This window comes from Subtercola lobariae (genome assembly GCF_014640255.1).
GTDB classification, from domain to species: domain Bacteria; phylum Actinomycetota; class Actinomycetes; order Actinomycetales; family Microbacteriaceae; genus Subtercola; species Subtercola lobariae.
Genome location: NZ_BMGP01000005.1, coordinates 229,369 through 341,702, shown reverse-complemented (window position 1 = coordinate 341,702; position 112,334 = coordinate 229,369). Strand labels below are relative to the sequence as shown.

Genomic DNA, 112,334 nt, shown 5'->3' with positions numbered 1-112,334 from the left:
CGAGCTTAGGCAATTCGCAGAACTTACGGCACGAGCCTCGGCAGAGGCCTCGCTGCCGGCTCACGCCCGTGCGTGCCAGCTCGCGGCCGCGCCAACGCTAACGCCAACGCCAACGCCAATGCTCAGAGCTCCGCGAGAATGCGCTCGACCTGCTGCGCCACGAGATCGGGGCGGGAGAGAAACGGGTGGTGGCTCGTCGGCAGCTCCACCGCGTGAGTGGCACGTTCGGCGTGAAAGCGCTGCAACTCGAGCGATGTGCTGCGGTCGTCGGCGCAGACGAGGTAGGTCGATTGCCTGCCCTGCCAGGCCGCGTTCGTTGTCGGAGTGCCGAACGCCTCGACCGATTGCCGGGTCACCCGCTCCCAGGCTCCGGCTTTCGTTTCGGCAGCTGTCACGTCGTGCCAGAACCGCTCGCCGAACGACGCGGCGTCGTAACCGGCTATGCCCAGCGTTCCGTCGTCGCCGAGGGCTATCGACACCGAGTCGGGCTCGTCGCCGGTGATCACGGCCTGCGATTGCCCCACGTCGGGCAGATACGACGTGATGTACATGAGGTGCGCTGCTGCCGGATGCTCGGCGCCCTGCGCTATGACCGTACCGCCGTAAGAGTGGCCCACGATCAGCGCAGTGTCGACCTCATCGAGCACGCCACGCAACGCAGCCGCGTCTTCGAGGAGCCCGCTGCCGTCGTACCCGGCCGCGCCCTCGCCGCACGACGGCAGCAACACGGCTCTGCTCGTGACGCCGGTGGCCGTCTGAATCAGCTCGGCGACAGGTCGCCACCACCAGGCCCCATCGCGCACCAACGCTCCGTGCACGAACACGATCTCGACCATCTGACTCGCTCCTTGTGTTGCGGGGCGCGATTCGGCGCGCGGCTTCGTTCACCATTTTGCCGAATCGCTCGGCCAGACATGGCGCGTTCCGCCGCGAGCGCAATCGCGGCGGCGGCTACGAATCAGAATCGAGCTCGCGCAAGGTCTGTTCGTCGAGGTACACACTGCCGGCGGCCACGTTTTCGCGCAGGTGCTCGGGGCTGCTTGTGCCCGAGATGATGAGGGTGTTCGGCGAGTGCGCGAGCTGCCAGGCCACACCGATCTGCGAGGGCGTCACCTCGAGGCGAGCCGCCGCCTGCTGAACTGACGGCAGGTCACTCACCTTGGGCAAAGCGCCAAAGCCTCCGCCGAGCGGAAAGTACGGCACCCAGGCGATACCGTTCTCTTCGCTGAGCGTAAGCAGCGGCTCGTCGCCTCGATCGGCGAGGTTGTAGATGTTCTGCACGCAGACGATTGTCACCGGCAATGCGCTTCGCAGCTGATCGACAGTGACGTGACTCAGACCGATACCGAGTATCTTGCCTTCGTCGCGCAGGCTCACCATTTCGGCGAGCTGATCTTCGAAAGCGACCACTTGGTCGCCCTCGGCGATGAGCCCCGGGGTGAAATCCATGCGGCGCAGGTTCACAATGTCGATACGGTCGGTGCCGAGCGTCTGCAGGTTCGACTCCACAGCCGCGCGCGATTCTGCGGGCCTCTGTGCGGCCGTCAACGGAATCGGTGCACCCGGCACGGGCTTGGCGCCGGCCTTGGTCGAGATGACGATCTCGTCTCGAACGCCAGAGAAACTCTCGCGCAACAGTTCGTTCGCGCGGCCATTGCCGTAGAACTGGGCGGTGTCGTAGTGGGTGACTCCGAGTTCGAGCGCCTGGTGCAACAGCGCCACGGCTGAGTCGTGGCCTTCGGCCGATTCGGCGGAACGGGTTACCTGCCCCATTCCGTAGCCGATGCGGGCGGTCTCGCGGCCGGCCAGGGTGAACGTGCCACCCGGCGTGGGGCGTTCGCCGGTCATCCGTCAACCCGATTCAGAACCTCATCGAGGTCGGCGATGCCGAACCAGCCGCGAGCGGATGCCCGGGCCTCGTCAGTGAGCGATGAGTACGGGTGCGGCGCGCCACCCGCGAGGCGAATGGTGTGTTCGAGGTAGTCGCGAATGAGCCACACATCGCGCGGCGACTCGCCGTTCACGGTGAGGGAGGCGTGTACGCGGTCGAGATCGAGATGGAGGGCGGCGGCGACGTCGGGCGCACTGAGGCCCGAACGAGCGAGGTTGATGGCCAGCTCATCGCGAGTTGCGGCGATCTGGCGGCGAGTGAGAGACACTGAACGTTCCTTACCCATCTCCTGCGAGATGTTGTCATATCAACATTGTGCGCCTAGAATGTAGATATGTCAACAATCGATAGCAGAGTCGAACCGGCGACGGCCGAGCTTCTCTCCGATGACGAGCGGCAGCTCTACTTCGCGTTCAAGCGCGCGCAAGAGATGTTACGTGCTCGCATTTCAGATGATGTTCGTGCCGCCACCGGGCTGTCTGACCCCGACGTCGCCGTCTTGATCCATGCTGCTGAGGTCGACGGCGGGGTGAGGCAGAGCGAGCTAGCATCACTGCTCGGCTGGGATCGAACGCGACTCTCGCATCACCTGTCGAGAATGCAATCACGCGGGCTGATCGAACGTACGAAAGTCGGCTCGGCGGTCGAGGTCAGCCTGACGGAGGCCGGCCTGGCCGTCATCGATGTGGTGCGCCCGATTCACGCGGCAGCAGTGCGGAGGCACCTCATCGAACCGTTCACCCCGTCGCAGGTGGTCTACCTCAGAGAGGCGCTCGAGCGTATCTCCGAACCAGGCGCCTGACGTTTGCGAAGAGGGGTCACCGATCCTGCTGCACGAGCCGCGCGTGCCGAGCGTGCTGAACTCGCATACTGAACTCGCATGTACCGAGAGCTGAGGCGAGACCCTTCGGTCGAGCTCACGAGAGGGCCGCCGTCTGGGCGTAGTTGCGGGAGAGTTCGCCGAAGGCCTCGGTCAGTTCGGGGGGCCGCAGCACCTCGATCGCCGCGTCGAAACGCCCGAGCGACGCCGCAAGGGCGCGGTACGACCACGACCCGAGTTCGAGACTGCACCGGCCTGGCCCGAGGTCTTCGACAACGCCGTCTGCCGCGAACGGCGCCACTTCTGCCGCCGAGAGATTCAGGATGACCGTGCCCATGCACGGCCAGCGATTCGCTTCAGACGATCCCTTGAACCGGGCAGCCACGTACTCAGCGACATCGCCGCCGGGAATCTCTCGGGGAACGAATCGCGAGCCCCTGGGCGTGCGGGGGCTGATGCGGTCGGCGCGAAAGGTGCGCCAGTCGTCGCGGTCGAGATCCCACCCCACAAGGTACCAGCGGCCGCTCGAGGTTACGAGGTGATGTGGTTGCACGCGGCGAGGCGCCGGCGGGGCGTCGGGCTGGGGTGTTGCGTCTGCACTCGGTTCACGCGCTGAAGCGATGCCATGTACGCGATCTGCCCCGGTCGAGGCGTTTGCCGCGCCGGCGAATGCGCCCGAGTGGGCGTTCGCGTAGTCGAAGCGCAGCACCTCGCGGGCACGCACGGCGGCCGAGAGCTCAAGAAGCACCTCCGGTGCCACCGCGGGCGCCCCCGAACCGGCCATTGCCGTTGGGGGCGCCATCACGGTGAACGCAAACGCGTCGAGTCGGTGCCGCAATCGCGAAGGCATCACCTGCCGCACGGTGGTCAACGCACGCAGGGCCGCTTCGCCGATGTCGGCGCCGCTCGCCGCGACAGAGCCGAGAGCGATCACCAACGCAATGGCCTGGTCGTCGTCGAACAGCAGCGGAGGCAACTCGCTTCCCGCGTCGAGCCGGTAGCCGCCATCGGGCCCCATCGACGAGTGGATGCTGTAGCCCATCTCTCTCAGCCGTTCAACGTCTCGGCGAACCGTTCGATGGCTGATGTCGAGGCGCTCAGCGAGAATCGCGCCCGGCCAGTCTCGCCGGGTCTGCAGCAGAGAGAGCAGCGTCAGGAGGCGAGAGGTGGTTGCGGGCACTTTCCCATGCTAATTCGAGTGGAGGACAGAAACTGACCTAGACCGCTGTGAGAGTAGGCGATGCCAGGCAGAAGCCCGGCAGACAGTGCTACAAGGAGCAGACATGAGCATCGCAGCATCCACTCACCTCAATTTTCACGGCACAGCGCGCCAGGCGCTCGAGTTCTACCAGAGCGTCTTCGGCGGTCAGCTCGTCGTCGCTAGCTACGGCGATTTCGGGATGCCCGCAGACGCGCCTGGGGCCCAGAATGTGGTTTTCGGCCAGGTCGAAAGCCCAAACGGGTTTCGGGTGATGGCCTACGACATCGCGGGCGAGCCGGTCGGCGGCAGAGCGGGCACCACCACCAGCGTTGCCGCATCCACTCGTCGGGAGAACGGGCTGACCCTGACCGATCAACCGTTTTTCGTTTCGGTTCGCGGCGACACCCTCGACGAAGTTGAAGGCTACTGGGCCGAACTCGCCGCTGGGGCGTCGATCATCGAGCCCCTCGCCGCCTCGGCTTGGAGCCCCGGCTTCGGTATGCTCACCGATGCGTTCGGCGTCACCTGGATCGTCGACGTGGTTGCGGCCTACAACGCCGACTAGTCACCGACGGTTCAGCTTTCGCCGGGGCCGAAGCCTTTCGACTCGAGCCAGGCCAGAACGTCGCTTGCCACGTCATTCCAGCCGCTGTCGAGAGTGAGGGAGTGGCCCTTGCCCTCGTACTCGTGGTATTCGGTTACCGAGGCGGTGTTGTCGGCGTAGAGCTTGGCCACCGCGACAGTGACTTCCTTCGGCACGGTGTGATCTTCGGTTCCCGAGGTGAGCAGCAGCGGCCCGCGCACCGCGGTGTGCGTGTCGACCGTGGCGGGGGAGTGGCGCACGAAGTTGGCGGTCGCGTCTTCGAAGAGCGGCTTGCCGGGGCCGGGGATCGTCCAGGCGGCGTGCAGTGCGTTCGACTCCTCGTCGGTGAGCACGTTGCCGAAGGCGTATTTGAACTGCTTCTCGTCGAGAGCGACGGTCTTCTTGCGGTTGGCCGGGTTGCCGAGCACCGGCAGACCCGACTTGAGCTGGGCGAACGGCAGAATCTTGACGCCCTTCACGGGCGCGGGGTCGATGGCAACGGCCGCCGCAACAAGATCGTTCGCCAGCAATTCTTGGGCGATCAGGCCGCCGAACGAGTGCCCCACGACAATCGGCTTCTCGTCGAACGTCGAGATGAGGTCGGCATAGTGATTGCAGATCTCAGAGATGCCCTGCTCGTTCAGGCCGTCGGGGTTCGCGCGGGTGGCTTCGACGGTCTCGAGATCGCCGGGCCAGCCGGGCGCGGTGGTCGCGTACCCCTTCTGCTCGAAAAGTTCTTGCCACGGCTTCCAAGCAGAAGAGTGAATCCACAGTCCATGGATGAAAACGACGTTCTTCGGCATGATGCTCCCCGTTCGTGTTCGTTCGTTCGGTTTGAGAGGTGGAAGTTCGGGTCAGAGGGTTTTGACGAGGCCGCCGTCGATGAGAAAGTCGGAGCCGGTGACGTTGCCGGCGCGATTGCTCGCGAGAATCAGCGCCAGATCGGCGACCTCTGACGGCTGTGTGAATCGCCCGGTCGAGAACCCGCCCTGCGCCGCCACGACCCGGTCGCGCGCCGTGTCGAAATCGACGCCCATGCTCTTCGCCGCCGTTGCCGCGACGCCGTTTTCGCCCAGCCAGAGCTGTGTCGCTACCGGGCCGGGGCTGATGGTGTTGAAGCGCAAGCCCTGCGCACCGAATTCTTTCGACAGCGCTTTCGAGAGGTTCCACACCGCGGCCTTCGCGGCCGAATAGTCGACCACCGGCGGGTCGGGCAGAAAGGCGTTCACCGAGCCGATGGTGACGACGTTGCCGCCTCCCCGCTCGATGAGTAAGGGAATCGCGGCGCGAGTCGTGCGCATGGCCGCGAGAAAGCTCAGGTTGAGGGTGTCGTTCCACTGCTCGTCGGTGATGGCGAGAAATCCGTCGAAGCGCAGCGCGACCGCGCCGACGTTGTTCACGAGAATGTCGAGGCCGCCGAAGTCGGCTGATCGCTCGATGAGGCGGGCCGGAGCATCCACTTTCGACAGGTCGACACTCTCGAAGAGCACCGAGCCGCCGGCCACCAATTCGTCGAGTTCGGGGGAGGATGATCGTGACCCGGCTATCACTTTGGCGCCCTCTGCGACGAGCCTCTGCGTGATGGCGAGGCCGATGCCCTTACTCGCGCCGGTGACGACGGCGACCTTGTCGGTCAATCCCAGATCCATGCTGAGAAACTATCGGCTGCTCGGCGAGAGCGCAACGCTCTTCTAGTGCGCTCTCCCCGGCCAGGTCAGACGTTCGTTCAGGCGCGTCGTTACGAATTCGTGTCGGCAACCTTGCCGATCAGGAGGTTTTCGTGCACCGCGGCGAGAATCTCGGCGGATTCGGTGCGGGTCGTGTAATCGGGGTGAACATCGATCCAGACCAGAGTGCCGTCGGCATCGATCAGCGCGACCGTGGGCATGGGCACGTTCGTCGTTTCGTCAGCGTTCATCGTTTCGAGGTCGAGCCCGCGTTCGAGTTGCGCTTCGCGGGCGCCGTCTGACGGGTGAGTGAGAATGCCGAGTGCTGAGGCGATGCCGTTGCCGGGGTCGGAAAGCACGAGGAATTCGAGTTCGTTCTTTTCCTTCATCGTCAGAGAACCGTCGGCCTTCTGCGGGCTGAGGGCGACGAGTGTCACACCGAGGTCTGCAAGAGGAGAGGCGAGTTGGTCGCGGTAGGTGCGCAGGGCGATATTGCAATAGGGGCACCACGCGCCACGGTAGAAGATGACGACGGCAGGGGCGCCGCCCAGAACTGCGCCCAGGCTGGTTGTGTCGCCTTGCGCGTCGAGCAGGTCGCCGTCGGGAAAAGCGGATCCGACCGGCAGCAGGCCTTCTGGCGTCGGTTGCAGTGACAGGGCCTGCTGTTCAGCGGTGAACTTGTCGGCAGTCGGTGACGGCGTGCTGCTCGCGCGCAGAACGGCGACCTGCTCGGCGATGGTGGGTGACGTTTGTGCCATGGCGTGCTCCTCGAATTCGTCTGACGGGGTACCTTCATTGTCTGAATTTGAGAATGTACCGGCAAGTACATTTTTGTTAGTCTTCAGTTATGTCGATCATCCCGACCAGCCGCGCTGTCTCAGCCCCGAACAGAGCGAAGACGCCGAAGGGGCAGGCCACCCGGGCACGAATCGTCGATGCGGCAGCTGCTTTGGTGTTCGAAGAGGGTGTGGCCGGCACCAGCCTCGACGACGTCGGCGCTGCCGCTCGGGTGGGTAAGTCGCAGATCTATCACTACTTCGCCGATAAGTCGTCGCTCATCAGCGAGGTCGTCACGAGGCAGACGATCGCCGTGCTGGCGGGGCAAGAGCCGCACATCTCGCGGCTCGACAACTGGGGGTCATGGGCGGCCTGGCGTGACCAGCTGGTGCGGGAGCAAGACGAGAACCATTGCACGGGCGGTTGCCCTCTGGGCTCCATCGCCAACGAGCTCGCCGATACCGACGAAGACGCCCGTGCCGTGCTCGTCGACAGCTTCGACCAGTGGGAACGAGCGTTCGCCGACGGAATAACGCGAATGAAAGCGGCCGGCGCGCTTCGAGCTGACGCCGATGCGGCGTCGCTTGCCTCAGCGGTTCTCGCCGCCGTGCAAGGTGGTCTTCTGCTCTGCAAGACGCGCAAGTCGACGAAGCCGCTCGAGGCGTCGCTCGACGCGAGTATCGCCTACCTCCGCACGTTCGCGCCGTGAGTGAAAAAGTTTGCTCGTGAGTCGCGGCGAGCCGAGTGCTAATCTCTATGGCATCGTGAGTTTTCGGCAGGAGGTGACACCCGTGAACGCAGTATCCGCACTGGGTGCACCCTGCAGTACACGATCAGGCGACTGAGTAGTCGCCACCGGGAGCGCCCAGCCACGCACTTCGCGAAAGGCAACTCCCATGAACTCAACACCCTTCAAGACCCTGCACGTTTCACTCGAAACAAATTCGAACGAATTCGGGTCTGACGAACATCCACACACCGTCGTTACGGACTTCACCCACTCAGTCGGCGAGCGAGCCGTCGTTCTCGGCGGCGGCGGCGCGGCTGGTAACGCCTGGCTGATCGGCGTCATCGCCGGGCTCTTCGACGGCGGCATCGATGTCACCGCGGCAGACCTCATGGTCGGCACTTCGGCAGGTGCGACGGCGGCTGCGCAGATCACGGCCGCTCGGCCGCCTCAGCTTCCTCAGCTGTCTCAGCTGTACGAAGAGATCCTCTCGGCGCCCGTGTCCTTGCCTGGGTCAGCCCCTGGGCGGGCGACGGCGGCGCAGGGCCACGGGCCTGTGCACGGGCCGCTCGGGTCGATGGTCGATCATCTGCAACGCACGAACGACGTCATCGCCGCTGCCGACGGCCCGGTCGACGTGCGCCGTCGCCTGGCCGCATCGGTACTCGAACTCGATGACGCATTCGATCTCGAGCGCCAGGCGCAGTGGCGCGCAACCGTGGCCCGTCGGCTGCCGAGCCCGCTGTGGCCGCGTCAATCGGTGCTGATTACCGTGGTGGATGCTCGAACCGGTGACCCCGTCGTCTTCGACCAACACAGCGGCATCGATCTCGTCGACGCCGTCGCCGCGAGCACCGCCGGTGGCGCGCCCTTCACAATCGGCGGCGTACCGTACTTCGACGGGGGATACCGGCGCTCGAGCGAGAACGCAGACCTGGCCGTCGGGCATCGCAGGGTGCTCGTGCTGTCGCCGTTCGGCGGCAGAACCCGTATGCCGCTCGACTGGAACATGCACCTGGCGCCGCAACTCGACGAGCTTCGCGCTTCAGGCAGCGCGGTGGAGACGGTGGTTCCCGATGACGTTGCGGTCGAGGCCTTCGGGGGCAACATGATGAACCTCGCTGCCCGGGCGCCGGCCGCTCGGGCCGGGTTCTCGCAAGGGCGAGCCCGTGCGGCCGAGCTCGCCGACTTCTGGGGCTGACGGCATCCGGAGCCGGAGCCTTAGCGTTAGCTTTAGCCTTAGTCGCGTGCGGAAAGCACGCAGAATTCGTTGCCCTCGGGGTCGGTCATGACCACCCACGGCTGCTCGCCCTGGCCGATGTCGCCGCGCTGGGCGCCCATGGCGAGCAGCCGCGCCACCTCGTCGGCCTGGTTGTCGGGCACGAAGTCGAAGTGCAGGCGGTTCTTGATGGTCTTCGACTCCGGCACATTCAAAAACAGCAGCGTCGGGTGCGAGCCGTCGGGATTCTGAATCTCGAGCTCGCCCTCGTTCTCATAGAGCACACTCCAGCCGAGCGCGGCCGCCCACCACTGCCCGAGCGTACGGAAGTCGCGGCAATCTACAACGATCTCTTCGAACTTCAGCGTCATGCTTCCACGCTACATCCGAGCCGCTTGCGCCTGCCATCTGATTGCGTGGCATGCGGTATGGATCAATCTACGCTCATTTTGTTTGACGAAAACATTTTGTCAAACTAAAATCACTCTATGAAATACCAGTTCACCCGATCTGCTCGGAGGCATCGAATAGGCCGCGCCGCCGCCTGGGAAGCGTTGAAAGCCGCAGGCGAGCCGACCCTGCAGGGTGACGGCACGCTTCTGTGGGTCGGGTCGGATGATCGTGGACGTGAACTCGAGATTGTCGGATCACCACGGCCCGACGAAGACCTCGTTCTCATCATCCACGTCATGCCAACATATTTCACAAAGGGGATTCGAAATGACTGACACCAGCAAGTACAACGTGACCGACAACGACCAGCTCGTCGATGAAGACGCAGACCTCGACAAGGTCATTCACAACTGGCCTGACGGCCGGCCGATGACCGAAGAGAATACCGCCCAGTACAGCGAGCAACGAAAGAAGGCGGGTCGCCCGTCCCTCGGCGAGTCGGGATCGTCGCCGAGTGTTGCCTTCAGACTCACGGCTCAGTTGCGTTCCGATGCCGACGCGCTGGCGGCCGAGGAAGGTCGACCCGTCTCGGCGATCGCTCGCGAAGCGCTCGAAGAGTACATCCGGCGTCATCGTGCAAGTTGAACCACGACAGGGCTTAGTAGTGCTCGCGGAAGTTGCCGATCAGGGTGATGGTGTTGCCGTCGGGGTCGGTGAGGGTGGCGAGATCTACGCCCGTGTTGGCGTGCTGGGTTTCGCCCGCCGAGATGCCGCGTGATGCGAGATCGCGAATGGTCGCGGCGAGGTTGTCGACGGCCAGGTTGACCATCGAGGTGCCCGCGCGAGCCGCGTCGACAGTCACCTGAAGCCATCCATTCGACGTGACGCGCCACTCGGCGAGGATGCCCGGCGTCGGCACGTTCGTCGGGGGTTCGCCGAGCATCCGTTCGTACCACTCGGCTGAAACCTCGAGGTCTGACACCGCACTGACGCTGAGCGTGTGGATGATCGTCATGATTCGACCTTCTTTCGTATGCTCGCCGCGCGCCGGCGCATCCATCAGTGCTGGTCACGCTTCTCCACATATTCCACGAGTTGCGGGCTTTCCACAACGCAGAGATTTGCGCAGATTCGCCAGGAACGGCGGCATAATCTCGGATGCGTGACGCGGGCTCAAACGCCCGCAAGAAAGGTGCAGATCCTGGTGAAATCACTTGTTGACCAACTAGACTTGGTCAGTATGACCGAGATGGTGAATGTGCAAGATGCGAAGACTCGACTCTCTGAACTGTTGGCGCGCGTGGAGCGCGGCGAAGAGTTCGTTCTGGCACGCAGTGGGCGTCCGATAGCGACACTCAAAGCTGTTGAGCGAGCACCTCGTCGCCAGCTCGGGTTCGCTCCGGGGCCAGAGTTGCCGGAGTCGTTCTGGGAGCCGATGAGCGACGACGAACTCGCCGCGTGGGGTGTGTAGTGATCCTGCTGCTCGATTCGCATACGTTCTATTGGGCCGTTCGAGCGCCGGGCCGTATTCCGGCGCTGGCGGTCAGGCTCATCGAAGACCCCGCGAATGAACTGCTGGTGTCTGCGGTGACGCCGTGGGAATTGGGAATTAAGTTTCGCAAAGGAAAGTTCGCCGAAGCCGGGCCATTTCTGGCCGCGTTCGCTCGGCACCTGAGCACGCTCGGGGCCCGCGAGCTGCCGATTTCAGGCGAGCATGCGCTCATCGCCGCGCAGATCGAGTGGGAGCACCGCGATCCATTCGACCGGATGCTCGCGGCTCAGGCGATCGTTGAAAACGCTGTGCTCGTCACGGCCGACGCCGCATTCGCGTCTCTGGGTGGTCTGCGAGTGATGTGGGCCGACCCGAGCGGGTCGTAGACGGCTGTTCGGCCGCGAGGTATTGACGTGGTACTTGTTTTTTGCAAGTGTTGAGGATGTTCATATCGAACGAGCGAGAACCGAATGCATGAGGAGATTTACTATGACCGCGATGTTCGTCAATCTGCCGGTGACCGATCTTGAGCGCGCGAAGACGTTCTATACCGCCATCGGATTCACCGTCAACCCGAAGTTCACCGACCACAACGCGGCCTGCGTCATTGTCGAGCAAGACCACAGCGCCTTCATGCTGCTGACGCGCGACTACTTTCAGACCTTCAGCGAGCGGCCTATCGGCGACCCCGCGAAAGAGGTTTCGGTGTCGACGGCGATCTTCGTCGACACTCGTGGTGAGGTCGATAGCGCTGTGGCGAGCGGCCTCGCGGCGGGTGGCACGGAGGCGCAGGCCGCGTCTGATTACGGCTTCATGTACCAGCGCCAGCTCACCGACCCCGACGGCAACATCATCGAGTTCGGCTGGATGGATCCGGTGGCCGCCGAACAAGGCCCTGAGGCGTATCTCAGCCAGCAGGCCTGAGAGCTGAGGTCTGCAGAGACTCGTGGCAGCACGCGATTACGGGCAGTACTCGGGCATTTCCAGGGCCGTCGAGCTGGTGGGTGAGCGGTGGGCGCTGCTGATCATCCGGGATCTGCTCGTGGGGCCCAGGCGGTATGGGGAGCTCGCTTCGGGGCTGGCCAGAATTCCGACGAATATTCTGGCGGCGCGGCTCAAGGAGTTGCAGGCGGCCGGGGTGATTCGGCGAGCCCCGCGATCGCGCGTCATCGTCTACGAGCTGACTCCGTATGGGCGTGAACTCGAGCCGGTCGTGCTCGCGCTCGGCGCGTGGGGGTTCAAGGCGCTGGGCGACCCACGCGACGAGCAAGTCATCACGCCCGATTCGATGACCATCGACCTGCGAACCGCTTTTCGCCCCGTGGTTGCTGCGCAGCTGCCCCCGACGGCGTACGGAGCGCGGCTTGGTGGTGCCGAGCTGGTGATTCGGGTGAATGGGTCTGCGCTCGATGTGACGCGCGGGGGCGGTGATGTAGATGTCGCCTTTGCGGCCGGCACAGGGTTTCGCCGGCTCATTTCGGGCGAGCTCGCCCCTGAACGCGCCATTGAGACGGGTGTGGTCGACGTGCTGCATGGGCGCCGTGAGCTGCTCGACCGCTTTGCGGAGACGTTCCATTTGGCTGCCGCGTGAGGCGATCGCTGCCGCGTGGGGTGTTACGGGGGGATCGCTGCCGAGTGAGGTGCCACGGGGGCAACGGCTCCCGCGAGGCGATCGCTGGGCGTGAGCGTTAGCTGCCGGGTGAGCATCCGCGCCCGCGCGTTGCCGCGGGGGTTGTGCCGCCGCGCGGCCCGCGCCAAGAATGGAGCATGGCCACTTCGAAGCGATTGACCCCATCGATTCGCCAGGTTGTGCTCGACACAGAGGATGCGCGGGGGCTCGCCGAGTTCTACCGCGAGTTGCTCGGCCTCGAGTACCGCGCGGGCGATGAGCCGCCGACCGACGGGTCGCCTGACGTGGCCGGTGCCGATTGGGTCACGCTGCTCGACTCCGGCAGCGGCTGGCGTTTCGCGTTTCAGCAGGTGGCGAGCCTGCCCGAGCCGACCTGGCCGGAGGGCCCGCGCCCGCAGATGCTGCATCTCGACTTCTCGGTCGCTTCCGCCGACGAGCTCGCTGAGCAGCATGCGCATGCGTTGGCTCTCGGTGCGCGTGTGCTCGACGATCGGTCGACGGATGCCGAAGAGCCGCTGTACGTGTATGCCGACCCGGCCGGGCATCCGTTCTGCATCTTCGTCGTCACGTCTGCCTGAGCGAACGGCCCTCAGTCGGTGCCCGAGTCAGCGTTCGAGATGGTGCCTGGATCATCGCCTGCGTCAGCGCCCGAGGCGGTGCCCGAATCAGCGTTCGCGTCAGCGCCCGAGTCGGCACCTCAGCCGGTGCCCGAATCAGCACGCGAGACCGCCGCGGTGAATGCGGCGACGTCGAGCGGTGGCACCGGCAGAGCGCCCCGATCGGTGGCGCGCAGGCCGTCGAGCAGGAGCGTGAGGTACCGCCGCCAGAGGTCTGGGTTCGCCTCGCTCAGACCGTAGACGCTGTTGAGCATGGTGAAGATGGGCCAGATGTCGGTGGCAGTGACGCCGTCGCGAATGACTCCAGCGGCGGCAGCTCGTTCGAACAGCGGCTGCAGCGTCGCCACCAACGTCGCCGCCGCGAGCTGGCTGGGCCCGGCAGCCCCGGGGCCGTGACCAGGGCCGTGGAGGGTCTCACCGAGGCCTCGATCTCGAGCCTGATTGGCCGCGGTCACCTCGAAGAACGCCACGATGGCCTGCCACGGGTCTTCGATCGCCAACGCGTCTTGCACATCGGCCAAGGCCGATTCGATCGCCTCGTCGTACAGCGTCTCGACGATCTCGCGTTTGCTGGCGAAGTTGCGGTACACCGTTCCTACGCCGACGCCCGCCTGCGCGGCGATGTCTTCGAGGGTCGCCGAGAGACCTTTTCGCGCGAACACTTCACGCGCTGCCTGCACGAGTCGTTCGTTGTTGAGCGCCGCATCCTTGCGTTTCGGGCGAGGGCGAGAGCGAGGGCGAGAGCGAGCGGTACCGGCGTCCGCAGCATCCGTGCCGCCCATCAGCTCGCCCGCCCCGCGGATGCGCGCAGCTGCTCAGCCAAAAACTCGACCTCAGCGAAGACCGCGGGCGAGGTGCTCGCGAGGGGCGACGCCGCAGAACTCCGCAAGAACCGTCGAAACACCCGCACGAGCATCCACTCGGGAACAACGATCAGGGCGCTGAAGGCGCGCGGTACCGGTCGCGACGCCAAGCCGGTGAGCGTGAGTCGCATCTGCTTGATCATCGAGCGAAGGGCGTCGGGATGCCTGGCGAGCGCCTCAAGGCCGCCCGCCTCGTGCACAGCCTGGCTGAGCGGAACTTCGAAGGCGGCATGAGTTTTGAGCCAGGCATCCATTTGACGCTCGGGTTTGGCCCTGAACCCGACCGAACGAAAGAGTTGCACGACGCGCTCGACGCGCTCGGTAGTGCCGCCCCCGGGTTCGCCGATCGGCATCGCAACGAAACGGGTGAGCGGCGTACTCGGTCGGTAGCGCACGACATCTTCGTGCATCGTTCCGCCGGCGTTGGCGAAGCCGAGCAGAACGCGTTCGGCACCGATTTTCGCTGCGAGCGGCTGCAGCCCACCGGCCCAGTTGAGTAAGAACAGTACGTCGCCGCTGTCGCCATCACCGCGGCTGAGGTCGGCGATCGACTCGAGCACGCCCTCCACGTGGTGCGAGCGCACGATGACCAGGGTCACGTCGTAACGGCCCATCGCCCGTTCGGTGACGGGTACGGCGACCGATCGGATGACCGTGCTCTCGCCCTCGGCGAGCTGCACGCCGTGCTCGCGCAAGGCCGCCAAACGCGCGCCGCGGGCGACCAGTGACACCTCGTGCCCCGCTTCGTGCAGGCGAGCCGAGTAGAGGCTGCCGAGAATGCCGGCGCCGTACACGAGAACTTTCACGGTTACTCCATCTCGCGGTGCTGCACGCGCGTTCGGGTTGAGCACAAACGGAATGGGTGATTCCGCTATCGTCAGTATAAACGGAACTTGCTATTCCGGTTAGCGGTTTCATCGACGACTACGGTGAGACCATGAGCTTCGACGTCACGGCGGCTGCATACCTGAGTTTCATGGGCCGATTCTCCGAACCCCTCGCCGGCCTCTTCGCCGACTGGTCTGGCGTGCGACCCGGCCAGCGCGCTCTCGACGTGGGGTCTGGCGCGGGAGCACTCACCGAACAACTCGTCGAACGACTCGGCGCTGCAGCGGTCGCGGCCATCGACCCGTCGGAATCGTTCGTCGAGGCGATGAAGCAGCGCCTGCCCGCGGTCGACGTGCGACTCGCCGGCGCCGAACGGCTGCCCTTCGAGGCCGAAGAGTTCGACGTCGTGCTCGCTCAGCTGGTCATCCACTTGATACCGGATGCTCAGGCCGCCGTTCGTGAGATGGCACGAGTTACTCGACGCGGTGGTCTCGTCGCAGCCTGCGTCTGGGATCACGCCGGAGACCGCGGCCCGCTCGCCACCTTCTGGCAAGCCGTGCACGACCTCGACCCCGATGAACCGGGGGAGTCGAGCATGCCGGGCACGAGCGACGGCGATCTTGGGCGGCTCTTCGTCGAGGCGGGTTTGTCGGGCGTCGAATCGTCGAGCCTCACGGTGACCAGGCAGTACGAATCGTTCGACGATTGGTGGCAGCCATACTTGCTCGGGGTGGGCCCGGCGGGCGGCTACGTTTCGAGGCTGTCGACCGACGAGCGCGCCGCTCTGCGAGCTCGCTGCGCCGAGCTCGTGCCCGCAGGTTCGTTCGACGTCTCCGCCCTGGCATGGTGTGCCCGAGGCGTCGTCTAGCGGGTCTGGTCTTCTCTGCTGTCAAGACGAACCCGCCGAGGGTGCAAACGATCGGGCGCGTCGCACGAAACGGTACGCTCGAGCCATGGCGACCCCCGATTTCGTTCTGGCCCTGCGTGCGAAAGTCGGTCACGAGACCCTGTGGTTGAGCGGTGTCACGGCGGTCGTCGAGCACGACGGCCGCCTGCTCATGGTGAAGCGCGGCGACACCGGCGCCTGGACTCCGGTGACCGGAATCATCGACCCGGGCGAAGAACCCGCGGTCGCCGCCGCACGCGAGGTGCTCGAAGAGGCGGGCGTCGTGGCCGTGGCCGAGCGGCTGGCGTGGGTGCACGTGCTGCCGCCCATGACCTATCCGAACGGTGATCAGGCGCAGTACCTCGACATCGTGTTTCGCATGACGTGGGTCTCGGGTATCCCGTACCCGGCTGACGGCGAAAACACCGAGGCCGCCTGGTTCGCTATGGATGCTCTGCCGCCGCACTCCGATGGCTTCGCTGAGCGCATCGCCCACGCCCTCAGCGCTGCCTCGGCCGCCGACTTCGAGGTGTGAACGCACGGCGATCACGCCGTCGAGGCGGCGCGGTGGTCGCGGGCTCAGCCCGATCAGAAGCGGTCGCGCACGCGCTCCTGCATCGCAATGGCATCACGGTCGGGCAGGCGGCGAAGGGAGGCGTACGGCATCTTCAGGCGAAAGTTCGAGGCGAGCAAACGTTCGTTGCGGTCGAGAAAGGCCCAATAGCCGGCGGTGAAGGGGCAGGCGTCGTCGCCGAGACGCACTTTCGGGTTGAATCGGCAGCCGCCGCAGTAGTCGGTCATCGAGTTGAGGTAAGCACCGCCAGCGACATACGGTTTGGTTGCGACGATGCCGCCGTCGGCGTGCTGAGACATTCCGATGACGTTGGCGGCCATGACCCAGGGTGTGCCGTCGATGAACATGTCGGTGAACCAGTCGCTCAGGGCGGCAGGGTCGTAGCCGCGCTGCAACGACCAGTTGCCGAGAATCATGAGGCGCTGAATGTGATGGGCCCAGCCGCGCGCGTTCAGGCCCTCGATACTCTGGCTCAGGCAATTCGCCTCGACAGCGGCCGAGTCGAGTTCGAGAAACGCGCGAGGCAACGGATTCGTGGCCTGGAGGTAGTTGTTCGTGCGCGGGTACTGCTCGCCGAGGTGCCAATAGAGGTGCCACACGTAGTCACGCCAGCCGATGATCTGGCGCACGAAACCCTCGACGCTCGCCAGGGGTGCGCGGCCAGCGTCATACTCCGCGGCGACACGTTCAGCGACCTCGAGTGGGTTCAGCAAGCCGAGATTGAGGGGCGCGCTGAGCAGGGAGTGGGCCATGCTCCAGTCGCCCGTCAGGGTGGCGTCTTCGAACGGCCCGAAATCGTTCAGGCGGCTGCCGATGAAGTCGTCAAGAGCACGGTTCGCCTCGGCTTCGGTGACGGCGAAGCGCCGAGGAGCATCCGCACCGACCAACTGCACCAACCCGTCAGCCTGCCAGCGGTCGAGATCTTCGCGCACTTCGGCGTCGATGTGGTCTTCGGTGGGCCACCAGGGGTCGGGCAGGCCAAGAGTGACGGCGCCCTTGGGTGGTGCGTGCCGGTTTTTCGCGTCGAAATTCCACTTGCCGCCGACGGGGGTGTCGCCCTGCATCAGGATGCCCGTGCGCTGCCTCACCGAACGGTAGAAGTCTTCGAGCAGCAGCCGCTTGCCAGGGCGTGCGCCCGCCCATCGCGCAAAATCTGCTTCGCTCGTCACGAAGCCACGGCTCGGCAGCACTTCGGCGCCGAGCTTTCGCACGAAACGGCGCGCACTGTATGAAGTGGGGTCGATCACTTCGAGGTCAGTGCGCCCGTTGACCACCTCGCCATAGTGGTCTACCTGATGAAACTCCACGCGGTCGCCGAGCTCGGCGACCCGGTGCCGCAGCGCCGAGAGAATCAGATGCGCCTTGGCGCGGTGCATGGGCCGGCGCCCGAAGACCGACCTCGCCTCGACGAGCAGCATGCGGCCGCCGTCGTCGAACTGCGAGCCGAGCTGGCCGGCGAAGATCCAGCGTGTGCGAGTCATGGTAGTCAGCCAACCGTGTCGGGTATCAGATGTCACGCCCTTGACGCGGTGGCCCATTCGGCGAGCGCGGCTTCACTCTGTCAGAACCGCCTCAGCTGAGGGCCCGCGAGCCTCACGCGGGAGCCGATTTCGAATACGCTGAAGTGGTCAGAATGAGCGGGAATAGTTTGGCTACCGTGGTCGTTGACTCGAATATCGATGCAAACGCATAGACATTGCTCAAGTCGGCGATGCCTGCAGCGAAAGAAAAGAGGGCATCATGCAATTCGGAATCTTCAGCGTCAGCGATGTGACCACTGACCCCACGACCAACCACACCCCCAGCGAGCACGAGCGCATCAAGAACATCGTGACCATCGCGCAGAAGGTCGAAGAAGTCGGCCTCGAGGTGTTCGCGCTCGGCGAGCATCACAACGCGCCCTTCTTCTCCTCGTCGCCCACCACGACGCTCGGCTACATCGCGGCCAAGACAGACAAACTGCTGCTCAGCACGGCGACCACGCTGATCACCACGAATGATCCCGTGAAGATCGCCGAAGACTACGCGATGCTGCAGCACCTCGCTGACGGCCGAGTCGACCTGATGATGGGCCGCGGAAACACTGGCCCGGTCTACCCGTGGTTCGGCAAAGACATTCGGGAGGGCATCCCGCTCGCCATCGAGAACTACGCGCTGCTGCACCGGCTCTGGCGCGAAGACTACGTGAACTGGGAGGGCAAGTTCCGTACCCCGCTGCAGAGTTTTCAGTCGACGCCTCGCCCGCTCGACGGTGTGCCTCCGTTCGTGTGGCATGGGAGCATCCGTTCACCCGAGATCGCCGAACAAGCTGCCTACTACGGCGACGGATTCTTCGCGAACAACATCTTCTGGCCGAAGGAGCATTACATGCAGCTCATCGGCTACTACCGCTCGCGCTTCGAGCACTACGGCCACGGCACTGCCGAGCAGGCGATCGTCGGCCTCGGCGGCCAGGCGTTCATGGCGAAGAACTCGCAAGACGCAGTGAACCAATTCCGTCCGTACTTCGACAACGCTCCGGTCTACGGGCACGGGCCGTCGCTCGAAGACTTCACCGAGCAGACCCCGCTCACCGTGGGCAGCCCGCAACAGGTCATCGACCGGTACGCCTCGATGCGTGACTACTTCGGCGACTACCAGCGCCAGCTCTTCTTGATGGATCACGCTGGCCTGCCGCTGAAGACGGTGCTCGAGCAGCTCGACTTCTTGGGCGAAGACGTGGTGCCGGTGCTGCGCAAGGAGTTCGCCGAGAACCGCCCCGCGTCGGTGCCCGACGGCCCCACGCATGCTTCGCTGGTCGCGGCTCGGGATGCTGCAGAAGTGGCCGCACGTGAGTCCATCGTCGCTTCGGCCGACGCCGCTTCGGCTGACGCCGTGACGGCTGATGCCGTCTCGGCTGATGCCGTCTCAGCTGTGGCGTCTGAGGCCAATTAGTCATGGCCGAGAACGCAGTGAACTCTGGCGCCGATATCAACACTGACGCCGCCAGACCCGAACGCACCCTCGTGGTGGTCTCTGCCGGGCTGAGCCAGCCGTCGTCGACACGGCTGCTGGCCGACCGGCTCACCACGGCCACCGTCGACCGGCTCACCGAGAAGGGTGTCGACGTGACCACCGAGGTGATCGACCTGCGCGACCTCGCGCACGACATCACCAACAACCTGCTGACCGGTTTCGCGGCTCCGACGTTGCAGAAGGCTCTGGATGCTCTGGCCTCAGCCGATGGCCTCATCGCTGTCACTCCCATCTTCACGACGAGTTACAGCGGGCTTTTCAAGTCGTTCGTCGACATCATCGAGCCCACCGCACTCACTGACTTACCGGTGCTGATCGCGGCGACGGGCGGCACCGAGCGGCACTCTCTCGCTCTGGATTACGCCGTGCGCCCGCTCTTCACGTACCTGCATGCCATCGTGGTGCCCACCTCGGTCTACGCGGCTTCGAGCGATTGGGGCAGCGGAGCGGTCACGCCCGCAAACGGAGAAACCGCTACGGCCCTGCCCGATCGCATCGCTCGTGCCGCGAGCGAGCTGACAGCGTTGGTGCAACTCTCAGACCGTTCATCCCGAATCGTCGACCCGTTCGCGTTGCCCGCCGGCTTCAGCCCCGTCGGAGGCTACGGCGCGCAGTAGTTCGCAGCGCGGCTAGCCGCACGGCGGCTCGCCGCACAGGGCTGGCCGGCGTATTCCGAGATTCGTGAGGTTCTCGGTTGTCTACAGACGCGGTCGGTGCCCAGTTGTGGTGAAATCACAACTCACTAGCCTGGATTTGCTGAGAAATGGTTGTGAGGCGTAGGTTGAAAAACGAAAACGCTGCCCCTGGCTTGCTTCGTCTATCGCGAAAATAAGAGAGCACTGTAGCTCGCATCGCACCGCCGGACTCTTCGGATTCTTCGCGCATTGACCCCCGCAATCTCGGGGTGACGCCATGCGAGAAGGGGTAGCTATGCAGCTCGTGGTTCGTGGAACATCAACCTCCCTCGAGGGTGAACTCGACATTCCCGTCTCGAAATACCACGCACATCGCGCGTTGGTGCTCGCCTCACTCGCACCCGGAACAAGCGTCATTTCGGGCATCTCGACCACGCGGCAGGTGGAGTGGACCATCGGCGTGCTGAGGGCGCTCGGCACGAGCATCCGCGTCGTCGGCGACGACTACATCGTGACCGGCGGCCCGTATCGAGCCGCGCCGATCGTCGACCACGGGTCGCGTGGTGCAGAGGGCCTGCTCAACGTGGGCTCGTCGGGAACGACGCTGTACTTCATGGTGGGCCTTGCGGCGCTGGCCGACCGGCCGATGACGCTGACCGGCATGAAGTACTTTCGCCGCCGGCCCATCAAGGCCCTGCTCGATTCGCTCACGCACATGGGCGTGCAGCTCGACTCAGACCGAAACTGCCCGCCGATCACCGTACAACCGCGGCGGCCGCGAGGCGGAGAGGTCAGCATTGCGGGCACGCTCTCGCAATGGCTGAGCGGCCTGCTCTTGCTCGCTCCGTTCGCCTCGACCGACACCACCATTCACGTCACCGGCGGAGCGCTCAACGAGCAGCCGTACGTCGAGCTCACCGTTCGTATGATGCGCCTGTTCGGTCTGACCGTTGAGCACTCCGACGACTGGCTCACCTATCGTGTTGCGGCGAACCAGACGGCGGTGCCGACGAGCTATACGATTCCGCCCGACATCGGGTCGGCCGCGTTCGGCATCGCGGCGGCGGCGATTCACCCGTCGAATGTGCTGTTCCGCGGCCTGTCTGCGCTGAAGGCCAGCGAGACCGATCATCCAGAGGCCGAATTTCTCGACCTGGCCACCGCCATGGGCGTGCCGCTCGAGAAAGACGCGAAAACGGGGTTCGTGCGCATTCAGCACGATGGAATCAGGCTGCGGTCGATCGACATCGACTGCCAGCCGATTCCCGACCTGCTGCCGGTGCTCGCCTCGATGGCGTCATTCGCCGACGGCACGAGTCGCTTGCACAACGTGGGGCACATTCGCCTCAAGGAGTCTGACCGCGTCGCCGCGATGCTGCAGCTGAACCGTCTGGGCGGCAAGGCAGAGCAGCAGACGGATGAACTGCGAGTCACGGGCGTCGACACGCTGCATGGCGCGGCCATGTCGAGCTTCAATGATCACCGGGTGCTGATGTCGCTGTCGGTAGCGGCGACCACCGCCAGCGGCATGTCGAGCCTGACCTATCCACGCGCCTACCGAATCTCGTACCCCGCATTTCTCGAGGCGATGAATACCATCGGGCTCGACATCGACGTGGCAGCGGCTCCGACCACCGAGCTGACACACAACGAGGTGGGCTTCACCCGTCAAGAGGAGATCGCCGAAACGGGCGAGTCTGGCGACGAGAACACTCCGACCGGTGCGACAGCATTGCCGACCGCGCGAGACGCGGCGGTAGCGGCAGCGGCCCTCGCCGCCGAGATCGAGGCGGGCCGGCCTCTCGTACTCACCGAGCAGGTGCGCCGACTCGCGACCGAGGCGCCGGATGAGACGGCGATCGTCGAGGTCGGCGCCGAGTCGCCCATCAGCACCAGTTGGGCCGAACTGCAGGCCGAGGCCGACCGTGTCTCTGCCCTTCTGCTCGACCTGGGTGTGCAGCGGGGCGAGTCGGTGGCACTGCAGCTACCGAACTGGAGCGAATTCGTGGCGATCACGCTCGGCATCGTTCAGATCGGCGCAGTTGCCACGCCGATCATGCCCGTGTTCGGCCCGCGCGAGACCACGATGACGTTGTCACGGTCGCGTGCCCGCGTCATTTTCTTGCCCAACGTCTTTCGCAAGCGCCGGCCCTCGATCGAGCTGCTCGACGCGGCAGAAGAGGCTCGCATCAACCGTCGCCCGCTCGCCCTCGAACAGATCATCGTGTTGCGCACAGACGAGCGGCACAGCGTCGACATCGCCACCGACGTGCCGCCGATTCCCGAGAACGCGGCCGACGCGTTCGCCGCAATGAACTGGACTTGGCGGTATTACGACCAGGCCCTCGAATCGGTCAGCCCCGACACCGACCTCATTCAGTCACGAGCTCCGCGCCCCGACGACGTGTGCCAGCTGCTCTTCACTTCGGGCACCACCGGTGAGCCGAAGGGCGTGCAGCACACGCACCGCACGCTGAGCGTCGCCACGGCCCTGCACGTGGGCCAGTCAGGGCTCGACGAGACTGACCGCATCTACGTGCCGTCACCGCTGGCCCACCAGACCGGCTTCTTGTACGGCATGCTGCTGGCCTGGCGGCTGAAGGTCGCGGTGGTCATACAGCCGGTGTGGAGCGCCCAGATCGCCCTCGACCAGGCGTTCGGCCAAGCGAGGGCGACCTTTGTACAAGCCGCGGCGGCTTTCGTCGACGATCTCGTCGGTGCAGTGAAAGACGGCGCCGCTGCACCCGAGACGCTGCGGATGTTCGTTGCCACCGGCTCGGCCGTTCCCCGCGCTCTAGCGCGGGAGGCCCGCGACGTGCTCGGCACCGCGGTACTGGGTGCGTTCGGCACCACCGAGACCTGCCTCGGTACGTTGGCCGGGCCCGGCGACCTCGCCGATGATGCGTGGGGCACCGACGGGCGGCCGCTGCCGGGCATCCGGATTCGCATCGTCGACGACGAGGGCAGGGAAATGCCCCGCGGAATCGAGGGCAACTACGAGCTGCATTCACCCACCATGTTCAGCGGCTACCTCGACCGCCCCGATCTCACCGCAGATGTGTTCACGCCAGACCACTGGTACCGCACGGGCGATCTCGCGGTGGTCGACTCGGCCGGCTACCTGCACATCACCGGCCGGGTGAAAGACGTGATCAATCGCGGCGGCGAGAAGATACCCGTTGTCGAGATCGAGAACCTGCTCTACCAGCATCCGCTGATCTCTGACGTGGCAATCGTGGCGATGCCGGATGCCCGGCTCGGCGAGCGCGCCTGCGCTTTCGTTGTGCCGGCGAAAGCCTCGTCGCCTGACGCGATGCAGGTGACGTTCGGCGACGTTCAGTCGTACCTCGGCGCCAACGGCGTATCGAAGTACTACTGGCCCGAGCGGCTTGAGTTCATCGACGAGCTGCCGCGCAACGCGGTGGGAAAGATCCAGAAGAATATACTGCGGGAACGCGCCGCCGCACTCGTGCGTGGCGCTCTCGTCTCTCAACAGACCAAGGAGAAGTGACGGCAGTGAGTTTCACCGAAGAGTCGTTTTCGGCCCTGAAAGACGAAATCGACGATTGGGTTCGCGGGCCCGGCGAAGAGTACGCGAACACCATCGAGAAGACGGGTTCGGTGCCTGCCTCGCTCTTCGGCGATTTGAAGTCGCGCGGGTACTTCTCGCTGGCCGCCCCTGAGTATCTCGGCGGCCAGGGCATTCCGTTCGACCGGTATCTCGAACTGATGGAGATCTTCTCCCGTTCGCACGGGTCGGTGCGCATGCTGGTTCACGTCATCAATGGAACGTGGCGGGCGATGGAACCGTTCGCAACCGACGAGCAGCGCGAGAACATCATCAAGCCGTCGGTCGCGGGTGATGTGCTCGTGGCCTTCACGCTGACCGAGGCGACCGCCGGGTCGGGCGCCGATATTCGGTCGACGGTTCGCCGCGAGGGTGACTCGTACGTGCTGAACGGCGAGAAGCACTTGATCACGTTCGGCGTGAAATGCGATTACTGGCTGATGGCCGCGCGCATCGAGGGGTCGACGGGCAAAGACGGTTTCGTGGCGCTGCTGCTGCCGAACACGGGGCTGGCGGGCGTCGAGGTCGTCGACGATTCAGAGACCATGGGCATTCGAGGCACCGATCACGCCATTCTGCGGTTCACGGATGTTCGGGTGCCGGCATCGGCACGGCTTGGCGACGAGGGCGACGGGCTCGCCGTGACGCTCGGCGGCTTCTTGCTGCCGAGCCGAGTCTCTGTCGCGATGAGCTGCGTGGGGCTGGCCGAGCGGGCCCAAGAACTCGCGGTCGAGTACGCCAACCGGCGCGAGACGTTCGGCAAGAAGATCGCCGAGCGCCAGGCGATTCAGTTCATGCTCGCCGAGAACTATGCCGACATCGCTGCAGCGCGGGCGCTTGTACTCGAGGCCGCGCGGGCGTTTCAGACGGGGGCGGCAAATGCGGGCATCCTCTCGAGTGCGTCGAAGATGATCGCGGTCGACATGATCACACGCGTCACCGACAAGGCACTGCAGGTGCACGGCGGCCAGGGGTATTGGAAGCGCAACACCATCGAGCGGGTGTACCGCGATGCACGTGCGCCGCGGTTCGAAGAGGGCACGAACGAAATTCAGAAGCAGGTCGTGGCGCGGTCGGTGCTGAACGGCACGGCCGTCTACTAGAAAGCGCCGCTGGGCGGGAGAGCACTCGTCTGTGCTCTCCCTCATAGCCCGATACGAACATCGCACGAGAACAAGGAGAAACCGCCGCATGGCATCCACCTCACAGGCGCCTGTCGCCCTCATCACCGGCAGTTCGCGCGGAATCGGCAAGGTTCTCGCGCTGAAACTCGCCGCGCGCGGCATCGACGTGGTCGTCAACTACAAGTCGAACGCCGATCTCGCCGAAGAGACTCTGAGCGAGGTTCGGGCGGCGGGTGCCGACGGCATGACCGTTCAGGCGAACATCGAAGAGCCCGACGACATCGACGCCATGTTCGACGCGGTGCGCGCGAAGTACGGTCGACTCGACATGTTCGTTGCGAACGCGGCAGCCAGTGCCTTCAAGCCCGTCTCGCAGCTCAAGCTGCACCACCTCGACCGCAACTGGGCGATGAACGTTCGCTCGTTCGTGCTCGGTGCGCAGCGCGCTGTAGAGCTGATGGATGCCGCGGGCGGCCGCATCATCGTGGTGACCAGTTACGGCTCCCTTCGCGCGTTTCCCACCTATGCCTCGCTCGGGGCGGCGAAGGCGGCGGCCGAGATGTACGTGAAGTACATGGCTACCGAGTTCGGGCCGCGTAACATCACCGTGAACGCTGTCAATGGCGGGCTGATCGACACCGACTCGCTCGACTTCTTCTACAACCGGGTGCCCGGCATGGCGCCGATGTCGACGGTGATCGAGAAGCTGCCGCTCGGCCGGCCCGGAACCGCCGATGACATGGCGTCGGCCATCGACTTTCTGCTGTCGCCGTCTGCGGGCTACATCACCGGGCAGACGCTGACAGTCGACGGCGGGCTCACGGTGGTGGCTCCGCCGTTCTGGAGCGACACGACGGGCGACCTGCACGATGCGGTGTTCGGGGCGGCTGCTGCTGCGTCAGACGAGGGGTGAGTTCGGCGACGGGGGCCGTTCGAGGCGGTGCTGCCGGGCATCCACTCGGCCGCACGTTTTCGCCGTGGCGGCTGGGAGCGCTCGAGGTACCGCATCGAGTGGTGATGGGCAGCATGCACACCGGGCTCGAGCTCGTCGACGACGGGGGAGAGGCGCTGGCCGCGTTCTGGCGCGAGCGGATTGAGGGTGGCGCGGCGCTGATCATCACGGGCGGCCTTGCGGTGAGCCCCGAGGGGCGTGGGGCGGCCGACTACGCGGTGCTCGGCGAAGCGGCGACGGATGCTCGGCTCGCCCACGCGGTCGAAGCCGTTCATGCGGCTGGGGGTCTGGTTTCGGCGCAGCTGTTTCATGCGGGGCGCTACGCGTTGCTCGACGGGCTCACTGCGGCCGATGGATCGCCGCTCGAACAGGTGGCGCCGTCGGCGGTGCCGTGGCGGGCTGCTCGGGGCGCCATTCCCCGGGAGTTGAACGACGATGAAATCTGGCGCACGATCGGCGATTTCGCTTCGGCCGCGCGCGTGGCCGTGGCGCTCGGGTTCGACGCCGTCGAGATCATGGCGTCGGAGGGGTACCTGATCAACCAGTTCTGCTCGCCGCTGACGAACCTGCGCGACGACGAGTGGGGCGGCACCGCGCGGCGCCGCCGCCGCTTCGCACGCGAGGTGCTGGCGGCGGTGCGCGCCGCGGTAGGGTTCCGTGTCTCGCTATCGGCTGTCGACGCGGTCCCCGACGCGGGCCCGGCCGCGACTCGATCGGCGGAGAACACCGCGGCTGAGAGGGCGTCAGGGGTACCGGTGACGGTGCGCATTTCTGGCGACGACCTCATGCCCGGGTCGAGCAGCGCCGACGAGGTCGACGAGCTCGTGCGGGAGCTGGTTGAGGGCGGTGTCGACGCCATCAGCGTGGGGGTGGGGTGGCACGAGTCGCGGGTTCCGACGGTGCAGGCAGCGGTGCCGCACGGGGCCTGGCTGGGCTACGCCGAGCGCATCGCGGGGGTGGTTCGGGCATCCGGTGCCCCACGTTCGCCGAAATTCGTGACGCACGCCCAAGGGTCGCGCCGGGTTGCCGTCATCGCCAGCAACCGGATGACCGACCTGCGCGACGTCGAAGAAGTGCTGCAGGGTGGGCTCATCGACGCCGTGGCTCTGGCGCGGCCGTTTCTGGCCGATCCGCAGATCGTGGCGCGCAGCCGGGAGTCAACGTATGACCTGATCAACACATGCATCGGGTGCAACCAGGCGTGCATCGACCGTTCGCTGGTGGGTGCACGAGTGTCGTGCTTAGTGAACCCCCGGGCCGGAAACGAGAGCCGATTTCCGTTGACGCTCACCGTGCGCCCGCGACGTATCGCCGTGGTGGGGGCGGGCCCGGCAGGGCTCGCGGCGGCGGTCGACGCAGCTCGCCGCGCACACGACGTGACGCTCTTCGAGGCCCGCGCCGAGCCCAGCGGTCAGTTCGGGTTGGCGGCGCGTATTCCGGGAAAAGAAGACTATGCGGCCACCGCCAGGGCTGCCATCGCCGAGTTGCGCGACCTCGGTGCGACCCTCCGGTTCGGCACGACCGCCCGAGCTGCAGACCTGATCGGGGGCCCGTTCGACGCGGTCATCCTCAGCACGGGGGTTGTTCCGCGCGCGATCGAGGTCGACGGAGCCGACCTGCCGCACGTCATCAGCTACGAGCGAGCATTGCGCGAGGGCGTGCCCGACGGCCACGTCGTCATCATCGGCGGCGGCGGCATCGGCGTCGACATCGCCGCGTACCTCACCGAACCGAGCGCCGAAGCAGACCGCGCGCTCGAGTTCGCCCGCCGCTACGGGCTGCTGCCGTCGACCGGGCTGGTGGGCGCGGGCGTCGCTCAACGCAACCCGGCCGTCAGCGCCAACCGCCCGCAGCCGCGCGCCGGCGAACTCGTCACCGTGCTACGCCGGTCAGGCCGCTTCGGCGACGGAATCGGCATCAGCTCACGCTGGGTAGCGGTCGGTCGCTTGAAAGACGCAGGCGTACGGATGCTCGGGGGAGTGCACTACCGCCGCATCACCCCCACCGCGGTGGAGGTATTCGGCCCCGAAGGTGAAAAGCTGAGCATCCGCGCCGACACCGTCGTCGTGTGCGCCGGCCAAGAGTCGCACAACCCACTCGAGGCAGAACTCGAGGCTTCGGGCATTCCGTTCGCAGTGGTGGGCGGGGCAAAGGATGCCCGTTCGGTCGACGCCGTGCGCGCCACCGCAGAGGGCCTGGCGGCCGCGCGCACACTCGCGCCGTAACGCTGGTGCGCGCGGCCAGCGGATTACTCGAAGGGCGTAGCCGAGTCCATCAGCTTCGAGCGGATCATGAAGCGCACGCCCTCGGGGGCCTCCACCGAGAAGCCGCTTCCGCGACCCTTGACCACGTCGACCGTGAGGTGCGTGTGGCTCCAGTAGCCGAATTGTTCACGCGACATCCAGAACTCGATGGGCTGAGAGCCACCCGCGACTCCATCGGCGTCGAGCGACGGTTCGCTGCCGATGTCGAAGCGGCCGAGCAGCACGTCGTTGTCGGAGGTGAGAAAGTCGCCAGCGGGGTAGCACATCGGTGAACTGCCGTCGCAGCATCCGCCCGACTGATGGAACATCAGCGGCCCGTACTGCTGCCACAGCTTGCGCAGCAGCTCGACGCTCGCGTCGTTGAGCGCCACGCGCGACTGCGTTTCGTGCTCGAGTGTGACTGCTGCATCGATCATGATGAGACCTTCTCTCTGTGGTTTACGGTACGCCGCGAACGACGGATGCGCCATGCTGCCCCGCCCAGGGCAGCGGTTTAGAAGAAGCCGAGCGCGTTGTCGCTGTACGACACGAGCAGGTTCTTCGTCTGCTGGTAGTGGTCGAGCGCCAGCTTGTTGTTCTCGCGGCCGATGCCCGAGCTCTTGTAGCCGCCGAACGCTGCGCCCGCGGGGTAGGCGTGGTAGTTGTTGATCCACACCCGACCGGCCTGGATGTCACGCCCCGCTCGATACGCGACGGTTCCGTTGCGCGACCAAACGCCAGCGCCGAGACCGTAGAGGGTGTCGTTCGCAATGGAAATGGCGTCGTCGTAGTCATCGAACGAGGTCACCGCAACGACCGGACCGAAGATCTCCTCCTGGAAGATACGCATCTTGTTGTTGCCCTCGAAGATGGTCGGCTGCACGTAGTAGCCCTCTGCCAGGTCGCCGCCGAGATCGGCGCGCTCGCCACCGAGCCGCACCTTCGCGCCCTCTTGCTTGCCGATATCCAGGTAGCTCAGAATCTTCTCGAGCTGGTCATTCGACGCTTGAGCACCGACCTGCGTGTCGGTGTCGAGCGGGTTGCCCTGAATCGCCTTGGCCGTACGGGTGGTCACTGTGTCGAGGAACGAGTCGTAAATGGGCTTCTGAATGAGCGCGCGGCTCGGGCACGTGCAGACTTCGCCTTGGTTGAAAGCGAAGAGGGTGAATCCCTCTTGCGCCTTGTCGTAGAACGCGTCGTTCTGGTCGGCCACATCGCTGAAGAAGATGTTCGGCGACTTTCCGCCGAGCTCCAGAGTCACCGGAATCAGGTTCGCGCTCGCATACTGCGAGATGAGTCGCCCGGTGCTGGTCTCACCAGTGAACGCGATCTTACGGATGCGCGGGCTCGACGCGAGCGGCTTGCCGGCCTCCACGCCGAATCCGTTGACGATGTTGAGCACCCCGGGCGGCAGAATGTCGCCGATCAGTTCGATCAGCACCAGAATCGACACAGGGGTCTGCTCGGCCGGCTTCAGCACAATCGCGTTGCCGGCGGCCAGCGCCGGGGCGAGCTTCCAAACCGCCATCAGAATAGGGAAGTTCCACGGGATGATCTGCCCCACGACCCCGAGCGGCTCGTGAAACTGGTACGCCACGGTGTCATGGTCGATTTCGGCGTGATCGCCGTCTTGGGCGCGAATGGCCGACGCGAAGTATCGGAAGTGGTCGGATGCCAGTGGCAGGTCGGCATACAGCGGCTCGCGAATGGGCTTTCCGTTGTCCCAGGTCTCGGCCACGGCCAGCAGCTCGAGGTTCGCGTCGATGACGTCAGCGATCTTGTTGAGCACCGCCGCTCGTTCGGTGGGGGAGGTTCGACCCCACGCCGGGGCCGCGCTGTGCGCAGCATCCAGAGCCTTGTCGATGTCTTCTGCGGTGCCGCGTGCGACCTCGGCGAAGGGCTTGCCGTTGACCGGCGAGATGTCTTCGAAGTACTGGCCCTTGACGGGCTTCGACCATTCGCCGCAGATCCAGTGCTCGTAGCGGGGTTTGAAGGTGACTTTCGCGTCGGGGTTTCCCGGTGCTGCGTAGACCGTCATGTGTCTCATCCTTTAGACGTCGTTGTCGAGGGGCACCCACGTCGGGCGCCTGGCACCACGGTACGTCGAGCCCGGTTGCGGCTACGTTGCACCGAGTTGCGGCCGCGAACGCTTTAGCGCGCCAGCTCGGCGTCGATGCGTTCGATGCGGGCGACCACGGATGCCCGTTTCGGCGATCTCGCCGGCAGCCGCTGCAGGCACTGCACCCACACCTCGCGGTCGTAAGCGCACTCGTCGCTGCGGGTGTAGTCGAGCAGAACCTCGACCGACCCGTCGCTCAGCAGTGACTCGCGAACGTTGCTGCTCACCTCGGCCCGAATTTCGACGATTCCCGGAGCGGCGGAGCCGAGCAGCACCGGGCCAGAGTAGGCAGCCAGCGCCACCCGGTGCGCCCCGCGTTCGAGAAACGCGAGCACGCGATGCGCATCGAGGTCGAGCGGGCCGCTCAGCCGATACGGGCGCGACGAGAGCTGTAGCCCGGTCTGCGTGTCGGCGAGAACCGCGCGCAACCGCACCATCTCGGCACGCAGCGTGGCCACCGAGTGCGCATTGGCGCCCGCGCCCGAGTAGAGCTTGTCGGCGAGCTGCTCGGCAGAGAGCCCGTGTCGGTGCCAGGCGAGCAGCGTGAGTATCTCCGAGTGCCGCGCGCTGAGTTCGATGACACGAGAGCCCGAGGTCAGCCGCCCGAGTTCGCGGCCCAGCACTGAGAGCTGCAGGGCATCCGTCGACGGTTGAGACTGCGGTTCAGCCGCCGAACTGCCTCGCGCCCGAGAAGGCGGCCGGTTCGACACAACACGAACCGGGCTCTGCAGGGTGATCACTCGAGGGGCGGCGCGCGTATGCTCGCGCGCGGTGAGCTGATGGATGCGCAGCTCAGCCTCTGCCGCTGCGACCGCAGCTTCGAGCAGCGGGAGGGTGGTCGGCAGAACGGCATTGTCGCCCCCGGTGATGTCGACGACGCCGAGAATATCGCCGGTTGCGGGGTCGTGCACTGGCACGGCTGTGCAGCTCCACGGGTGCACGATGCGGTAGAAGTGTTCGGCGCCGCCGATCTGAATACCGTGGTCGAGCGCCAGCGCAGTGCCTGGCGCGCTCGTGCCCACCGACTTTTCAGACCAGTTTGCGCCCTCGACGAAGAGCATGCCCTCCGCCGTGCGTCGTGACTCGCGGTCGCCGTCGATCCAGAGCAGGCGACCGGCTTGGTCGCCCACCGCGATGATCAGCCCGGTGTCGAAGGTGTGCTGAATGAGCAGGCGATGGATGACCGGCAGCACCAGCGAAAGCGGATGCTCCCTGCGATACTCGCGTAACCCCTCATCGTCGAGATCGAAGCTCGGAACGATGCGGTCGGGGTCGAGGTGCAGCTCGAGCGAACGCTGCCACGACTCCTCGACGAGGGGCCGAACGCCGGGAACGAAGAGGCCGGCTTCGACGCGTGTTTCGTATGCGATCTCACCCGCATGCCGCACCGCGGCGGGCGTCACGCTATACGGGTTCTGCACGTTTCTCCGATCTGCACTGATCTTGCGACCACCCTACCTCGGCAAACCTGCGCCGGCCAGCAGCTCGTCGAGACGGTTCATCGAGTCGACGACGCCGCGCTCCATGCCGCTTGACACCATGGCGTCGCGCACCTCGACGCTCGGAAAGACCGAGTGTTGGTGCAGTCGCGTGCGCCCGCCGAGGTCTTCGTACCGCGACGTGTCGAGCGATACCTGGCCCGGCGCGCCCTCCCACTCGAAGGTCTGAATGAGCAGCGTGGCTTTCTCCACGGTGTGAAAGACACCCCGAAAGACGTACTCGGTGCCCGAGGCCGGGTCGGTATGAATGTAACGGTACGAGCCGCCCGGGCGCACGTCGTATTCGAGCACCGTCATCTCGAGCTCGCGTGGCCCGAGCCACTGGGCAACGAGGTCGGGGTCGGTCTGCGCCCGAAAGAGCTGTTCGGGGGTCGCCTCGAATTCGCGAACGGTGTCGACGTAGGGCAGCCCAGGCGTCGCGGTGAGGGTAGTGGGGTTGGTCATGATTCCTTCTCCTTCGATTGTTCGGTGGTGGCTGGTTATTCGGTGGTGGCTGGTTGTTCGGCAGAGACTGGCGCCGACGGTGCGGTCAGAGATTCGAGCACACTATCGAGCCGCCGAAATCGGCGTTCGGCCTCGAGGCGATACGTATCGATCCACGACGTGAGTTCTTCGAGCGCTGCTGGCCGCAGGTGGCACGGTCGGCGTTGCCCGTCGCGCGTTCGTGTGATGAGCCCGGCCGTTTCGAGCACCTGAATGTGCCGCGAAACGGCCTGCTTGGTCATGGCGAACGGCTCAGCGAGTTCGTTCACCGTGGCTTCGCCGCGCGAGAGCCGCGCGACAATGGCGCGCCTGACGGGGTCGGCCAGCGCCAGAAAGGCCCGGTCGAGGTCGTCTTCGGTGCGAGCATCCGGAGCCGGCGAGCTCTCAGTGTTCATAATCAACCATTCTCTTTATCAATGAATCTGTTGAATAATGTAACGATACCGGATGCTCGGCGCCTCGTCAACGTCCGAGTGGCAGCGCGTGAACCACTACGCTCGACTCATGATCAGGCTGTTCGATTCGGCGACGGCAACCGCCCTCGCGCAGATCTTGCCCGTGCTGCTGCTCGCGTTGATGGTGGAGTTGAGGCGCACCGAAATGCACCGCAGAGGCCGCCGCATCAAACTGACGCGCGGTGTGCTCGCGGCGTTCTTCGGAGCGTTCGCGGTGATCGAGACCGTACTGGTGCTATCGATCGATGGGCACCTCTACCCGTTTCAGCTCAGCGATCTCATCGCCGGGCTCATCATCTTCGCGCTGCTCTGGCTGCTGTTCGTCATGTCGATGGTTCCGAGCCGCCATGAGCGTGACAAAGCCGACCAGGCCGCCAAGAAATCACCGACGCGGGGCGAAGAACTCGACGACGACGACGACGAACTCTGACTGACGAGCCTAACCACCGAGTTCGGGCGAAAGCGCCACTGTGCCGTCTGACTGCAGCCGAGCATCCGGCATCGCGAACGCGGCGACGACGATCGCAACTGCGCAGACCAGTACCGCGAGAAACGCGCTGCCCGTCGCCAGAGCGATGGTGGCCGGGTCGTTCTGCCCACCCGCGTGCGACGCGTAGATGCTGTTCGCGATCGCCCCGAAGATAGCGACACCCACAGCGCTGCCGATGGAGCGGGCGAAGAAGTTCGTGCCGGTCACCACTCCGCGTTCTTCCCAGGGCACACTCGACTGTGCCGCGATGAGGCCAGGCGAGGCGACGAGCCCGAGGCCGAGCCCGACGATGAAACAGCTCACGGTGACGAGGAGCAGATTCGGAGTCGGTGCCGAAAGCCACAGCGAGAGAGTGCCGAGCACCGCGATTCCCAGGCCGATGAGAATGGTTCTCTTGAACCCGATCGTGAGATAGAACCGGCCAGACTGCGACGCGGCGATGGGCCAGCCGAGGGTGATCGCCGCGACCGCAAGGCCCGAAATGAGCGGCGTGATGTGCAGCGCCCCCTCGAGATAGGTCGGCACGAACGAGGTCACCCCGAGCAGAATCGCCCCGACCCCGAGCGACATCAGCGTGGTTGTGAGCAGCAGTCGCCGGGAGAAGACCCAGAGCGGCAGCACCGGTTCGGCGGCACGGCGTTCGACCAATACGAACACCACGAGCATCACCGCGCCGAACCCGAACGCGGCGAAGCTGTAGAGGGAGTTCCAGGCCCACGCCTGACCCCCCTCGAGCACCGCCAGAATCAGTGAACTCAGGGCGATAGTCAAGACGATCGATCCTGCATAGTCGATGTGATGTTTGCGTTTCTCGATCTTCTCGTGAAAGCGCTGCATGATCATCAGGCCGGCCAGGATGCACAGCGGAACGTTCACGAAGAAGATGAGCCGCCACGAAAAAAACTCGGAGAACAGCCCGCCGAGCGCGGGCCCGGCGACCGAGGAGATCGCCCAGACGCTCGCCAGATACCCCTGAACTTTTGCGCGTTCAGCCACGGTGTACACGTCGCCCGCGATGGTGACCGCCATGGGCTGTACCGCGCCGGCCCCGAGCCCCTGGATCACCCGAAAGGCGATCAGCGCGGGCATGCTCCAGGCGAGTCCGCACAGAATCGACCCGGCAAGAAAGAGACCGATGCCGAACAGAATCAGCGGCTTGCGCCCCACGGTGTCGCTGAGCTTGGCGTAGACCGGAACCGAGACCGCCTGCGCGAGCAGGTAGATCGAGAACAGCCACGGAAACTGCGAGAAGTCACCCAGATCGCCCACGATCGACGGAACCGACGTCGCCAGAATGGTCGCGTCGATGGCCACCAGACCGGTAGAGAGCATCAGGGCGATGAGCAGAGGCCCGCGTTCCGAGCGAAAACCGACGCCCGACTTGACGCTCTCGGTCTGTTCCTTCGTCACGGGGCCCTTCAGAGGTGAGGCGGCGGGGTTTGGCAGGGGTTGTGGGGTGCGGGTGTTCGCGCGTTAGTTCGGCAACGCTAACTACCCCCGTCAACTCTACGGCGTGATAAACCTGCCGGCCGCATCGTCGGCCGGGGCTTGCTTCTTCAGAACGAAGTGCTGCTTCTTGCCGGTGGCTGTGTAGGGCAGCTCCGTCACGAAGGTGTAGCGCCGGGGGCGCTTGTAGCCGGCCAGCGCGACGCTCTCGCGGGTGAAGTCTTCGAGCTGTTTCGCCGCGGTTGCTCGGTCGAGCATCCGCCCCTCTCTCGGCTGAATGTACGCAACGACCACTTCGCCCCACTGCTCGTCGGGCAGGCCCACCACGATGCTGTCGGCGACATCGGGATGCCCGGCCAGCACCTCTTCGACCTGCACCGGATGCACGTTCTCGCCGCCCGAGATGATCATGTCGTCTTTGCGGCCGATGATGGTGACTATCTCGTTCTCGTTCCAGCTGGCGAGGTCGCCCGGGTAGATCCAGCCGTCGTGAAACTTCTCGGCCTCTTCTTCGGGGTTGTTGCGGTAGGCGTAACCGCTTTTCACCGTGCGCATGATGACCTCGCCGATTTCGTGCGAGTTCTTGTCGGCGAAGTCGTCTGGTGCAGCGAGGTGATCGGCATAGACCTTCACGACGGCAACGTCGTCGTCGAGGCAGGCGCGGCCGGCGGCGCCTGCGGCGTCGGGCAGGTCTTCGGGGCGCAAATAGGTGTTCCAGAACGCCTCGGTGGTGCCGTAGCCGTTCGCGATGCGCTTCGTCAGCACGCGCTGATAACGCAGGGCCGCGGCGCGGTCGAGCGGGGCACCCATGGTCACGATGCCGCTGAGCGAACTGAGGTCGCGGGGGTTCGCCTCTTGCTCGTCGGCGAGGCGCTCGAGGTTCGTCGGGGCACCGATGACGTAGGTCAGCTTGGAGTTCTGCACCGCGTCGAGCACGGCGTCGGGCGTGAACTGCTGCAAGCACACCGCCTCGGCGCCCACGTAGAAGATCGAGTTCGGGCCCGCGCAGTAGTTGCCGCCACGGTGAAACCACGGCGACATGTTCATGGTCTTGTCGGTGGGGCCGAGGGGAAAGTGGATGATCGCGTCATGCGCGGTGAGCACCTCGTTGAGACTCGTCAGCGGCACAGCTTTCGGCATACCGGTGGTGCCTGACGTGTAGAGGCGGCTCGTCTCATCCCACACGGTGGCATCTGCCGGCGCGCGGAACGTCGGTGCGCCCACGACGAGCAGTTCGTCGAACCGCAGCGAACCCGGCACCACATCGCCGTCGCCCACGGCAACGAGTAGTCGGGGCTGGTGGCGCGCAAGGCTCAGCGCGGTGCTCACCTCGGCCGTCGCCCAGGTCTCGTAGACGAAGATCGCGGGTTCTGAGTCGTTCAGTATGTGCGCGGTCTCGGCGGGGGCGAGGCGAAAGTTCATCGGCGAGCTCACCGCTCGAAGCCCCTGGGCGGCCACATACAGAAATGCGAACTCGGGCCGGTTCATCAGCTGGTAGGCGACCACATCGCCCACCCCGATGCCCTGCTGGGCGAGACCGGCGACGAGAGCGCCAGTGACCTCGCCGAGTTCGCGGTAGGTGTAGCTGCGGCCGGTCGACGGGTCTGAGATCGCTGGCCGGTTCGCGAAACGATGGGTGTTGCGTTCGACCGCAGAGGCGAACGTGAAGTTGTGCTCGAACACGTTTCGAAAGGCGCTCGGGTCGTAGTCGGTGTTGCCGTGATGAACGACGTCAGTGTCGACAGTGATGCTCATGAAAACCTCAATCGAATCGGAGGTGAACAAATTCCGTTCGAAACGATACGCCTGCTGGCCGCACGACTGAGCTAATACCCGCACCACGAGGGAAAGATGACGCAGTTGCCGGCCGCAATGTTGCTGGCGTGCATATTGTCAATCGTCGCCTGTTCGAACTTCGCTAGTTGCGCAGCAAGGATTGCTGGGTCGACTGCTACCAACCCACCGGTGCCAGAACCCGATGAACCCGAGCTCGACGACGACGACGAGCTATTTTGTGCCGCCTCGCGCGCTGCTTCGGCAGCGGCCTCGGCTTTCGCCTTCGCTGCTTCGGCGGCAGCCTCGTTCGATTGCGCGGCCTTCGCTGCCGAAACGTAGCTGCTGAGCGCGGTGGTCAGGGTGCTCGATCCGGCGGCGTTGAAGGCGGTCGGGGCGGCGACTGCGGCCGCGACCGCTGAGATCGAAGCGGTGAGGGCGTCTTTCGACGGCTGGTCGGCGCTCTGGGTCGCCGCCACGATTGTGGCGCCCTGCGATGCGACCGATGCGGCCTCGCGAAGCAGCACGATCTCGCTGTCGTGCATAGCCGAAACCAGGTTGATGCGTTCGGTGTCGTACGTCGTCGCCTTCGCATTGACTGCTGCGATGCTGCCACGAGTCGTGGCCGTGTATGACGAGAGATCACCGGTCGAGAGTGCGTCGAGGTCGGGTGTCTTTACCGACGACACCGTGGTGGTTGAGGCAGTCGTTGCAGTGGAGGCGGCTGAGGTGTCTGCAGGCAGCAGCGCGACGGCGGTCGTCTGCTCGGTGGCAAGGGCGGGCTCGGCCGCGGTGAGGGCGGTGCGGGCATCCGGGTCGACGAAGCCGTCGGTCTCGGCGAGCGAGGCAGTTACGGCGGTCTGGAACGTCGAGGCAGCGACCGTGGTCGCGCGCAGGGAGTCGAGTGCGGCATCCCGAGCGGAGGTCGCAGCCGCGAGCTCGTCGGTGGCCTGAACTGCGACGGTCACCGCTGCGTCGTGCTGGGCGGTGTCGTGCTGCACCTGCACCACGATTCCGGTTGCCATGAGCAGGGCGGCGACGGCAGCGAAGACAGAAAGCCCGATGACTTTCGAGCGCTTGGTCGGCCCTGACGACGGTGTGTCCACGCTTCCCCCCATGGCTCGTGGCTCGACGAACCGAGGTTCAGAATAACGGATGCTGCGGGGTTCGCCAGACCCGTGCCTCCACTGCCCGCACAGAAGTACGCTCAGAGGTATGACAACGGTGAAGACCCTGCTTATTCTCGGTGCCAGCGGAGACCTGACCGAGCGATTGCTGCTTCCAGGGCTCGGCAGCCTCATCGCGGGGGGAATTGCCAGCGACGCCGCTCTCGTGAAGGGGCTGCGCATTCTCGGCTCCGGTCGGTCGCCGAAGAGCGACGCCGAGTGGCAGGCGACCGTTCGCACGGCGTTCGATGGGGTGAAGGCGAAAGGGCAGGCCGCAAAAGACCTGGTCACGGGCGCTACGTACGTGGTCGCCGACCCGACATCGCACGACGATCTCTCGCGCATCCTCACCGACATCGACGGCGAGCTCGTGATCTACTTCGCCCTGCCGCCCGCGATCGTGGCCGAAGTCGCCAAGACGCTCGCCACGGTCGAGCTGCCGCCCGGAACGGTGCTGGCCCTCGAGAAGCCGTTCGGCTCCGATTCGCGCAGCGCGGCGACGCTCAACCGGCATCTGCTGAAGGTCGTGCCCGAAGAGCAGATTCACCGAGTCGACCACTTCTTGGGTATGGCCACGGTCTTGAACATCTTGGGCCTGCGGTTTGTGAACCGGCTCATCGAGCCGACGTGGAACGCCGACAACGTCGAGAAGGTCGAGATCATCTACGACGAAGACCTCGGGCTCGAAGGTCGTGCCGGCTATTACGACCATTCGGGTGCCCTCAAAGACATGCTGCAGTCGCATCTGTTGCAGGTGCTGTCGATCGTCGCGATGGAGGCGCCGACCAGCATCGACCCGGTCGACTTTCGGGCCGCGACCGCGCAGGTGCTGCGGGCGACGCAGGTGTGGTCAGGTGAGCCCGTGCTGGGCGGTACGGATGCCCCGAGCCGGCGCGCTCGCTACGCCGCCGGTACCGTGGGAACCCGCACGATGCCCGGCTACACCTCAGAGAAGGGCGTCGACAAGTCGCTCGACACTGAGACGCTCGCCGAGATGGTGGTCGAGGTGAATACGCGGCGCTGGGCAGGGGTGCCGTTCGTCTTGCGCAGTGGAAAGGCCATCGGCGTTCCGCGCAAAGAGGTCATTCTGACGCTCAAGCCCGTCGGGTTCGTGCCGCGCGGGCTGAAGGGCGTGGAGTCGCCGGAGCGCATCGTGGTGGGCCTTCGCCCCTCGTCGCTCACGCTCGAACTCACCATGAACGGCGACGGCGACCCGTTCGGGCTCGAACGCCACGACCTCGGCACGACCCTCGAAGACAGCCCCGTGACGGCATACGGCGAAGTGATGCGCGGGGTACTCGGCAACGACCCGACGCTCTCTATTCGCGGTGACGTGGCCGAGCAGTGCTGGCGCATCGTGGCGCCCGTGCTGAACGCTTGGCAGAAGAACGAGGTGCCGCTCGAGTCGTACCGCGCCGGCTCGCAGGGCCCGGCGGCCTGGCGGCACGACGTCACTGTCTGACGCTCTAGCCGCCGCCCACGCCGCTTGCGCCCGCCCCTACTCGCGCGCCGCCGCTGGGCCCCGGCTCTCGGCCCGTGCCGTGCAGTGCCGTGCCGTGCCGTGCAGTGCCCACGACGAGAGAAGCCGTTTCAGACGAGAGAAGCCGTTGCGCGAGCATCTCTCGACCGAAACGGCTTCTCTCGTCGCCGACAAGCACGTCTCGTGGTCGGGTGCAACCCTCCGCGCGGTAATTGTGCTCGGCGTATCGTGACGAGCATGAGTGACATAACCCTTGAACAAGCCCAATCGGTCGTCGAAGCAGCGCACAAAGCCGCGGTCGAGCAAGGCACAGCGATGAACATCGCCGTCGTCGACGCTGGCGGAAATCTGAAAGCGTTCGTGCGAATGGACGGCGCGTGGCTCGGCAGCATCGACATTGCGCAAAAGAAGGCGCGTACCGCCCGGTTCTTCGACATGGAATCGGGCAGCATCGGCGAACTTTCGCAGCCCGGAGGATCGCTGTACAACATCGAGGTCTCGAACGGCGGGCTGATCAGCTTTCCCGGCGGCATTCCGCTCACGGTGGGCGGCGACATCGTGGGCGCGATCGGCGTCAGCGGTAGCACGGTAGAGGATGACCGTGCGGTTGCCGCCGCCGGAGTAGCCGCGCTCTCCTAACCGCGGCGGCCCACCGCGTCAGCAAGCGCGACCCCGTTGGGCGAGCGCGAGGTGCACGGACGAGAGCGACCGCCGCGGCGCTCGCTCTCGTCCGCGGCGCTCGCTCTCGCCGGGCGCGCTGCCCTAAACGGCGCCTACTACGTGACGAAGTGTCAGGTTTGCTGTAGATTTGGGGCATGACAGCTGAACCAGCGCCGCCCGTTCTGATCGTCGGCCGCATCTCGCGCAAGGCGTCGAATGTTCTGGTTCTGACCTTCGACGACGGGCCGTCGGCTGCTGCTGACGCAAAGGCGCTGGCCGTCGCCGAGCAGAGCGGGGGCGAGGGCGCCGGGGCGAAGCTCGGCATGCTGTTCGGGTTCAAGAACGGGGGAAAGGGCATCCATTCGCTCACCACCAGAGCCGGTGGCAGTTACCGCGTGGCGAGTGGGGGAGGCGGGTCGACCGTGATCAGCTCGGGCTCGAACGAGGTCGCCCGAGTGCAACGCGGCGAGCAGTCGACGGTGTTCGATGCGGCCGGAGCGGCGGTGTTCGTGATTCGGGCCGATCCCGACGAGCCGCGAACGACTGATGCCGTGCGGCTGCGGGTCGAGAGCCCTGCGGGCGAGGAGCGTGGGCGCCTCGATGTTGTGCTGCGGTCGACGGCCTGGGCGCTGACCTTCAGCCGAGCCTTGAACGTTCCGCTCGACCTTTCGGAGCTCGACTTCATGCTCACGAGAACCGGGGCGGCGCTGAAGTTCCCCACTCTCGGCACGCGCCTGTTGCTCTACAGCGCACCGACTCCCGAGCAGCTCGACCTCCTGTTAGCTGTCTGCGTCGACCTCGCCATCGGCCTACGCGAATACGCTCGCCCGACGCCGATCAGTTGATGCAGGCGCCCTTGGCGTAACTCGTGGTGGGGGCGGCCGGCGCCGGGGTGGCTGTTGGGTCGCCCGTGGCGGGGGCCGGAGCATCCGTCGCCGCCGCATTCGGGTCGGTGGCCTGAATGCCGTCGGTGCCCAGAATCACGGTCACGTCAGAAACCGATGCCACCTCGAGGGCCGCGCCGGGAAAGTACGCCGCCACAGCCTTAGCGTGCCCTTCGTTTCCAGCCGGGTACTGGATGGTCGTGGTCGTCTGCGTGTCGGTCGAACCCGGTGTGCCCGTCTTGAACCCGAAGCCGCCGAGCGTGTCGGTGTTCGACGCGGCGACGCCGTCACTGTCGCTGCCGTTGAGCACAGTCACGGTGACTTCGCCGACCGGCGAAACCGTGGCGCTGTCATAGACCGAGGGCGACGGCGGCGCCGAGGGGGCGGGCGTCGAGGTGCCCAGCACACTCGCGATGAACCCCGGCATAGCAGCGGTGTCGACCTGAACGATAGAGACGTCGTTACCGTCGACGGTGATGGTGGGCGTGCCGACGATGGGAATGGTGGTCGATCTGATCTTGTCGGGGCTCAGATTTCGCATCTGCGTCGCGAGATCGATGATGTTCAGCCCCGAGTCGGTCTCGATCGACGAACTGATGGCGTCGAGCACGCTCGCGAGCTTGGCGGGGTTCAGCAGGGTTCCGGCCGAGAGAATCTGGCGCGCTTCTACCGAGAGAAAGTACTGCTGACGCACTTCGCGGTCGAGGTCGCCGTTCGGCAACCCGTGCCGTTGCCGCACGAACGACAGCGCCTGCGACGCATCGAGGCTCGAAACGCCGGCCGGCAGGTTGATGGCCGAGAACGGGTCGTTGACGGCCTCGTTCAGACACACCTGCACCGGGCCGAGTGCGTTAACCACGTTGTAGAACCCGAGCAGCGAGACGCGAACGAAGTGGTCGATCGTCAGCCCGGTGAGGTTCTGGATGGTCGTGACGAGCAACTTCGCCCCACCAGCATCACCACCGCCGTTTTCGCTGCCATACGTGAAGGCAGCGTTCAGCTTGTCTTTACCGAACCCCGGAATGTCGACCCAGGAGTCGCGCGGCAGCGAGATCATTGTGGCCGAACTGCCGTCGGCCGGCAGGTGCACGATGATCATCGTGTCGGTGCTGGTGCCGCCGCCGTCGTCTTGGGTGCCGAGCTGGGCGAGCTGCTCGGGGGTTGCGTTGTCGGGCCGATGGTCGTCGCCGACGAGCAGGATGTTCTGGTCTTTGTTGTTCGTGCTGCCGCCCGGCAGGGCGTCGATGTGAGTGATTCCGTTCACGAAACGCTGGTAGTTGTAGACGACGTATCCGCCGGTGACCAGCAGAATCAGCACCACGCCGATGACCGACCAGCGCGTCGCGACCTGGCGTCGTCGGCGTCGCCGGCGCTGCTCGGGGGTGAGAACGCGGTGCTGATGGGGCGGTGTCTGGGTTGTCATCGCCACTGAGCCTAAGCACCCGGTGCTGGTCAGAGCCTGAGCGACCCGGCTGTTTCGCGAAAACACCGGGAATACTGGTGTGTACACCTGGTTGTATCGTATGCAAACGTATTGAAAGCTCGATCGGAAAGAAGCGCTCATGCCTGAGGTCACTGCACCAGAGTTCACCCCCACCACCGTGGAGTTCGGCCTCGACACCTTCGGAGACGTCACCCGCACGAAAGACGGCGCAGAGGTTTCGCAGGCCCAGGTCATTCGCAACGTGGTCGATGAGGGAGTGCTCGCCGACCAGGTGGGGCTGAACTTCTTCGGGGTGGGGGAGCACCACCGCGCTGACTTCGCGGTGTCTGCGCCCGAGGTGGTGCTCGCTGCGGTCGCGGCGCGAACCACGAACATCCACGTCGGCTCGGCAGTCACAGTGTTGAGCTCTGACGACCCCGTGCGCGTTTTTCAGCGCTTCGCCACGCTCGACGCGATTTCGGGCGGGCGTGCCGAGGTCATTCTGGGTCGCGGCTCATTCACCGAGTCGTTTCCGCTCTTCGGGTTCGACCTCTCTGACTACGAGAGACTTTTCGAAGAGAAGCTCGAGCTGTTCGCCGAGCTGCTGACCGAACAGCCTGTCTCCTGGAGCGGCGCGACTCGTGCCTCGCTCACCGAGCAGTCGGTCTTTCCGCACACCGAGAGTGGTGCGTTGCGAGCCTGGGTGGGAGTGGGCGGCAGCCCCGAGTCGGTGGTTCGCACCGCACGGTACGGGCTGCCCATGATGCTCGCCATCATCGGTGGTGCGCCGGTGCGGTTCGCCCCGTACGTCGATCTGTATCGGCGGGCGATGGCTCAGTTCGAGCATCCGGTCGCCGCCATCGGCATGCACTCGCCCGGGTTCGTAGCCGAGACTGACGACGAGGCGCGCAACGAGTTCTTTCCGCACTACAAGGCGATGCACGCGAGCATCGGTGCCAGCCGAGGCTGGCCGCCCCTCACCCGGGCCCAGTTCTGGGAGGAGTCGGGTGAAGACGGAGCCCTCTACATCGGTTCGCCGGAGACAGTGGCACGCAAGATCGCTCGCAACGTCGAGGCGCTCGGCGTCAGCCGGTTCGACCTGAAGTACGGTGCCGGAACGCTCTCGCACGAGAGCATGATGACGAACATCGAACTGTACGGCACGAAAGTGGTGCCGATGGTGAAAGAACTGCTGGCTGAGAGCGTGGCCGTCAGCTAACGGGGCGGCGCCGCACCTCTCAGAGGTCGACCGAGTGATTCTCGCCGATGTCGGGCTGGCCACCCGTCGCGGCGGCCTTCGCTACCTTGAACAGCGTCACAACTTTAGGCTCGTTGGTCACCCAGTATTCGGCTGATGTCGCGTCGACCTTGATGAGCGCCACCGTGGGGTCTTCGCGGCCTTCGGGAAACCACGCCTCGGTCTGGGTGTTCCACAGTTCGTCAATCTTGGCGGCGTCTTTCACCACGCTGGCGGTTCCGGCGATCGACAGAAAGCCCTTGCCCGACTCGAGCGACACATTCACGTGAGCGTTATCACGAATGTCTGCGGTTTTCTCGCTGGGGTCTTGCGTGAAGAACCACAGCTCGCCATCGAAGTCTTCGTCTTGCACACCGAGCGGCCGCGAGTGCAGGTCGCCCGACGCGGTGATGGTGGTGAGCAGTGCCACCTTTGCGCCCTTGATGAGCTTGGCGACAGCGTCGACGTCTTCGGTGTGAGTAGTGGTGTGCGTTGTATCGGTCATGTTTTTCACGCTACGCCGAGGGCTTCGGGCGTGCGACGGGGTTGACAATTCGGGCCCGAACGGCGAAAGCCGCGCAGGCCACGACGACGCCAGCGGCTACGATCACGAGCCAATCGAGATGCTCGCCGAACAGCAGAGCGGCCCACACAATGGTGAGCACGGGCTGCAGAAGTTGCACCTGACTCACCCGAGAGATCGGCCCGATGGCCAGCCCTCGGTACCACACGAAGAACCCCAAGAACTGGCTGATTACGCTCACGTAGGCGAAGGCCAGCCACGACTCGGCCGAGCCCGAGAGTGGCCCGTGCGAGGCTCCGATGATGGCCAGCGGCGCCATCACCGGCAAGCCGATGACGAGCGCCCAGCAGATAATCTGCCACGAACCGAGTTCGCGCGCCAGCAGTGCGCCTTCGGCATAGCCAATCGCGGCCAGCGCCACGGCGGCGAGCAGCAAGAAGTCTGACGGGTGCAATCCGTTCAGCCCGCCGCCACTCACCGCGACGAACGCCACCACCGCCGCGAGGCCGGCGATGCTCGCCACCCAGAATGCGCGACTCGGCCGTTCGCCACCCCGCAGCACCGCCACGATGGCAGTTGCCGCCGGCAGAATTCCGATCACCACGGCACCGTGCGCGGCCGGTGCGGTCTGCATGGCGAAACTGGTCAGCAGTGGAAACCCGGCCACGACGCCCGCCGCCACCACGCACAAGCGCAGCCATTGGCGGCCCCGGGGCAGGCGCGGGCGGATGATCAGCAGCACGATGATCGACAGCACCGCCGCTACCACGGCTCGACCGGCCCCCACGAACAGCGGATCGAGCGACCCCACAGCCACCCGCGTAAAGGGCAGCGTGAACGAGAACGACAGCACCCCCAGAAACCCGAACACCAGCCCAGCCGGCGGACGCCGACGCGCCGCCGCGCCGCCGCTCGGCTCTGACTCGACAGCAGCGCCCGCGCCAGCTGCCGACGGGCGTGGACTCGCAGCGCCTTCGCTCGCGCCAGCTGTCGACGGGAGTGATCTCATAGCGCCTTCGCTCGCGCCAGCTGCGCCAGACGATTGAGGCGATAGCGCTAGCTCGCCACCACCGATAGCGCTATTGTTATCCGTCATGCAACACGATAGCACTGAGGCGGCCATCGAGCACCACCTGCGTGACCTCATTCGCGTGGGCCCGGTCGGTGCCACGCTGCCCTCGACGCGGTCGCTCGTCACCCGGTTCGGTGCCAGCCCGCTCACCGTTCAGCGTGCCGTGCAGAACCTCGCGCGCCTCGGTCTCATCGAGACCAGACCCGGCGCCGGCACGTTCATTCTGCCGCGACCGACCCTCGGCCGCGCCGACTTCTCGTGGCAGACCACCACCCTCGGCCCCTCCCGCAACAGTCTTACTGCCGTCGGAACCGCGATGGCACTCGATAAGGGCCCCGCCATTTCGATGCACAACGCCTACCCCACCGAAGAACTGCTGCCCGGGCGGCTGGTTCGCACCGCTCTCACGAGGGCGGCACGGGGGCACGCGAGCGTCAGCCTTCCCAGTGTCGACGGGCTGCCCGACCTCAGGGCGTGGTTCGCGAACGAGATTCGGGCCGGTGGGCCCGCCCGGGCATCCGGAGTCACAGCAGACGACGTGGTCGTCGTACCGGGCAGTCAGAGCGCGCTCACCTCCATCTTTCGGGCGCTCGCCCAGCCGGGCGACGCCGTGGTGATGGAGTCGCCCACGTATTGGGGCGCCATTGCGGCGGCGCGGCAGGCTGGGCTCGTCATCGTTCCCGTGGCCAGGGGGTCGGCCGTGCCGTCAGCAGCCGCCCTCGATGAGGCGTTCGAAAGCTCCGGCGCGCGGCTGTTCTACGCGCAGCCCCACTTCGCGAACCCCACGGGCGCTCTCTGGTCGGCCGACGAGAGCGCCGCGATCGTCGCGGTCGCTCGCGCACGAAACGCCTTCATCATCGAAGACGATTGGGCGCACGACTTCGGTATCGAAGCGGATGCTCGACCCCTCGTCTCCCGCGACACCGACGGCCACGTGGTGTACCTGAGATCGCTGAGCAAGAGCGTGTCGCCGGCGTTGCGGGTGGGTGCGGTGGTGGCGCGCGGGCCTGCCTTGGCGCGTATTCAGGTGGATCGCACGGTGACCGACCTCTACGTGAGCAGGGCGCTGCAGGCCGCCGCGCTCGACGTGGTGACCGACCCGGGCTGGCGCACCCACCTGATCCGGCTTCGCGCTGCTCTGCGCGACCGCCGAGACAACCTCGCCGGGCACATCGTCTCTCAGCTCGGGCCTGACACCCTCACGTTTCTGCCCCGCGGCGGCCTCAACCTCTGGGTTCGCTTCGATGACCGAGTGGATGTTCGGGCCCTCGTTGCCCGCTGCCTCGCCGCCGGGGTGTCGATGACCCCGGGTTCGGAGTGGTTTCCCACCGAACCCCCCGGATCATTCGCGCGTCTGAACTACTCGGGCCCCCACCCCGAGCGTTTCGGCGAGGGCATCTCGATCGTGGCGCGCGAACTCGCCCGACTCTGATCGCGGCACGTCAGTGCACAGGCATCTGCTGCAAGATCCAGCGGTTGCCGTCAGGGTCGGCGAAGGTGACGAAGGTTCCCCAGGGCTGCACGTCGGGCTCGGTCGCCTCGACGCCGTTTTCGGTGAGGTGCCGGTGGGCATCCGCTGCGCTGTCGATGACCACCTGAATGGCATTGAGCGTGCCCGGCACCATCTCGCTGATGCCCTCGCCGAACGCGATGGAGCAGGCCGAGCCCTGTGGCGTGAGCTGCACGAAGCGCACCGCGTCGCTGACGCGCTGGTCGAAGTCGGCGTGAAAGCCCACCTGGTCGACGTAAAAGGCTTTGGCGCGGTCGACGTCGGTGACGGGAACGAGAATGAGTTCGATCTTGAAATCCATGAGCTTCTTCTTTCGATGAGGTGATGTTTCACGATACGAGCGATAGAGGTCGCTTTCTGTCCTGAATTCGAGAACACTGGGCACTATGGCCGAAACGACTTCGCGCACCCTCGAACTGCTGAACCTGCTGCAGACGCACCGCCAGTGGGCCGGCTCAGAGCTCGCCGAGCGCCTCGGTGTCACCGAACGCACGCTGCGCCGCGACATCGAACGGCTCCGTGAACTCGGCTATCGGGTGGTCGCCGCGCGCGGCGTGCAGGGCGGCTACCGGCTCGAGGCTGGTTCGCAGCTGCCGCCGCTGCTGCTCTCGAACGACGAAGCGGTGACCATGGCCATCGGCCTGCGTCTGGCCGCCACGCAGGGGCTCGTCGACGGAGCGCTCACCACCCAGACCGCGCTCGCCAAGTTCGAGCAGGTGCTGCCGGCCGCCGTGCGCGAGCGGGTGAATGCGCTCGCCGCATCCATCACTCCAGAGACGCCGCGGGGTGGCCCCGTCGAGGGCGAGTTGCTCGGCCAGCTCGCCCTCGCTTGCCGCGACCACGAACGCATTCGCTTCGCCTACGTGGCCGCCGGCGGTGCCGAAACCAATCGAGTGGTCGAACCGCACTCACTCGTGACGGCGCGCCGCAGCTGGTTTCTGGTCTGCTTCGACCTGCAGCGCGACGACTGGCGAACGTTTCGTGTCGACCGGCTCACCAACTTCTTCGCAACGCGGGTGCATTTCGAGCCTCGCGAGTTGCCGGCTCCGGATGCCGCGACCTTCGTCGAGCGCAACGCGCAGTCGTTCGCGAGGCGCTATCACGCCGACGTACTGCTGCAGGTGTCTCTGGCCCGGTTCACCGAGTTGTTCGGGCACTGGGCCACGGGCGCGCGTGTGGATTCAGGGCGCCCGACACACACCATCTGGCCGATAGCGGCCGAAACGATGGAGACGCTGGTCAGCACGCTGACGTGGATTCCGCCGAGCATCCGGTACACCGTGCGTGCCGAACCCGAGCTGCTGGAGTTCATGCGCGGCACGGCGCACCGGGTGGTCGAGGCGGTGGCCGAGTGATCGCGGCGCCGAGTGTTGGTGGCCCGCAGTATTCGTGGCCCGCGCTCTTCGTGGCGCGGGGTGCTCGACTGGCGCCGGGCTGCGGTCAGTTGACGGTGTGCGGGTGACTGCCGTTGCGGCCCGCCTCGCCGCGGTCGAGCCCGGCAAGGGTATCGAGTTCGGCTGATGAGAGTTCGAAGTCGTAGAGCTCGAAGTTCTCGTGCATGCGATCGCGGTTGTTCGACTTCGGAATGACGATGTTGCCGAGCTGCAGGTGCCAACGCAAGATGGTCTGCGGCACCGTCTTACCGTGCGCGGTGGCGATTGCCGCCAGATCGGGTGACGAGTTGATCGAGCCTTGACCGAGCGGCCCCCACGCCTCGGTGGCGATGCCGTGCTCTGCGTGAAAGGCGCGCAGTTCGTTCTGCTGAAGGTCGACGTGCAGCTCGATCTGGTTCACGGCGGGCACGATGGAGGTTTCGGCCAAGAGTTTCTCGAGGTTCGGCACCAAGAAGTTCGAGACGCCGATGGCCTTGGCTCGGCCCGAGGCGTAGATGTCTTCAAGCGCCTTCCAGGCCTCGACGTAGGAGCCACGTTCGGGTGCCGGCCAGTGAATGAGGTACAGATCGACATAATCGAGGCCCAGGCGGCCGAGGCTCTTGTCGAAGGCGGCGGCCGCGTTGGTCTGGTCGTTGTTCCACAGCTTCGTGGTCACAAACAGGTCTTCGCGCGCGACCAGGCCGGCCTTCTCGGCCTCGGCGATGGCGTGCCCTACGCCTTCTTCGTTCTTGTAGATGGCAGCGGTGTCGATGTGCCGGTAGCCCACCTCGAGGGCGTTTCGTACGATTCGCCCGGTCTTGTCGGGGTCGACCTTGAACACGCCGAAACCCTCTTGGGGAATCTCGGTGCCATTGTTCAGTGTGTAATTGGGTACGGTGTTCGTCATGCTTCAAGCTTAGGGAGCTATCGTGTGCGTCACCGATACTGAAAAACCACCCGGATTCGCCCGCCTTTCTGCGGCCCGCCGGCGGGCGAAAGCGAGAAGTCTGACCGATGAGCGCCAGTTTCGCTTCGCGGAGCCCGTACGAGGTGCTCGGCGTCACCGCCACATCGTCTGACGAGGAGGTGCGGCGCGCCTACCGGCAGCGGTTGCGCGAGACGCATCCTGATACGGGCGGGAGCGCAGTGCTGTTTCATGCCGTGCAACAGGCGTGGGAGGTGGTGGGCACCCCCGAGGCGCGGGCTGCGTACGACTCGGGCTCTGGTTCTGGCGCCCGGGGGGCGGATTTCGGGGGCGGGGGCCGGGCATCCGCTCACCCGCGTGCAGAGAGTTCGTCGCCGAAAGCTCGCTCGTACGGGCACCCCGGCGGCGAAGAACGTGAGCACTACATCACGTTGATGCGTGAGTGGGTGGGGCGCGGGGTCGAGCTTCGTGATCCGTATGACGCGGCGCTCGTGCGCTCGGCGCCGCGGGAGATCAGGCGCTGGCTGGCCAAGGCGATAGCCGAAGAAGAGACGGCACGCATCGTGTCGACGCTGGGCATCGGGTTCACCGTGTGGAACAACGTCGCCGTGGCCAAAACCGGCGGAAACATCGACCATGTGGTGCTGGGCCCCGGCGGGTTGTTCGCTGTTTCGTCGCACGACTGGGGCAGCGAGGTTCGCATGTCGAAAGGTGAACTTGTGGGGGAGGCGATCGGCGACGACGAGGAGCCGCTGCGATCGCTCGGAGCAAACGCTCGGGCTCTGGGGCGTGCTGTCGGGGTGCGTTTCTCGGCCTTGGTGGTTGTCGTGCCCGACGACGATCTCGCGGTTGCCTATGAGCAAGTGGAGCGGGGGCGTCAGGCGGGTGCGGTGGTGATCAGGCGTTCACTGCTGCCGCAATTGCTGCGGAACGGGCTCGGTGGGTCGGCCGGTGAGAGCATCGATCGCATCTTCGATCTGCGTTCTAGGCTTCAGTCGTCGCTCACGTTCGTGTGACGTGAGTGGATGCTCGTGAGAGGCGAATTCGCCTCGCTGAGGTAGCTCATATTCGCTCGGAGTGAAATCGCCGTGAACGCGCTCACAACGGCACCACAAAAGTGTCTGAATGTTTACGCATGGATGTGACAAATTGATAACGAACGGATAACCTCGATAAGTCGCCTCGTTCACCCGACGTTCGAGACGGCAGGCCGGGCATGCCCTTGTGCGGCTTTTGGGCAAGTGAAACACGCTTGGCCCGCGAGCACCGATTCGGTGCTGGAGGACTACGACACGTGGCAGATTCGAGCACAGCATCAGGCGCCGATGGCGACCAGGTAGCTCGCCCGAACCCCGAAGTCACTAACTCCGCACGAGGCACATTCGAATTGCCCATCGTCACCACGTCGCTCAGTCGGCGCCAGATTCGTGAACGCGAGGGCGCTTTTGCTGCTTCAGTTGCTGCGTCATCGACGCCGGCTGGCGAGACGCGACGTGAGCGCCGTGAGCGTGAGCTCGCCAAGGCGCTTTCTGCTCCGGCTGCAGGGTCGCTGACCGCGCCGACAGGTCGAGCCCCGCAGTCGGCGCCCGAGCGGGTCGTGTCCAAGTCGTTGTTCGCGCAGCAGGTCACGGCAATGGCGGCTGCCACGCCTGTCGCACCCCCTGCGCCTGCCGTGTCGCCTGAGCCCGTCGTGGTGACTGCGCCCGTCGTGGCGACTGCGCAGGTTGTCGAACCGGCGGAGCGCGAGGTACCCGTTGAGGTCGAGCCCGCCCTCGTCGTGCCGCTGGCACCCGAGCTGCCGGTCGTCGCCGAGCCCGCCCTCGTTGCCCACCTGGATTCTGAGCCATTCACCCGGTTCGACGACGAACCCGTCACCGACCAGATTTCGGTGATTGCCGTTCCGAGCCTCAATGAGGCTCCGGCGTACACATCAGTGCAATCGCTCACGTTCGACCGCATACCCGGCGTCACCGAGCCCCGCGCGGCGTCATCCGCTGTGGCCGCACCCGGCAGACGCAGAGTGTTGCCGGTTCGTCGAAGGCGGGCGGCTTCGACTCACCCCCAAGCGCCAAAGCGCACCATCTTCAACACTGTCGTGATGATCGCAACCGCTGGGCTCGTCGCGACGTTCGCACTACCGGCTTACGCATATTCCGACCTCGGCCCGTTGACCACATCGAATGCGGCTTCGTCTCAGATGGGCATCCAGAGTCTCTCGGTGCCCGCCGGCACCATTCAAGACGCACCCCGTGATGGCTACACGAGCACCGGCGACATCGCGTCGATGGATTCGACCACCGGCAACACGGTATCGCCCACCGTTCAGGCGCTCGCTGCCGAGCTGATGGGCGACGTCGCGTCGGGCAAGCTCGTCGGTTCGGTGCCGAACCACATTCCCGAGATTCAGAACCTCGCCAACGGCGTCGTGGTGCCGAACTGCGGCGTCGACTATCGAGTGCTTCAGGCCATCAAGGTGGCCGTCGACAACTTCAGCAAGGTTGGCATCAGCGATATCAACCGCAAGTGCACCGGCCAGATCGAAGGCGCCGGCACGGCTTCGGCGCATTACACCGACGGCGGCGGTCACGCGGTGGACTTCTACATTCTGAATGGCCACGGCCTCACCGGCGCCGACTCCGATTCACTCAAGCTCATTGCTCTGCTCGACCCCCTAGTGCCTCCCGGCAGTGGTCTCGGGCAGGCAGAATGCCGCGGCTCGACCTCGGTGACGAATTTCGCACCGTTCGACGACACCTGCACGCACGACCATATCGACTTCTTGAACGCCAAGGGCGTCGCGCTCAAGAGCAGCTGACCCGTTCGCAGGCGCTCGACGTGGGATTCGAAGGAGACCATGCAGCGTGCCGCCGCTGAAGACGCCATCGGGACGCAGCTCCGACAAGCAGGCAAGCCAACTCAGATGTCACCTCTTCATGCATCAGACCTCTTCGTCGATGCAACTGTCGATCGGGTTGCGCAGCACCGGGGGATTCCTGCTCATCGCGGGAAAGGCGCTGCGCATCCCGAAGCGAAATCCTGCAATCGACGGCTAGCTTGCCCAGGCGACCCGCTCGTCTTCGCGTGGTGCTCGCACGAGCACGGAAGCCGGGGTGTCGAAGACCTGCACGGGGCGCTCCGAATCCCACGGCTCCCAGCCCGGGTTGCCGGTGATCGCGAAGGCGACCCACGCACGGTGCATGTCGTCCGCGACCTGCTGTGGCGCACCAGGTCCGGTCATTGACGTGAAGTCGTCCGAGTCGAGACGGTCGAACACGAATCCGAGTTCCATCGCGTGCGCGGCTCCCAGACCCTGCACGGGGCTTTCCCAGGCAAACTCGTAGACGAAGGTCGTCGCCCCATGAGCCGCGCGGGCATCCGCGAGAACGTTCATCGGATTGCGCATCATTCGGTCGCTGGCCATCGCGGCGAGAATGTCGGCCGGCGATGCGTCCGGGCGGTTGCCCCGGTACACCTCGATGACCTCGGCTGTCGCTCCCAGCTTCGGGGCCAATCCGGCGAACATCTCGTCCGTGATGTGCTGAAGGGGTGTGGTCTGCACCCAGAGCCGGGCCTCATCACGCGTCCAGCCCAACATAATCGGAACGGTCGATCCGGCCCCAGAGAGCAGGGCGGCCATTGGATCTCGTGGCACGCTGTCCCCTCCTGGTACCAGCACGAACATCGGGCCCCCGCCGAGGATGCTGGTTTCCTCGAGCACCGCGTCCTGCGCTTCGATAATTTTGTGAGGCTCCACGGCGGCGAAGGCTTCCCGTGTGGCTGAGACGCCGAGGCGATCCGCGATCAACTGGGTGATCTCGACGCCCCTCTCTTTGGTGCCCGCAGTGGGAACCGCGCTTTCCATGATGGCCTGCGCGCAGAGCTCGGCGGCATCATCCCGTGCGAGCACACACCCGGCCATCGTTGATCCCGCCGATTCTCCAAAGATCGTCACGCGACCCGGATCTCCGCCGAATGCGCTGATCTCGGCCTGAACCCACCTGAGAGCGGCAACGACGTCGGCGACCGCCAAATTCAGCGGGGCGCCCTCGAGCACGGCCGCGCCCTCGGCTCCGACCCGATAGTTGATCGCTACGTAGACCACCCCATCGCGTGCGAAAGGCACGCCAGAGTAACCCTCGAGACTGTTGGCCCCCCGCAAAAGCGCACCGCCGTGAATCCACACCATGACGGGCAGGTCGCGTGCCCCGTCGGGTACCCAGACGTTGAGATTCAGAAACTCATCACCCGCGATGATCCGGTTGGGAATTATGTCGACGAGGTCGGGGGTCCAGCCGGACTGCGGCGCGGTCGGGCCGAAGGCGGTGCCATCGCGTTCCCCTTCCCAGCCTGCATGCGGCTGGGGGGCGGCGAAGTGGAGGGGCCCGACAGGGGCCGCCGCGTAGGGGATTCCGAGGTACGACGTTATCCCATCCTCGGAACGGCCGGTAATCAAACCGCTGGATATCTGAACTATCGGGGTCATCGTTTCTCCTCATCGGTGAGCGTGCAACCTATTCGTAATGCAGCATTTCCAAAATGTCAAATGATTTTCGATAATGCTTTTTCTCGTCAGCCTGCTTGGATTCCAGGCCGTTCCGCGCAGGATCGACACCCGAATTCACCCCGCACTTGCGAAAGTGACATCTGTGGTGAATAATTAACGCACATGTCAAACGTCGAATGGAGATGGTGTGGATAACACTGTGAAGGTCGGTCTTATCGTTCCCAGCTCGAATACCACTGTCGAGACGGAGATGCCACGGATTCTGAACCGCTCGACGTCGCAAAACTTCAGTTTTCACTCCAGTCGGATGCGTATGAAATCCGTCTCCAAGGAGCAATTGCGCGCGATGAATGCCCAACGCGAGCGGTGCGTCATCGAACTCGGAGACGCCGGGGTCGACGTCATGCTCTATGCCTGCCTTGTGGCAATCATGTCGACCGGAGCTGGCGCGCATCGCGCCGCCGAATTCGGCATTGCCGAGCAGCTGGCAACGGGAGGGTCTGGTGCGAAGGTGCTTTCAAGTGCCGGCGCGCTTGTTGAGACACTGCACGCGATGGGAGCGAAAACGATCGCGCTTGTCACTCCCTATCTTCGGCCCCTTGCCGAAGAAGTGGTGGCATACATCGAGCACGAGGGCATTCGAGTGGCGGATTGGCGTGCCCTGGAAGTAGCAGACAACGCGGAGGTCGGCCGCATCCCCGGTAACCGAGTCATGGCCGCGGCACGAAGCCTTGACCTTGACGGTGTTGATGTGCTCGTGATCTCAGCCTGCGTGCAGATGCCGTCACTTGACCTTGTTCAACCAGCGGAGGACGAGTTCGGTATTCCCGTTATCTCGGCGGCAACCGCCGGAGCATTCGCCATTCTGCGCAGTATCGGCGCGCCCGTCGACATCGACGGCGCAGGGTCGCTTCTGCGCACCGATGCTGCCGTTCCGGCATCCTGACGCGGCGTTGCTGCGTTCATTTCACCAAGGAAGGACTGAAAACATGTCAGAGCAAGAACTCGAAGTGGTAAAGCCCGAGCACCGCGTACATGGAGTCGACCACGCCGCGTTCCCGACGTTCAACCCGGCTGCGACAGTGCGTTTCTACCGGGATATCCTCAAGTTCCCTGTTGTGCACTCGATCTGCGCGGCAGGCTGGGGGCCCGAGGATCACCCCGATTTCATTCATTTCTTTTTCGATATCGGTAACGATGATCGCATCGCATTCTTTTACTATTTCGGGCTCGAGCCGTTCGGTGACCAGTCGGCCCCGGGGGATGCGTGGGCCCGGCTGACCCCAGACACTCCTCTCTTCTTTAAGAACTCTCGTCATCTCGCAATTCACGTCAACGATGAAGAAGACCTGCTCGAGTACCGCAAGCGTCTCGATGCGTCAGAATGGCCTGTCGAGATGCAGGTGACGCACGAGACGATCGAGTCGATCTATACCCACGATCCGAACGGTTACATGGTCGAGATCACGAGGTCGTTGCGCCCGGTCACGCCCGAGGAAGACTTCGATGCGGTTCTCACTATCGACGCTCTCGTAGACGTGTTCGAGGCGGGCGAACCGACGCTGGATGCACTGCTCACCCGGAAGGCCGAGCTGATCGTGGCGCGAGCAGAGCAGTGGGAGTCGGCGCAATTGCCTATCCGTGACTCGGAGTTGATTCCGTGACCGCCCGCCTGTTCGTTCTCAAGACCCCCGAAAATCAGGGAGTCGTCGATGTCGCAGAGGGTGATCCGAGTATCTCCGTCGTGCCGGTGGGCCCGTATTTCAGCATCTCAGCGCCATCGACGATCGTGATCGATCGTCGAGCAACGGGCTGCCGACATGCAGTCTGGTACAGCGCTGTCGCAGGCCTGGATCAGTCCGTCATTACGCAACACGACAAAGACGCACTCCGCGTCGAGGCGCGATGAGCTCATCGGCTAACGCGACGACAACGGCGCACGAACTACGCACCGCAGATCGAGCAAAAGTTGCCGGACTGTTGCGTACCGTGCCAGGGGCAACGACCGTCGCGTTCATCATGCATCCGCGTCAGGACGTGTCGCACCACCCCCTGGTACCGGAACTCCTCGCACGCGGTTGGGCAGTATGGACTCAGGGAAGCCGCAGCCAGGGCAACGATCTCGCCCTGTTGCACGAGCAAGCGTTGCTCGACATGGCAGCAGGCCAGATGTTCTTGCGTGAGCGAGGATTCGAGAACGTCGTGTGCATTGGGCATTCAGGTGGCGCGACCCTCGCGGCCTTCTATTTTGAGCAGGCCATTCAGCCATCGGGTGGCCGCCTTAAGCAGGCTCCTGGAGGGCAGCCCGTCGCCCTGGCTGATGCAGACATGCCGCTGCCTGACGGCCTCGTTCTACTGGCACCTCATCCCGGGCAAGGCGTGCTGCTCGAACGCGTCATCGACCCGTCCGTTTTGGATGAAGCCGACCCGCTTTCTGTCGACCCGGAACTTGACCCGTGGAGCGCGATGAACGGGTTCATGCCACCTCCGACATCGTCGAACTATTCACAAGAGTTCGTGGATCGTTATCGACGGGGTCAACGAGATCGCGTGGCGAAGATCGATGCCTTCGCACGAGAACGCATTGGTGTGGCTAGCAACTCTAAGGCGTACTTTGCCGCATCCAACGACCCACAAGACGAGCGAGCATCTGTGGCGACCGGAGTGATGACAGTGCACCGAACGGATGCGGATCTTCGATCGGTTGATCTCTCCATCGATCCGAACAACCGGCGATATGGGTCGTTGTTCGGCCCGCGACCCGATCTGTCCGATTTCGGCGTCGCAGGTTTCGGCCGACTCGCCACCCCCGAAGCGTGGTTGTCGACCTGGTCGTCGATTTCGAGTAACGCCAACTTGGCCCGCAATCTGAAAGCAGTAACGGTGCCCACGCTTATTGTGGAGTTCACGGGCGATCAGGCCTGCTTCCCGGCCGACATCGCTGCGTTCACGGCAGCGTGCTCGGCGACAGACGTTGAAAACGTTTCGATCGCCGGGCAGCACTTCGGGGCGCCGATTCACCGCGGCGAAACCAGCGGCACACAGCTTGCCGGCTCGGCGATGTCGAATTGGATGGGAGAGCGCTTTCCTACCGGCGCATTCGTTTCGATGTAGCACCTAACCGAATCCAGTTTCCACCAGCAGCCACCACTCGGTGTGCTCGAACGATGCAGTTCGAAAGGCAAGAAAAATGAAAGACCCACTGCCCAGGTCTCGTCGGCATGGGGTGACTGGGAGGATGCGATGACATCACCAGTTTCTGATGCGAAGCTCATTCGGCATCAACCCGAACGAGCTGCGCAGTATTTCACGTCTGGTGCGTGGAGTTCCGCGACAACAATTGAACGTTTTTATGACGTTGCTGAACGCTTCGCTGGCCGCGAAGCCGTGCTCGGCATGGATGGTTCCCTGACCTACGCGCAGCTGGACGCGCGATCTGATCAGATAGGCGCGTGGCTGGCTGGCACCGGACTGAAGCGGGGTGAAACTGTTTTGTTTCAAACAGGCAATCTCACCGAGGGGGTGCTGGCCTTCTACGCATTTCTGAAGGCCGGCGCTGTGCCGGTGGCGACCCTCGCTGCGCATCGTGGTCACGAGATCGGTCAGATCGGCTCGAAGATCACGGCTGTTGCCCACGTCATCGATGTGGGCGTGTCGTCGGGTGCTCTGGTGCCGTTCGCACTCGAGAACGCTCGTGCTTCCCACAGCATCCGTGACGTCTATACCGTTGGAGGATCGGCAGACGGCTTAGTCAGGCTGACCGACATGGGTTTGGACATCGACCCAGATAGTGCACGGGCGACGGTCCGCACGATTCAGGCCGGAATCGATCCCGAGGACGTCGCCGTCTTTCAGCTTTCCGGCGGAACTACCGGTACTCCGAAACTCATCCCGCGCATCCATGCCGAGTACTGGAATAACGCTCTCCGAAACTCTCGTCAACTTGAACGAGACGAGACATCGCGCATCGCACATGCTCTTCCGTTTATCCACAACGCAGGCATCGTGCACTCCATCTTCGGCGCACACTCCGTCGGCGGCTGCGCAGTGACAATGCCATTCGCGCCCGCAGAACAAGCAATCGCCTTCCTCATCGCCTCCGATGCGAACGACATGATGATCGGCAGCGCGATGGCGCCGTGGACTGAACATCCTCTCTGGTCTGAATTCTCTCCCCACCTCAAGCGTCTGATGTTCTCCGGTTCCAAAGTGCCGGCATCGCTGTTTGACCGCATCGAGGTTGCGGGAACGTGGATCGGACAAGTGTGGGGCATGGCCGAAGGCCCGTATACCTCTACTGCCGCCACCGCGTCTGTCGAAGCAAGAAAGCAGACAGTCGGCACACCCGTCCATGAAATGGACGAGGTCCGAATCCTCGATGTCGCCACGGGCGTCCCCGTGACACACGGAACGACCGGCCTGCTGACCGTCAGAGGCCCATCAACGATTGCCGGTTACTTCGATGCTCCAGAACACAACATCGCGGCAATTCTGAAGGACGAATTTCTCGTGACAGGCGATCTTGGCCGGGTATGCATCATCGACGGCGTCGAATACTTATCGATTGAGGGGCGGATCAAAGACGTCATCAGTCGCGGTGGGGAAAAGATCAGTACCGAGGAAATCGAAAAGCTGCTACTGGCACACCCCCTCATCAGGGAAGCCGCCGTCGTTGCAATGCCAGACCCGCGGCTCGGCGAACGTGCGTGCGCGTATCTCGTGCACGTGCAACCCGATACGCGGATCAGTCTTGACGACATCCGAGCACACTTCGGCCAACTCGGGGTCGCCAAATACAAATGGCCCGAACGGCTGGAATGGATTGAGGCATTGCCCCGAACCAACACGCTCAAGATCGACAAAGTGAAGCTGCGCGACACGATCCACGCCATCGTACTGAGAGAAACCGAGCGGTCCGCTGCGCCGGAAGCGAGCATCGCGCCATGAAGATCGACTTTTGCTTCACTGACCCAACGAATTCTCGAAGCAGCTGACCCAGAAAGTCTGCGCCGCAACCACCTGACCCGCGTGGAACATCGGGCCCTCAATAGACTGGACCGCATGACCTACCGCCTCGCCGCTGAAGAATTGCCGGTCGGAACGACCATCGAACTGGGAAGCTACGACGTTCCACTTGACGAAATGGTCGAGTTCTCGAAGGCGTGGGATCCGCAGCCGTTTCACACAGACCCCGATGCTGCGGCCGCCGGATTCTTCGGCGAGATAATCGGTAGTGGCGTCTATTCGATGGCCGTTTTCCAACGACTGGCGGTCTTGGGTGCGTACCTATCCTGGGACATTGTTGCTGGGCGGTCGATGCGAGACGTTCAGCTGACGAGTCCGGTCAGGGCCGGCGCGGTGTTGTTCGCAGATCTCACCATCGACGACGTTGATTTCACGTATCCCGACCGGGCGCTGGTGAAAACGACTGGCCGGTTGCGCACCGACGATGCTCTCATCCTCACGCTATCGGTCGACATGTACGTGCGGAGAAGTGGAGCGAATTCGTGACTCACGATGAGCCTCTGCCTACCAGTTCCCGACACGACCTCGTTACAAAACAGATCTTCGAAACAGCGATCACCCTCATCGCTGAACGCGGATTTGCCGGGACCAGCTTGCAAGACATCGCCGACGCCGCGGGTCTCACTCGAAGCGCGCTGTATTACTACATTAAGAGCAAGGATGATCTGCTTGCGCGACTCGTGGGCCAGGAAACCGACGACATCGCTGATCGGTTGAGTGAAATCGCGAATGCGCCAGCATCAAGCTCTCTTGTCACTCTGCGTGAATTAGTTCGAGAAGCCGCCCTCAGACAACTCGCCGCTCCGGATCATTTCCGGCTTCTGGTTCGATCGGAAGCGGAACTACCATCAGAACTTGCTCAGACCTACCGCAATGGCCGTCGGCGGGTGCTTAAAGCATTTCAAGAGACAATCGAAGAAGGCGTTAACCGCAACGAAATTCGCTCGGTTGATGCTCGAACCGCTGCCCTCGGTGTGATCGGGATGGTCAACTGGGTGGCTTGGTGGCACAGACCTGGACAGATAGCCGTCGACGAAGCGATTGCCGCTCAATTCGCTGAGTTCGCGGTGGCCGGACTTGCACACGTCGATGACCGCGCGTCGGGATTGGTCGGGCCAGCACAGGCACTCGCGCTTCTACGCCACGACGTTGAGCTGCTCGAGCGTCTCATTATCGAATGAAACGACGGCGAACCGGCGTCACTCAACAATGCTGGAGTACTTCCCGGCGATGGAGCTGGCGTTCGACTACTCCATAAGCAACGCAGCACTGATATTGCAGCAGGTCGCCGTACTCCGCAACCGATGGCAGCGGTCTAGTATCCACCGGGAGTTCCTTCAGAATTGTGGCCAGGTTCTGCTCGGGGGTACCCTCCGCCGCCTGCTCGTACCTACTCCGCCAGGGTGGCGAGCATGCCAAGCATCATCCGGCCGGTCTTCGTCGATGGGTCGATCTCGTTCGACACGGAATGCACGCTGATACCTGCCTGCTGCAGCGACTTCACCGTGTTCAGCACATCGATCAGCGAACGGCCTAACCGGTCGATGCGCCAGACCACGACCGTGTCACCCTCGACGGCGTATTCAAAAGCAGCCGGCTCATTGCCGGCCGGCTCGCGGCGACCTTCGTTCCCGATGTCACGTCAGAGAAAATATCTCGACACTGCACGCCCAGTTTCGTCAACGCATCGATCTGCAACTGCACGTGCTGCCCAGCGGTACTCACCCGCGTGTACTGCAAGCGCCTCGTCCCGACTTTTTGCCCCAGAAACGCCCAAAACGAGCCTCGAGACATTCAGCCCTATAAGACGAGTTTCCGAGACAAACCACATCCGCGCAGTTGGCGAATTGTGTGGACTGTTTGCAGGGGGAGACCCGTGCTTCATTAACCTTTACCTTTATGAGACACCGGTAGAGACCACTTTTGACGGGGTCAACCGAAAGGTCCGCAATCCAAGGACTACAAGACGCTCCCCACTTGGCGAACTCCTAGACATCGCGATGAACACTATCTCCCTTCTTGCAAGAGTGCTGGGCGCACCCAGAACACCGACCGACAAAGGCTCGATCCATACCGAATAGTCCAACCGCACCGGCTGCACACAGCCTGATCGGGGAGGGATGACATGATCAAGAAGACACATGGACCTGAGGTCTATTCAATGAATATTTCCGAGAAAGTCACGGCGTTGACGCGAACTCCGAAGGGGCCGAGCTCTGCCGCCCATGACTTGTGAGCAGTCGCAGCGCGGCTTTGCTCGACCCCTCGAGTGCCATGGCGGGCATCTCGAAGTTGGCCACCATGGTCGAAATGTTGACGATTGCGCCTGAACCGCGGGTGACCATACCCAGAGCGAGCGCGGCGACGAGCAGGAACGGTGCTTTCACGTTGACTGCGGCGGTAGCGTCGAGCTCTTCGTCTGAGACGTCAGTTGTCGGCTCGAACGGGAAGGTTGCCGCGTTGTTGACGAGGGTGTCGATTTGGCCGTTGCCCAGCTCGATGCCTTGGTTCGCGAGGCTGCGTACGCTGGAGGCATCGGACAGTTCGGCTGAGACGAAGTCAGCAGTTCCGCTTGCCTGGCGTATTGCTGCTACCGTCGCGTCGCCGCGATCTGGTCTCGCCCGCTGGTGGAGATGCGAGCGCCATCTGCGGCGAGCGAAGCGCAGCACACGTCAGCGCACCGCAGCTGTTCCACTATTTTGACGACAAGAGCGCTCTGCGGATTGCGGTGATCGACTATCAAACCGAGGCCGTTCTCGGCGCACATCGCCCCGTGCTCGAGCGGCTCGACACCTTCGACGCTCTTCACGAATGGCGCGATCTGATCGTGTCGTCGATCGATTCGCGGCGCTGCATGGGTGGATGCCCGCTCGGGTCATTGGCGAGAGCGCTGGCCGAATCTGACCCTCCGGCCTGTGTGCGGCTCTCGCGAAATCGTTCGCCGCGTGAGAGCGCCGGCTCTGCGTAGGCCTCGAGACGATGCGGAATCGTGGCGAGCTGCGCGCCGACATCGATCCCCGAGCGTTAGCGACGAGCATTCTCGCCACCGAGCAGGGCGGGCTCTTGCTGAGCTAGACCAGGCGCAGTGCCGCGGCGGTTGACATGGCTATCGCTAACCAGACGACCCTTAGACCGATCGACCGCGAAGACCTGAGGGGAAGAGCTGCGAGGTAATCTCGAGCGTTCGGAATTCGCCCTAGGGCAAGGCGAATCAGACATCACCCGTCGCGATGGAGACCGATCGAAACCGGCTGCGCTCCTCGATTAGCTACGTAACACCGAACTCAGGGCGAAGTCGATACGGGAGCTACCTCGTAACCCGAGCTTTTCGTTTCTCACGCACTGAAACGTACGTATCGTTGGTTACCAAAATCAGCGTGGCGCATGCGAGCACAGCGGCGACTAAGAGAATTGCCTCGCGGAGGCCATAACGTTCACCGAGAAACCCGAGCACCGGGGGGCCAACCAGAAAGGCAAGGTATCCAACCGTGGTCACGGCGCTGACTCTTTGCCCAGGTCGATCGCTGCTGTCGCCAGCAGCAGAGATTCCTACCGGAAACCCGAGAGATGCGCCTAAGCCCCAGAGCACAACGCCACCCACAGTCAGTGCAGGTGTAGCGGCGACCGAAACGACAACCACGCCTATCGCGGCGAGCACAACGCTTCCAATGAGTACCCGAGACTTTCCGAGGCGTTGTATGAGGGGCTGACCCGCAAATCGACCGATCGTCATGACGGCTGCGAACGCAGCGAAGATAGTCGAGCTTTGGGCGCCTGTGAGACCGAACCCGTCAACCATCAGTAGGGGGAGCCAATCGTTTGCAGAGCCCTCTGCAAATGCGACAGCCAGCACGACCAGGCCAAGCACGAGCACGGTTGGCTGGAGCCACACGCTTCGTTTTCTACGTGCGGTCGTTAGGCCGAATCGTGAACCAAAATCAGGCGAACTCGCGCCCGTTCCACCGGGAATACTGAGTATGGCCCACAACCCGAGTCCAGCCATCACTATCGAACTGAGAACGAGGTGCCATACCACCGGAAATTGCGCCGCTGTTAGCGAGATGCCTAGTATGGCACCCACCAATGTTCCCAGGCTGTAGCACCCATGCAGTGTCGGCAAAACAGAGCGTTTCAAGAGCTTCTCTAGTGCCGCAGCGTCGATGTTGAGCGCAACCTCACCGAGCCCGCTCCCGATGCCGACGAACACGAGGCCGCTGAAGACGATCAACGCCGCTCCTGCCGAAGAGCCAACAGCTATCACAAGTACCCCGGTGATGACGAGTGCAATGCCCACCATGATGACCGGTCGCGTGCTCACGCGACGCACGAGCCTACCGGAGCCGACAACCCCTGCCATCGATCCCACAGACAAACCAAAGAGAACGATCCCCATCTCTGCGGTGTTCGCACCTACGGAATCCCGGATCGCCGGGGTGCGCGTCACCCATGACGCGATCCCGAGTCCGACAATGAACGTGAAAGTGAAGAGCGACAGTCTCCATCGAAGTAAACCTCGAGTCTCCACTACTCCACGCCCTGGGGCGATTGCAGGTTTGAAGGTACCGGTTCAGTCGAGTAGCTCATACGCCGTTCTCAGCGTGGCGAGGCGCCGCGCAAGTTCAGCTCGCTCTGGTTGCGATGGCATCAGGTATGGCGCCCGAACATCGCCGACATCGATTCCCTCGATTGCACAGCCCGCCTTGCATAACGACATGTAGTTCGGCGAGACCTCCATGAACCTCAGAAACGTGCGTAGTTCGCGCCAGAGTTCGAATGTGTCATCGGTCAGGTCTCTCCTTTTTAACCGGCCGACCAACGACGCCAAGATGTCGGGGATGAAATTGGGGACACCGAAAATCACTCCGGACGCGCGAGACGTTATGGCATCGAAGACCAGAGTGTCCATGCCGACATAGACCTGCAGACCGTGTTGGTCGTTTGTCACCAGATCACCGAGCAACCCAGGGTCTCCAGAAGTGTCCTTAATGGCGCTGACGTTCGAAAGCGCAGCCAGCTGTTCGATCTGCGAGAACGTAAGAACACCAGCCGGTGGGGTGTTGTAGAGCATGATCGGAAGGTCGACACTAGCGTTGACCGAATCATAGAAGCCGTATCGTTCGCTCCAATTGATGGGTTCGCCGAACGGGGATGCGACCAAAGCGCCGTGGGCGCCGATGGATTGCGCATGCTCGGTCAAACCGATCGTGTCTCGCGTGGCGAGACTTCCTGTCTGAACGATCACCGGAACTCGCCCCGCCGCGGCAGCCACGGCGCCTTCGGCCAAAGCGCGACGTTCGATGAGCGTCAACGATCCGAACTCACCGGTACCCCCACCCACCACCAGGCCATCCACTCCGCCTGAGATCTGACGTTCAATCAGTTCAGCGAGAGCATCGAGGTCGAGTTGATCATTTCGCAACGGGGTGACGAGGGCAGTGAGCAGGCCGTCCGGCCAGATCGTCGAACTCATTGGGTAATCTCCGCATCAAGTTGGTGGATAGTTTCATGGGCACGGCTCAAGAAGTCGAAATCACAGCCAGCGTTCGCCTGCGTGACGTTGGTGGCATATAAGCGAGCAAATCCGCGCTCCGGCAATTTCGCAGGCTTTCGCGGCGGCAATTCCGCACGTCGGATTTCGAGCTCGGCATCTGACACCTCCACATCGATACGCCGAAGGTTGATGTCAAGGTTGATGATGTCACCGGAGCGAACGAGACCCAACGGCCCCCCGACAGCGGACTCAGGAGCGACGTGCAGCACGGCGGTAGCTTTTACCGTGCCTCCCATGCGGTTGTCTGAAACGCGGAGCATGTCTGTAACTCCCAATCGCAGGAGCTTCTCGGGTACGGGAATACGGCCATATTCCGGCATGCCGACGGCACCTCGGGGGCCCTGTCCGCGAAGCACGATCACATCATCCTTTCGGATGTCGAATTCTGGGTCATACAAGTTCGCCTGTAGCTCTTCGTTGCTTTCGAATACCACCGCGCGTCCGCGGTGAACGAGAAGGTCTGGCGTAGCAACGCCTGTTCGGATAATCGCACCATCCGGAGCAATGTTGCCGCGGACCACTGCAAAACCCTGGGGCTGAGCCACGGGGTTCTCGAGGGTTCCAATCACTCGGTCATCCTCGATCTCGGCGTCGCTGATCGCCTCTCCCATGGTCTGCCCCGTCACCGTGAGCACGTCTCGATGAATGAGCGGCCCGAGGGCGTTGAGCAATGCAGGAACGCCACCCGCATTGAAGAAGTCGTTCATGTAGTACTTACCTGACGGCTTGAGATTCAACAGCACCGGGGTGTCGACCGACAGCTCGTCGAACCGGTCTAGCTTGAGATCGACTTCGGTGCGTCCGGCGATTGCGAGCAGATGAAGAACAGCATTGCTCGACCCGTCGACGGTTGCGAGTGCTCGAATAGCGTTATCGAAGGCTTCGGCGGTCATGATCTGCGACGGGCGCGTATCGTCTCGCACGAGTCGCATGATGTGTTCACCAACGTCTCTCGACATCGCAAGTCGGCGCGAGTCCACTGCCGGAATAGCAGAGCTACCGGCCGGAGCCATTCCGAGCGCCTCCGCGATCGTCGTCATCGTCGAGGCTGTGCCCATAGTGGTGCAGTGCCCGGCAGTTCGTTCCAACGATGACTCCAAGCAGGTCAACGCGCATTCGTCTAACTCGCCGCGATGAACGGCGTCAAATGCCTGATGCATATCCGAGCCGGACCCGACGTCTTTTCCTCGCCAGTAGCCCGTGAAAGAGGGGCCGCCCGGCAGTACGATGGCCGGAAGATCCAGCGAAGCCGCTGCCATCAGCATTGCGGGAATCGTCTCATCGCATGCGCCGAGCAAGACCAGGCCGTCCATGGAGTAAGTGATTGCGGTCTGCTCGATCTCCATTGCAAGGAGGTTGCGGTGCATGAACGAAATACCCATGGGTCGCGTATTGTCAGCGCCCATCGTCATCGTGTTGAACACACGGGGTAGCCCGCCGGCACGCAAAATCGTTTCTTTGACCGCGGCCACCATTCCGTCGAAGTGTGTGTGGCACCTGTTGAAGTCACTGGTGTTGTTGCAGATACCGATGATAGGTCGTTGATAATCCGTCTCTCGAAGCCCCATTGACTTGAGATGGGCGCGCTGCAAGAATCCGGGGATTCCCGTCATCTCGGTCCATTTCTGGCTTCTCAGATCGAGGTTGTCGTTGTCTTCAGTCATCGTTTTTCCCGTCTAAGAGAGTGGTTGTCGGGTAAATGGCGTCACTGGCTTGAGACGTCAAATGATGCACATGTGCTGACGCTTCTGGGCTAAGGGGGTCGCGGAAAAACGGTTCTCGCTCCAACATGACGTCAAGAATCCCTGTCGCGAACTCTTCGGCGAATTCATCCGGTCGCGCGGGTTGTCTGCGGTTTACTGGATACGACAGGCCTGCGAGCACGCGCGGCGACATATAGTACGAAGCGCTCACCAGCACGGCCAAGGTAGCGAAAGACGTGGGGTATTCCGACTCGTAAGCCTCGATGCTCTGCCAGGTCATGTTGATCGGCAGCAAATCGATTGCTGCTCTGATCAAGTCATCTGAATATCCACATGCGGCGACTGCCGCGCGAAGAAGCCCCTCGTAAGCAGGCAATCGATCGATTGTTGGAAGAGAGTCTGACCCAGGAATCAATATGCCGGCAAACGTCTTCAGATCGGTCACGTCACGCTCAGAAAGTTCGATCTCGCTCATGAGGGCACCCGCTGCCCCTTCGCTGTTTCAGCGATGTGCTCAGCCGCCCTGAGCGCCAGCGCCGTGATCGTCGCGGTGGGGTTCATGGCTCCGCTGGTGACCATAATGCTTCCGTCTACGATGAACAGGTTCGACACGTCGTGACTTCGGCCGAAACGATCGACGACGGAGGTCGCCGGGTCGTTACCCATGCGGGCCGTGCCAAGGATGTGTCCGGGCGCCTCCCGCCACAGTTTCGTTGAAGCAATATGGGCCGCCCCGGCCGCCTTATGCATTTCTTCCAGACGCTCGAGAGTGAAGTCCAGGTTCTTCTGCGTGTTCTCGCTGATTCTGTAGTCAATACGGGGAGCCGGAATGCCGTCACTGTCCGTCAGGTCGCGGTCGAGAGTGATGCGGTTTGTCTCCTCGGGAAGGTCACCGATATTACCCGCCCAGTTGAGCGCGCGACCTGCGTATTTGTCGAGGTTGTGTACCGCATCTCCCCACCGCTGTTCGAACGGCAGATCTTTGAACATTTCCAAGATGTGCAGAACCCCCGGAAGCGGCATTAGATTGGCCTTGGAACCGCCGTAGAACCCCCGTCTTACATCCGTCTCTGCAAACTCGAGAGAGTAGATCAATTGCCCTGCTGGTCCTTTCCACGATTCGATTTCCTCGTCGTACAAGCCCACGACAGCGTTGTTGGGATGCAACATGAGGTTCTTTCCCACCAACCCCGACGAGTTGGCAAGGCCATTGGGATGCTTGTTTGATGTCGAGAGAAGGAGGAGCCGTGCTGTGCCGATCCCGTTCGCCGCCATGACAACGGCGCTGGTCTGTTGCCTATGCTCACGGCCTTCGCGGTCGATCCAGATGACCGCGTCGGCTAAACCCGATTCGTTTACCGTGATTTCGCGAACACGCGCTCCTGTCACCAGCTTGGTTCCGGCTTCAATGGCCTGCGGCCAATATGCGAGGTCGAACGAGGCTTTCGCGCCGGCCGGACAACCGGTCTCGCAGACACCCCATCGCACGCACTGTTCGAGATTCTTGTGCTTGAAAGTCGGAATCGCCTGGGTTCCGGGCCACCAGTGCCAACCGAGTTTGTTGAGGGCCTCGGCGGCGATCAGACCACCCTTGCCCAGAGGATGCGGTGGCATATCGAAATCTTGTGGGGGATATGCGGGGTCTCCGCCCAGGCCCGCTACCCCTATGACTTTGTCGATGCGCGTGTAATACGGCTCGAGGTCGTCGTAACTGATCGGCCAGTCGTCGCAAATTCCATCAAGGGTCTTCATCCGGAAATCCGAGGGAAGAAGTCGCAGCCAGTGCGCCCCATACATCAGGCTCGACCCTCCGACGCCGCTGAACATGATTGGCACCACGTCTGTGTGATCCAGATTCATCGGGTAATCTTCTGGGCGATTTCTTGTGTTGTTGTTCCAGCTCCACTTTTGCTGCAACAGAAGCTCGAATTCCGGTTTGTTCCCGGGATAGTCGGCAGGGCTCACCCAATCGCCTTGTTCCAGGCACATGACCGTGAATCCCCGCGAGGCGAGGGTATGCGCGACGACAGCGCCCGATGGACCAGCTCCGACGATGACGATGTCAACGGCGGCTTCATCTTTGAGACTCATATTTTCACTCCATTGCGACTTGCCCGTGCTCCGACGATATTCCTCTAGCAACAGTGCGTCAAATTATTTGCAAGTTAATATTTAGAAGTGTACTTTAAGAAAAACGCCACTTTGAAGCTGGGGAGAACTATGGATCGTCATTCTGTTGACTGGCACGGCTATTGGGTTGCAGCACCCACGCCATTCGGAGACGACGGTCTCATCGACCCCGACCTGCATCGAGCGATGATTGAGATGTACATAGCTCAAGGGGTTAAAGGTCTCGTCGTCAATGGTTCGAGCGGTGAATGGTGGGCGCAAACGCTCCAGGAGCGCAAAACAAATGCTGAGCTCTTCGTCACCATTTCCGGTGGAAGAATTCCTGTCATTGTTGGCTGCTCCGGTTTCACACCCGACTACGTCGTGGCACTCGCTCAGCATGCCCAGCACATCGGCGCGGATGGGGTTCTTGCGACTGCGCCTGCATACGTTCATCCGACGCAACAAGAGATCTTCGCATTCTTCTCAGAGATCGATCAGCGTATAGATCTTCCTCTCTCGATCTATAACTGGCCGCTCGGAATCGGCACCGAGATCGAAGTATCTACGATGCTCAGGCTGGCTGAGCTCGACCACGTGGTATCGATCAAGAACAGCACGGGCAACCTAGTCGCACTTCGTCAAGCCGTTGTCGAGTTGAGCCCGATAGTGCGCGTCTTCGCGAACTTGATATCACCTGCAGGAATCGATGTGATCCAAAATTACGGCAGCGACGGATTCATCGACGGTGGCGGGCTGGGCGCGCCGTTCGGGGTGCCATTTTTCGAGGCCATCGATGCGGGCGACATCGACCGCGCGCGCGAGGTTGCAATTAAGTACTCCACCTTGATGACCGGTCTTTGGAATCCCGACTTCAGTGGTCGTTTTGCCGCGCCCGTGGCGCAGCTCAAAGCGGCGATGCAGATGCTCGGCCAACCGGGTGGGGTTGTGCGCAGCCCGCTCTTGCCGTTGTCCGATCCCAGTTCGACCGCTCAACTTCACGAGTTGCTCAGCTCAGTTGGATTGCTGTCCGTCGAATAGGCGTCGGGATTCCTGCCGCCACGAGGCTAAACCTCGATGTTGAAATAATGGCGGCAGGAATCCAGCATTCACGGCGGCTACGTCATGACTGTCACAGCTGCATCCAGGTGTCGGCTAGGGTATAGCCGGTTTGAAATGGGTCAGTCGGGTCTACGCCAACCTGAGAAATGTCGGTGATCCAGGCCTGCCCGGCCACGCTCGGCACAACGGCAGCGATTCCACCTACGGTCGTCAGTGACTCAATGGTGCTGTCGAACTTCGTTCCGATGATCGACTCATGCACGAACCGTTCGCCTTTTTGAATCTCACCTTTGGCGTGCATCACGGCTAGACGAGCAGAGGTGCCGGTGCCGCACGGGCTACGATCCAACCGACCCGGAGACACAGCGACAGCGTTTCGAGCCGTCAACACTCCGCCCTCTCGTCGGATCGGATTAGTGAATTCGGTTTGAGTGATTCCCGGGAAGTCAGGATGCACCGGATGCACCGCCTGAAGCTGCTCGGCGGCGGCCAGCTTGATACGTTGGCCGAGTATCGCGATATCGCGAGCTCGCGCAGGAACGATCTCGATGCCGACGCTCTGAGCGTCAACGAGCACGTACGCCATGCCGCCCCACGCGACGTCGACCGTCACCTTTCCCAAGTCGGGTACATCGATCACCGCATCGAGCTCGTAGACGAACGCCGGCTGATTCAGGAACCGCACACTCGTGACTTTTCCATCGCTGCACTGGCACTCGAGTTCAATCAGACCAGCCGGCGATTCGAGAGTTAGGTTCGTCACGGGCTCTTGCATGGGAATCATGCCTGTCTCAAGCAAAACCGTCGCGACGCAAATTGTATTACTGCCAGACATCGCCGGATACTCGGTCGATTCGAGAATGACGTACCCCATTTGTGCGCGCGGGTCATTAGACGGCAGAATGACGTTCGTGCTGCGAATGACGTTGCCGCGCGGTTCGTGCAAGAGGCGGCGCCTGAGATCGTCTCGATGTTGTTCGAGATAGTTTCGCTTGTCAAACATTGTCTGCCCCGGAATGTCGCCAATTCCGCCGACTACGACGTTGCCCACCTCCCCTTCGGCATGGCAGCCAACGACATGTACTAAATTGTTCAATCGCATGAATATTCGCTCTCGTCTTACTTCATCGGGGGAGCGGTTGCACACCCCTGTGTCGGGTTTGATTCGTTAGTGCTGGTCGATCATGACGTGCTTCAGACGGGTGAACTCGATAACACCCAGCTCGGCGTTCTCGGTACCAATGCCAGAGGAACCAAACCCGCTCACGGGAAGATCCGCAGCGAATACCAGATGCGTGTTCACCCACACGGTTCCGAAATCGAGCGCATTCTGTACGCGAATCGAGCGACCGACGTCGGTGGTAAAGACCGAAGCCGCGAGCCCGTAGCGAGTTCCATTCGCCAGCAGCAGCGCCTCGTTCTCTGAATCGAAAGTTTGAATTGTAAAGACCGGACCGAATATTTCCTCCTGCACGAGCTCGTCGTCTTGTGAGACTCCGGTGATGATCGTCGGCGGGAAATAGAAACCTTCGCCCGCAGGCACCGTGCCGCCAGTCACCACCTGTGACAAGGCGCTGCGTCGTTCGATTTTCTCGAGAACTCGAGTGCGCTGACTCGCTGATGTCATTGGGCCAAGAGTTGTGCTCTGATCAAGAACATCGCCGATTCGCTCGACGGTGCAGCGCACGATCAGGGCCTCGGTAAATTTTTCGACAATCGAAGAATGCACGATCAGTCGACTCGCTGCCATGCACTCTTGCCCAGTGTTGTACAAACCCGCAATCACGATTGCATCGACAGCGGAGTCAAGAGCTGCGTCATCGAAGACAATGACGGGAGCATTGCCACCCAACTCCATGATTGCTTTCTTGACACCATCAGCGGCGGCTATGCCGACCTTACGACCGGCCTCGATAGACCCGGTGAAAGACACGAGATCGACGTCTGGGTGCCGAGTGAGCGCCTCGCCGACACTGTGGCCGGTTCCGAAGACGACATTGAACACGCCGGGAGGGAGCACGCGAACGCTGAACTCTGCCAGCCAGGCGGTGGAGTAGGGCGTCGTCTCGGCAGGCTTAATCACCACCGTGTTGCCAGTGGCGAGGGCGGGAAACAACTTCGCAACCGCTTGTAGGAGCGGATAGTTCCAAGGGGTGATGCCGGCAACGACGCCGACCGGTTCTCTCCGCATGACCGACGTCACTCCGTCGAGATAGTCACCGCCGGCGGGGGCGGGCAGCGAGCGGGCGGAGCCAGCAAAAAAGCGCATTGCGTCGACCACGCCGTGCATTTCTTCCTTTGCGGCCGTGATCGGCTTTCCCGCGTCGATTGCTTCGATCACCACCAGTTCATCAATGTGCTGCTCGACGAGCGTCGCCAGCTCGAGCAAATAGTTCGCCCGAGCAGCGGGTGTCAGACGAGCCCATGCTGGTTGGGCGGCCGCGGCGGCCGAGACAGCGACATCTACATCGACCGCCGAAGAAGCAGGAACGCGCCCAATCTCGAGTCCGGTTGAAGGATCAACCACAACGAGTTGGTCGGCTGATGTCGAGGGAGCCCAGCGATTATCTATGAAATTCCCGATTACCCTTTTGGAGAAATCCCGCACCACTGTTCGCTGGTCGTTCGCCAGTTGCTCATTTGACATCTGTTTTCCTCATTTTTTGAAAGATTGCCTGTGAATTCGGGCGCGAATAAGTAGGCAGCGGATACTGCCGGTAGACCCGAATTCGCGACCCAGATCGGGAGCACATCGGTGATCCCGATGGCGCTCAGTAGTTATGCGAGAATGTTGGCTGTTTCAGTGCTCACTCGGGTATTTTTCAGAACCAGCGACCAGCCGAAAACGCCGATCGAGAACACGTCATCGCTCGATGCCGGCCTGACCACATCACCAACGTCAAACGACACAGAATTCGACATCACCACTCGATTTTCAGCGTTCACGACGACGCAGGAGCTATCGAGTCCGGCAAGAAACGATGAGAAGTGACGCTCTAAGTCGGCGACCAAGAGGTCGACCGTCACGACCCCGAGAAACCGGTCTTCGAACAGAATGGGGGACGAAAACGTGACTATGTAGTCATTGTTTCCCCCGTAGTCCACATACGGGCCGGTCGCCCAGTCTGCTAAGCGCTGTCGAGGCTGGGCTATGAACTCCCTGGCTTCGTAGTCATAAAAGTTTTCGTCTTCGGGATCGAGAATGTGATGAGTATTTTCGACTGGACCCGATGGCGTCGTCTCCCACCAGTTGATCCAGTAGGGATGCTCGGGCACTACTCCGACCTCTGCCATGACGCCGAGGCCGAGGCTGAAAATAGGAATCCGATCGAACGCAGGAAGAACAAGCAACGAAACCCCTGTGCGAATTTCACGGGCCGACAGCGTCGCACCTAATAGGGGCGCGGTTTTTACTGCCAAGGCCCCAATCTCGGATGCCAGCGAGCCGACGAACAGTTCTACTTCCGCAGCGAAGCTCTCACCGCTCACGGCCTTGACTCTGGCACCGCTTTGCCGATCTCGGCTCGCAATCAGCTCCAATCGTAAACGCGCCAGCTCATCCACCATCGTGAGAATGTGAGTTGATGCCAGAACGCGGGCGTAGTCCGAATTCTGGGTGCCGACGCAGTGCACGATCTCGCTCAGCTCCGCAGACCTCAGCGCCCGTTTGGGTTCGTCGTCAAGCACGAGACCGAACAGCCAATCGAGCTGATCGTGCATGGCAAATCCGGCCTGACTCAACCTCATGGATTGGCCGGCCGCGGCCAGCTCCAAGTAGAAACGGCCGTGCGCACGACGTGCTTGTTCAGCCGTCTGGGCCTCGGAGACTTGATGTGCGTAACCGGAAAGCCTCTCGAGGTTCGAAGGCGATGCTCGCCGCGCAGCAAGATCTGCGGCCTGCGCAGAAAGCATGCGTCGCCAATCCCCGAGGTCTCGTAGCTCCGAGAAAGTCAAGCGGCATAGTTCGTCGTGAGCGAGCGATTCTGTGACGAGCGATTCAGTAACGAAGCTGCCTCCGAACTTGCCAGCCCGAGTCTCGATCGCGCCTTCTTCGCGCAACGTCGTGAGTGCCTCGCGAAGCGCAAAGGCTGAAATGCCAAATTGTCTCGCCAGCTCCGCCTCTTTCGGAAGCTTGTCACCACCGGCCACCAACCCGAGTCCGATGGCAGATCTAATTCTCTGCACCACCGCGGCAACGATGTCCGACGATGGCAGATTAGAGAAGACCAGATCTCTGCTCGCAGATGGAAATGGAGGCATGTTACCCCGTCCAATCAGTGACTCGGTACAAATGGTAGCGCGAATGATTCGAGGCGTATCGAACCATAGGCGTCATCATGACTCAAACTATTGGTTCGATGGGAGTGTCTGAGAGCAACACGGTTACATCGTGAAAGTCTGAGGAGTGTTCGAAAGTGACTTCCATGCCTTTCTTCAAGTAGCAGGCGTCACCCACGCCCATCTCGAAGGTTTCGCCTTCTACAGTGATTTTCGAGCTTCCAGCGACGATATAGATGAACTCGTCAAACGGCATCGTCATCTGATGGAGGCCGGATTCTTTGAAGCTTCCCGCAAGCCGGGTTCCATCATCTGATGCATACAGAAGAGCCATCTCGCCCGCGGAAAATTTCTTGAACTCCGCGCTGTGTGCGTTGAAGTGAGGTACTACGCTGCCTGACATTTATGTTCTCCTTCGTTTGACGTTTCCCGCTGATGCGAGAACTAGTGGTTGCTTGATAGCGGTGCAGAAATACTGCGGCGGAAACCGTTCAGGTGTTAGGAAGTCGCCCCTGTCGCGATCATCACATGCTTTGTTCGAGAGAAATCTTCGAGCGCAAAAATTGACATCTCACGCCCGTGTCCAGACGCACCGAACCCACCCCACGGCATCTCACTCACCCCGTGCAGGTGTCCGTTGACCCACACCGTACCGAAGTCAAGAAGGCTCGAGACCCGCAGAGCGCGACCAAGATTCTCGGTCCAGACGGAGGCTGCGAGACCGTACACGACGCTGTTCGCCAACGCTAGCGCCTCAGCTTCATCAGAAAAGGTCTCGATCGTGACCACAGGCCCAAAGATCTCTTGCGTCGCAATCTCACTCCCGTGAACCACGTCGGTGATAATTGTGGGCGGATAGAAAAAGCCGGCCCCGTCAGGCACCTCACCGCCCAAAACCACAGTCGCACCTGCATCACGCGCCCGATTCACCATCGCTGCCACCGCGTTACGCTGCCGCTCACTGATGAGAGGGCCCATTTCGGAGTTCAACTCATCCGGCGCTCCCACACGGAGGGTCGTGGCAGAGTCGACGAGACGCTGAGTCAGTTCGTCTCGAACAGACTCAGCACAGATGATGCGCGTCGCCGAGCCGCACTCTTGACCGGAATTCCAGAAACCGGCGAACCGTACTCCCGCAGCGACATCATCGAGGACGGCGTCGTCGAAGACGAGAACGGGCGCCTTTCCCCCCAGCTCTAAGTGCGTCGGCTTCAACGTATGAGCTGAGCCCGCGATAACCGCTTGCCCGCTACCAACGCTGCCTGTCAACGAAATCAGATCGACAGCGGTGTGCTCGCTCAGAGCGGCACCCACTTCTCGGCCGGTACCGAGAACAATATTGAGGACCCCCGCAGGGAGCACGTCTTTTATCAGATCCATGAACAGAAGGGTGGTCAGCGGGGTGAGCTCAGAGGGTTTGAGAACGACAGTGTTTCCCATAGCGAGAGCTGGAGCGATCTTCCACGATGCTGTTAACAACGGATAGTTCCATGGAGTTATTGCACCGACAACGCCAACCGGTTCTCGTCGAATCATGGAAAGTTGGCCACCCACATATTCATCTGGCGCGGGAGCCTGCAACGCTCGTGCCGCACCCGCCAGGAATCGAAATGCTTCAGCAGTACCAAGAATCTCGTCGCGAGCCGCATCGAATGGCTTGCCCGTGTTGAGTGACTCCAGCGCGGCGAGTCTTTCAACGTTCGCCTCAACCAGACCCGCGACGGCATTCAAGACGGTTGCACGTTCTGAATACGATTTGGACCGCCAGGCCGGCTGTGCCGTTCTCGCAGCCTCAACAGCACGATCAACATGCGCTTTCGTTCCCTGGGGGATGGTTGCAATCACATCTCCGGACGCAGGATCAATCACCACGATCGCATCTCCGATACCCGACGGGTCGATCTGCCCGTCTATGACATGACCGAGCTGACGTCCGCTCAACTCAACGCGCGCGTCATTCAAGACACTCGTCTGTTCGGTGATAGTGCTCATCAGATACTCCCTGGATTAACGCGTCATCGTCGATTGAGGAAATCGATATTCTTAAAGTTACATCTTCAAATAATAAGTGTCAAATATATTGACTATTGCAGAATCCACCTCTAGTGTCGGGGAAACAGAAATGCGCTGGCTGGCGTAACACCCCGCGCGTCCCAGCCGATCAGTCACCAAACGACGTTGACTTGCGCGTCTGTAGCGAATCACCAGATTTACCCGCGAATAATTCACCAATCAAGTACGACGATTCGGCCTTCGCCGGCTAAAGACCACGGGCGCAGGCATTCGAATTCACATCCAACACGGTTTCCGCCCAATACCTGGAGTGTCTACAAATGAGTGAGCTCGATCACAAAGCACCTGAGGTTCGCACCTCAACGACTTCTGAGGCGGCCAATGATCCATCGGCGGCCACTCAACCACAAACTGCTCTACCACGAAAACTCAATGCCGTTACTTTGGCATTCATCTTCATTGCATTCAACGCCCCGCTTGCTGTGCTGGCGGGCTACCTCCAACCGGCCATTGCCTTCGGAAACGGAATAGGCGCGCCTGTCGCTTTTCTTGCAGCGGGTGCGTTGCTGCTGCTGTTCGAGGTCGGGATCTTGGCCATTAGCCGGCATATGAAGACTCCGGGCGCCTTTTACACCCTGATCGCCCAAGGTTTGGGTAAACCTGCTGCCGTTGCGGGTTCGTTCTTGGCAACCATCGCTTACATCTTTTACGCCGTGAGTGGCTATGTGTTCCTCGGTTTGATCACCGAGACGCTCGTGACCAACGTCTTCGGCTCCTCCCTGCCCTGGCAGGTTTGGGGCCTGATCGGCTTTGCCGTCGTTACGGTGCTCAATCTGCTGCGCGTAGACCTCTCTATTAAGGCTGTTGCTGTCTTCGTCAGCCTAGAGATCATCATTGTCGCCGTTTATGAAGCTTCGGTGATGATCAAGGGCGGCCCAGAAGGGTACTCCCCCTCTTCCTTTCTGCCCTCTGAATTTCTGTCTGCCAACCCCGGTATCGCAGTGCTGTTTGCGCTCAACACAATGATCGGTATCGAAGCGATGGCCGTGTTCAGGGAAGAGGTGAAGAAGCCCGAAAAGACGGTTCCGAGGGCGGCCTACGGTGCGATCATTTTCACCGCCCTGTTCTTCGCTCTCGCCGCGTTCGCTTATATCGTGGCCGTCGGACCCTCGCAGGTCGTTGATGATGCTCGCAATGCCCCCGTCGATTCAGTGATCTCTAGTATTCAGGTCTATCTCGGCGGCTTTGTGGCAACCCTCGTATCGGTTCTGCTCGTGACAAGTCAACTTGCTGCGGCGAACTCTGTGCAAGGCGCGTCCGTCAGATATCTGTACTCGATGGGACGGGATCGAATTCTGCCCTCTGGTCTAGGCCGAGTGCATCGTAAACTTGGGTCTCCCTGGATCGCTGTCTTGGCCAGCATCGGAATCTGCCTAGCCATCTACCTCATTTTGATCGGCTTCAGCAAAGATGTCGTGCTGATCTACGGTGCGTTCGGCGGGTTCGGCACGATCTGCATCCTGCTGTTGTTCCTGGGCACGATAGCGGCGATCATCGCGTTCTTCCGGCGCCGACCAGGCCTGGAGTCGACATGGAAGTCATTGATCGCGCCTGCTCTTGCCGGCATCGGATTCGCTGCGGTTCTCGTGCTCGTGTTGACCAACTTGGATCTCGTCCTCGGAATTCCTAACATCGGACCCATCTGCGCGATAGGCCTGATCGTCATCACCGTCGCGGGCATCGTTCTCGCGCTCTGGCTCCGCAACCACCGACCAGATGTCTACAGCAAAATCGGGCGTCAAGAGTCGTAGGGATTCAGGCCGATCAACGCACTCAAGAAGAGAAGGAACTTTTTATGTCGATCACTCAGCATGAGAGAAGCATTGCGGGCATGGGCGACGTGCAGCCTCATCCACTGGACAATCTCAGTGTCAGCGAACTCGACGCGGTCCGCAAAATCCTTCACGATGGAGAATTTCTGCTCGAGTCGACTCGATTTGTGCACGTGGGGTTAGAGGAGCCGAACAAGAAAGACGTTCTGGCTTTCAGCCCCGGCGATGCCGTAAGACGGTGGGCCAGAGCGATCCTCATCGATCTGGCTACCGGCGAGTCGCAAGACATCGTGGTGGACATTGTCGCAGCCAGCGTGGTCTCGGTTCGATCAATCGCACCAGAGGATGGTCAGGTTGCGATTCTCGACGAAGAATTCGAGTTGATCGGGCCTATTATTCAAGCCGACCCCGGGTTTCAGGAGGCGATCGCTCGGCGCGGTATCGACCCCGCTCAGGTTGTCTCCATTCCGCTCTCTGCTGGACACTATGGTTTCGACGATGAGTTGAACCATCGCGTCGCCCGGTCTTTGTTCTTCATGCAGGACCATCCGACAGACGCGTGCTGGGCCCATCCTGTCGATGGGCTCTGCGCCTACGTAGATATGACCGAAGGGCGTGTCATCAAGCTCGTCGACTTTCTGGATTTGCCGGTGCCGAAAGAATCAGGCAACTATGACGACCCTGCGTTCCGTGGGCCAGAGCGTAAGAGCCTGAAGCCACTCGAGATCAGTCAGCCAGATGGGCCGTCGTATCAGGTCGACGGCGAGGTCGTCACCTGGCAGAACTGGAAATTCCGGGTCGGGTTCGATGCGCGAGAGGGACTGATATTGCGCCAGCTCTCTTTCCACGACAAGGGTGAAGATCGGCCGATCATCTATCGGGCATCGATCGCCGAAATGGTGGTGCCGTACGCTGATCCGAGCCCGGTGCGGTTTTGGCAGAACTACTTCGACACCGGCGAGTACATGTTCGCCCGATACACCAACAGCCTCGAACTCGGCTGCGACTGCGTCGGTGAGATCACGTACTTCGATGGCGTGATCATGGATGAGCAGGGCCACCCGAAGACGATCAAGAATGCCATCTGCATGCACGAAGAGGATTACGGCATTCTCTGGAAACATTCTGACTTCGTGACCGGATCGAACGAGACCCGCCGGCAACGCCGGCTCGTGATCTCATTCTTCACCACCGTGGGCAACTATGATTACGGTTTTTTCTGGTACCTCTATCTAGACGGCACTATCGAGTGCGAAGCAAAACTTACCGGCATACTGTTCACCTCGTCATATCGGGGAAAAGACTATCCATACGCCAACGAGGTCGCGCCGGGCCTTGGGGCCCCTTACCATCAGCACCTCTTCTCGGCACGTCTAGACATGACCGTCGACGGGACGAACAATACCGTTCAAGAAGTTGAAGTTAAACGAGTTCCGGCTGGGCCCGGCAATGAACACGGCAACGCGTTCACGAACAAGGCCACGCCGATCACAAACGAGTCTGAAGGAGGTCGGCTCGCCAATGCCAGCCTCGCTCGAACGTGGCACATCACGAACCCCAACTCTCTGAACCGATTCGGTGACCCGGTCTCTTACGTTCTCTATCCGGAACAGAACCCGGTGCTGCTGGCCGACGAATCAGCAACGGTCACGACGCGTGCCCAATTCACGACCAAACAGCTGTGGATCACGCAATACGACCCGAAGGAACGTTACTCAGCAGGAGATTTTCCCAATCAACACCTCGGTGGCGGCGGAATACCGGAATATCAGAAGGCAGGCCGCTCGCTCGAGAACGAAGACATCGTCTTGTGGCACACCTTCGGACCCACCCACTTTCCCCGACCCGAGGACTGGCCAGTCATGCCTGTGGACTACGCAAAATTCACCCTGAAGCCGCATGGTTTCTTTGACCGAAATCCGACCCTCGACGTTCCGGCAGATGTTTCGCACCAACACCATGCTGACGGTGGAACAGACGGGCATACGTGCCACTGACCAGCATCGCTGCAGCCATTCTCACAATCGCGGGCATGGCTGCAGCCGTCGGCGGACGCAACGGTTCACGAATTCAGGCAGGGGTAAGCCTGATAACTGGCGCGGTGATGCTCGCTGTACTCACACTGCCGAGTTTTCCCGCAAGCGTAGGCTGCGGAGCGCTGTTAGCAGTGATCAGCGTCAGTATGATCACCTTGGTGGTCGCTCGAATACGCTCTAATCGGGCCTCAAATGCACGGCAGAAATCCGTCACTATTCTTGTGCTCGTCGATGTGTGGTTCATGGCTCTTGCCTTGCTTCTCATGCCAGCTCATCGAATGGACACTCCCGCCACCACAGCCTCCAGCCCCGCAGCTAGTTCACTTCACATGCCGCACGAAATGCTCGCCAGCAACATAATCGGCACACTAGTGCTCGTTGACTGGGCTCTGTGTGCAGCGGTACTGATCGTGCCTGCCATTCACAAAAAAAGAGCCCACACCATCCCTCACGCGACCTGCACGCTCTGCATGATTCTGGCGATGACTGTCATGTCTGCATAAACAGCCTGCGCAAGCGCCGCATTCTGCAACAACGCAGAATGACTAGAGAGTCGAAATGTAAGTCAACAGCGCCTCGATCGCGTCACTGATACCGTCACTGTCGAGACTCCAGTAGGTGATTGGACCAGAACCGCGCGGATGCGTCGCATGCCGATCTGACAAAAACCCTGATTGACGCAGAACCTCGAGATGTCGCGAGAGACCATTTCGGCTAAGACCGACGTCCTCCATCAGCGCACTCGTAGGGCTTTCACCGCGACGAGAAATAGCACGGAGTATCTCAACGCGTGCGTTTGATACACCGAGAGCGGTGAATGCCCGACCGGTGTCATCGACACTCGACGCTTCCCAAGCCTCAATTGTCTGCTTCGCCAACTCGCTAGACCTCCAGCAACCTGGCGAACGCTTGAACACAGAGCGACGAACCCAAGACGACAGAAAATCCGCCAGCCCAGATGTCGACCAACGCTGAAGAGTCTCCGAGAGATTTTGCACATAGCGCAGCACCGATGACGCAAAACGCTGCTGAGAACAACAACATTCTTACGAGGCTGGGGCGGTCAGGACTAGGGGTCATCGTGTAGATTGACGTTAGATTAGTTTAACTTGCGTGTCAATAGATTTGTACTCTATTATTTATTAACAGATAATTACAGAACAGGGAAAAGAGTCGATGTGAAGGCCGTAAGACTGCACGAATACGAGCGTCCGCCCACCGTTGACGAGGTTGCCGAACCACGGATCACGAGACCGTGGGACGTGATCGTCGACATCGGTGCCGCGGGCTTATGTCGAACCGACTTGCACATCATCGAGGGCCAGTGGTCTGGAATCCAGAACCCACAGTTGCCGTACACGCTCGGGCACGAAAATGCCGGGTGGGTTCGCGAGGTGGGATCTGCGGTCAGCAACGTATCTCCGGGCGATGCCGTCATCATGCACCCGCTTACGAGCTGTGGCCTGTGCCCGGCTTGCCGAATCGGCGAAGACTCCCACTGCGAGAACGCAACATTTCCGGGTGTGAATGTCGACGGCGGAATGGCGCAGCAGCTTCTCACGAACGCTCGAGCAGTCGTCAAGCTCGGCCCGGGATTAGAACCGCGAAACGTTGCCGCTTTGGCAGATGCAGGTCTCACCGCATACCATGCCGTGCGCAAGGCAGCGTCTGCACTATACCCAGGTACCCACACCGTTGTTGTTGGTGCCGGTGGTCTGGGTCACATCGGCATTCAGAGCCTGCTCGCAATCACCTCGGCTGAGGTCACAGTCGTCGATCAGTCTGAGGCGGCCCTCGAACTAGCGATAGAACTCGGCGCTCACCACACTGTGCATGCGACAAGCGATGAGTTCGTGCAACGGCGGGTATTAGACATCACTTCGGGGGGAGCACACGTTCTCTTCGACTTCGTCGGAGAGAACGGTGCGGAACTTCTCGCGCCGAAGTTGTTGCGTACGCGGGGATCGCATTACGTGATCGGATACGGCGGCACCGTCAATGTGCCGACAATTGACATCATTTCTCGCGAAATCAACATTGTGGGAAACCTGGTTGGAACCTACAACGACCTCGTTGAACTGATGACCCTCACCAGCCAAAGCCGCATGGTCTTGCACACGGCCGAGTATCCCCTCGATGCCGCCCTCGACGCGATCGCAGACTTACAGCTGGGCCGCATTCGCGGGCGCGGCATTCTCATTCCCTGACCTGAACCGAAAAAAACGAAAACCGAAACAATGAGCAAGGAAGCACATGTCAAAATCACCGTATGACCAGATCGCGTCAGTACCTGAGTTCGAGGTCACCAGCACCGATGTCGCAGATGGCGAAGAACTCGCTCTCGCCCACGTCAGCGGCATCTTCGGTGCCGGCGGATCGGACACATCTCCGAATCTCTCTTGGTCGGGTTTCCCATCAGCCACGAAGAGCTTCGTGGTGACTGTCTACGATCCGACGGCTCCAACAGGGAGCGGGTTCTGGCACTGGGCGGTCGCGAACATCCCGAGTTCTGTCACCGAGCTGGGAACAGGGGTGGGGAGCGGGCTGAGCGACGATCTGCCAGCAGGTGCTCTTCAGCTGGCCAACGATGCCGGGCTGAAGCGCTTCCTGGGCGCTGCCCCTCCCGCTGGAAGCGGCAAACACAACTACTTCATAGCCGTGCACGCGGTAGATGTTGATGAGCTCGAAATCAGCGTCGACGCAACTCCTGCTTTTCTCGGTTTCAATCTCGCGTCGCATACTTTGGCGCGAGCAGTCATCACTCCGTGGTGGGAATCCAAATAACAGCTTCGGTCAGATGTGCGTCTATCGCCTCTGTGCCTGAACAACGAGCGCTGGCGCGCAGTGAGTATCATCGCTCCTGAGAGAAGAGACCAATGAAGATCATCGTCCTCATGAAAGAAGTGCCCGACACCTATGGGGAGAGAAAGCTCGACCCCGAAACAGGAATCGCAGATCGCGCTGCCAGCGACGCGGTGTTAGACGAGATCAATGAGCGTGCTCTAGAATTCGCGCTCGCTCACGCAGACCGCAACCCAGACACCGAAGTGGTCGTGCTGACGATGGCTCCAGATTCTGCAACGGCGTCGCTGCGGAAAGGGTTGGCTATGGGAGCTCATTCTGCGGTTCATATAGCCGATCCCGCCATCGTGGGCGCCGACTATGGGGTGACCGCGGAAGTTCTGTCAGCGGCGATCACGCGCCTCGGGTTCGACCTCGTCATCGCGGGTAACCAGTCAACAGACGGTGCTTCGGGTATTCTGCCCGCGATGATCGCAGAGACACTCGACCTACCGCAGTTGACCAACCTCACGGAGATCAGCCTCGACGACAGTATTGTCAGGGGCACTCGAGCAACCGATGAGGGAGTGATGACGGTTTCAGCAGCACTCCCTGCAGTGATCTCGGTCACTGAGGCCCTTGCGGAAGCCCGATTCCCGTCTTTCAAAGGGATTCTGGCGGCCAAGAAAAAACCGTACGAGATGATTTCACTCTCAGATCTCAACATCACAATCGATGATCTATCCGTGCCGCGCTCCATATTGATTGCGGTAGCGGAAAAGCCTCCGAGGCAAGCCGGCGTGAAAGTAGACGACCAAGGTGATGCGGGCCAACTGATCGCGGAATTTCTCATCTCCAACCTTCTGGCGTAGGGATCCATCATGACCGATTTTGCTTCAGACTCGATTCTCGTGCTCGTCACGGTGACGAACGACGGTCAGTTGGCCACAAGCGCTGCTGGCCTACTGGCCGCTGCGACCTCGGTGGGCACTCCCATTGCGTTGGTCGTGGCGACTCCAGAGCAGGCGGTCGGAGCCGCCGCGGAGGCCGCTCGGTTAGGCGCAACCACGGTCATCGTTGTGGAGGACGCTCGCGTCTCGTCGGTGCTCAGCGTGCCGATTGTCGACGCGCTGTGCCTCGCGTGGGATCTCATGAACCCAGACGCGGTGCTGATCGCAAACTCAATCGAGGGTCGCGATGTGGCCGGACGTGTTGCGGCACGCCGTAGATCTTCATTGGCGGCGGACGCCGTCGGCGTTTCTCGCGACGATGAGGGCGTTTTAGTTCATCACTCGGTGTATGGCGGGAGCTATGACATCTTGTCTGCAACTTCGACAGGTTCGATCGTCGTAACGGTCCGCATGGGGGCTATTACTGCACACGCGGAGCCCCAGCCACTCGTCATTGAACGACTAAGGCATGCCCCTTCCAACAAATCTGCCGCAACGATCGAATCGTTCACACCAGCACCCGCACAGTCATCGCGACCTGAGCTTCGCGGCGCGGCAACGGTGGTCTCTGGAGGGCGCGGCCTGGGCTCGTTGGCCAACTTCGCTCTCGTCGAACAACTTGCCGACTCCCTCGGGGCAGCAATAGGCGCCTCTCGCGCAGCAGTAGACGCCGGATACGTTCAGCAGTCGTGTCAGGTCGGACAAACGGGAGTTTCGGTTTCGCCACAGCTTTACATCGCCCTAGGCATCTCAGGTGCAATCCAGCATCGGGCGGGCATGCAAACAGCCAAGACCATCGTGGCAATCAATAAAGACGCTGATGCACCTATTTTCGACATCGCCGACTTCGGCGTCGTCGGCGATGTTTTCACGGTGGTACCCCAACTGATCGAAGCACTCGAAGCGAAAAAGAAGCAGTAGTGCCACCACCCGTCTCCGACCCAAACCCTCCGCGCCGACAAGGCCTGCCCCGCGTATCGGGCGGCGAGCCGCTGCCTCCGCGGGCGCCGGACGACACCGGAGCGAGTGCCTCCGTGCAGACGCCTGGGTCGCTTGTGCCAGATGCTGCTACCGCGGCAGTGCCAGCGGCTTCGCCGGTCGAGACGGCTGCCGCGGTGGGTTCTCGAGCGCCGAGGCCGGCGGGCTCAACGGCGGTCGGCGAAGGCGCGAAGCCCGCCGGGCGTCAGGGGCTTCCCAGGCGAGCCGATGACGGCATTGTGGTCACTGCAGTCGACACTACGTCGACGACTTCGGCTGTGCCCACGTCGGCGACGACTGTTCCAGCGGCGGCGCCGGGTGGGACGAGCACAATTCGGGAATCAAGAGTGGCGCCACCGGGCGCTGCACCCGCACCCACGGTGACGATCACCCGCCCGTCGGCCTCCCGCACTTCGGCCGCGAAGGAGGTCGCAGGCCCGTTGACCGCCTTCTCGCGCTGGATTCCCTCGTCACGGCCGGCTCAGTTCATCCTCGCCGCAGGTGCGCTGCTCGTGATTGCCGCAGTCGTGGTACTCGCTGCTCGAGGCCTCACAACCTACGCCCCGATACAAGATTTTCTTCAGACGTACCCAGGATCGTACGCGCTTCCCGACTTCGCACCCGTTGGCATTCCGACCTGGATCGGCTGGCAACACTTCTTCAGCGCCTTCTTGATGGTGTTGATCATCCGTTCGGGCTGGCAGGTGCGGACCGAACGCAGACCGGCCGCGTTCTGGGCATCACGATGGGCCAAAGGCACACCGCGCAAGATCAGCCTCACACTCTGGTTTCACCAGTCGCTCGACATTCTCTGGCTGGTCAACGGCGTAATCTTCGTCGTGTTGCTGTTCGTCACCGCCCAGTGGGTCAGAATCGTACCTACGAGCTGGTCCGTGTTCCCGAACGCCATATCGGCGCTGCTGCAATACCTCACGCTGCAGTGGCCCACCGAAGACGGCTGGGTGAACTACAACAGCCTTCAACAGCTTTCGTATTTCATCACTGTGTTCGTCGCCGCCCCGCTTGCAGTGGTCACCGGGGTTCGCATGTCAGCCATCTGGCCGAAGAACGCCAAACGGCTGAGCGCGGCGTACCCCATCGAAGTTGCGCGGGCGATCCATTTTCCGGTCATGCTCTATTTCGTCTTCTTCATCGTGGTTCACGTCGCACTGGTGTTCGCCACAGGTGCCCTCCGCAACCTGAACCACATGTATGGCGGGTCGGACGAGGTGAACTGGTGGGGCTTCGCCATCTTCTTCGTCTCCCTCGCCGTCATGGTAGGCGTGTGGTTCGCCGCACGGCCAGTCATTCTTGCGCCGATCGCCTCGCTCTTCGGCAACGTCAGCAGCCGATGAGCTGTAGACGCGATGACCTGTCGTCGATCGGAGCATTACGGGATCGCTTGCGGAGAGCCGCGATCTCTTCAAAGTGGGTTTTTCACAATTCTGGTGTTGGTGTGAACTCCCTAGCTCGATGATTCCTGCCGACCGCGCGCCTGAGCCGCGAGAGGGCTATCTGGTCGACCCTCGCGGAGCCTCGGGAGGGTGAGGTAGCGTGCCGCTCGGTTCTGTACATCGGCGGGCACGCCCCGGTCGGAACTCGAGCAAGTATTAGATTCGGCCCACGTGCAATAGAACGCACGCGGGCCGCGCCCTTCAGATGTGACTGTCTCAGCCGCGCAGGGTGAGCCGTTCGTCCACCCTGGTCGACTCGGCGTTGAAGGCGCCGAAGATGGGATCCCACTCTTCGAGAACGAGATCGGTGATCATGCCGTGAATGTCGTAGGGGTCGGCAGCGATGATGCCCTCGGCTTCTTCGCGATTCTCGGCAGAGATGATGAGAACGGCCCGCTTCTGCGGGGTGCCGACGAGTGGCCCTGATGCGCGGAGCTTGCCTTGCGCGATGAGTTGCAGCAGGTATTGCACATGCTCGTCGAGGTGCTCGGCCCAGCCGGCCTCATCGGGGTGGGTGAAGAGTGCGACGTAGAGTGACATGGTTACCTTTCGTTGATGAGTCGGTTGATCGTGTCTTGCGGGTTTTCTGATTTCGCCTCGACCGCGGCGCCCTGCGAAATGCGCTGAAGCTCTACGTAGACCGGGTCGAGAATGTTCAGGGTTCCTTCTGCCTGGCGACGTGATCGTTCGGCGATCGAACGATCGAAAGGCACCCGCACGGGCGTCTGTGCATCTACCGGGCGGGTCGAACGAATGGACTCGGCATACTCGGCGACACGAGCCTGAAAGTCGTCGGCCGAGCCGAACAGTTCAGGGTCGACGGCGAGTACGAAAAAGCCGCAATCAGAGATTCCGACCGGTGCAGCGGCTGCCCCGGTCATCATACCGAGCAGCTGCACGACAAGCGCCAGGCCAGAGCCCTTGTGACCGCCCCATACGGTGAACGCGCCGCTGAGGGCCGCTTGAGGGTTCACCGTGGGTTCGCCCTCTCGGTCGTAACCGAGCCCTTCGGCGATGGGCTGGCCGAGCCGCATCGCCACCAAGATCTCGCCGAGCATGACGCTCGCAGTACCGACATCCCAGATGATCGGCCCCGTCGTCGAGGGAAAGCCGAAGGCGATGGGGTTCGTGCCGAACCTGGCCTCTGTTCCACCGTGCGGCGCCACGATGTGCGCCCCGCTGCCGGCGATGATGCCCATGAAGCCAGCAGCCGTGATGCGCTCGAGGTAGTACGAGAACATACCCGTGTACCAGGTGTTATTCGCCCCGACGACCGCGATGCCCATGGTTCGAGCCTTCTCGATCGCCGCGTCGGTCGCGCGATCGGCCACCAGATAGCCCACCTGATCGCCACCATCGAACTGGGCCGACACGAACGTTTCTCTGGTCAGCGCGATGGGTGACGGCGGAGTCGGGGTGCTGGTGATGCGTTCGATGATCGACAAGGCACGGGCGACGCCGCCGAAGGCAAGCCCGCGAAGTTCGCAGTCGATGAGATGATCGGCGATGATGCGCGCTTCGGCTTCGGTATGGCCCACCGACTCCATGCTCTGTTCGACAAGCCGTTGTGCTTCAGTGATGGTGAGAATCATGATGACGCTTTCTTTCTTCGCGAAGTCGACGATGGGCTGATCAACGCGACCAGCTGAACTCGGGAACGACCGGTGCCTTGTCGTTGTGAGCTTGCGGCACTGCGCCGACATGCCGCACAAACCCCTTTTCATGCCCACCGAGCACCGTGTCGAGCCAGTTCGCGGCGTCGATCAGCGCGGGCAGGTCAATGCCGGTATCGAAGCCCATCAGCTCAAGCGCTTGCACGGCATCTTCGGTGCAGACCCCGCCGACGCGAGCAGCGGGTGACGCAGGATGCCCGCCCGAACCCGCAAGCGACGTGTCGATGTTACGCACTCCCGCCCGCGCCAACTCGACCACGTCGGCGACACCCATGCCGCGTGTGTCGTGCACCTGCACCGTCAGCGAATCGAGCCTGCTCGAGGGCGCCACGAAGGCGACGGTCTCGGTGATCTGGCGGGGGCTGGCATACCCGAACGAGTCGGCGAGAATCCAATCGTCGACACCGATCTCGCCCAGGCGTTTGAGAACCGGGGCGAGTGCGCGTGGGTTCTTACCGAGCCCCACGGGCCCGCCCCACGCTCCGATGAGGTAACTGCCGAGTTGTGTTCTGGAGCCCTCAGCAATGTGCTGCAGTTGCTCCAGCACCGCCAACGATTTCTCGATCGACCGCCCGGTGTTGCCGCTCGAAAAGCCTTCGTCGACCGAGAGCAGAAACCACGCGGCATCCGCCCCGGCCTCGATCGCTTGAGTGAGACCGGTGGCATTCGCTACGCAGCACTCGAGCGACACGCCTGGTCGCCGCTGGATGCCGGCGAACACCTCAGCGGCATCGGCCAGCCCGGGAACCAGGTCTGGCCTGACGAACGATGACACCTCGACCGCGGTGACGCCGCTGGCTATCAGCCGCTCGACCAACTCGATCTTCTGTGCCGTCGTACCCGGTTGGGCCTGAAAAGCGAGACGGGGTGAAATGTCGCGAATGCGAAGGCTGTTCATCGCTGGTGCCTTTCGGTTCTGGTCAGAGGTGGCGGGTGGGCTGGTCAGAGGTGACGGGTGGGTTTGAGGCCGGCCGAGAGAGAATCCCACGAGTCTTCGGTGACACCTTCTGCCCGAAGCGTGACCTTCTGAACTTTGCCCGTGGGAGTGCGCGGCAGTGTTTCTGACGCCCGAAAGTAACGCGGCACCATGAAATGCGGCATGACCTGGTCGCAGTGCCGAAACAGAGCCTCGAAGTCGAGTGCCTCGGGGTCTTCGACTTGCACGACGGCAAGCACTTCGTCTTCGCCGAGATCGGAGTGCACGGCGATGGCGGCAGCGTCATGGATGCCCGCAAACAGCATGAGCACGGCTTCGACTTCTTGTGACGAGATGTTCTCGCCTTTGCGGCGCAGGGCGTCTTTCTTACGATCGACGAAGTAGAAGAATCCCTCGTCGTCGACATAGCCGAGGTCGCCCGTGTGAAACCACAGGTCGCCCAAGGTGTTGAGGGTGGCCTGCGGGTCTCGGTGATAGCCCGTGAACATGATGTTCGGCTGCTTCGGGCGGTAGACGATCTCGCCCACAACGCCCGCACCGGCAGACTGCCCCTTCTCGTCGTGAATCTCGATGAGCGATGACGCGGTGGGCTTGCCCATCGAGCCGACCTTGCGGCCCTCAACGGGGCTGTACATGACGTTCTTGATCTCGGTCGCGCCGTAGCCCTCGATGATGCGCACACCAAAACGCGCCTCGAAGCGGTAGAGCACCTCGGGCGGGGCGGGCGCCGCGAAAACCAGCTCGACGCTATGGTCTCTGTCATGTGGAGACTCGGGCTGCGCCAGCAGCATGGGAATGATCGACCCGAGGGCGTTGAACTGCGTCGCGCCCGTCTGCCTGATGTCGTCCCAGAACTTGCTTGCGCTGAAACGAGGGCTGAGACAGATGGTTGCGCCAGCGTAGATGGCATGAACGCAACTCGCGACTGCCGCGGCACCGTGAAAGAGAGGTAGCACGGTGTAGAGGCGGTCGCGCGTCGTCGTTCCCATTGCCACGGCGACCTCGCGGGCCATGACGACCTGCTGCAGCGCTGGCGAGAGCACGCCCTTACTGCGCCCGGTCGTTCCTGAGGTATAGGCGATCACTGCGATGTCAGAGGGCTGAACATCGGGGAGCGGTCTCGTCAGATCTGCGCTCTCAATCGTCGCGGACCAATCGACACTCTGGATGCCCGAGGGCAGCCGGTCGGGAATGCCGTCGATGTAAACGACGCTTCGCACCGCCGCGGGCAGATTCTCGAGGTCGGCGACCGGATCGGCTAATCGGGCTTCGGTGATCAGTGCTTTAGCATCGGAGTGATCGAGTGAGAATGCGAGAAATGCACCCTTGTAAGCGGTGTTGATCGGCACGCTCCGCAGGCCGGCCCGGCTGAGGGCGAAGTGCGCCACGATGTACTCGGGCCGATTCGAGACCAGCAATCCTACCGAATCGCCGGGAGTGAGGCCGAGAGCGAGCAGCGCCGACGCGCAACGCGTCGCCGCATCATTCAGCTCGCCATAGGTCATGACCGAGTCGCCGAAGACGATGGCCTCCTGGTTCGGAGCCGCGCTGGCGCGAGCAGTCAATAGGCCTGACACCGTACCGCCGCCGAGGTCACGCATCTCGTAAGAATTCACCCTGTACCTCCCTGTACAAACGTAAGCATGCTTATGCTAGACAGCATCCTTATATGTTGTCAACCCATGCCTCGTGCAGGGTGGAAAACGGTGAATGCCGGGTACCCGAGGGCCCGGCATTCAGTGCGTAACTGCGAAACGTTGGAAGCTCGTCAGCGTTCTTTCAGTTCGGTCTCTACCGTCAGGGCGCACAACCGCAGCAGCGAGTCGAGCTGATCGACCTGTTCGGGGCTCAGCACTCCGGTTATCGTCTGATTGATCTTGTTCACCTCAGTGTTCATCGCGGCGAGCGATGTGTGCCCACGGTCGGTGAGACTCAGCGAGAGTGCGCGCTCGCTTTCTGGCCGGGGGAGCCGCTGAACCAGCCCGCGGCGTTCGAGTTCGCTGACGATTCGTGTCATGGTCTGCGGCTTCACGAAGCAGCGGCGGGCGAGCTGCGCGAGGGTGAGTTCTGGGCGATTCGCCATCACGCGAAGCGCGGTATAACTCGAGAGCGTCATGTTCCAGGGCTGCAGGCGCTGGCTGCCGATGGCGAACACGGCGCGCTGCAGGCGCGCTACGGCGTCGACCACATAGGTGGCGGGCTCCATGTCGGAGTCTGCGGGGGCCGGCGACGCGTCGCCGGTCGGGGATGTTGCTGTACTCACACCCTTACAGTAGGCGATTGTCGGGCGAGAGCGCGTTTCACCTCAGTGACGAAACCCTCGAGCCGGGCATCCCATGCGCCGTGCGCCCCCGTGGTGAAGAGAAACGCGTCGACGCCGAGTGCGCGGTACTTCTTGAGGGCCTCGATGACACGATCGGGCGTGCCGACGAGGGCCGCAGAGTTGGCGAAGCCGCCCAGCAGGGTGACGAGCCTGGTCCAGAAGATGTCGTCGTGCACTTCCTCTTGAGCGAAGGCCAGCTGGCGTTCGCGGCCCACTGACGCGTCTGTTTTCGATGATCGCATGAACGTATTGCTGCCCTGAGCATCGAGGATGGCACGCTCCGCCTTGTGCGCCGCCTCCCACGCAGCCTCGTCGGTCTCGCCCAGAAAGAGCCTCAGGCTGAGCGAGAACTGCGGCGACCGACCGTAACCAGCGGCGGCCGCTTTAACGCGTTCGATGCGTTCGCGGGTACCGGCCAGCGGTTCGCCCCAGAGCATGTACAGGTCGGCGTGCCGGGCACCGAAGTCGATAGCCGCATCACTGTCGCCGCCCATGTAGATAGGTATCTGCGAATTCACTGGCCGAATGAGCTGCTTAACCCGGTCTTCGGTGTAGAACCGGCCGTGGTGATCGAAGGATTCGGGGTTCGACCAGGTCTCGCGCACGACGTCGAGATACTCGATTGCTCGCTCGTATCGGTCGGCCTTCTCGGTGTAATCGCCCTCTCGATGAATATCGGTCTCTGACCCCCCGATGACGAGATTGATGGCCAAACGACCGCCCGAAACCACGTCGAGTGTGGAGAAATAACGGGCCGCTGCGGCAGGGTCCATGACCCCCGGCCGGTGTGCCAGTATGACGCCGAGCCGCTTGGTCATGGCGAGCATGTGCGGAGCGTAGGCGTGGTTGTGCGGCCAAATGGCCGAGTACCCGAGCAGCACGCGATCGATCGCCGCCGACGACTCGAGCTCACGGGTTCGTTCGTTCAGTGGGTCGGCGGTCGTTTCGTTCGGTGCCATCGGAAGGGTGAGGGTGAAGATCTGAACCACGATGTCTCCTCGGTTAGTTTGATATAAGCATGCTTACGATAGATCAGCGTGCTTATACTTGTCAACACGCGAGCGCGCCCGCTCGATGTTCAGCCAGAGCTGATGTTCAGCCAGAGCTGATGTTCAGCCGAAAAAGGAAGGTTGCCATGACGTCACCGTCGACGACCGGCTCCGCTACTGCACACCTCGACCCCACTGCATCCCCACCCTCGTTGACGCGGCAGATGGCGCAGCGCCTGCACCGGATCGCCAATGATGACCTGCCCGATGATGTCAGGCACAAGGCATCCATGTGCCTGCTCGACTACCTTTCGGCCGTCATCGGTGGTCTCGAAGCTCCGTGGGCCCCCTCGATCGTGTCATACGTCGGCAGCCGCGGCAGCGGCGGCGTGGCCCATCAATGGGGCCTGACCCGCCCGGTTGCAGTCGAAGATGCGGCATTCGGCAACGGAGCGCTCGCCCACAGCCTCATTCGTGACGATATGCACCTGATGAGCGCAAGCCACATCGGTGTGCTCGTGTTGCCCGCCGTTCTCGCCCTCGCCCAGCGAGACGGTTACTCGGGCGACGCGGTGGTTCGGGCGATCGTCGGCGGCTACGACGCAGCCACGACACTCGGCACGTCGGTAGTTCTCGGCGGAGGCAGTTCGCACTTTCGCCCGTCGGGCGTCAATGGCGCATTCGGTGCCGCTGCCGCCGCCATCACGGCTGTCGATCTTGACGAAGATCAGGCGGTCAGCGCCCTGTCATTCGCCGCGAATGCCGCGGCGGGCTTCAACGAATGGCCGTGGGCCGGCGGCGGAGAAATCAACACGCACGCAGGCAACGCGGCGCGCGGCGGCATCGCGGCGTTCGATCTCGCGCGCGCCGGACTCACCGCCTCCGAGTCGATTCTGGAGGGACGAGACGGCATGTTCGCCGCCTACGGCGCGGTTCGCGGTGAAGTGTTATATCGTCAGCTGATCGATCGGCCGTTCGGTATCGGCGAGGTGCGATTCAAGCCGAACCCTGGTTGTAACCTCACCCAGACTCCGATCGCTGCAGCTCTCGTCGTCGCGAGCGACCTTGTAGACCGAGCCGACGACATCGAAGAAGTCGTCATCACGACGTTCGCTGAGGCGAAGGCCTACCCAGGGTGCGACAACCTCGGCCCCTTCGAACGCGTTCAGACCTCGAAGATGAGCCTGCAATACGGGGTTGCGTCTGCGCTGGTCTTCGGCCGAGTCGACGAAGAGACCTACCGGAACATGGCCGATCCGAGGCTTGCTCGAGTGATTAGCCGCACCCGCATCGAAATCAACGAGGAGTACGGCAAGGCCCTGCGCCTCGGCCAGCAGCCGGCAACAGTGACGGTTCGTCTGTTGGGCGGAGAAGAATTGTCGTCATCATTGCCCGACGTTCCGTGGCTCGACGATGACGGCGTTCGCGCGCGTTTCCGTGGCGTCGCTTCTCGGGTGCTGCAAGCCGACGCTGTTGAGCGCATCGAGACACTCGTCGCAGATTTGTGGCTGCGAGACGATTGTTCAGAACTCTTCGAGCTATTCGCCTCGGCTGACTACCTGGGAGAGGCGGCACCAGCGAGAGGGTGACTTCAGAGGAATGACGCTGTCCGTAATGACGGCTAGAGCGTGTCTGACAAATGATTGACGGTTGGGCTGGGGTGCTGTTGGGATGTCGCGTTTGAGGTGCTCTCGGATGTTCAGTGGTCGTTGATCGAGGAGATGTTGCCTCGTCCCACGGGCGTAAGCGACGGCCGTTCGCGGATGCCAGACTGATGGTCGAAGTGATCGTGTACCGGTATCGGTGTGGGATCGCCTGGCGTGATTTGCCTCTCATGTTCGGGCCGTGGCAGACGGTGTGGACGTGGCATTCCCGGATGGCGTCTGAGGGCACATGGGACCTGGTTCTTGCGAAGCCGACCGCTGTCGCGGAGGCGGTTAGGTTGATCGATTGGTCGTTGTCGGTGGATTCCACGATCGCCCGTGCGCACCAGCACGCAACGAACGTCGCCAGGCTCACAGGGGGATTCATCGAATTACACGAATCTGGGTCTCGAGCCGCCTGATCACGCCGTCGACCGCTCACGGGGCGGGTTATCTACGAAGATTCTCCAACTCGTCGATGGTAACGGGCGAGCATTGGTGCGTCTGCTCAGTCCTGGCCAGGCTGGCGATTCGCCGATGTTTGTGCCCTCGATGCGGCAGCTCCGGGTCGGCAGGACATCCGGACGGCCACGGATGAGGCCGGACGCTGTTCGTGCTGACAAGGCGTACTCATCCAGAGCGATCCGCGCGCATTTGCGGGGCCGCGGCATTACCGCGGTGATCCCTGAACCCGATGACCATAAAGGCCACCTTAAACAGCGAGGATCATAAGGCGGAGACCCGTCGGGTTAGACAAAGAAAGCTACCGCGGCAATGTCATCGAGCGCCGCTTCTGCGATCGAAGCAATGGAGAGGACTCGCGACCCACTAAGACAAACACGCAATAACCTACCGCGCCGCTAGCAGCCTCAACGCCGTCATCACCTGAACTCGCGAATTGTCAGACACGCCCTAAGTGCCGTCAAGGCGCTGGCCGAGGTTCGAACAATCAGCAAGGCACAAATCGTCGCCAGATGCACGAACCGGTAGGCTCGTTGCTGAATTCGAGATAAAGAGAAGGTCCAAAGACGCACGGCGTAAAATTCGCTGATAACGGACCTTACGTCAGCACAACTCGAATGGTTTGCGCCTCCTGGAATTCTCGATTTGGCTAGCTGAGCGAGGGCCGGTGCTGCCTTCAGTGGGTTAGGCAATTCGCCAACCGGAAGTCGAGCTGACAATCGTGGATGGCCCATAAAGGTTCATTTCATGCGGTCGGCCTTGAGCCCCTGGCGGTTCAAAATTCTGCCGCCGCGGTGATGGAGAACGCGTTTCCGTCGGGGTCGGAGAACGCAAACATTGGAGGCACCCAGGGCCACCGAAGAATCTCGTCCACTGCCGCGCCTTGTTGCTGCAGCGTGGTGTGCGCACTGTCGATGTCGTCGGTCGTGAAACGGATGCCGATGGCGCCGCGAACGACACCGGTTAGTGCTGGCTCGAGTGTAACGATCACGCCTTTTTCGCCGGGTTGCAATTCGATCCACCGGCCGCCGTTCGGGGTAGGTTTCTCGTTCAATTTGGTGAAGCCGAGAATATCGACGTAGAAGTGGAGTGCGGCATCCTGATTCTCGACAGGGATGCTCACCGTGCGTACGCCGGTGATGGGGGAGTTCGTGGCCATTTGTTCGGTACCTTCTATTGCCGTCGTCGCTTCGATGTGCCGGTGAGGCATCACATGAACCGTTGTGGACAGTGTTTACATTCTTGCACCCGACAACCAGGTTTCGAATACTTGCCCAGAAAGCACGCAGTTTGTTGCCCGCGCGATCGCGTTCGTCATAGACCAGCCGCGCGACGTAAAGTTCGGCGACATCACCATCCGACCGACCGTGCAGAACTAATCCCCAACCACGGTGTTCAGGCGACCGCCAGCGGGAGGAGTGCGTTCATCCTGGTGCTCACTCTGCGGCCTGCATTTCGCTTCACCGATCTGATGTTGCGGAGCTTTTGGGCTACCTGTTCTTTTCGAGGGCGGGCATGACCTCTTGCTCGAAGAGGTCGATGCCCGAACGGTCGAACGCGGCTTCGGGGAAGTAGTGGATCGCGTATCCAAGACCGGCTGCTTCGCGCGATTTGAGTCGCTCAACAACTTCGTCTGGTGTTCCGACTGCCACCGAGTTTAGATAGCGTCGTATGAAGCGGGCGGCCGTGCCGGGGTCAAGAACCTGCTCGAAGCGTTGCTGGAGGCGAGCGATTCGCGCATCGACGTCTGCACGACTGATTCCAATGATTGTGCTGAACTCCGCGGAACGAGTGATGGTTTCATAGTCTCTTCCGATGGCGTCGCAGTGTGATCTCAGTATTGCGCTCGACACGAGGAACTCGTCGAGATCCTCGGCCCCGAAGTTTGTGAAGTCCGCGAACTCTGCCGCGATACGCAAGGTCACTCTGGGGCCGGCGCCGGCAACCCACAACGATGGTCCGCCGGGCTGGAGGGGTCGTGGTTGCACGATTGCATCGGTTGCCTGGAAATGTTTGCCCTCGAGTGTGACTGCGCCGGTTGTCCATGCTCGGCGAAGTATTTCGACTCCCTCGCGAAGGCGCTCGAGGCGTTCGCCGATCGGCGGAAATCCATAACCGTACGCGCGCCACTCGGTTTCGTACCAGCCGCCGCCAACTCCGACCTCCAGTCGGCCGCCCGAGATGTGGTCGACTGTCGCTGCAATCTTCGCCAAATGAACGGGATTTCGAAAACTGATATTCGTACACATCTGCCCCAGGCGTACCCGTGACGTCGACGCCGCAAGACCCGCCATCAGGCTCCACGCTTCGTGAGTCGCCTCGGTTGTTGGCACTGGCACGGTGTGAAAATGGTCAAACACCCACAGCGATTCCCAGCTGCCGGCATCGACCGTGCGCGCAAAATCGCGAATGCTTGGCCACTGCGCAGTCGGCTCGACATTCAACAAGTCAAGACGCCAACCCTGAGGCACAAAAATTCCGAAACGCATCTTCCGACCCTACGCCGCGACCTCCGAGTTCGGCGGGCCCGGCAGCCAGGCCGCTGAGGCCAGCTCCGCTCCATGGGCAGGAAGTCAACGGTGTGACCAATCTAGGGGTCGGCTAGGGTGTTCGGCCTGAGCTGCAGAGCCAGGAATATGGCGAAGGAAGTTCGGCCGGTTCTTCGTTCACCCGGTTCTGAGACGGACGACGTCGTCACTTTTGTCGATGCTCGGGATCGCCGCCGGCTGATGACAACACCGCTAATGAAATCGCAGCCACAATACGACCGCGATGATCACGATCGTCGGTATCAGTATGACGAAGTATTGGGGATCATCCGGCTGTCGCGCTCGAGCTGCCTGTGATCCTCGGGCAACTGCTGCGCAGGCGATGACGAGGCAAGCAGTTATTCGTCGGCGATCGAGTGCGGGTTTGACAGTTTGTAGAGAATGCCTTCTGCGCCGTTGAACGTAGTGGTATGAAAGCGGTCGCTTCGAGCCATCTCCCGAAACCCGAACCTCTGATGAAGGGCAATGGATGCCAAGTTCTTCGGGCTGATAACGCACCACGCTTCGGCTGCGCGCTGCCAGATCCACTCGAGACGCACGGCGGTCAGTTTGTCAGCGACCCCAATCCTCCGAAAATGCCGCGCGACAGTCACGCCGCCCAAGTAGTGACCCGCGGAGGCCGCACCATCGCTGTAATTCCAGTAATGCGTTTTAGCCCAACCGATGATTGTTCCATTCATAGTGGCCACCACCACCTCCCGCTTCGGGTCGAAAATCGCCCGTTGCAGCGACGATATCGTGGCTGCTGGTCGCGCTGCCTCCGCCTGAACCCGAACAATTTCTGTCACGTCATCGATGGACGCGATGCGAACGCGGCTCGGTACGGAAACGAACGGCCGCATCGCCCTCGGCTGATATTCGGCGAATCCGAGCGATTCTGCTTCGGATGATCGGCAGACGCACAAGTCAGTCCTTCCTTGTTCAGTGAGCGGTTCGACGGGTGGAGTGGCGTGTCGACGCTACGCCGACACGCCACCAAACGAAAGCGGCCACAATGCGCTCGAAGCCCGGCAAAGGAGACGAATTGCGCGCGACCCTAGCTCGAGCAAACGCCGAATCGGCTGACGTACAAAGTTGGCTCATCTGCCTCGCACACGACGACACAGACTCTCTCGTAGGACTCGAATTCTTCGAAAACGACGCGGCCGCCGATCGACACGAAAACGATCGCGGGTCAAGAACAAGCAAGTTTCGATTGCGAAAGGGCCGAATCAGTGTGCTCACCGCTCTCGCGATGACGGCATCGCTGCGATTGACGAGCCGATCGTAGCCGCGCTTCATTGCCATTTAGCCAGGTACTTTGAAATCGCCGACCTCACAAAACCCCACATTTCGCCGCTGATCGATGCCAACGAAACGTGGCAACAAAATGACGATAGCCCCGAGATAACCCCGCGCTCGGCTCATGACCTCACAACGGTCTAAGGGCGGACGACCCCGACGGTGGCCATCTCGCTCGTCGAGGTTCACGTCGCCCTGTCTTCGCCGGCCGCCGTCACGACGATCGCCGGTTGGGCCGCACGGCGTCAGGGAGCCAAGGTTGCAATCGTGGTGCTGATTCTCGGAGTCTTGGGCGCCGTCGCCGTGATTCCACAAGCGTTGTTCTCGACGATGTTCGCGGTCTTCCTCTGCAATCACTTAGGGCTGCTCTGGGTTGTCGTGACCGCAGTCTGGCTCATACTGAGACGGCGCCACTTAACCGCGGGTCTTGCGGAGCGAGCTCTCGCTACGCCGAGACTTCCGCGGCCGAGCGCTCCGCCGATCGCTGTCGCGAAGGTAGACCTGATCAAATGACGCAGTACGCGGGAAATCTGCTAACGGCGCAGGCGCAGGTGTAGGCGGTGGCTCAGGCGAAGGTGCTCAGTGCAGGGTGCCCGGAACCGGTTGAGGGCAGGCGAGGTTGATCGATCGCCAGTCGGCGTCAGACATGGTCTGACTGAGCGTGGCCAGCTCTGACGACGCCATCGCCGACCAGGGTGCGCTGTCGTAGGTGTCGAGAAACTGTTGCAGACTCGGGGGCTCGTCGACCGAGTAACCGTGCTGCTGCAGGCAGGCACGCTCAGCAAGCTCTGCTGCGTAGAGCAGATGCTTCTGATTGTCGTCGACCGGAAACTGTTTCGCGACCTGGGCATTGCACGCCCACGTGTCAGAGAGGTAAAGCTGATACTGCTCCTTCGGAATGGTGTCGCTCGAGGCCTGAATGGCTCCGTCGTCGGTGAGCGTCACCTGCCAGCCGCGTGCCGTGATGCAGCGGTAGAGGGCGTCGACCACGGGTGACTCGCCCGCTACGGCTGGCGTCTGCAGAGCATCCGCTGCCCCAGATTCGGCGGCCGAACCGGGCGAAACGGTGGTACCGGCGCACCCCGCCAGCAGGCCGCAGGCGGCCAGCGCCGCCGCTCGGAGTGTCAGTGCCCGGAGTGAAAATGGGCGGGTCGAGGTGCCGCGAGGTAAGCGCACAAGAATCCTTTCGGTGTGAGATGAAGCCCTGCCGGCGCTGAGTTGTGGTCTAAAAGCTTGAGGCATATAGTGAGGATTCATCACCAACAGAATCGCACTGAAATGGCTTCAGGTCAACGTGATTCTGGGGTGTCGAAAGGATCAACAATGAAGGTCATAACCTCATCGATCGCGGCCGCAGTCGTGGCAGGAGGGCTGGTTCTGGCCAGCGCCATGGGAGCATCGGCGAACTCCGCCAACATCGGCTCGCAGATCTGCGGGTTCGGCGGCCCAGCTGCCGCCTCGACCGCATACGTGAACGCGACCAGCGTGCACTACCACCAGGCGAACGGCGTCGCGTGGGCCAGCCAGACCTTCGGGTCAGGTTTTCACCGCTTCTCCTACGGCAACGGCGTCGTCACCATGCAGATCAGTTACCCCGACGGAACCGAGACCGGCCACGCGTTCTCGTGCGCAAACGGATCGTTCTAGCTGATGCCGTACGGTCCGTTCGAGACTCTCGCCGAAACCCGCGCCGCAGCGCTCTACGAACGGCTGCGCGGCTCTGACGCGCTCGTCTTGGCGTGCGCCGAAGCGGGCGTGCGCCTCGGGCGGTTCGACAAGCGAGTAGTCGAAGAACTGGGCCAGCTCGAGAGCGAAACCGTGTGGGTTCTCGCTTCGATCATTCGGCGGGCGGGAGCCGTCGGGTCGTGACGAAACGACGATGGTGGATGCCCGGCAGCGCTCACGGGCCCACGAAAGCCGCCACCACGACCGCCGCGCTGGCGCTGGTCGTGGTGGCGGCCGTGGCGGGGTGGGCCTTCACGGTCATCCTGTCGCCGGCACCTGGTGTGCCTACGCCCGACGGTTATACGCTCGCCACTTCGGTCGAGGGCGATGTGGGGGCGCATCTCACCCTGAACGTGGCGGCGACGTGGAGTCTCTCGCCCGTGGGCACGAACGAGGCCGCGGGAGTGGTGACCACAGTCGACGCGCAGAGCGGGCAGCTGGTCGATGCGGGCGCGCGGCTGTATTCGGTGAACCAGCAGCCGGTCGTCGCGGCTCAAGGCGCTGTGCCGGCGTATCGCAGCATCTCGGGCGGCGACTCGGGTGCCGATGTGGCTCAGCTGCAGGCGATGCTTACGCAGCTCGGGTTCTACGCGGGGCCTGCCGACGGTACGGCCGGGGCGTCGACTGTTGTCGCGGTGCGCCAGTGGCAGCAGTCAGTGGGGGTGGATGCAACGGGTGAGCTTACCCTCGGCGCGGTGATCTTCGTGCCGACGCTGCCGGCTCGGCTGGTGCTCGATGCGAGCGTGGTTCATCGCGGGGCGACGCTCGCGGGCGGCGAGGCCGTGGTGCAGTGGCTGGGCCAGTCGCCCGTCTTCACGCTGCCGGTCAGCGATACTCAGTCTGCGATGGTCGGCACCGATACTCGGGTGCTGATCGACGACGGGCACGGTGACACCTGGCAGGCGGTGGCGGCGGGCCGCAGCGAGGCGCAGACGGGCACGGTGGTCATCGCGCTGGCGCCGGCCGATGGCGCTGCTAATGCTGATGGGGGCATTTGTGGTGCGCAATGCGAGGTGGTGCCTGTTGACGGGCAGACACTGTTTTCGGCGCGGGTGGTGACCGTCGAGACCGTTCGCGGAGTGGTGGTGCCGACCGCCGCACTGCAGACCGATGCCACGCAACGGGTGGTCGTTGTCGATGGGGCCGGCACCGAGCATCCGGTGCGGGTGACGGCTGAGTCGCAAGGGCTCTCGGTGGTGACGGGCATCGATGCTGGGCTGGCGGTGCGCGTGCCCGCCGATTCGGCCACGGCGCCGGCGAGTGCGCCGTGAGCCGCCACGCTGAGGCGGTGCTCGAGGGTGTGGGGCTCGCGTTCGGCTATGCGCGTGATGCGTTCGTTTTCTCCGAGTGGAGCGAGCGGTTTGTGCCCGGCGAGATCGTCGCTCTCACCGGAGCATCGGGGCGCGGAAAGTCGACGCTGCTCTACGTGCTCGGCCTGATGACCCGGCCGACGGCCGGTGAGGTGCTTCTCGGCGGGCATCCTGTTGGCTCATTGTCTGACCGCGAGCGGGCGTGGCTGCGCGCAACGAGGCTAGGGTTCGTGTTTCAGGATGCCGCACTCGACCCGGCGCGCACCATTCTCGACAACGTGGTGGAGACGAGCCTGTATCGCCGGGCAGACCGCCGGGGGTCGGTGCTTCGCGCTCGGGGGCTGCTCGAGCGTTTCGGCGTGGAGCACCGGGTTCAGTCGCGGCCCGGGCAGATTTCTGGCGGGCAGGCGCAGCGCATTGCGCTCTGCCGTGCGCTGATGAACGATCCGCAGGTATTGCTCGCAGACGAGCCGACAGGCAACCTCGACCAGGCATCTGCTGCCGTCGTGCTCGGGGCATTTCGCGAACGGGCCGAGCAGGGCGCGGCGGTGGTCATCGCCACTCACGATGGCGCGTTGATGGCGCAGTGCGATCGCAGAATCGAGCTCTGAGGTGGCGAGGGCGGATGCGCGCGCGGCGGTGGCCTCGTTTGAGGTGGTGAAAGCGGTGGTGCGCGAAGCCGTGGCGTCGGCGTGCGGCGCACGCGTCGCCTCGATCTTGACCATGACGGTGGTGGCGGTGCTCTGCGCCGTGGTCGTGCTCACCACCGGGCGCTCTGTCGGGGCGCAGAACGCCATCGTGTCGAGCATCAGCAACACGGCGACGCGGTCGATCGTGGTGCGTGCACCCGTGTCGGCGGGGCTCGACACCGGAGTTCTGGCGCGACTGGCGAACGCGTCGGAAATCTCATCAGCGGTGGCCTTCGGCGCAGCTGACGACGTGACGAACGCCGCTTTCGCGGGCGGCACACGCGTCTCGCTGCGCCCCGAATACACCCTCGATCGCCCGACGGGAGCGGCGGCTGCGACTGAGACTGAGACGGCGGCGGCGGGTGCGGCGGCCGCGGCGGCTGCGCCCTCGCCGACCGCGTCTGTGCCCCCTGCGGCCGCGACGGGAGACCGTGCCATCCCGACGGAGCATTCGTTTGTGGAGGCGTCTGCCGCCGCAGCCCGTGCGCTCGGGCTCGCCGACGGGGTCGGAGCGGTGTCGTCAGTGGCATCGGGAGTGAGCGAGGGTGTCGAGGGGCGAATAGCCCTGCCCGACGACCTGCAGTTTCTCGACCCCGTGGTTGTCGCGCCGACCGCGCTCGATCTGGCGGCACCGCAACCCGTCACCGTGCTCGTCGTTGTCGCGTCGTCGAGCGAGCAGGTTCAGGCAGTGGCGGCCCTCGTCACGTCGGTTCTCGGCCTCACCGACCCTGCGAAGGTCACCGTCACGACCAGCGCCCAGCTCACCGCCCTCCGCGATTCGGTGCAGGCGCAGCTCGGGGCCTTCGGTCACTCGCTCACCGCACTCGTCTTCGGCGTCGGAGCGCTCATGGTTGCCGCCATTCTCTCCGGCCTCGTCGTTCTGCGTCGCACAGACTTCGGGCGCCGCCGTGCGCTCGGCGCCTCGCGCTCGCTGATCGTGATGCTGCTCGTCTGCCAGGTCGCCGCCCTCGCTACCGTTGGCTCACTCGCAGGCTGCTTCGCCGCAACCATCGCCCTCATACTCACGGGCGACCCGTTGCCGACCGTCTCGTTTGTGGCCGCCGCCGCTGTTCTGGCGGTGCTCACGGCCGTCGCGGCATCCATCGCGCCAGCCGTCGTCGCCTCGACGCGTGACCCGCTGCGCGAGTTGCGTGTCGCCTGACCACCCCCGCGCGGTGGCACCACTTTGCACCCGTAATCGCGCCGGCTCGCGGATGCCTGAGCGCGCACCCGCGCCCGCGAGCCACTATCGCCTGCAAGTCGACCTGCATTCCGGCCGAAAGCAGCACTCTGCGCGTTCGCAGCCGGGTTGACCTAGGCTCGAAACGTGAACGACACTCGCCTGACCGCCCCCGAGTGGTCTGGTGCCGAAGCTGCCCACCATGAGCGAGCGGATGCCCTGACCGCCGGCTGGCGATCACGCCGTCAAACCGGTGAAACCCACGCGGTCGACGATTTTCTGTTCACCTACTACCCCTACAAACCCTCGATGCTTCGCCGGTGGCATCCCGGAGCCGCGGTCGTACTCGAAGGCGCAGCGACCCACGAACGCGGGCAGTATCGCTGGTATCGAACGGTTTCTGACGTCGACAGCATTGTCGATGCCGCAGCCCTGATCGATGCCCGCGCCTCGATGCTCGGATTCGTCGAACGACTGTTGTCGAGAACGAGCGCTCAGCCGGCGCAGTTCGGCTGCTTCGGGCTGCACGAATGGGCGATGGTCTACAAGGTGGCGGCCGGCGCAGTGCGGCACGAGGCGCTTCCCCTGCGGCTGAGTGCCGACGAGACCGATCGTGTGGTCGAAACGAACCACATCGCCTGCACGCACTTCGACGCGTTTCGATTCTTCACTCCGGATGCCCGGCCGCTCAATACCCTGTCGCCAACCCGTGACACGCAAGAGTTCACCGAGCAGGCGGGCTGCCTGCACGCGGGTATGGATGTCTACAAATGGGCCATCAAGCTCGGCCCGCTGGTGCCGGGCGAGGTTCTGCTCGACTCTTTCGAACTCGCACGCGACATCAGGCAGCTCGACATGCAAGCGTCACCCTACGATGTCTCGTCGTACGGGCTCGCGCCCGTTCGCATCGAAACCCGCGAAGGAAAGTCGGAGTACGCTACCCGCCAGCGCGCCTTCGCCGAGCGTTCGAATGCCTTGCGCAGCCGAGTGCTCGACGCGATCCGGCTCGCTCGGGATGCCGCGGCGGGGCAACAGGCGATGAGCCCCCGAGCGACCGCACTGGCGACCTGAAGCGAACGCAAACGCGAACGCGAACGCAAACGCTCAGCGACCCCCGCTGAGCGTCAGCGATGGCGCGGGGCTAGAGATCGATACACTCAACGACCGCGGAGCTTGTCGACTTCGCGGCGTTCGCGTTTCGTCGGGCGCCCCGCGCCACGATCTCGAGTCGCCACCAGCGCGACGGTCTCGCGGGGTGGTGGCGGGGGAGTGAGGTCGATGAAGCACTCGGCCGCCACCGTGGCACCGACCCGCTTGACGACCAGTCGCTGAACGGTCACGATGCGATCGAACCCGGCACTGCGAATGCGTACCTCATCGCCCAGGTGAAGCGTGGCCGCAGCCTTCACGCGCTCGCCGTTCACCCGAACATGCCCGGCGCGGCATGCGGTCGTGGCAGCCGAGCGCGTCTTGAACAGGCGAACCGCCCAGGCCCAGCTGTCGACGCGGGCGCTGGTCAGCTCGGTCACGCGACCAGCCCGCGTCGTGGCATCACGAGGCCCGCGGAGCCTTGGAGTCGGCAGCGAACTCGTCGAAATCGATCTCGACATCGACGTCGTCGCTCAGCGCTTCGGCGAATTCCTCGTCTGCGGCCGCGCTGTCGCCGACAGCGACGCCGTTCGCGGCGCTCTCGTCGTCGTTGGTAGCAGACGAGGCACCAAGCGTCGGCTCGTCTGCTGACGCTCGGGGCGCGGTTTCGGCATCGGAGCCGAGTTCGGCAGCTAGATCGGCCTCGGCAGCGGCGTCAGCCGCCTCCTCGTCGTCTGTACCCCAGAGCGAATTGAGAATGAGTACCGCGGCATCGTTCGCCCCGATGGCATAGTCGCTCGTCTCTGTCTCGTCGACGAGTTGGGCGGTCGCCACGTCTTCGATTTCGTCGAGGGTGGCCTGCGCCAATTCGAGTCGGGTGGTGAGCTCGAGTTGGGTCTCTTCGATGAAATCGACGAGCCGGGCATCCGGAGCGTTCGTTTCGCTCCACTCGCCCACATCGGCCGTGCTCGCGAGCCCCGCAACGACTTGCTGCAGGCGGCTTCGCCACTCCGAACCCTCGGCGATGGCCCGATCGCGCTGCGCAGTGAGCGCGGCGGCTTCGAGACGCGCGTCTTTCAGTTGCCCCGTGATGGCCCCCGTGGCGGCGACCGCTGCAGCGAGCTCGAGAGCGGCAGCCGCGGCATGTTCGTCGTGCTGCGTGCGCAGTGCATCGACCGATTCGGTGTGCCGCGATTCGGCGGCAGCCCGTTCTGCTTCGTGCTGCGATTCGAGCTCGGCGATGGCCGCCGCGTGCCCCGTTGTCAGGCCTCCGACGGAGTCATCACGCTCAGCTGCCAGGCGGGCCGTCTCGGCCTGGTGTTCGCCGGTCAACCGAGCCGTCTCAGCCTCGCGCTCACTCGTCAGCAGGGCGACGGCGTCAGCGTGTTCGGTGCTGAGTCGTTCGATCTCCGCTTCGTGGGCTGCTCGTTGCGCCTCGGTGTCGGTGGCGAGTTTCGACTGCAATTCGTCGATCTGAGTTGTGTAGGTGGTGTGCAACCCCGACACCTCTGCGGCGAGCCGCTCCGTGAGGGTTGCAATCTCGGCGTCGGCGACTCGCAGCCGTTCGGTCGTGTCGGCGAGGTCGGTTTCGAGCCCCGAAGCGCGCACCTGCAACTCGGCGAGGGTCTGCGACGCCTCTTCGTAGTGGGTCTGCGCGTCGAGACGTGCCTTGTCGCGGGCCTGCCGATCGTCGATCACCAGACCGAGGTGCGAGCGGATGACCTCGAGCGGGTCACTGGCCGCATCGAGCTGCTCGACACTCACAATGGCGGGCGGAACGAAAGCCGGCTTCGCGGTGGAATCGATGAAGTGATGGGTGAAGAGCTCATCGCTCACCGGGCGGTAGATGGCGCGAAACTCAGGCGTGCCGAAGTTCACGGCCCAGTCGATGAGTTTGACGGCGGTGCGGTCACGCCGAGTCAGAACGTACCCCGACGCGGCCGCGGGCGCAGCCGACACCGGCACAGCCCCAGCAGTTTCGATGCTCAGTGCATCTTCGATGTTGGCTACGGCATCGCCGGTATGCACATGTTCTGGTGTGGAGTCGTCAGTCATAATGCTCCTCGTGGCTTCGATAATTCTGCGGGTGCGAGTTGTCGTCTGCCCACTAACCAGACTAACTGCCTGAGCGAATCGATCAAATGGAGGGTGCGAACTTGACGTCTGAACCGCCCTGTGGAGGAGGGGAGCACTGCCGAGCATCCAGCGGCGAATAATGCTCAGCCCGCGTGAAGGCGACTCCCAGATAAACCGAGACCCCTACATAGCCTGTTCATAACTTCTGGGCGTTATCTGGTTTCAGCCCACCACGGGCACCGAGAGGAAGAAATGGAAACCCCACAGCCCGCAGCTGACCAGCCGTCGCCGGTTCAGCCCGTCGCACCGCAGCAGCCTGAGGCCGTTCAGGTCTCATCGACCCCCGCAGAAGCAGCACCGGTACAGCCCGTCGCCGCCTACGCCAGCCAAGCCGAGGCGCCCCAGGCAGCACCCCAGACCGAGGCTCCGCAGGCAGCACCCCAAGCTCAGGCCGCGCCTCAGCCCCAGGCAGCCCCCCAGCACACTCACGCCAACCGCACCTGGCGCCCCCGCAACTTCGTGATTCTCGGCGCTGCTGCGGCCGCCCTTCTGGTGGGAGGCGCCAGTGTCGGCGCCACCCTGGCAACGGGCATCCCCTTCGCGCTCAACGCACTCTCATCGAAGAGCTCCGTCGTCGACAGCGGCACCTCCGGCACTTCAGGTAGCTCCAACGGCGGCACCACGCACGGTCACGGCTTCGGCTCGGGCAGCGGCCAGAGCGGCAGCGGCTCCTCCGGCAGCAACGGATTGGGCTTCGGCAACGGCTCCGACGGTTCTGGCCAGTCGGGCAGCACCGGTGGCGGCTCAGGCTCGAGCACGTCTGCTGCTACAGCGGCTACGGATGCTCAGGCCGTCGGCGTCGTTCTCATCAACACCCAGCTGCAGTACGAGAACGCAGCAGCCGCAGGCACCGGCATCATTCTGACCTCAGACGGCGAGATTCTCACCAACAACCACGTCGTCGAAGGCTCCACGAGCATCAGCGTCACCGTCGCTTCAACGGGCAAGACGTACACGGCAACCGTCGTGGGCACCGACGCCACTGACGATGTGGCCGTCTTGAAGCTCGACGGGGCATCCGGTCTCACCACCGCCAAGGTCGACACCTCAGGCGCACTTGCCGCGAACGACGCCGTCACCGGCGTCGGCAACGCGGGCGGCACCGGTGCGCTCTCGGCTGCTGTCGGCACAGTGGATGCTCTGAACCAATCGGTCACCACCGAGGCCGAGGGCAGTGCCGCAAGCGAAACCCTCAGCGGAATGATTCAGGTCTCGGCCGACATCGAAGCCGGCGACTCGGGCGGCCCGCTGCTCGACTCCGACGGCGAAGTGGTCGGTATCGACACGGCCGCCTCGAGCGGAAGCTCAGACGTGACCGGGTTCGCTATTCCCATCAACACCGCGCTTGGCATCGCCAAGCAGATTCTGAGCGGAACGTCGAGCAGCTCGATCATTCTCGGCTACCCCGCCTTCTTGGGCATCGAGGTCGGCAGCGCTGACTCAGGTCTCGGCGCGCAGGGTGGCGCCACCAGTGGCAGCACGGCGGGCGCTCCCGTTGCCGGCGTCATCGACGGCACCCCGGCCGCTTCGGCGGGCATCGTCGCCGGCGACACCATCACCTCGGTGAACGGCAAGGCAGTGGCTTCGGGCACCGACCTGACGAGCACGCTGCGGTCGTTCAAGCCCGGCGACTCGGTCACCATCGGCTACACCGATGCTTCGGGCGCAGCCCAGACGGCCAAGGTCACGCTGGTTCAGGGCCCCGCGGCGTAACCAACGCAACACCTCGCTCTACCCAGATGGCAGCTACCGAAACGACGGTAGCTGCCATCCGTCGGTAATGGCGAACAACCGAAGCACGAAACAGACGGCAAAGCCGAGCGTCATGGCCCACACCGGCGCGATTCGCAGGCGAGTCGCCAGGTAGACCACCAGTGCTCCCGCCGCCGCAGCCGTCGCATAAAAATCCCCGCTCAGCACCAGCGGAACCCGATTCAGCAGAACGTCGCGCACGACCCCGCCGCCCACCGCGGTCATCGTGCCGAGAATCACCACGACCAGCCCGTTCGATCGGTGTTCGAGCGCCTTCTGCGCCCCGGTCACCGCGAAGAGCCCCAACCCGGCGGCGTCGAAAACCGACAACAGTGCCACCGGAATCTCGCTGAGCTGGCCCGCGAGCAGGCACGTCACCGCGGCCCCGGCCAGCGCCACGACAATGCGCGAGGGTGAGCGAAACGCCGCCGGTGGAACATCGCCGAGCAGCACGTCACGCAGAATTCCGCCGGCCAGCGCCGTGCAGAACCCCACCACCAGCACCCCGAGCACATCGAGCCCGGCGAGCACTCCGGCGGTCGCACCCTCGATAGCGAAGAGCGCGGTCGCGGCATGATCGGCTACCGAATACAGGCGCCGTGCGGCAGTGGATGCCCGGCTCGAGTTCTTCGCGCTGATCTCGCTCGCCGATTCGCCCACGCCGGAGCCGGCCCCGCCCGTACTGGCGTCGCCGCGCCCGCCCGTGCTGCCCGCGGCGCCCCTACCCACGCCGGCGCCCCCGTCACCCATCAGCTCGTGCGCGACGCGAGACCCGAGTTGATCGACTCGGTGAGCTCGGCGTCGATCGAGCGTGGCACACCGTCGACAGACCGAATCGGGGCGGCGTTTCGCACGCTCGAGACCAGCCACGCGGCATCCGCTCGCAGAAGATCGGCCGGCGTCAGCTTCTCGTACGCCGTGCGGTAGCCATTGACCACCGCGATCTCGAAAATGCTCTCTTGGGTGGTGCCGGGGAGAATGCCGAGGTGCGTGTCGGGGGTCACGAACCGGTCGTCGAGCTTCAGCACCACGGTGGCTGTCGGCCCCTCGAGCAGATACCCGTCGGTGCTGACGAAGATCACGTCATCGGCGCCGCGCCGGTGGGCCTCGCGAGCGGCAGCGCGATTGATGGCGTACGAGAGCGTCTTCGCGCCCTGCAGCAGCCAGGGCGAGGTCTCGGCGATGGTGCTGTGATAGCCGCGGTCGAGCAGCACCACGGCGATGCCCTCGGTGCGCTCGGCGCTGAAGTCACCGCTCGGCTGCATGTAGACCCAGCCCGTCGGTTCATCGGTGCCTTCGATTCCGCGAGAGTAGAGCAGCTTGATGAACGATTCGGGTGCGTCGTCGTGAGCATCGATGGCCGCGAATACCGCCTCGCGCCACGCGGCGAGGTGAGGCGCAGGCAACTCGAGCAGCGCGGCCGAACGTTCGAGACGGGTGAGATGGGCATCCAGTGCCTGCGGAATGCCGTCGATCACCGTGATGGTCTCGAAGATGCCGTCGCCGCGGGTGATGCCGAGGTCTAAGGCCGAGGCGACGGGCAGCGCGGGGTCGGCCGCTGTGAAACCGGTCGAGCGTGAAGGGTCGTGCAGAAGGAGCAGAACAGGTGTGGCCATGCTGACCATTATCGACGCGCGGGCGCCTACTCGATGGTCACGAAATCGATGAGTTGCTCCACTCGCCCGAGCAACTCGGGCTCGAGGTCGGTGTAGCTACGCACGCGGCCCAGAATGCGGCGCCAGGCCGCCGCGATGTCGGCCTGCTCGGCGTGCGGCCAGCCGAAGGCTTCGCAGATGCCGTGTTTCCACTCCACCGAACGCGGCACGACGGGCCACGCTGCGATTCCGAGCCGTTCGGGTTTCACGGCCTGCCACACGTCGATATACGGATGCCCGACAATGAGCACCGCGCCCGAGTACTTTCCCTTCATCACCTGCTCAGCGATGCGGCTCTCTTTCGAGCCTGACACCAAGTGGTCGACGAGCACGCCGACGCGCCGTTTCGAGGTGGGAGCGAACTCGCGCAGTACTTCGTCGAGGTGGTCGACGCCCTCGAGGTACTCCACCACGACGCCTTCGGCCCGCAGATCGTCGCCCCACACCTTCTCGACGAGTTCGGCATCGTGGCGGCCCTCGACGAAGATTCTGCTCGGCAGGGCTACCCGGGCACGGGCATCCGGAGCCTTCACCGAGCCCGACGCGGTGCGTTTCACGGGCGGGCGACCCGCGCCGGCCGCCCCGCTCGCGCCCGATGCCCGCCCGCTCGGCACCACCAGAATCACGGGCTTGCCTTCGTGCAAGAACCCGCCGCCGAGCGGAAAAGTGCGCCGTTTGCCGTGCCGGTCTTCGAGCTGAACGGTCTTGCCGTCGACGAACGTCACCGACCCGCAGAAGTCGGTTCCCACGTCTTCGACCACCAGGTCGAGCGTAGCCTCGAGCTTCGCGGGCGGGGTGCGAACCGGTCGGCGATTGAAGTCGGCGAGCACGTCAGAACCGTAGCGATCGAAAGTCACCCCTCCGACGTTACCGGCAGACGCGTCAGGCCGTGCGAGCCGCCGCGCCCCGCCTCGGAAACCAGGGGATGAGCGCCGAGGTTCGCGCCTGGTACAGCTCGTACTCCGGGTACTTCGATTTCGTGATGCTCTCGGTGAACACCGTCGAGCCGATGAAGAGCACGCTGAGCAGCACAGCACCGAGAACAGTCCACTGCAACACCGAGCCTGCGGCGATCGCGCCGAAGAAGAACACCACCCACCACTGGGCCTGCTCGAAGAAGAAGTTCGGGTGCCGAGACACCGAGAAGAGCCCGGTCTGCAAGAACCTCGGGTTCGGTTCGCGGCCGGCGGCAACCTCGGCATTCTTCCAGGCGTGAAAGTTCCACTGCTGCTGGTCGGCCGTGGTCTCGCCCACCAAGAAGGCCAGAAACACCAGCGTCGCAATGACGTCGAGCAGACCGAAGCCGCGCTGCTGATTGTTGTACATCGTCAGCATCGGCAGCGTGATCAGCAGCAGAATGATGTTCTGGTAGACGGTGATGAAGAAGAAGTTGAAGACCTGAAACTGCCAGCCGGGCATCCGTGACCGCAGAATCTGCCAGCGATAGTCTTCGCCGCCGCGCTTGTAGCCGCCCTTGCGTGCGAAATTGAAGGTCAAGCGAATACCCCACAGCGTGATGAGCGCGGCGACAACGTCGAGGCGTGCATCGGCTAGGCCCGCGCTGCCCGCGAAGATCCACGCGTACACCAACGGAATCACCGACCAGATGCGGTCGACCCACGAATGCTCGTTGGTGATGAGCGATGTCACCCAAACGATGAGGCAACTGACGCCGAAAACAATCAAACACCAGCCCAGAGGGTTCATAGAAAAATCGTATCGTGAGAGTTACCCATAAGGCTGGTTTGCGAGCACACCGCATCGGCTACGCTGGAGGCAGTGAGGAGGTCGTTATGTCAGATGAGACCGGTGGTTTGACCGAAAGCGGGCTGCACGCTCGCCCGTTCGACAGCCAGCCCTCAGACGACACCACCCTCAACCTCACCGGCGAATTCGCCGCCCAGCTCGCCGCGCTCGAAGGCGGCGTGTCGAACGAAGAACTCGATGCCATCGCCGCGTTGCCGTCTGGCTCGGCGCTGCTGATCGTGCGGCGCGGCCCCAACGCCGGCGCGCGTTTTCTGCTCGACACCATCACCACCAGCATCGGGCGGCACCCCGACGCAGACATCTTTCTCGACGACGTCACCGTCTCGCGCCGGCAAGACCTTCATCGTGCGTGACCTGCGCTCGCTGAACGGCACCTACTTCGACGGTGTGCGGGTCGACGACGCCCTGCTCAGCGACGGTTCAGAAATTCAGGTCGGCAAGTTTCGGCTCACCTTCTACCCCTCACGTCGCGACGTGGCGGCGAACGCGGAGATCTAGTGGCGGCTTCGTCAGCCCGCGCCTCGAACTCCCAGTCTGCCCCGGTCAGCAACGTTGCTCACGGGCGCGGCTCGTCTGCAGGGCGGGTAGATGCCGCACTGTCGTCAGCGCACCAGAACGCACCCCTGCTGAGCATCGGCCAGGTTCTCTCACTGTTGCAGCCCGAGTTCGCCGACGTCAGCCCGTCGAAACTGCGGTTTCTCGAGGAGCGCGGGCTCATCACCCCCGCCCGCACGCAGTCGGGTTACCGAAAGTTCTCGCAGGGTGACGTCGAGCGGCTGCGCCTCGTACTCGCCATGCAGCGCGACTGCTACCTGCCGTTGAACGTCATCAAGCAGTATCTCTTCGATGTCGACGCGGGTCTGAACCCCGCGATGCCCGGCGGCAGCATCGCTGGCGCGCCGTCGATGCTGAACGGTGCCAGACGCTATTCGCGCGGCGATCTGCTGCGCGAGACCCGAGCGAACGCGGCGCTGCTGAACGACGCCGTGAGTGCGTCGCTCGTGGCCGCCGCCGAGACCTATGGCGAAGACGCCGTCGCCGTGCTGAAGTCGCTCGTCGAGCTGCAGAAGGTGGGAATCGAGCCGCGGCATCTGCGGGGCTTTCGGGCCGCGGCAGACCGCGAGGTGGGGCTCATCGAGAGCGCGCTCGTGCCGGTGGCCCGGCGCAACAGCGTGTCGAGCCGAGCGCAGACCGCTGAGCGGGCCGGCGAGATCGCGGCGCAGCTCGAAGTTGTGCGCACGAGCCTCATTCGGTCGGCGCTCGGCAAGCTCGCACCGTAAAGTAGACAGGCGCGTCGAGAGCAAAACATCGGCGGCTGGTGAGGTATTCGCGACACGCCGGGGGCAGTTAGGCGAATGTCATTGATCGCGGCAACGCACCTCGCTAGCGTGGGCAGAGAAGTGAAATTTCGGCCGTGTGCCGAACCAGAAGGGCAAAACGTATGAATGAGCATGTCCACGACGAGCAAGCTCGTTTCGACCAGGGCTTGCTCTTCACCGACGGGCTACCCGAACTCGATGTCGCTGCCGGGTACCGCGGCGCTGTTGCCGCTCGTGCCGCTGGAATCACTTACCGCCAGCTCGACTACTGGGCTCGCACCGGGCTCGTCGAACCCACCGTTCGAGGTGCCGCCGGCTCTGGTTCACAACGTCTCTACGGCTTTCGTGACATTCTCGTTCTGAAGCTCGTCAAGCGCCTGCTCGACACCGGAATCTCGCTGCAGCAGATTCGCACGGCCATCGATCAGCTGCGTGAATCGGGCGTCACCGATCTGGCTCAGACCACCCTGATGAGCGACGGTGCGAGCGTCTACCTCTGCACCTCGAACGACGAGGTCATCGACCTCGTCAGCCGTGGCCAGGGCGTGTTCGGCATCGCCGTGGGCAAGGTGCTGCGCGAGGTCGAGACGAGCCTCGTCGAACTCGGCACCGACGTCGCAGACCCCCTGGATGAACTCGCCGCCCGCCGCGCGGCCCGCTCCGCCTGAGGCGCTCTGCTTGGGCTCGTGGCTGATTGGGCTCGTGGTTGAGCAGGACTGAGGTCGGAGCTGAGCGGCGATGGCCGCACTACGCGGCTATGTCGGCTGTGCTCCGACCAAACTCCCGCAGAGGCCAGCGGAATTCGCCAGCTGAGTCATCGCGCGGGTCGCCCGGAAAGGGCTTCAGGAAGTGGCTTTAGCGCCCGATTCGGCGTAGTCGCCGAGACGGCCGGTGCGCATCACGCGTTCGAGCAGCAGGTCGAAGTTGCGCGCCATCTCCTGCGCGCCCTCGCCCGGCCAGACGTGCAGCGGCTTGGCCGCTCCCTGCGCCTGCTGGAGCGATGTGCGCTCGGGCAGCTGAGGCGAGAGCACCAGCGGGCCGAACATGTCGCGCAGCTCTTTGATACGAAACTGGTGCTCGAGCGACTGCGAACGAACGCGGTTCACGATGATTCCGAGCGGCTGAAGCCGAGGCGAAAGCCCCCGGCGAATCTCTTCGATGGCCCGCAGTGCGCGGTCGGCGGCAGCCACCGAGAACAGCCCCGGCTCGGTTACCACGGCGACGCGGTCGCTTGCGGCCCATGCCGTGCGGGTCAGCGCATTGAGCGAGGGCGCGCAGTCGATCAAGACCAGGTCGTAGTCGCTCTCGACAGTGGCCAAGGCTTCTTCAAGCTTCCAGATGTCGCGAATGGAGGGG

112 protein-coding genes and 3 pseudogenes (1 of these 115 running past the window's edge) are annotated in these 112,334 nt (G+C 63.1%); 59 read left to right on the top strand and 56 right to left on the bottom strand.

Annotated features, from left to right (window positions below; all coding sequences use genetic code 11):
- Positions 1 to 122 precede the first annotated feature (122 nt).
- The 3 genes from IEX24_RS14785 to IEX24_RS14775 form a co-directional block, all read right to left on the bottom strand.
- Entirely contained in the window at positions 123 to 836 is a 714-nt protein-coding gene (locus IEX24_RS14785) for an alpha/beta hydrolase (protein WP_188679487.1), read from the bottom strand.
- Between the two features lie 115 nt (positions 837 to 951).
- Positions 952 to 1,848 carry an aldo/keto reductase gene (locus IEX24_RS14780; RefSeq protein WP_188679485.1) on the bottom strand — a complete coding sequence of 299 codons (897 nt, stop codon included), beginning with the start codon at positions 1,846 to 1,848 and terminating at the stop codon, positions 952 to 954.
- Positions 1,845 to 2,159, bottom strand: coding sequence for a DUF2316 family protein (locus tag IEX24_RS14775; RefSeq protein ID WP_188679483.1), 315 nt, complete (start codon positions 2,157 to 2,159; stop codon positions 1,845 to 1,847). The genes IEX24_RS14780 and IEX24_RS14775 overlap by 4 nt, the downstream gene beginning before the upstream one ends.
- A 66-nt stretch (positions 2,160 to 2,225) precedes the next feature.
- Between IEX24_RS14775 and IEX24_RS14770 the strand changes: the two genes are divergently transcribed.
- On the top strand, positions 2,226 to 2,693 hold the full coding sequence (locus IEX24_RS14770; protein WP_188679481.1) for a MarR family winged helix-turn-helix transcriptional regulator: 468 nt from the start codon (positions 2,226 to 2,228) through the stop codon (positions 2,691 to 2,693).
- Between the two features lie 115 nt (positions 2,694 to 2,808).
- On the opposite strand, the gene IEX24_RS14765 is transcribed toward IEX24_RS14770, so the two are convergent.
- A complete protein-coding gene (locus IEX24_RS14765; RefSeq protein ID WP_188679479.1) occupies positions 2,809 to 3,891 on the bottom strand; it encodes a helix-turn-helix transcriptional regulator in 1,083 nt (360 codons plus the stop codon).
- A 103-nt stretch (positions 3,892 to 3,994) separates the two neighbouring features.
- Here IEX24_RS14765 and IEX24_RS14760 point away from each other — a divergent pair, with 103 nt between their 5' ends.
- Positions 3,995 to 4,477: a VOC family protein gene (locus IEX24_RS14760; protein ID WP_188679477.1), complete on the top strand. Its 483-nt coding sequence runs from the start codon at positions 3,995 to 3,997 to the stop codon at positions 4,475 to 4,477.
- 11 nt (positions 4,478 to 4,488) lie between these two features.
- Here IEX24_RS14760 and IEX24_RS14755 read toward each other — a convergent pair whose 3' ends face one another.
- The 3 genes from IEX24_RS14755 to IEX24_RS14745 form a co-directional block, all read right to left on the bottom strand.
- The gene (locus IEX24_RS14755; RefSeq protein WP_188679475.1) at positions 4,489 to 5,298 is read right to left on the bottom strand and encodes an alpha/beta hydrolase; all 810 of its coding nucleotides are present in this window, start codon (positions 5,296 to 5,298) and stop codon (positions 4,489 to 4,491) included.
- 51 nt (positions 5,299 to 5,349) lie between these two features.
- Positions 5,350 to 6,144 (bottom strand): SDR family NAD(P)-dependent oxidoreductase, encoded by a 795-nt coding sequence (locus IEX24_RS14750; RefSeq protein ID WP_188679473.1) that lies wholly within the window; start codon positions 6,142 to 6,144, stop codon positions 5,350 to 5,352.
- An 89-nt stretch (positions 6,145 to 6,233) separates the two neighbouring features.
- A complete protein-coding gene (locus IEX24_RS14745; RefSeq protein ID WP_188679471.1) occupies positions 6,234 to 6,920 on the bottom strand; it encodes a peroxiredoxin-like family protein in 687 nt (228 codons plus the stop codon).
- 89 nt (positions 6,921 to 7,009) lie between these two features.
- On the opposite strand from IEX24_RS14745, the gene IEX24_RS14740 reads away from it, so the two are divergent.
- Both IEX24_RS14740 and IEX24_RS14735 read left to right on the top strand, forming a co-directional pair.
- Entirely contained in the window at positions 7,010 to 7,648 is a 639-nt protein-coding gene (locus tag IEX24_RS14740; RefSeq protein WP_188679469.1) for a TetR/AcrR family transcriptional regulator, read from the top strand.
- Between the two features lie 187 nt (positions 7,649 to 7,835).
- Positions 7,836 to 8,867, top strand: a complete 1,032-nt coding sequence (locus IEX24_RS14735; protein ID WP_188679467.1) for a patatin-like phospholipase family protein — start codon at positions 7,836 to 7,838, stop codon at positions 8,865 to 8,867.
- A gap of 38 nt (positions 8,868 to 8,905) precedes the next feature.
- Here the strand turns inward: IEX24_RS14735 and IEX24_RS14730 are convergent, their stop codons facing one another.
- Positions 8,906 to 9,256 (bottom strand): VOC family protein, encoded by a 351-nt coding sequence (locus IEX24_RS14730; protein ID WP_188679459.1) that lies wholly within the window; start codon positions 9,254 to 9,256, stop codon positions 8,906 to 8,908.
- A gap of 117 nt (positions 9,257 to 9,373) precedes the next feature.
- On the opposite strand from IEX24_RS14730, the gene IEX24_RS14725 reads away from it, so the two are divergent.
- Entirely contained in the window at positions 9,374 to 9,613 is a 240-nt protein-coding gene (locus IEX24_RS14725; protein ID WP_188679457.1) for a hypothetical protein, read from the top strand.
- Entirely contained in the window at positions 9,606 to 9,923 is a 318-nt protein-coding gene (locus IEX24_RS14720; protein ID WP_188679456.1) for a YlcI/YnfO family protein, read from the top strand. The genes IEX24_RS14725 and IEX24_RS14720 overlap by 8 nt, the downstream gene beginning before the upstream one ends.
- 13 nt (positions 9,924 to 9,936) lie before the next feature.
- On the opposite strand, the gene IEX24_RS14715 is transcribed toward IEX24_RS14720, so the two are convergent.
- The gene (locus IEX24_RS14715; protein WP_188679454.1) at positions 9,937 to 10,293 is read right to left on the bottom strand and encodes a VOC family protein; all 357 of its coding nucleotides are present in this window, start codon (positions 10,291 to 10,293) and stop codon (positions 9,937 to 9,939) included.
- 225 nt (positions 10,294 to 10,518) lie between these two features.
- On the opposite strand from IEX24_RS14715, the gene IEX24_RS14710 reads away from it, so the two are divergent.
- From IEX24_RS14710 to IEX24_RS14690, 5 genes are all read left to right on the top strand, one after another.
- Entirely contained in the window at positions 10,519 to 10,749 is a 231-nt protein-coding gene (locus tag IEX24_RS14710; protein WP_188679452.1) for a type II toxin-antitoxin system Phd/YefM family antitoxin, read from the top strand.
- Positions 10,737 to 11,156 (top strand): type II toxin-antitoxin system VapC family toxin, encoded by a 420-nt coding sequence (locus tag IEX24_RS14705; protein ID WP_188679450.1) that lies wholly within the window; start codon positions 10,737 to 10,739, stop codon positions 11,154 to 11,156. The genes IEX24_RS14710 and IEX24_RS14705 overlap by 13 nt, the downstream gene beginning before the upstream one ends.
- Positions 11,157 to 11,259: 103 nt before the next feature.
- Positions 11,260 to 11,694: a VOC family protein gene (locus IEX24_RS14700; RefSeq protein WP_188679449.1), complete on the top strand. Its 435-nt coding sequence runs from the start codon at positions 11,260 to 11,262 to the stop codon at positions 11,692 to 11,694.
- A 22-nt stretch (positions 11,695 to 11,716) separates the two neighbouring features.
- Complete coding sequence (locus IEX24_RS14695) at positions 11,717 to 12,361, top strand: winged helix-turn-helix transcriptional regulator (RefSeq protein WP_188679447.1); 645 nt, start codon at positions 11,717 to 11,719, stop codon at positions 12,359 to 12,361.
- 176 nt (positions 12,362 to 12,537) lie between these two features.
- A complete protein-coding gene (locus tag IEX24_RS14690) occupies positions 12,538 to 12,978 on the top strand; it encodes a VOC family protein (RefSeq protein ID WP_188679445.1) in 441 nt (146 codons plus the stop codon).
- A 119-nt stretch (positions 12,979 to 13,097) separates the two neighbouring features.
- Here IEX24_RS14690 and IEX24_RS14685 read toward each other — a convergent pair whose 3' ends face one another.
- Together IEX24_RS14685 and IEX24_RS14680 are read right to left on the bottom strand one after the other, a co-directional pair.
- A complete protein-coding gene (locus IEX24_RS14685; protein WP_188679444.1) occupies positions 13,098 to 13,697 on the bottom strand; it encodes a TetR/AcrR family transcriptional regulator in 600 nt (199 codons plus the stop codon).
- 101 nt (positions 13,698 to 13,798) lie between these two features.
- Entirely contained in the window at positions 13,799 to 14,686 is an 888-nt protein-coding gene (locus IEX24_RS14680) for a ketopantoate reductase family protein (RefSeq protein WP_188679442.1), read from the bottom strand.
- A 131-nt stretch (positions 14,687 to 14,817) separates the two neighbouring features.
- On the opposite strand from IEX24_RS14680, the gene IEX24_RS14675 reads away from it, so the two are divergent.
- A complete protein-coding gene (locus IEX24_RS14675; protein WP_188679440.1) occupies positions 14,818 to 15,576 on the top strand; it encodes a class I SAM-dependent methyltransferase in 759 nt (252 codons plus the stop codon).
- 85 nt (positions 15,577 to 15,661) lie between these two features.
- Entirely contained in the window at positions 15,662 to 16,129 is a 468-nt protein-coding gene (locus tag IEX24_RS14670; protein WP_188679438.1) for an NUDIX hydrolase, read from the top strand.
- A gap of 53 nt (positions 16,130 to 16,182) precedes the next feature.
- On the opposite strand, the gene IEX24_RS14665 is transcribed toward IEX24_RS14670, so the two are convergent.
- Positions 16,183 to 17,649, bottom strand: a complete 1,467-nt coding sequence (locus tag IEX24_RS14665; protein ID WP_188679435.1) for a cryptochrome/photolyase family protein — start codon at positions 17,647 to 17,649, stop codon at positions 16,183 to 16,185.
- A 259-nt stretch (positions 17,650 to 17,908) separates the two neighbouring features.
- Between IEX24_RS14665 and IEX24_RS14660 the strand changes: the two genes are divergently transcribed.
- The 6 genes from IEX24_RS14660 (at position 17,909) to IEX24_RS14635 (ending at position 27,687) form a co-directional block, all read left to right on the top strand.
- Positions 17,909 to 19,102 carry an LLM class flavin-dependent oxidoreductase gene (locus IEX24_RS14660; protein WP_188679433.1) on the top strand — a complete coding sequence of 398 codons (1,194 nt, stop codon included), beginning with the start codon at positions 17,909 to 17,911 and terminating at the stop codon, positions 19,100 to 19,102.
- Positions 19,103 to 19,104: 2 nt separating this feature from the next.
- The gene (locus IEX24_RS14655; protein WP_188679431.1) at positions 19,105 to 19,800 is read left to right on the top strand and encodes an FMN reductase; all 696 of its coding nucleotides are present in this window, start codon (positions 19,105 to 19,107) and stop codon (positions 19,798 to 19,800) included.
- Positions 19,801 to 20,113: 313 nt separating this feature from the next.
- Positions 20,114 to 23,329 carry a 3-phosphoshikimate 1-carboxyvinyltransferase gene (gene aroA, locus IEX24_RS14650; RefSeq protein ID WP_188679429.1) on the top strand — a complete coding sequence of 1,072 codons (3,216 nt, stop codon included), beginning with the start codon at positions 20,114 to 20,116 and terminating at the stop codon, positions 23,327 to 23,329.
- Between the two features lie 5 nt (positions 23,330 to 23,334).
- On the top strand, positions 23,335 to 24,489 hold the full coding sequence (locus IEX24_RS14645) for an acyl-CoA dehydrogenase family protein (RefSeq protein WP_203586030.1): 1,155 nt from the start codon (positions 23,335 to 23,337) through the stop codon (positions 24,487 to 24,489).
- An 88-nt stretch (positions 24,490 to 24,577) separates the two neighbouring features.
- Entirely contained in the window at positions 24,578 to 25,423 is an 846-nt protein-coding gene (locus tag IEX24_RS14640; RefSeq protein ID WP_188679425.1) for an SDR family oxidoreductase, read from the top strand.
- Positions 25,420 to 27,687 carry an FAD-dependent oxidoreductase gene (locus IEX24_RS14635; RefSeq protein ID WP_203586029.1) on the top strand — a complete coding sequence of 756 codons (2,268 nt, stop codon included), beginning with the start codon at positions 25,420 to 25,422 and terminating at the stop codon, positions 27,685 to 27,687. The genes IEX24_RS14640 and IEX24_RS14635 overlap by 4 nt, the downstream gene beginning before the upstream one ends.
- A gap of 23 nt (positions 27,688 to 27,710) precedes the next feature.
- On the opposite strand, the gene IEX24_RS14630 is transcribed toward IEX24_RS14635, so the two are convergent.
- The 5 genes from IEX24_RS14630 to IEX24_RS14610 all read right to left on the bottom strand — a co-directional run bounded on the left by IEX24_RS14630 (position 27,711) and on the right by IEX24_RS14610 (position 32,201).
- Positions 27,711 to 28,142: a DUF779 domain-containing protein gene (locus IEX24_RS14630; RefSeq protein ID WP_188679423.1), complete on the bottom strand. Its 432-nt coding sequence runs from the start codon at positions 28,140 to 28,142 to the stop codon at positions 27,711 to 27,713.
- A gap of 77 nt (positions 28,143 to 28,219) precedes the next feature.
- A complete protein-coding gene (gene exaC / locus IEX24_RS14625) occupies positions 28,220 to 29,743 on the bottom strand; it encodes an acetaldehyde dehydrogenase ExaC (protein ID WP_188679421.1) in 1,524 nt (507 codons plus the stop codon).
- Between the two features lie 113 nt (positions 29,744 to 29,856).
- Positions 29,857 to 31,245, bottom strand: coding sequence for a GAF domain-containing protein (locus IEX24_RS14620; protein ID WP_188679419.1), 1,389 nt, complete (start codon positions 31,243 to 31,245; stop codon positions 29,857 to 29,859).
- Positions 31,246 to 31,278: 33 nt separating this feature from the next.
- Positions 31,279 to 31,767: an SRPBCC family protein gene (locus IEX24_RS14615; protein WP_188679417.1), complete on the bottom strand. Its 489-nt coding sequence runs from the start codon at positions 31,765 to 31,767 to the stop codon at positions 31,279 to 31,281.
- 35 nt (positions 31,768 to 31,802) lie between these two features.
- Positions 31,803 to 32,201: an ArsR/SmtB family transcription factor gene (locus IEX24_RS14610; protein WP_188679415.1), complete on the bottom strand. Its 399-nt coding sequence runs from the start codon at positions 32,199 to 32,201 to the stop codon at positions 31,803 to 31,805.
- 109 nt (positions 32,202 to 32,310) lie between these two features.
- Between IEX24_RS14610 and IEX24_RS14605 the strand changes: the two genes are divergently transcribed.
- A complete protein-coding gene (locus tag IEX24_RS14605) occupies positions 32,311 to 32,691 on the top strand; it encodes a hypothetical protein (protein WP_203586028.1) in 381 nt (126 codons plus the stop codon).
- 9 nt (positions 32,692 to 32,700) lie between these two features.
- Here the strand turns inward: IEX24_RS14605 and IEX24_RS14600 are convergent, their stop codons facing one another.
- The 3 genes from IEX24_RS14600 to IEX24_RS14590 all read right to left on the bottom strand — a co-directional run bounded on the left by IEX24_RS14600 (position 32,701) and on the right by IEX24_RS14590 (position 37,076).
- Positions 32,701 to 34,083, bottom strand: coding sequence for an MFS transporter (locus IEX24_RS14600; protein WP_188679700.1), 1,383 nt, complete (start codon positions 34,081 to 34,083; stop codon positions 32,701 to 32,703).
- A 174-nt stretch (positions 34,084 to 34,257) separates the two neighbouring features.
- Positions 34,258 to 35,952 (bottom strand): class I adenylate-forming enzyme family protein, encoded by a 1,695-nt coding sequence (locus IEX24_RS14595; protein WP_188679413.1) that lies wholly within the window; start codon positions 35,950 to 35,952, stop codon positions 34,258 to 34,260.
- A 71-nt stretch (positions 35,953 to 36,023) separates the two neighbouring features.
- On the bottom strand, positions 36,024 to 37,076 hold the full coding sequence (locus IEX24_RS14590; protein WP_188679411.1) for a hypothetical protein: 1,053 nt from the start codon (positions 37,074 to 37,076) through the stop codon (positions 36,024 to 36,026).
- A 109-nt stretch (positions 37,077 to 37,185) separates the two neighbouring features.
- Here IEX24_RS14590 and IEX24_RS14585 point away from each other — a divergent pair, with 109 nt between their 5' ends.
- The 3 genes from IEX24_RS14585 to IEX24_RS14575 all read left to right on the top strand — a co-directional run bounded on the left by IEX24_RS14585 (position 37,186) and on the right by IEX24_RS14575 (position 40,121).
- The gene (locus IEX24_RS14585; RefSeq protein ID WP_188679409.1) at positions 37,186 to 38,598 is read left to right on the top strand and encodes a glucose-6-phosphate dehydrogenase; all 1,413 of its coding nucleotides are present in this window, start codon (positions 37,186 to 37,188) and stop codon (positions 38,596 to 38,598) included.
- A 255-nt stretch (positions 38,599 to 38,853) separates the two neighbouring features.
- The gene (locus tag IEX24_RS14580) at positions 38,854 to 39,255 is read left to right on the top strand and encodes a GlcG/HbpS family heme-binding protein (protein ID WP_188679407.1); all 402 of its coding nucleotides are present in this window, start codon (positions 38,854 to 38,856) and stop codon (positions 39,253 to 39,255) included.
- Between the two features lie 176 nt (positions 39,256 to 39,431).
- On the top strand, positions 39,432 to 40,121 hold the full coding sequence (locus IEX24_RS14575) for a hypothetical protein (RefSeq protein ID WP_188679405.1): 690 nt from the start codon (positions 39,432 to 39,434) through the stop codon (positions 40,119 to 40,121).
- Here the strand turns inward: IEX24_RS14575 and IEX24_RS14570 are convergent.
- Positions 40,114 to 41,583 (bottom strand): LCP family protein, encoded by a 1,470-nt coding sequence (locus tag IEX24_RS14570; RefSeq protein ID WP_229715364.1) that lies wholly within the window; start codon positions 41,581 to 41,583, stop codon positions 40,114 to 40,116. The genes IEX24_RS14575 and IEX24_RS14570 overlap by 8 nt on opposite strands.
- Positions 41,584 to 41,722: 139 nt before the next feature.
- Between IEX24_RS14570 and IEX24_RS14565 the strand changes: the two genes are divergently transcribed.
- The gene (locus IEX24_RS14565) at positions 41,723 to 42,802 is read left to right on the top strand and encodes an LLM class flavin-dependent oxidoreductase (protein ID WP_188679402.1); all 1,080 of its coding nucleotides are present in this window, start codon (positions 41,723 to 41,725) and stop codon (positions 42,800 to 42,802) included.
- 19 nt (positions 42,803 to 42,821) lie between these two features.
- Here the strand turns inward: IEX24_RS14565 and IEX24_RS14560 are convergent, their stop codons facing one another.
- On the bottom strand, positions 42,822 to 43,325 hold the full coding sequence (locus IEX24_RS14560) for a pyridoxamine 5'-phosphate oxidase family protein (protein ID WP_188679400.1): 504 nt from the start codon (positions 43,323 to 43,325) through the stop codon (positions 42,822 to 42,824).
- A 10-nt stretch (positions 43,326 to 43,335) separates the two neighbouring features.
- Positions 43,336 to 44,352, bottom strand: a complete 1,017-nt coding sequence (locus IEX24_RS14555) for a DMT family transporter (RefSeq protein ID WP_188679399.1) — start codon at positions 44,350 to 44,352, stop codon at positions 43,336 to 43,338.
- An 85-nt stretch (positions 44,353 to 44,437) separates the two neighbouring features.
- Here IEX24_RS14555 and IEX24_RS14550 point away from each other — a divergent pair, with 85 nt between their 5' ends.
- The gene (locus IEX24_RS14550; protein WP_188679396.1) at positions 44,438 to 45,847 is read left to right on the top strand and encodes an aminotransferase-like domain-containing protein; all 1,410 of its coding nucleotides are present in this window, start codon (positions 44,438 to 44,440) and stop codon (positions 45,845 to 45,847) included.
- A 10-nt stretch (positions 45,848 to 45,857) separates the two neighbouring features.
- On the opposite strand, the gene IEX24_RS14545 is transcribed toward IEX24_RS14550, so the two are convergent.
- A complete protein-coding gene (locus IEX24_RS14545) occupies positions 45,858 to 46,226 on the bottom strand; it encodes a glyoxalase superfamily protein (RefSeq protein ID WP_188679394.1) in 369 nt (122 codons plus the stop codon).
- 85 nt (positions 46,227 to 46,311) lie between these two features.
- Here IEX24_RS14545 and IEX24_RS14540 point away from each other — a divergent pair, with 85 nt between their 5' ends.
- The gene (locus tag IEX24_RS14540; protein WP_188679392.1) at positions 46,312 to 47,280 is read left to right on the top strand and encodes a helix-turn-helix transcriptional regulator; all 969 of its coding nucleotides are present in this window, start codon (positions 46,312 to 46,314) and stop codon (positions 47,278 to 47,280) included.
- A gap of 85 nt (positions 47,281 to 47,365) precedes the next feature.
- On the opposite strand, the gene IEX24_RS14535 is transcribed toward IEX24_RS14540, so the two are convergent.
- Entirely contained in the window at positions 47,366 to 48,205 is an 840-nt protein-coding gene (locus IEX24_RS14535; protein ID WP_188679390.1) for an aldo/keto reductase, read from the bottom strand.
- A 107-nt stretch (positions 48,206 to 48,312) separates the two neighbouring features.
- Here IEX24_RS14535 and IEX24_RS14530 point away from each other — a divergent pair, with 107 nt between their 5' ends.
- The 3 genes from IEX24_RS14530 to IEX24_RS14520 all read left to right on the top strand — a co-directional run bounded on the left by IEX24_RS14530 (position 48,313) and on the right by IEX24_RS14520 (position 51,276).
- Positions 48,313 to 49,239, top strand: coding sequence for a DnaJ domain-containing protein (locus tag IEX24_RS14530; protein WP_188679388.1), 927 nt, complete (start codon positions 48,313 to 48,315; stop codon positions 49,237 to 49,239).
- 278 nt (positions 49,240 to 49,517) lie between these two features.
- The gene (locus tag IEX24_RS14525; protein ID WP_188679386.1) at positions 49,518 to 51,038 is read left to right on the top strand and encodes a hypothetical protein; all 1,521 of its coding nucleotides are present in this window, start codon (positions 49,518 to 49,520) and stop codon (positions 51,036 to 51,038) included.
- A gap of 46 nt (positions 51,039 to 51,084) precedes the next feature.
- Positions 51,085 to 51,276, top strand: a complete 192-nt coding sequence (locus tag IEX24_RS14520) for a hypothetical protein (protein ID WP_188679383.1) — start codon at positions 51,085 to 51,087, stop codon at positions 51,274 to 51,276.
- Here IEX24_RS14520 and IEX24_RS14515 read toward each other — a convergent pair.
- Positions 51,273 to 52,706, bottom strand: a complete 1,434-nt coding sequence (locus tag IEX24_RS14515) for a carboxylesterase/lipase family protein (protein ID WP_188679381.1) — start codon at positions 52,704 to 52,706, stop codon at positions 51,273 to 51,275. The two genes, IEX24_RS14520 and IEX24_RS14515, sit on opposite strands and share 4 nt — an antisense overlap.
- Positions 52,707 to 52,914: 208 nt before the next feature.
- On the opposite strand from IEX24_RS14515, the gene IEX24_RS14510 reads away from it, so the two are divergent.
- From IEX24_RS14510 to IEX24_RS14480, 7 genes are all read left to right on the top strand, one after another.
- Entirely contained in the window at positions 52,915 to 53,673 is a 759-nt protein-coding gene (locus tag IEX24_RS14510; RefSeq protein WP_372435732.1) for a maleate cis-trans isomerase family protein, read from the top strand.
- Entirely contained in the window at positions 53,651 to 54,391 is a 741-nt protein-coding gene (locus IEX24_RS14505; protein WP_203586027.1) for a VOC family protein, read from the top strand. The genes IEX24_RS14510 and IEX24_RS14505 overlap by 23 nt, the downstream gene beginning before the upstream one ends.
- Positions 54,388 to 54,636 (top strand): hypothetical protein, encoded by a 249-nt coding sequence (locus IEX24_RS14500; protein ID WP_188679379.1) that lies wholly within the window; start codon positions 54,388 to 54,390, stop codon positions 54,634 to 54,636. Before IEX24_RS14505 ends, IEX24_RS14500 begins: the two co-directional genes overlap by 4 nt.
- The gene (locus IEX24_RS14495; protein ID WP_188679378.1) at positions 54,633 to 55,841 is read left to right on the top strand and encodes an alpha/beta fold hydrolase; all 1,209 of its coding nucleotides are present in this window, start codon (positions 54,633 to 54,635) and stop codon (positions 55,839 to 55,841) included. The genes IEX24_RS14500 and IEX24_RS14495 overlap by 4 nt, the downstream gene beginning before the upstream one ends.
- A gap of 129 nt (positions 55,842 to 55,970) precedes the next feature.
- Positions 55,971 to 57,674, top strand: coding sequence for an AMP-binding protein (locus IEX24_RS14490; protein WP_188679376.1), 1,704 nt, complete (start codon positions 55,971 to 55,973; stop codon positions 57,672 to 57,674).
- Between the two features lie 114 nt (positions 57,675 to 57,788).
- Positions 57,789 to 58,238, top strand: coding sequence for a MaoC/PaaZ C-terminal domain-containing protein (locus IEX24_RS14485; protein ID WP_188679374.1), 450 nt, complete (start codon positions 57,789 to 57,791; stop codon positions 58,236 to 58,238).
- Positions 58,235 to 58,933: a TetR/AcrR family transcriptional regulator gene (locus IEX24_RS14480; protein WP_188679372.1), complete on the top strand. Its 699-nt coding sequence runs from the start codon at positions 58,235 to 58,237 to the stop codon at positions 58,931 to 58,933. The genes IEX24_RS14485 and IEX24_RS14480 overlap by 4 nt, the downstream gene beginning before the upstream one ends.
- Positions 58,934 to 59,145: 212 nt before the next feature.
- On the opposite strand, the pseudogene IEX24_RS14475 reads toward IEX24_RS14480, so the two are convergent.
- Positions 59,146 to 59,546 (bottom strand): annotated as a pseudogene (locus tag IEX24_RS14475) (recombinase family protein); the annotation flags it as partial.
- A 386-nt stretch (positions 59,547 to 59,932) separates the two neighbouring features.
- Complete coding sequence (locus IEX24_RS14470) at positions 59,933 to 60,421, bottom strand: SDR family NAD(P)-dependent oxidoreductase (RefSeq protein WP_203586026.1); 489 nt, start codon at positions 60,419 to 60,421, stop codon at positions 59,933 to 59,935.
- Positions 60,422 to 60,480: 59 nt separating this feature from the next.
- Between IEX24_RS14470 and IEX24_RS14465 the strand changes: the two genes are divergently transcribed.
- Positions 60,481 to 60,720, top strand: coding sequence for a hypothetical protein (locus tag IEX24_RS14465; RefSeq protein ID WP_188679370.1), 240 nt, complete (start codon positions 60,481 to 60,483; stop codon positions 60,718 to 60,720).
- A 339-nt stretch (positions 60,721 to 61,059) separates the two neighbouring features.
- Here the strand turns inward: IEX24_RS14465 and IEX24_RS14460 are convergent, their stop codons facing one another.
- The 5 genes from IEX24_RS14460 to IEX24_RS14440 all read right to left on the bottom strand — a co-directional run bounded on the left by IEX24_RS14460 (position 61,060) and on the right by IEX24_RS14440 (position 67,097).
- Entirely contained in the window at positions 61,060 to 62,196 is a 1,137-nt protein-coding gene (locus tag IEX24_RS14460) for an MFS transporter (protein ID WP_229715358.1), read from the bottom strand.
- Positions 62,197 to 62,319: 123 nt separating this feature from the next.
- A complete protein-coding gene (locus IEX24_RS14455; RefSeq protein ID WP_188679366.1) occupies positions 62,320 to 63,222 on the bottom strand; it encodes a dihydrodipicolinate synthase family protein in 903 nt (300 codons plus the stop codon).
- Positions 63,219 to 64,967 carry a dihydroxy-acid dehydratase gene (locus tag IEX24_RS14450; protein ID WP_188679364.1) on the bottom strand — a complete coding sequence of 583 codons (1,749 nt, stop codon included), beginning with the start codon at positions 64,965 to 64,967 and terminating at the stop codon, positions 63,219 to 63,221. Before IEX24_RS14450 ends, IEX24_RS14455 begins: the two co-directional genes overlap by 4 nt.
- Entirely contained in the window at positions 64,960 to 65,481 is a 522-nt protein-coding gene (locus tag IEX24_RS14445; RefSeq protein ID WP_188679362.1) for a hypothetical protein, read from the bottom strand. Before IEX24_RS14445 ends, IEX24_RS14450 begins: the two co-directional genes overlap by 8 nt.
- Entirely contained in the window at positions 65,478 to 67,097 is a 1,620-nt protein-coding gene (locus IEX24_RS14440; protein ID WP_188679360.1) for a GMC family oxidoreductase, read from the bottom strand. Before IEX24_RS14440 ends, IEX24_RS14445 begins: the two co-directional genes overlap by 4 nt.
- Before the next feature lie 87 nt (positions 67,098 to 67,184).
- Between IEX24_RS14440 and IEX24_RS14435 the strand changes: the two genes are divergently transcribed.
- Entirely contained in the window at positions 67,185 to 68,156 is a 972-nt protein-coding gene (locus tag IEX24_RS14435) for a dihydrodipicolinate synthase family protein (protein WP_188679358.1), read from the top strand.
- 91 nt (positions 68,157 to 68,247) lie between these two features.
- Here the strand turns inward: IEX24_RS14435 and IEX24_RS14430 are convergent, their stop codons facing one another.
- The 5 genes from IEX24_RS14430 to IEX24_RS14410 all read right to left on the bottom strand — a co-directional run bounded on the left by IEX24_RS14430 (position 68,248) and on the right by IEX24_RS14410 (position 74,447).
- Positions 68,248 to 69,279, bottom strand: coding sequence for a proline racemase family protein (locus IEX24_RS14430; RefSeq protein ID WP_188679356.1), 1,032 nt, complete (start codon positions 69,277 to 69,279; stop codon positions 68,248 to 68,250).
- A 66-nt stretch (positions 69,280 to 69,345) separates the two neighbouring features.
- The gene (locus tag IEX24_RS14425) at positions 69,346 to 70,824 is read right to left on the bottom strand and encodes an aldehyde dehydrogenase family protein (RefSeq protein ID WP_188679354.1); all 1,479 of its coding nucleotides are present in this window, start codon (positions 70,822 to 70,824) and stop codon (positions 69,346 to 69,348) included.
- Positions 70,825 to 70,955: 131 nt separating this feature from the next.
- A complete protein-coding gene (locus IEX24_RS14420) occupies positions 70,956 to 72,437 on the bottom strand; it encodes a GntR family transcriptional regulator (protein ID WP_188679352.1) in 1,482 nt (493 codons plus the stop codon).
- An 82-nt stretch (positions 72,438 to 72,519) separates the two neighbouring features.
- On the bottom strand, positions 72,520 to 72,858 hold the full coding sequence (locus tag IEX24_RS14415; RefSeq protein WP_188679350.1) for a cupin domain-containing protein: 339 nt from the start codon (positions 72,856 to 72,858) through the stop codon (positions 72,520 to 72,522).
- 95 nt (positions 72,859 to 72,953) lie between these two features.
- Entirely contained in the window at positions 72,954 to 74,447 is a 1,494-nt protein-coding gene (locus IEX24_RS14410; protein ID WP_188679349.1) for an aldehyde dehydrogenase family protein, read from the bottom strand.
- Positions 74,448 to 74,788: 341 nt separating this feature from the next.
- Between IEX24_RS14410 and IEX24_RS14405 the strand changes: the two genes are divergently transcribed.
- Genes IEX24_RS14405 through IEX24_RS14395 form a run of 3 tightly spaced genes read left to right on the top strand, consistent with a single transcriptional unit; the run spans position 74,789 to position 78,839 of the window.
- The gene (locus IEX24_RS14405) at positions 74,789 to 76,279 is read left to right on the top strand and encodes an APC family permease (protein WP_188679347.1); all 1,491 of its coding nucleotides are present in this window, start codon (positions 74,789 to 74,791) and stop codon (positions 76,277 to 76,279) included.
- Between the two features lie 44 nt (positions 76,280 to 76,323).
- Positions 76,324 to 78,297, top strand: coding sequence for a primary-amine oxidase (locus IEX24_RS14400; RefSeq protein ID WP_188679345.1), 1,974 nt, complete (start codon positions 76,324 to 76,326; stop codon positions 78,295 to 78,297).
- 35 nt (positions 78,298 to 78,332) lie between these two features.
- Positions 78,333 to 78,839, top strand: a complete 507-nt coding sequence (locus IEX24_RS14395) for a hypothetical protein (protein ID WP_188679343.1) — start codon at positions 78,333 to 78,335, stop codon at positions 78,837 to 78,839.
- Between the two features lie 42 nt (positions 78,840 to 78,881).
- Here the strand turns inward: IEX24_RS14395 and IEX24_RS20065 are convergent, their stop codons facing one another.
- The gene (locus tag IEX24_RS20065) at positions 78,882 to 79,253 is read right to left on the bottom strand and encodes an ArsR/SmtB family transcription factor (protein ID WP_372435736.1); all 372 of its coding nucleotides are present in this window, start codon (positions 79,251 to 79,253) and stop codon (positions 78,882 to 78,884) included.
- 261 nt (positions 79,254 to 79,514) lie between these two features.
- Between IEX24_RS20065 and IEX24_RS14385 the strand changes: the two genes are divergently transcribed.
- From IEX24_RS14385 to IEX24_RS14365, 5 genes are all read left to right on the top strand, one after another.
- A complete protein-coding gene (locus tag IEX24_RS14385; RefSeq protein WP_188679339.1) occupies positions 79,515 to 80,543 on the top strand; it encodes an NAD(P)-dependent alcohol dehydrogenase in 1,029 nt (342 codons plus the stop codon).
- A gap of 46 nt (positions 80,544 to 80,589) precedes the next feature.
- Complete coding sequence (locus IEX24_RS14380) at positions 80,590 to 81,120, top strand: YbhB/YbcL family Raf kinase inhibitor-like protein (RefSeq protein ID WP_188679337.1); 531 nt, start codon at positions 80,590 to 80,592, stop codon at positions 81,118 to 81,120.
- Between the two features lie 92 nt (positions 81,121 to 81,212).
- Positions 81,213 to 81,989 (top strand): electron transfer flavoprotein subunit beta/FixA family protein, encoded by a 777-nt coding sequence (locus IEX24_RS14375; RefSeq protein WP_188679335.1) that lies wholly within the window; start codon positions 81,213 to 81,215, stop codon positions 81,987 to 81,989.
- Positions 81,990 to 81,998: 9 nt separating this feature from the next.
- Positions 81,999 to 82,988, top strand: a complete 990-nt coding sequence (locus IEX24_RS14370; protein ID WP_188679333.1) for an electron transfer flavoprotein subunit alpha/FixB family protein — start codon at positions 81,999 to 82,001, stop codon at positions 82,986 to 82,988.
- A 437-nt stretch (positions 82,989 to 83,425) separates the two neighbouring features.
- Entirely contained in the window at positions 83,426 to 84,400 is a 975-nt protein-coding gene (locus IEX24_RS14365; protein ID WP_229715355.1) for a cytochrome b/b6 domain-containing protein, read from the top strand.
- Positions 84,401 to 84,715: 315 nt separating this feature from the next.
- Here the strand turns inward: IEX24_RS14365 and IEX24_RS14360 are convergent, their stop codons facing one another.
- The 6 genes from IEX24_RS14360 to IEX24_RS14335 all read right to left on the bottom strand — a co-directional run bounded on the left by IEX24_RS14360 (position 84,716) and on the right by IEX24_RS14335 (position 90,421).
- The gene (locus IEX24_RS14360; protein WP_188679332.1) at positions 84,716 to 85,039 is read right to left on the bottom strand and encodes a YciI family protein; all 324 of its coding nucleotides are present in this window, start codon (positions 85,037 to 85,039) and stop codon (positions 84,716 to 84,718) included.
- Between the two features lie 2 nt (positions 85,040 to 85,041).
- On the bottom strand, positions 85,042 to 86,091 hold the full coding sequence (locus IEX24_RS14355; RefSeq protein ID WP_203586023.1) for an Ldh family oxidoreductase: 1,050 nt from the start codon (positions 86,089 to 86,091) through the stop codon (positions 85,042 to 85,044).
- Positions 86,092 to 86,131: 40 nt separating this feature from the next.
- Complete coding sequence (locus tag IEX24_RS14350; protein WP_188679330.1) at positions 86,132 to 87,070, bottom strand: hydroxymethylglutaryl-CoA lyase-like TIM-barrel protein; 939 nt, start codon at positions 87,068 to 87,070, stop codon at positions 86,132 to 86,134.
- A gap of 44 nt (positions 87,071 to 87,114) precedes the next feature.
- The gene (locus IEX24_RS14345; RefSeq protein ID WP_203586022.1) at positions 87,115 to 88,725 is read right to left on the bottom strand and encodes an AMP-binding protein; all 1,611 of its coding nucleotides are present in this window, start codon (positions 88,723 to 88,725) and stop codon (positions 87,115 to 87,117) included.
- Positions 88,726 to 88,877: 152 nt separating this feature from the next.
- Positions 88,878 to 89,372: a MarR family winged helix-turn-helix transcriptional regulator gene (locus IEX24_RS14340; RefSeq protein WP_203586021.1), complete on the bottom strand. Its 495-nt coding sequence runs from the start codon at positions 89,370 to 89,372 to the stop codon at positions 88,878 to 88,880.
- The gene (locus IEX24_RS14335) at positions 89,369 to 90,421 is read right to left on the bottom strand and encodes an LLM class flavin-dependent oxidoreductase (RefSeq protein WP_203586020.1); all 1,053 of its coding nucleotides are present in this window, start codon (positions 90,419 to 90,421) and stop codon (positions 89,369 to 89,371) included. Before IEX24_RS14335 ends, IEX24_RS14340 begins: the two co-directional genes overlap by 4 nt.
- A gap of 146 nt (positions 90,422 to 90,567) precedes the next feature.
- Here IEX24_RS14335 and IEX24_RS14330 point away from each other — a divergent pair, with 146 nt between their 5' ends.
- Together IEX24_RS14330 and IEX24_RS14325 are read left to right on the top strand one after the other, a co-directional pair.
- Entirely contained in the window at positions 90,568 to 92,010 is a 1,443-nt protein-coding gene (locus IEX24_RS14330) for an MmgE/PrpD family protein (RefSeq protein WP_188679328.1), read from the top strand.
- Positions 92,011 to 92,142: 132 nt separating this feature from the next.
- A pseudogene (locus tag IEX24_RS14325) lies at positions 92,143 to 92,953 on the top strand (IS5 family transposase).
- A gap of 348 nt (positions 92,954 to 93,301) precedes the next feature.
- Here the strand turns inward: IEX24_RS14325 and IEX24_RS14320 are convergent.
- From IEX24_RS14320 to IEX24_RS14310, 3 genes are all read right to left on the bottom strand, one after another.
- Positions 93,302 to 93,685 carry a VOC family protein gene (locus IEX24_RS14320; RefSeq protein ID WP_188679326.1) on the bottom strand — a complete coding sequence of 128 codons (384 nt, stop codon included), beginning with the start codon at positions 93,683 to 93,685 and terminating at the stop codon, positions 93,302 to 93,304.
- A gap of 331 nt (positions 93,686 to 94,016) precedes the next feature.
- The gene (locus IEX24_RS14315; protein WP_188679324.1) at positions 94,017 to 95,015 is read right to left on the bottom strand and encodes an LLM class F420-dependent oxidoreductase; all 999 of its coding nucleotides are present in this window, start codon (positions 95,013 to 95,015) and stop codon (positions 94,017 to 94,019) included.
- Positions 95,016 to 95,413: 398 nt separating this feature from the next.
- Positions 95,414 to 95,917 (bottom strand): GNAT family N-acetyltransferase, encoded by a 504-nt coding sequence (locus IEX24_RS14310; RefSeq protein WP_188679321.1) that lies wholly within the window; start codon positions 95,915 to 95,917, stop codon positions 95,414 to 95,416.
- Between the two features lie 601 nt (positions 95,918 to 96,518).
- On the opposite strand from IEX24_RS14310, the gene IEX24_RS14305 reads away from it, so the two are divergent.
- Entirely contained in the window at positions 96,519 to 96,869 is a 351-nt protein-coding gene (locus tag IEX24_RS14305) for a hypothetical protein (RefSeq protein WP_188679320.1), read from the top strand.
- A 66-nt stretch (positions 96,870 to 96,935) separates the two neighbouring features.
- Here IEX24_RS14305 and IEX24_RS14300 read toward each other — a convergent pair whose 3' ends face one another.
- Positions 96,936 to 97,532, bottom strand: coding sequence for a hypothetical protein (locus tag IEX24_RS14300; protein ID WP_188679318.1), 597 nt, complete (start codon positions 97,530 to 97,532; stop codon positions 96,936 to 96,938).
- A 147-nt stretch (positions 97,533 to 97,679) separates the two neighbouring features.
- Here IEX24_RS14300 and IEX24_RS14295 point away from each other — a divergent pair, with 147 nt between their 5' ends.
- From IEX24_RS14295 to IEX24_RS14270, 6 genes are all read left to right on the top strand, one after another.
- Positions 97,680 to 98,003 (top strand): hypothetical protein, encoded by a 324-nt coding sequence (locus IEX24_RS14295; protein WP_188679316.1) that lies wholly within the window; start codon positions 97,680 to 97,682, stop codon positions 98,001 to 98,003.
- Positions 98,004 to 98,006: 3 nt separating this feature from the next.
- Entirely contained in the window at positions 98,007 to 98,225 is a 219-nt protein-coding gene (locus IEX24_RS14290) for a hypothetical protein (RefSeq protein WP_188679314.1), read from the top strand.
- A complete protein-coding gene (locus IEX24_RS14285) occupies positions 98,222 to 99,352 on the top strand; it encodes a peptidoglycan-binding domain-containing protein (protein WP_188679312.1) in 1,131 nt (376 codons plus the stop codon). The genes IEX24_RS14290 and IEX24_RS14285 overlap by 4 nt, the downstream gene beginning before the upstream one ends.
- Positions 99,349 to 100,002 (top strand): ABC transporter ATP-binding protein, encoded by a 654-nt coding sequence (locus tag IEX24_RS14280; RefSeq protein WP_229715351.1) that lies wholly within the window; start codon positions 99,349 to 99,351, stop codon positions 100,000 to 100,002. The genes IEX24_RS14285 and IEX24_RS14280 overlap by 4 nt, the downstream gene beginning before the upstream one ends.
- Position 100,003: 1 nt before the next feature.
- Positions 100,004 to 101,242: an FtsX-like permease family protein gene (locus IEX24_RS14275; protein ID WP_188679310.1), complete on the top strand. Its 1,239-nt coding sequence runs from the start codon at positions 100,004 to 100,006 to the stop codon at positions 101,240 to 101,242.
- A gap of 165 nt (positions 101,243 to 101,407) precedes the next feature.
- Positions 101,408 to 102,331, top strand: a complete 924-nt coding sequence (locus IEX24_RS14270) for a 3-methyladenine DNA glycosylase (RefSeq protein WP_188679309.1) — start codon at positions 101,408 to 101,410, stop codon at positions 102,329 to 102,331.
- Positions 102,332 to 102,417: 86 nt separating this feature from the next.
- Here the strand turns inward: IEX24_RS14270 and IEX24_RS14265 are convergent, their stop codons facing one another.
- Positions 102,418 to 102,789 (bottom strand): RNA-binding S4 domain-containing protein, encoded by a 372-nt coding sequence (locus tag IEX24_RS14265; protein ID WP_229715347.1) that lies wholly within the window; start codon positions 102,787 to 102,789, stop codon positions 102,418 to 102,420.
- Positions 102,790 to 102,811: 22 nt separating this feature from the next.
- Positions 102,812 to 104,404, bottom strand: coding sequence for a coiled-coil domain-containing protein (locus tag IEX24_RS14260; RefSeq protein ID WP_188679305.1), 1,593 nt, complete (start codon positions 104,402 to 104,404; stop codon positions 102,812 to 102,814).
- Between the two features lie 273 nt (positions 104,405 to 104,677).
- On the opposite strand from IEX24_RS14260, the gene IEX24_RS14255 reads away from it, so the two are divergent.
- Positions 104,678 to 106,198 (top strand): S1C family serine protease, encoded by a 1,521-nt coding sequence (locus IEX24_RS14255; RefSeq protein WP_203586018.1) that lies wholly within the window; start codon positions 104,678 to 104,680, stop codon positions 106,196 to 106,198.
- 33 nt (positions 106,199 to 106,231) lie between these two features.
- Here the strand turns inward: IEX24_RS14255 and IEX24_RS14250 are convergent, their stop codons facing one another.
- From IEX24_RS14250 to IEX24_RS14235, 4 genes are read right to left on the bottom strand one after another with little or no spacing between them, the layout of a single operon-like run.
- A complete protein-coding gene (locus IEX24_RS14250; RefSeq protein WP_229715345.1) occupies positions 106,232 to 106,966 on the bottom strand; it encodes a trimeric intracellular cation channel family protein in 735 nt (244 codons plus the stop codon).
- Positions 106,967 to 106,986: 20 nt separating this feature from the next.
- Positions 106,987 to 107,853, bottom strand: a complete 867-nt coding sequence (locus tag IEX24_RS14245; RefSeq protein ID WP_188679301.1) for an aminodeoxychorismate lyase — start codon at positions 107,851 to 107,853, stop codon at positions 106,987 to 106,989.
- A 26-nt stretch (positions 107,854 to 107,879) separates the two neighbouring features.
- Complete coding sequence (locus IEX24_RS14240) at positions 107,880 to 108,749, bottom strand: DUF3097 domain-containing protein (RefSeq protein WP_188679299.1); 870 nt, start codon at positions 108,747 to 108,749, stop codon at positions 107,880 to 107,882.
- Between the two features lie 25 nt (positions 108,750 to 108,774).
- On the bottom strand, positions 108,775 to 109,599 hold the full coding sequence (locus tag IEX24_RS14235) for a DUF1295 domain-containing protein (RefSeq protein ID WP_188679297.1): 825 nt from the start codon (positions 109,597 to 109,599) through the stop codon (positions 108,775 to 108,777).
- A gap of 86 nt (positions 109,600 to 109,685) precedes the next feature.
- On the opposite strand from IEX24_RS14235, the pseudogene IEX24_RS14230 reads away from it, so the two are divergent.
- The 3 genes and pseudogenes from IEX24_RS14230 to IEX24_RS14220 all read left to right on the top strand — a co-directional run bounded on the left by IEX24_RS14230 (position 109,686) and on the right by IEX24_RS14220 (position 111,646).
- Positions 109,686 to 110,157, top strand: a pseudogene (locus IEX24_RS14230) (FHA domain-containing protein).
- A gap of 98 nt (positions 110,158 to 110,255) precedes the next feature.
- Positions 110,256 to 110,939 carry a transcriptional regulator FtsR gene (gene ftsR / locus IEX24_RS14225; RefSeq protein ID WP_188679680.1) on the top strand — a complete coding sequence of 228 codons (684 nt, stop codon included), beginning with the start codon at positions 110,256 to 110,258 and terminating at the stop codon, positions 110,937 to 110,939.
- A 161-nt stretch (positions 110,940 to 111,100) separates the two neighbouring features.
- Positions 111,101 to 111,646 carry a MerR family transcriptional regulator gene (locus IEX24_RS14220; RefSeq protein ID WP_188679295.1) on the top strand — a complete coding sequence of 182 codons (546 nt, stop codon included), beginning with the start codon at positions 111,101 to 111,103 and terminating at the stop codon, positions 111,644 to 111,646.
- Between the two features lie 174 nt (positions 111,647 to 111,820).
- Here the strand turns inward: IEX24_RS14220 and IEX24_RS14215 are convergent, their stop codons facing one another.
- Positions 111,821 to 112,334, bottom strand: the 3' portion of a protein-coding gene (locus tag IEX24_RS14215) for a ParA family protein (RefSeq protein ID WP_188679293.1). The gene runs 308 nt beyond the window's last position; the window shows 514 of its 822 coding nt (coding positions 309-822); its start codon lies off the right edge, out of view — the gene reads right to left on this strand; the stop codon is at positions 111,821 to 111,823.

What these genes read in the sequence shown, in the direction of transcription:
- IEX24_RS14785 (WP_188679487.1), bottom strand. Translation starts at nt 836, where the DNA reads ATGGTCGAGATCGTGTTCGTGCACGGAGCGTTGGTGCGCGATGGGGCC.
- IEX24_RS14780 (WP_188679485.1), bottom strand. Translation starts at nt 1,848, where the DNA reads ATGACCGGCGAACGCCCCACGCCGGGTGGCACGTTCACCCTGGCCGGC.
- IEX24_RS14770 (WP_188679481.1), top strand. Translation starts at nt 2,226, where the DNA reads ATGTCAACAATCGATAGCAGAGTCGAACCGGCGACGGCCGAGCTTCTC.
- IEX24_RS14760 (WP_188679477.1), top strand. Translation starts at nt 3,995, where the DNA reads ATGAGCATCGCAGCATCCACTCACCTCAATTTTCACGGCACAGCGCGC.
- IEX24_RS14755 (WP_188679475.1), bottom strand. Translation starts at nt 5,298, where the DNA reads ATGCCGAAGAACGTCGTTTTCATCCATGGACTGTGGATTCACTCTTCT.
- IEX24_RS14750 (WP_188679473.1), bottom strand. Translation starts at nt 6,144, where the DNA reads ATGGATCTGGGATTGACCGACAAGGTCGCCGTCGTCACCGGCGCGAGT.
- IEX24_RS14745 (WP_188679471.1), bottom strand. Translation starts at nt 6,920, where the DNA reads ATGGCACAAACGTCACCCACCATCGCCGAGCAGGTCGCCGTTCTGCGC.
- IEX24_RS14740 (WP_188679469.1), top strand. Translation starts at nt 7,010, where the DNA reads ATGTCGATCATCCCGACCAGCCGCGCTGTCTCAGCCCCGAACAGAGCG.
- IEX24_RS14735 (WP_188679467.1), top strand. Translation starts at nt 7,836, where the DNA reads ATGAACTCAACACCCTTCAAGACCCTGCACGTTTCACTCGAAACAAAT.
- IEX24_RS14730 (WP_188679459.1), bottom strand. Translation starts at nt 9,256, where the DNA reads ATGACGCTGAAGTTCGAAGAGATCGTTGTAGATTGCCGCGACTTCCGT.
- IEX24_RS14725 (WP_188679457.1), top strand. Translation starts at nt 9,374, where the DNA reads ATGAAATACCAGTTCACCCGATCTGCTCGGAGGCATCGAATAGGCCGC.
- IEX24_RS14720 (WP_188679456.1), top strand. Translation starts at nt 9,606, where the DNA reads ATGACTGACACCAGCAAGTACAACGTGACCGACAACGACCAGCTCGTC.
- IEX24_RS14715 (WP_188679454.1), bottom strand. Translation starts at nt 10,293, where the DNA reads ATGACGATCATCCACACGCTCAGCGTCAGTGCGGTGTCAGACCTCGAG.
- IEX24_RS14710 (WP_188679452.1), top strand. Translation starts at nt 10,519, where the DNA reads ATGACCGAGATGGTGAATGTGCAAGATGCGAAGACTCGACTCTCTGAA.
- IEX24_RS14700 (WP_188679449.1), top strand. Translation starts at nt 11,260, where the DNA reads ATGACCGCGATGTTCGTCAATCTGCCGGTGACCGATCTTGAGCGCGCG.
- IEX24_RS14690 (WP_188679445.1), top strand. Translation starts at nt 12,538, where the DNA reads ATGGCCACTTCGAAGCGATTGACCCCATCGATTCGCCAGGTTGTGCTC.
- IEX24_RS14675 (WP_188679440.1), top strand. Translation starts at nt 14,818, where the DNA reads ATGAGCTTCGACGTCACGGCGGCTGCATACCTGAGTTTCATGGGCCGA.
- IEX24_RS14670 (WP_188679438.1), top strand. Translation starts at nt 15,662, where the DNA reads ATGGCGACCCCCGATTTCGTTCTGGCCCTGCGTGCGAAAGTCGGTCAC.
- IEX24_RS14665 (WP_188679435.1), bottom strand. Translation starts at nt 17,649, where the DNA reads ATGACTCGCACACGCTGGATCTTCGCCGGCCAGCTCGGCTCGCAGTTC.
- IEX24_RS14660 (WP_188679433.1), top strand. Translation starts at nt 17,909, where the DNA reads ATGCAATTCGGAATCTTCAGCGTCAGCGATGTGACCACTGACCCCACG.
- IEX24_RS14655 (WP_188679431.1), top strand. Translation starts at nt 19,105, where the DNA reads ATGGCCGAGAACGCAGTGAACTCTGGCGCCGATATCAACACTGACGCC.
- aroA (WP_188679429.1), top strand. Translation starts at nt 20,114, where the DNA reads ATGCAGCTCGTGGTTCGTGGAACATCAACCTCCCTCGAGGGTGAACTC.
- IEX24_RS14640 (WP_188679425.1), top strand. Translation starts at nt 24,578, where the DNA reads ATGGCATCCACCTCACAGGCGCCTGTCGCCCTCATCACCGGCAGTTCG.
- IEX24_RS14630 (WP_188679423.1), bottom strand. Translation starts at nt 28,142, where the DNA reads ATGATCGATGCAGCAGTCACACTCGAGCACGAAACGCAGTCGCGCGTG.
- exaC (WP_188679421.1), bottom strand. Translation starts at nt 29,743, where the DNA reads ATGACGGTCTACGCAGCACCGGGAAACCCCGACGCGAAAGTCACCTTC.
- IEX24_RS14615 (WP_188679417.1), bottom strand. Translation starts at nt 31,767, where the DNA reads ATGACCAACCCCACTACCCTCACCGCGACGCCTGGGCTGCCCTACGTC.
- IEX24_RS14610 (WP_188679415.1), bottom strand. Translation starts at nt 32,201, where the DNA reads ATGAACACTGAGAGCTCGCCGGCTCCGGATGCTCGCACCGAAGACGAC.
- IEX24_RS14605 (WP_203586028.1), top strand. Translation starts at nt 32,311, where the DNA reads ATGATCAGGCTGTTCGATTCGGCGACGGCAACCGCCCTCGCGCAGATC.
- IEX24_RS14600 (WP_188679700.1), bottom strand. Translation starts at nt 34,083, where the DNA reads ATGCTCTCTACCGGTCTGGTGGCCATCGACGCGACCATTCTGGCGACG.
- IEX24_RS14595 (WP_188679413.1), bottom strand. Translation starts at nt 35,952, where the DNA reads ATGAGCATCACTGTCGACACTGACGTCGTTCATCACGGCAACACCGAC.
- IEX24_RS14585 (WP_188679409.1), top strand. Translation starts at nt 37,186, where the DNA reads ATGACAACGGTGAAGACCCTGCTTATTCTCGGTGCCAGCGGAGACCTG.
- IEX24_RS14580 (WP_188679407.1), top strand. Translation starts at nt 38,854, where the DNA reads ATGAGTGACATAACCCTTGAACAAGCCCAATCGGTCGTCGAAGCAGCG.
- IEX24_RS14575 (WP_188679405.1), top strand. Translation starts at nt 39,432, where the DNA reads ATGACAGCTGAACCAGCGCCGCCCGTTCTGATCGTCGGCCGCATCTCG.
- IEX24_RS14570 (WP_229715364.1), bottom strand. Translation starts at nt 41,583, where the DNA reads ATGACAACCCAGACACCGCCCCATCAGCACCGCGTTCTCACCCCCGAG.
- IEX24_RS14565 (WP_188679402.1), top strand. Translation starts at nt 41,723, where the DNA reads ATGCCTGAGGTCACTGCACCAGAGTTCACCCCCACCACCGTGGAGTTC.
- IEX24_RS14560 (WP_188679400.1), bottom strand. Translation starts at nt 43,325, where the DNA reads ATGACCGATACAACGCACACCACTACTCACACCGAAGACGTCGACGCT.
- IEX24_RS14555 (WP_188679399.1), bottom strand. Translation starts at nt 44,352, where the DNA reads ATGAGATCACTCCCGTCGACAGCTGGCGCGAGCGAAGGCGCTGCGAGT.
- IEX24_RS14550 (WP_188679396.1), top strand. Translation starts at nt 44,438, where the DNA reads ATGCAACACGATAGCACTGAGGCGGCCATCGAGCACCACCTGCGTGAC.
- IEX24_RS14545 (WP_188679394.1), bottom strand. Translation starts at nt 46,226, where the DNA reads ATGGATTTCAAGATCGAACTCATTCTCGTTCCCGTCACCGACGTCGAC.
- IEX24_RS14540 (WP_188679392.1), top strand. Translation starts at nt 46,312, where the DNA reads ATGGCCGAAACGACTTCGCGCACCCTCGAACTGCTGAACCTGCTGCAG.
- IEX24_RS14535 (WP_188679390.1), bottom strand. Translation starts at nt 48,205, where the DNA reads ATGACGAACACCGTACCCAATTACACACTGAACAATGGCACCGAGATT.
- IEX24_RS14530 (WP_188679388.1), top strand. Translation starts at nt 48,313, where the DNA reads ATGAGCGCCAGTTTCGCTTCGCGGAGCCCGTACGAGGTGCTCGGCGTC.
- IEX24_RS14515 (WP_188679381.1), bottom strand. Translation starts at nt 52,706, where the DNA reads ATGACCCCGATAGTTCAGATATCCAGCGGTTTGATTACCGGCCGTTCC.
- IEX24_RS14505 (WP_203586027.1), top strand. Translation starts at nt 53,651, where the DNA reads ATGCTGCCGTTCCGGCATCCTGACGCGGCGTTGCTGCGTTCATTTCAC.
- IEX24_RS14495 (WP_188679378.1), top strand. Translation starts at nt 54,633, where the DNA reads ATGAGCTCATCGGCTAACGCGACGACAACGGCGCACGAACTACGCACC.
- IEX24_RS14490 (WP_188679376.1), top strand. Translation starts at nt 55,971, where the DNA reads ATGACATCACCAGTTTCTGATGCGAAGCTCATTCGGCATCAACCCGAA.
- IEX24_RS14485 (WP_188679374.1), top strand. Translation starts at nt 57,789, where the DNA reads ATGACCTACCGCCTCGCCGCTGAAGAATTGCCGGTCGGAACGACCATC.
- IEX24_RS14455 (WP_188679366.1), bottom strand. Translation starts at nt 63,222, where the DNA reads ATGAGTTCGACGATCTGGCCGGACGGCCTGCTCACTGCCCTCGTCACC.
- IEX24_RS14450 (WP_188679364.1), bottom strand. Translation starts at nt 64,967, where the DNA reads ATGACTGAAGACAACGACAACCTCGATCTGAGAAGCCAGAAATGGACC.
- IEX24_RS14445 (WP_188679362.1), bottom strand. Translation starts at nt 65,481, where the DNA reads ATGAGCGAGATCGAACTTTCTGAGCGTGACGTGACCGATCTGAAGACG.
- IEX24_RS14440 (WP_188679360.1), bottom strand. Translation starts at nt 67,097, where the DNA reads ATGAGTCTCAAAGATGAAGCCGCCGTTGACATCGTCATCGTCGGAGCT.
- IEX24_RS14430 (WP_188679356.1), bottom strand. Translation starts at nt 69,279, where the DNA reads ATGCGATTGAACAATTTAGTACATGTCGTTGGCTGCCATGCCGAAGGG.
- IEX24_RS14425 (WP_188679354.1), bottom strand. Translation starts at nt 70,824, where the DNA reads ATGTCAAATGAGCAACTGGCGAACGACCAGCGAACAGTGGTGCGGGAT.
- IEX24_RS14420 (WP_188679352.1), bottom strand. Translation starts at nt 72,437, where the DNA reads ATGCCTCCATTTCCATCTGCGAGCAGAGATCTGGTCTTCTCTAATCTG.
- IEX24_RS14415 (WP_188679350.1), bottom strand. Translation starts at nt 72,858, where the DNA reads ATGTCAGGCAGCGTAGTACCTCACTTCAACGCACACAGCGCGGAGTTC.
- IEX24_RS14410 (WP_188679349.1), bottom strand. Translation starts at nt 74,447, where the DNA reads ATGAGCACTATCACCGAACAGACGAGTGTCTTGAATGACGCGCGCGTT.
- IEX24_RS14405 (WP_188679347.1), top strand. Translation starts at nt 74,789, where the DNA reads ATGAGTGAGCTCGATCACAAAGCACCTGAGGTTCGCACCTCAACGACT.
- IEX24_RS14400 (WP_188679345.1), top strand. Translation starts at nt 76,324, where the DNA reads ATGTCGATCACTCAGCATGAGAGAAGCATTGCGGGCATGGGCGACGTG.
- IEX24_RS14395 (WP_188679343.1), top strand. Translation starts at nt 78,333, where the DNA reads ATGGCTGCAGCCGTCGGCGGACGCAACGGTTCACGAATTCAGGCAGGG.
- IEX24_RS14380 (WP_188679337.1), top strand. Translation starts at nt 80,590, where the DNA reads ATGTCAAAATCACCGTATGACCAGATCGCGTCAGTACCTGAGTTCGAG.
- IEX24_RS14375 (WP_188679335.1), top strand. Translation starts at nt 81,213, where the DNA reads ATGAAGATCATCGTCCTCATGAAAGAAGTGCCCGACACCTATGGGGAG.
- IEX24_RS14370 (WP_188679333.1), top strand. Translation starts at nt 81,999, where the DNA reads ATGACCGATTTTGCTTCAGACTCGATTCTCGTGCTCGTCACGGTGACG.
- IEX24_RS14360 (WP_188679332.1), bottom strand. Translation starts at nt 85,039, where the DNA reads ATGTCACTCTACGTCGCACTCTTCACCCACCCCGATGAGGCCGGCTGG.
- IEX24_RS14355 (WP_203586023.1), bottom strand. Translation starts at nt 86,091, where the DNA reads ATGATTCTCACCATCACTGAAGCACAACGGCTTGTCGAACAGAGCATG.
- IEX24_RS14350 (WP_188679330.1), bottom strand. Translation starts at nt 87,070, where the DNA reads ATGAACAGCCTTCGCATTCGCGACATTTCACCCCGTCTCGCTTTTCAG.
- IEX24_RS14330 (WP_188679328.1), top strand. Translation starts at nt 90,568, where the DNA reads ATGACGTCACCGTCGACGACCGGCTCCGCTACTGCACACCTCGACCCC.
- IEX24_RS14320 (WP_188679326.1), bottom strand. Translation starts at nt 93,685, where the DNA reads ATGGCCACGAACTCCCCCATCACCGGCGTACGCACGGTGAGCATCCCT.
- IEX24_RS14315 (WP_188679324.1), bottom strand. Translation starts at nt 95,015, where the DNA reads ATGCGTTTCGGAATTTTTGTGCCTCAGGGTTGGCGTCTTGACTTGTTG.
- IEX24_RS14310 (WP_188679321.1), bottom strand. Translation starts at nt 95,917, where the DNA reads ATGCGGCCGTTCGTTTCCGTACCGAGCCGCGTTCGCATCGCGTCCATC.
- IEX24_RS14295 (WP_188679316.1), top strand. Translation starts at nt 97,680, where the DNA reads ATGAAGGTCATAACCTCATCGATCGCGGCCGCAGTCGTGGCAGGAGGG.
- IEX24_RS14290 (WP_188679314.1), top strand. Translation starts at nt 98,007, where the DNA reads ATGCCGTACGGTCCGTTCGAGACTCTCGCCGAAACCCGCGCCGCAGCG.
- IEX24_RS14260 (WP_188679305.1), bottom strand. Translation starts at nt 104,404, where the DNA reads ATGACTGACGACTCCACACCAGAACATGTGCATACCGGCGATGCCGTA.
- IEX24_RS14255 (WP_203586018.1), top strand. Translation starts at nt 104,678, where the DNA reads ATGGAAACCCCACAGCCCGCAGCTGACCAGCCGTCGCCGGTTCAGCCC.
- IEX24_RS14245 (WP_188679301.1), bottom strand. Translation starts at nt 107,853, where the DNA reads ATGGCCACACCTGTTCTGCTCCTTCTGCACGACCCTTCACGCTCGACC.
- IEX24_RS14235 (WP_188679297.1), bottom strand. Translation starts at nt 109,599, where the DNA reads ATGAACCCTCTGGGCTGGTGTTTGATTGTTTTCGGCGTCAGTTGCCTC.
- IEX24_RS14220 (WP_188679295.1), top strand. Translation starts at nt 111,101, where the DNA reads ATGAATGAGCATGTCCACGACGAGCAAGCTCGTTTCGACCAGGGCTTG.